At 61.7% G+C, this 115,343-nt stretch carries 104 protein-coding genes and 1 riboswitch (2 of these 105 running past the window's edge); of the genes, 55 read left to right on the top strand and 49 right to left on the bottom strand.

Annotated features, from left to right (window positions below):
• Window positions 1-560, top strand: the 3' end of a protein-coding gene (locus tag BLW55_RS14705; RefSeq protein ID WP_065817164.1) for a TRAP transporter large permease. The gene continues 718 nt to the left of window position 1, outside the view; only the last 560 of its 1,278 coding nucleotides appear in the window; its start codon lies off the left edge, out of view; it ends in the stop codon at window positions 558-560.
• Between the two features lie 11 nt (window positions 561-571).
• Complete coding sequence (locus tag BLW55_RS14700; RefSeq protein ID WP_090329291.1) at window positions 572-1,612, top strand: L-idonate 5-dehydrogenase; 1,041 nt, start codon at window positions 572-574, stop codon at window positions 1,610-1,612.
• 308 nt (window positions 1,613-1,920) lie between these two features.
• Here the strand turns inward: BLW55_RS14700 and BLW55_RS14690 are convergent, their stop codons facing one another.
• Window positions 1,921-5,061: an autotransporter family protein gene (locus tag BLW55_RS14690; protein ID WP_177175088.1), complete on the bottom strand. Its 3,141-nt coding sequence runs from the start codon at window positions 5,059-5,061 to the stop codon at window positions 1,921-1,923.
• Between the two features lie 619 nt (window positions 5,062-5,680).
• Here BLW55_RS14690 and BLW55_RS14685 point away from each other — a divergent pair.
• Together BLW55_RS14685 and BLW55_RS14680 are read left to right on the top strand one after the other, a co-directional pair.
• Entirely contained in the window at window positions 5,681-6,244 is a 564-nt protein-coding gene (locus tag BLW55_RS14685; RefSeq protein ID WP_244509082.1) for an HPP family protein, read from the top strand.
• Window positions 6,244-6,822, top strand: a complete 579-nt coding sequence (locus tag BLW55_RS14680) for a TetR/AcrR family transcriptional regulator (protein ID WP_090329288.1) — start codon at window positions 6,244-6,246, stop codon at window positions 6,820-6,822. The genes BLW55_RS14685 and BLW55_RS14680 overlap by 1 nt, the downstream gene beginning before the upstream one ends.
• Before the next feature lie 75 nt (window positions 6,823-6,897).
• Here the strand turns inward: BLW55_RS14680 and BLW55_RS14675 are convergent, their stop codons facing one another.
• Window positions 6,898-7,920, bottom strand: coding sequence for an alpha/beta hydrolase (locus tag BLW55_RS14675; protein ID WP_090329287.1), 1,023 nt, complete (start codon window positions 7,918-7,920; stop codon window positions 6,898-6,900).
• Window positions 7,910-8,572: a GntR family transcriptional regulator gene (locus BLW55_RS14670; protein WP_090329286.1), complete on the bottom strand. Its 663-nt coding sequence runs from the start codon at window positions 8,570-8,572 to the stop codon at window positions 7,910-7,912. The genes BLW55_RS14675 and BLW55_RS14670 overlap by 11 nt, the downstream gene beginning before the upstream one ends.
• Before the next feature lie 160 nt (window positions 8,573-8,732).
• On the opposite strand from BLW55_RS14670, the gene BLW55_RS14665 reads away from it, so the two are divergent.
• The 17 genes from BLW55_RS14665 (at window position 8,733) to BLW55_RS14585 (ending at window position 27,587) form a co-directional block, all read left to right on the top strand.
• Window positions 8,733-9,602 carry an alpha/beta hydrolase gene (locus BLW55_RS14665; RefSeq protein ID WP_090329285.1) on the top strand — a complete coding sequence of 290 codons (870 nt, stop codon included), beginning with the start codon at window positions 8,733-8,735 and terminating at the stop codon, window positions 9,600-9,602.
• A complete protein-coding gene (locus BLW55_RS14660) occupies window positions 9,602-10,714 on the top strand; it encodes a C45 family autoproteolytic acyltransferase/hydrolase (RefSeq protein WP_025029901.1) in 1,113 nt (370 codons plus the stop codon). Before BLW55_RS14665 ends, BLW55_RS14660 begins: the two co-directional genes overlap by 1 nt.
• A gap of 37 nt (window positions 10,715-10,751) precedes the next feature.
• Window positions 10,752-12,308, top strand: a complete 1,557-nt coding sequence (locus tag BLW55_RS14655; protein WP_090329284.1) for an ABC transporter substrate-binding protein — start codon at window positions 10,752-10,754, stop codon at window positions 12,306-12,308.
• 21 nt (window positions 12,309-12,329) lie between these two features.
• Entirely contained in the window at window positions 12,330-13,277 is a 948-nt protein-coding gene (locus BLW55_RS14650) for an ABC transporter permease (RefSeq protein ID WP_025029903.1), read from the top strand.
• Window positions 13,274-14,116 carry an ABC transporter permease gene (locus BLW55_RS14645; RefSeq protein ID WP_090329283.1) on the top strand — a complete coding sequence of 281 codons (843 nt, stop codon included), beginning with the start codon at window positions 13,274-13,276 and terminating at the stop codon, window positions 14,114-14,116. The genes BLW55_RS14650 and BLW55_RS14645 overlap by 4 nt, the downstream gene beginning before the upstream one ends.
• Window position 14,117: 1 nt before the next feature.
• Window positions 14,118-15,896, top strand: a complete 1,779-nt coding sequence (locus BLW55_RS14640) for a dipeptide ABC transporter ATP-binding protein (RefSeq protein ID WP_090329282.1) — start codon at window positions 14,118-14,120, stop codon at window positions 15,894-15,896.
• The gene (locus BLW55_RS14635; protein ID WP_157776502.1) at window positions 15,893-16,528 is read left to right on the top strand and encodes an FMN-binding negative transcriptional regulator; all 636 of its coding nucleotides are present in this window, start codon (window positions 15,893-15,895) and stop codon (window positions 16,526-16,528) included. The genes BLW55_RS14640 and BLW55_RS14635 overlap by 4 nt, the downstream gene beginning before the upstream one ends.
• A 458-nt stretch (window positions 16,529-16,986) precedes the next feature.
• Entirely contained in the window at window positions 16,987-17,751 is a 765-nt protein-coding gene (locus BLW55_RS14630; RefSeq protein ID WP_177175087.1) for a DeoR/GlpR family DNA-binding transcription regulator, read from the top strand.
• 34 nt (window positions 17,752-17,785) lie between these two features.
• Window positions 17,786-18,595, top strand: a complete 810-nt coding sequence (locus BLW55_RS14625; protein WP_090329280.1) for a BtpA/SgcQ family protein — start codon at window positions 17,786-17,788, stop codon at window positions 18,593-18,595.
• Between the two features lie 25 nt (window positions 18,596-18,620).
• A complete protein-coding gene (locus BLW55_RS14620) occupies window positions 18,621-19,604 on the top strand; it encodes an ABC transporter permease (protein ID WP_090329279.1) in 984 nt (327 codons plus the stop codon).
• On the top strand, window positions 19,601-20,701 hold the full coding sequence (locus BLW55_RS14615; RefSeq protein WP_007007613.1) for a M42 family metallopeptidase: 1,101 nt from the start codon (window positions 19,601-19,603) through the stop codon (window positions 20,699-20,701). The genes BLW55_RS14620 and BLW55_RS14615 overlap by 4 nt, the downstream gene beginning before the upstream one ends.
• Entirely contained in the window at window positions 20,701-22,215 is a 1,515-nt protein-coding gene (locus tag BLW55_RS14610) for an FGGY-family carbohydrate kinase (protein ID WP_090329278.1), read from the top strand. The genes BLW55_RS14615 and BLW55_RS14610 overlap by 1 nt, the downstream gene beginning before the upstream one ends.
• A 63-nt stretch (window positions 22,216-22,278) precedes the next feature.
• On the top strand, window positions 22,279-23,271 hold the full coding sequence (locus BLW55_RS14605; RefSeq protein WP_007007614.1) for an autoinducer 2 ABC transporter substrate-binding protein: 993 nt from the start codon (window positions 22,279-22,281) through the stop codon (window positions 23,269-23,271).
• Between the two features lie 152 nt (window positions 23,272-23,423).
• Window positions 23,424-24,938, top strand: coding sequence for a sugar ABC transporter ATP-binding protein (locus BLW55_RS14600; RefSeq protein ID WP_090329277.1), 1,515 nt, complete (start codon window positions 23,424-23,426; stop codon window positions 24,936-24,938).
• Window positions 24,935-25,951, top strand: coding sequence for an ABC transporter permease (locus BLW55_RS14595; protein ID WP_244509081.1), 1,017 nt, complete (start codon window positions 24,935-24,937; stop codon window positions 25,949-25,951). Before BLW55_RS14600 ends, BLW55_RS14595 begins: the two co-directional genes overlap by 4 nt.
• Window positions 25,952-25,987: 36 nt before the next feature.
• Window positions 25,988-26,983, top strand: a complete 996-nt coding sequence (locus BLW55_RS14590; protein ID WP_090329276.1) for a dihydroxyacetone kinase subunit DhaK — start codon at window positions 25,988-25,990, stop codon at window positions 26,981-26,983.
• Between the two features lie 10 nt (window positions 26,984-26,993).
• On the top strand, window positions 26,994-27,587 hold the full coding sequence (locus BLW55_RS14585; RefSeq protein WP_090329275.1) for a dihydroxyacetone kinase subunit L: 594 nt from the start codon (window positions 26,994-26,996) through the stop codon (window positions 27,585-27,587).
• Window positions 27,588-27,828: 241 nt separating this feature from the next.
• Here BLW55_RS14585 and BLW55_RS14580 read toward each other — a convergent pair whose 3' ends face one another.
• From BLW55_RS14580 to fmdA, 12 genes are all read right to left on the bottom strand, one after another.
• Entirely contained in the window at window positions 27,829-28,905 is a 1,077-nt protein-coding gene (locus tag BLW55_RS14580) for an ABC transporter ATP-binding protein (protein ID WP_025029912.1), read from the bottom strand.
• 12 nt (window positions 28,906-28,917) lie between these two features.
• Entirely contained in the window at window positions 28,918-29,751 is an 834-nt protein-coding gene (locus BLW55_RS14575) for a carbohydrate ABC transporter permease (protein WP_090329274.1), read from the bottom strand.
• Window positions 29,752-29,755: 4 nt separating this feature from the next.
• Window positions 29,756-30,691, bottom strand: a complete 936-nt coding sequence (locus BLW55_RS14570; RefSeq protein ID WP_007007620.1) for a carbohydrate ABC transporter permease — start codon at window positions 30,689-30,691, stop codon at window positions 29,756-29,758.
• Window positions 30,692-30,808: 117 nt separating this feature from the next.
• Window positions 30,809-32,068: an ABC transporter substrate-binding protein gene (locus BLW55_RS14565; RefSeq protein ID WP_090330008.1), complete on the bottom strand. Its 1,260-nt coding sequence runs from the start codon at window positions 32,066-32,068 to the stop codon at window positions 30,809-30,811.
• Window positions 32,069-32,153: 85 nt separating this feature from the next.
• Window positions 32,154-33,326: a PLP-dependent transferase gene (locus BLW55_RS14560; RefSeq protein WP_090329273.1), complete on the bottom strand. Its 1,173-nt coding sequence runs from the start codon at window positions 33,324-33,326 to the stop codon at window positions 32,154-32,156.
• Window positions 33,323-34,042, bottom strand: coding sequence for a FadR/GntR family transcriptional regulator (locus BLW55_RS14555; protein ID WP_090329272.1), 720 nt, complete (start codon window positions 34,040-34,042; stop codon window positions 33,323-33,325). Before BLW55_RS14555 ends, BLW55_RS14560 begins: the two co-directional genes overlap by 4 nt.
• A 350-nt stretch (window positions 34,043-34,392) precedes the next feature.
• Complete coding sequence (locus tag BLW55_RS14550; RefSeq protein ID WP_007007624.1) at window positions 34,393-34,857, bottom strand: carboxymuconolactone decarboxylase family protein; 465 nt, start codon at window positions 34,855-34,857, stop codon at window positions 34,393-34,395.
• Window positions 34,858-34,970: 113 nt separating this feature from the next.
• Window positions 34,971-36,170: a phosphopentomutase gene (locus tag BLW55_RS14545; protein WP_090329271.1), complete on the bottom strand. Its 1,200-nt coding sequence runs from the start codon at window positions 36,168-36,170 to the stop codon at window positions 34,971-34,973.
• A gap of 3 nt (window positions 36,171-36,173) precedes the next feature.
• On the bottom strand, window positions 36,174-36,374 hold the full coding sequence (locus BLW55_RS14540; RefSeq protein ID WP_143038442.1) for a hypothetical protein: 201 nt from the start codon (window positions 36,372-36,374) through the stop codon (window positions 36,174-36,176).
• Between the two features lie 253 nt (window positions 36,375-36,627).
• Entirely contained in the window at window positions 36,628-36,933 is a 306-nt protein-coding gene (locus tag BLW55_RS14535; protein WP_007007627.1) for an FmdB family zinc ribbon protein, read from the bottom strand.
• A gap of 62 nt (window positions 36,934-36,995) precedes the next feature.
• Window positions 36,996-37,508: an AmiS/UreI family transporter gene (locus BLW55_RS14530; RefSeq protein ID WP_007007628.1), complete on the bottom strand. Its 513-nt coding sequence runs from the start codon at window positions 37,506-37,508 to the stop codon at window positions 36,996-36,998.
• An 87-nt stretch (window positions 37,509-37,595) separates the two neighbouring features.
• Window positions 37,596-38,822 carry a formamidase gene (fmdA, locus tag BLW55_RS14525; protein WP_007007629.1) on the bottom strand — a complete coding sequence of 409 codons (1,227 nt, stop codon included), beginning with the start codon at window positions 38,820-38,822 and terminating at the stop codon, window positions 37,596-37,598.
• Between the two features lie 377 nt (window positions 38,823-39,199).
• On the opposite strand from fmdA, the gene BLW55_RS14520 reads away from it, so the two are divergent.
• Window positions 39,200-39,937, top strand: coding sequence for a response regulator (locus BLW55_RS14520; RefSeq protein WP_007007630.1), 738 nt, complete (start codon window positions 39,200-39,202; stop codon window positions 39,935-39,937).
• On the opposite strand, the gene BLW55_RS14515 is transcribed toward BLW55_RS14520, so the two are convergent.
• From BLW55_RS14515 to BLW55_RS14485, 7 genes are all read right to left on the bottom strand, one after another.
• Window positions 39,922-41,121, bottom strand: coding sequence for a sensor histidine kinase (locus BLW55_RS14515; protein ID WP_090329269.1), 1,200 nt, complete (start codon window positions 41,119-41,121; stop codon window positions 39,922-39,924). The genes BLW55_RS14520 and BLW55_RS14515 overlap by 16 nt on opposite strands.
• A complete protein-coding gene (locus tag BLW55_RS14510; protein WP_090329268.1) occupies window positions 41,118-43,748 on the bottom strand; it encodes an ATP-binding protein in 2,631 nt (876 codons plus the stop codon). The genes BLW55_RS14515 and BLW55_RS14510 overlap by 4 nt, the downstream gene beginning before the upstream one ends.
• Window positions 43,749-43,906: 158 nt before the next feature.
• Complete coding sequence (locus BLW55_RS14505; protein WP_425286781.1) at window positions 43,907-44,833, bottom strand: Csu type fimbrial protein; 927 nt, start codon at window positions 44,831-44,833, stop codon at window positions 43,907-43,909.
• Window positions 44,834-44,850: 17 nt separating this feature from the next.
• The gene (locus BLW55_RS14500; protein ID WP_177175086.1) at window positions 44,851-47,136 is read right to left on the bottom strand and encodes a fimbria/pilus outer membrane usher protein; all 2,286 of its coding nucleotides are present in this window, start codon (window positions 47,134-47,136) and stop codon (window positions 44,851-44,853) included.
• A gap of 100 nt (window positions 47,137-47,236) precedes the next feature.
• Window positions 47,237-47,953, bottom strand: a complete 717-nt coding sequence (locus tag BLW55_RS14495) for a fimbrial biogenesis chaperone (RefSeq protein ID WP_090329266.1) — start codon at window positions 47,951-47,953, stop codon at window positions 47,237-47,239.
• 24 nt (window positions 47,954-47,977) lie between these two features.
• Window positions 47,978-48,475: a Csu type fimbrial protein gene (locus BLW55_RS14490; protein WP_090329265.1), complete on the bottom strand. Its 498-nt coding sequence runs from the start codon at window positions 48,473-48,475 to the stop codon at window positions 47,978-47,980.
• Window positions 48,476-48,672: 197 nt separating this feature from the next.
• Complete coding sequence (locus BLW55_RS14485; RefSeq protein ID WP_244509080.1) at window positions 48,673-49,845, bottom strand: helix-turn-helix transcriptional regulator; 1,173 nt, start codon at window positions 49,843-49,845, stop codon at window positions 48,673-48,675.
• Between the two features lie 263 nt (window positions 49,846-50,108).
• On the opposite strand from BLW55_RS14485, the gene BLW55_RS14480 reads away from it, so the two are divergent.
• Window positions 50,109-53,018 (top strand): autotransporter outer membrane beta-barrel domain-containing protein, encoded by a 2,910-nt coding sequence (locus BLW55_RS14480; RefSeq protein WP_244509079.1) that lies wholly within the window; start codon window positions 50,109-50,111, stop codon window positions 53,016-53,018.
• Window positions 53,019-53,113: 95 nt separating this feature from the next.
• Here the strand turns inward: BLW55_RS14480 and BLW55_RS14475 are convergent, their stop codons facing one another.
• Complete coding sequence (locus tag BLW55_RS14475; RefSeq protein ID WP_244509175.1) at window positions 53,114-53,881, bottom strand: helix-turn-helix transcriptional regulator; 768 nt, start codon at window positions 53,879-53,881, stop codon at window positions 53,114-53,116.
• A 479-nt stretch (window positions 53,882-54,360) separates the two neighbouring features.
• Here BLW55_RS14475 and BLW55_RS14465 point away from each other — a divergent pair, with 479 nt between their 5' ends.
• The 3 genes from BLW55_RS14465 to BLW55_RS14455 all read left to right on the top strand — a co-directional run bounded on the left by BLW55_RS14465 (window position 54,361) and on the right by BLW55_RS14455 (window position 59,451).
• Window positions 54,361-56,340: a TonB-dependent receptor domain-containing protein gene (locus tag BLW55_RS14465; RefSeq protein ID WP_090329261.1), complete on the top strand. Its 1,980-nt coding sequence runs from the start codon at window positions 54,361-54,363 to the stop codon at window positions 56,338-56,340.
• Between the two features lie 193 nt (window positions 56,341-56,533).
• A complete protein-coding gene (locus BLW55_RS14460; RefSeq protein WP_090329260.1) occupies window positions 56,534-58,444 on the top strand; it encodes a PhoX family protein in 1,911 nt (636 codons plus the stop codon).
• 209 nt (window positions 58,445-58,653) lie between these two features.
• On the top strand, window positions 58,654-59,451 hold the full coding sequence (locus BLW55_RS14455) for an ion transporter (protein ID WP_090329259.1): 798 nt from the start codon (window positions 58,654-58,656) through the stop codon (window positions 59,449-59,451).
• Between the two features lie 9 nt (window positions 59,452-59,460).
• Here the strand turns inward: BLW55_RS14455 and BLW55_RS14450 are convergent, their stop codons facing one another.
• The gene (locus tag BLW55_RS14450) at window positions 59,461-60,552 is read right to left on the bottom strand and encodes a 2'-deoxycytidine 5'-triphosphate deaminase (RefSeq protein ID WP_090329258.1); all 1,092 of its coding nucleotides are present in this window, start codon (window positions 60,550-60,552) and stop codon (window positions 59,461-59,463) included.
• Window positions 60,553-60,635: 83 nt separating this feature from the next.
• Window positions 60,636-60,713: riboswitch (SAM riboswitch) on the top strand.
• 50 nt (window positions 60,714-60,763) lie between these two features.
• On the opposite strand from BLW55_RS14450, the gene BLW55_RS14445 reads away from it, so the two are divergent.
• A complete protein-coding gene (locus BLW55_RS14445; RefSeq protein ID WP_090329257.1) occupies window positions 60,764-61,954 on the top strand; it encodes an O-succinylhomoserine sulfhydrylase in 1,191 nt (396 codons plus the stop codon).
• A gap of 7 nt (window positions 61,955-61,961) precedes the next feature.
• On the opposite strand, the gene BLW55_RS14440 is transcribed toward BLW55_RS14445, so the two are convergent.
• Entirely contained in the window at window positions 61,962-62,567 is a 606-nt protein-coding gene (locus BLW55_RS14440) for a CDP-alcohol phosphatidyltransferase family protein (protein WP_025029928.1), read from the bottom strand.
• Between the two features lie 191 nt (window positions 62,568-62,758).
• On the opposite strand from BLW55_RS14440, the gene apaG reads away from it, so the two are divergent.
• Window positions 62,759-63,151, top strand: coding sequence for a Co2+/Mg2+ efflux protein ApaG (gene apaG, locus BLW55_RS14435; protein ID WP_007007647.1), 393 nt, complete (start codon window positions 62,759-62,761; stop codon window positions 63,149-63,151).
• Here the strand turns inward: apaG and BLW55_RS14430 are convergent.
• Genes BLW55_RS14430 through BLW55_RS14420 form a run of 3 tightly spaced genes read right to left on the bottom strand, consistent with a single transcriptional unit; the run spans window position 63,144 to window position 66,257 of the window.
• Window positions 63,144-64,145, bottom strand: a complete 1,002-nt coding sequence (locus BLW55_RS14430; RefSeq protein WP_025029929.1) for an Hsp33 family molecular chaperone — start codon at window positions 64,143-64,145, stop codon at window positions 63,144-63,146. The genes apaG and BLW55_RS14430 overlap by 8 nt on opposite strands.
• The gene (gene argF, locus BLW55_RS14425; RefSeq protein ID WP_025029930.1) at window positions 64,127-65,044 is read right to left on the bottom strand and encodes an ornithine carbamoyltransferase; all 918 of its coding nucleotides are present in this window, start codon (window positions 65,042-65,044) and stop codon (window positions 64,127-64,129) included. The genes BLW55_RS14430 and argF overlap by 19 nt, the downstream gene beginning before the upstream one ends.
• Before the next feature lie 19 nt (window positions 65,045-65,063).
• Window positions 65,064-66,257 carry an aspartate aminotransferase family protein gene (locus BLW55_RS14420; RefSeq protein ID WP_090329256.1) on the bottom strand — a complete coding sequence of 398 codons (1,194 nt, stop codon included), beginning with the start codon at window positions 66,255-66,257 and terminating at the stop codon, window positions 65,064-65,066.
• 374 nt (window positions 66,258-66,631) lie between these two features.
• Between BLW55_RS14420 and BLW55_RS14415 the strand changes: the two genes are divergently transcribed.
• Window positions 66,632-67,147, top strand: coding sequence for a GcrA family cell cycle regulator (locus BLW55_RS14415; protein WP_065817202.1), 516 nt, complete (start codon window positions 66,632-66,634; stop codon window positions 67,145-67,147).
• Between the two features lie 73 nt (window positions 67,148-67,220).
• Here the strand turns inward: BLW55_RS14415 and BLW55_RS14410 are convergent, their stop codons facing one another.
• Entirely contained in the window at window positions 67,221-68,084 is an 864-nt protein-coding gene (locus BLW55_RS14410; RefSeq protein ID WP_244509174.1) for a LysR family transcriptional regulator, read from the bottom strand.
• A gap of 121 nt (window positions 68,085-68,205) precedes the next feature.
• Here BLW55_RS14410 and BLW55_RS14405 point away from each other — a divergent pair, with 121 nt between their 5' ends.
• Complete coding sequence (locus BLW55_RS14405) at window positions 68,206-68,592, top strand: RidA family protein (protein WP_090329254.1); 387 nt, start codon at window positions 68,206-68,208, stop codon at window positions 68,590-68,592.
• A 67-nt stretch (window positions 68,593-68,659) separates the two neighbouring features.
• Here the strand turns inward: BLW55_RS14405 and phoU are convergent, their stop codons facing one another.
• Together phoU and BLW55_RS14395 are read right to left on the bottom strand one after the other, a co-directional pair.
• Complete coding sequence (gene phoU, locus BLW55_RS14400) at window positions 68,660-69,376, bottom strand: phosphate signaling complex protein PhoU (protein ID WP_007007654.1); 717 nt, start codon at window positions 69,374-69,376, stop codon at window positions 68,660-68,662.
• A 105-nt stretch (window positions 69,377-69,481) separates the two neighbouring features.
• Entirely contained in the window at window positions 69,482-70,648 is a 1,167-nt protein-coding gene (locus BLW55_RS14395) for a sensor histidine kinase (protein ID WP_244509078.1), read from the bottom strand.
• 183 nt (window positions 70,649-70,831) lie between these two features.
• Here BLW55_RS14395 and ppk2 point away from each other — a divergent pair, with 183 nt between their 5' ends.
• The gene (gene ppk2 / locus BLW55_RS14390; protein ID WP_090329252.1) at window positions 70,832-71,731 is read left to right on the top strand and encodes a polyphosphate kinase 2; all 900 of its coding nucleotides are present in this window, start codon (window positions 70,832-70,834) and stop codon (window positions 71,729-71,731) included.
• On the opposite strand, the gene BLW55_RS14385 is transcribed toward ppk2, so the two are convergent.
• Together BLW55_RS14385 and BLW55_RS14380 are read right to left on the bottom strand one after the other, a co-directional pair.
• Entirely contained in the window at window positions 71,708-73,645 is a 1,938-nt protein-coding gene (locus BLW55_RS14385) for a glycosyltransferase (protein WP_143038441.1), read from the bottom strand. The genes ppk2 and BLW55_RS14385 overlap by 24 nt on opposite strands.
• 248 nt (window positions 73,646-73,893) lie before the next feature.
• Window positions 73,894-74,784, bottom strand: a complete 891-nt coding sequence (locus BLW55_RS14380; RefSeq protein ID WP_090329251.1) for a helix-turn-helix transcriptional regulator — start codon at window positions 74,782-74,784, stop codon at window positions 73,894-73,896.
• Window positions 74,785-74,949: 165 nt separating this feature from the next.
• Here BLW55_RS14380 and BLW55_RS14375 point away from each other — a divergent pair, with 165 nt between their 5' ends.
• Entirely contained in the window at window positions 74,950-75,792 is an 843-nt protein-coding gene (locus BLW55_RS14375) for a transporter substrate-binding domain-containing protein (RefSeq protein WP_090330006.1), read from the top strand.
• Here BLW55_RS14375 and BLW55_RS14370 read toward each other — a convergent pair.
• Window positions 75,786-76,610 carry a sterol desaturase family protein gene (locus tag BLW55_RS14370; protein WP_090329250.1) on the bottom strand — a complete coding sequence of 275 codons (825 nt, stop codon included), beginning with the start codon at window positions 76,608-76,610 and terminating at the stop codon, window positions 75,786-75,788. The two genes, BLW55_RS14375 and BLW55_RS14370, sit on opposite strands and share 7 nt — an antisense overlap.
• A 61-nt stretch (window positions 76,611-76,671) precedes the next feature.
• Window positions 76,672-77,085: a tellurite resistance TerB family protein gene (locus BLW55_RS14365; RefSeq protein ID WP_007007660.1), complete on the bottom strand. Its 414-nt coding sequence runs from the start codon at window positions 77,083-77,085 to the stop codon at window positions 76,672-76,674.
• A 146-nt stretch (window positions 77,086-77,231) separates the two neighbouring features.
• Between BLW55_RS14365 and BLW55_RS14360 the strand changes: the two genes are divergently transcribed.
• Window positions 77,232-78,884 (top strand): lysine--tRNA ligase, encoded by a 1,653-nt coding sequence (locus BLW55_RS14360; RefSeq protein WP_090329249.1) that lies wholly within the window; start codon window positions 77,232-77,234, stop codon window positions 78,882-78,884.
• A gap of 226 nt (window positions 78,885-79,110) precedes the next feature.
• Here the strand turns inward: BLW55_RS14360 and BLW55_RS14355 are convergent, their stop codons facing one another.
• From BLW55_RS14355 to phnF, 9 genes are all read right to left on the bottom strand, one after another.
• The gene (locus tag BLW55_RS14355) at window positions 79,111-79,734 is read right to left on the bottom strand and encodes a thermonuclease family protein (RefSeq protein WP_244509077.1); all 624 of its coding nucleotides are present in this window, start codon (window positions 79,732-79,734) and stop codon (window positions 79,111-79,113) included.
• Window positions 79,734-80,381: a S24 family peptidase gene (locus BLW55_RS14350; protein WP_007010528.1), complete on the bottom strand. Its 648-nt coding sequence runs from the start codon at window positions 80,379-80,381 to the stop codon at window positions 79,734-79,736. Before BLW55_RS14350 ends, BLW55_RS14355 begins: the two co-directional genes overlap by 1 nt.
• A gap of 154 nt (window positions 80,382-80,535) precedes the next feature.
• A complete protein-coding gene (locus BLW55_RS14345; protein WP_007010527.1) occupies window positions 80,536-81,102 on the bottom strand; it encodes an ActR/PrrA/RegA family redox response regulator transcription factor in 567 nt (188 codons plus the stop codon).
• A gap of 53 nt (window positions 81,103-81,155) precedes the next feature.
• On the bottom strand, window positions 81,156-82,490 hold the full coding sequence (locus BLW55_RS14340) for an ActS/PrrB/RegB family redox-sensitive histidine kinase (protein ID WP_090329247.1): 1,335 nt from the start codon (window positions 82,488-82,490) through the stop codon (window positions 81,156-81,158).
• Window positions 82,491-82,528: 38 nt separating this feature from the next.
• Complete coding sequence (gene hrpB / locus BLW55_RS14335) at window positions 82,529-84,991, bottom strand: ATP-dependent helicase HrpB (protein ID WP_177175084.1); 2,463 nt, start codon at window positions 84,989-84,991, stop codon at window positions 82,529-82,531.
• On the bottom strand, window positions 84,988-85,626 hold the full coding sequence (locus BLW55_RS14330; RefSeq protein WP_244509076.1) for an ATP-binding cassette domain-containing protein: 639 nt from the start codon (window positions 85,624-85,626) through the stop codon (window positions 84,988-84,990). Before BLW55_RS14330 ends, hrpB begins: the two co-directional genes overlap by 4 nt.
• Window positions 85,627-85,642: 16 nt before the next feature.
• Window positions 85,643-87,319, bottom strand: coding sequence for an ABC transporter permease (locus BLW55_RS14325; RefSeq protein ID WP_090329244.1), 1,677 nt, complete (start codon window positions 87,317-87,319; stop codon window positions 85,643-85,645).
• A 21-nt stretch (window positions 87,320-87,340) separates the two neighbouring features.
• On the bottom strand, window positions 87,341-88,579 hold the full coding sequence (locus BLW55_RS14320; RefSeq protein ID WP_090329243.1) for an ABC transporter substrate-binding protein: 1,239 nt from the start codon (window positions 88,577-88,579) through the stop codon (window positions 87,341-87,343).
• A gap of 107 nt (window positions 88,580-88,686) precedes the next feature.
• Entirely contained in the window at window positions 88,687-89,439 is a 753-nt protein-coding gene (phnF, locus tag BLW55_RS14315; RefSeq protein ID WP_090329242.1) for a phosphonate metabolism transcriptional regulator PhnF, read from the bottom strand.
• Window positions 89,440-89,562: 123 nt separating this feature from the next.
• Between phnF and phnG the strand changes: the two genes are divergently transcribed.
• The 9 genes from phnG (at window position 89,563) to bfr (ending at window position 95,834) form a co-directional block, all read left to right on the top strand.
• Window positions 89,563-90,030, top strand: a complete 468-nt coding sequence (gene phnG / locus BLW55_RS14310) for a phosphonate C-P lyase system protein PhnG (RefSeq protein WP_052017451.1) — start codon at window positions 89,563-89,565, stop codon at window positions 90,028-90,030.
• Entirely contained in the window at window positions 90,030-90,641 is a 612-nt protein-coding gene (gene phnH / locus BLW55_RS14305; RefSeq protein WP_090329241.1) for a phosphonate C-P lyase system protein PhnH, read from the top strand. Before phnG ends, phnH begins: the two co-directional genes overlap by 1 nt.
• Before the next feature lie 3 nt (window positions 90,642-90,644).
• Window positions 90,645-91,754: a carbon-phosphorus lyase complex subunit gene (locus tag BLW55_RS14300; protein WP_090329240.1), complete on the top strand. Its 1,110-nt coding sequence runs from the start codon at window positions 90,645-90,647 to the stop codon at window positions 91,752-91,754.
• The gene (locus tag BLW55_RS14295; RefSeq protein ID WP_007010517.1) at window positions 91,751-92,641 is read left to right on the top strand and encodes an alpha-D-ribose 1-methylphosphonate 5-phosphate C-P-lyase PhnJ; all 891 of its coding nucleotides are present in this window, start codon (window positions 91,751-91,753) and stop codon (window positions 92,639-92,641) included. The genes BLW55_RS14300 and BLW55_RS14295 overlap by 4 nt, the downstream gene beginning before the upstream one ends.
• Before the next feature lie 34 nt (window positions 92,642-92,675).
• A complete protein-coding gene (gene phnK, locus BLW55_RS14290) occupies window positions 92,676-93,452 on the top strand; it encodes a phosphonate C-P lyase system protein PhnK (protein ID WP_025029986.1) in 777 nt (258 codons plus the stop codon).
• Window positions 93,453-93,454: 2 nt separating this feature from the next.
• On the top strand, window positions 93,455-94,162 hold the full coding sequence (gene phnL, locus BLW55_RS14285; protein ID WP_007010515.1) for a phosphonate C-P lyase system protein PhnL: 708 nt from the start codon (window positions 93,455-93,457) through the stop codon (window positions 94,160-94,162).
• Window positions 94,159-94,773, top strand: a complete 615-nt coding sequence (locus tag BLW55_RS14280) for a DapH/DapD/GlmU-related protein (protein WP_007010514.1) — start codon at window positions 94,159-94,161, stop codon at window positions 94,771-94,773. Before phnL ends, BLW55_RS14280 begins: the two co-directional genes overlap by 4 nt.
• A 295-nt stretch (window positions 94,774-95,068) precedes the next feature.
• The gene (locus BLW55_RS14275) at window positions 95,069-95,383 is read left to right on the top strand and encodes a (2Fe-2S)-binding protein (RefSeq protein ID WP_081487800.1); all 315 of its coding nucleotides are present in this window, start codon (window positions 95,069-95,071) and stop codon (window positions 95,381-95,383) included.
• Complete coding sequence (bfr, locus tag BLW55_RS14270) at window positions 95,349-95,834, top strand: bacterioferritin (protein WP_007010512.1); 486 nt, start codon at window positions 95,349-95,351, stop codon at window positions 95,832-95,834. Before BLW55_RS14275 ends, bfr begins: the two co-directional genes overlap by 35 nt.
• 188 nt (window positions 95,835-96,022) lie before the next feature.
• Here the strand turns inward: bfr and BLW55_RS14265 are convergent, their stop codons facing one another.
• A complete protein-coding gene (locus BLW55_RS14265) occupies window positions 96,023-96,997 on the bottom strand; it encodes a class I SAM-dependent methyltransferase (RefSeq protein ID WP_090329239.1) in 975 nt (324 codons plus the stop codon).
• A gap of 116 nt (window positions 96,998-97,113) precedes the next feature.
• Between BLW55_RS14265 and BLW55_RS14260 the strand changes: the two genes are divergently transcribed.
• Window positions 97,114-98,124 (top strand): ligase-associated DNA damage response exonuclease, encoded by a 1,011-nt coding sequence (locus tag BLW55_RS14260; RefSeq protein WP_090329238.1) that lies wholly within the window; start codon window positions 97,114-97,116, stop codon window positions 98,122-98,124.
• Window positions 98,124-99,722 (top strand): cisplatin damage response ATP-dependent DNA ligase, encoded by a 1,599-nt coding sequence (locus tag BLW55_RS14255; protein ID WP_090329237.1) that lies wholly within the window; start codon window positions 98,124-98,126, stop codon window positions 99,720-99,722. Before BLW55_RS14260 ends, BLW55_RS14255 begins: the two co-directional genes overlap by 1 nt.
• An 8-nt stretch (window positions 99,723-99,730) precedes the next feature.
• On the opposite strand, the gene BLW55_RS14250 is transcribed toward BLW55_RS14255, so the two are convergent.
• A complete protein-coding gene (locus BLW55_RS14250; protein ID WP_007010508.1) occupies window positions 99,731-100,825 on the bottom strand; it encodes a hypothetical protein in 1,095 nt (364 codons plus the stop codon).
• Window positions 100,826-100,981: 156 nt separating this feature from the next.
• Between BLW55_RS14250 and BLW55_RS14245 the strand changes: the two genes are divergently transcribed.
• Both BLW55_RS14245 and BLW55_RS14240 read left to right on the top strand, forming a co-directional pair.
• The gene (locus BLW55_RS14245) at window positions 100,982-102,124 is read left to right on the top strand and encodes an aminotransferase class I/II-fold pyridoxal phosphate-dependent enzyme (RefSeq protein WP_090329236.1); all 1,143 of its coding nucleotides are present in this window, start codon (window positions 100,982-100,984) and stop codon (window positions 102,122-102,124) included.
• Between the two features lie 101 nt (window positions 102,125-102,225).
• Window positions 102,226-103,182: an NAD(P)H-dependent flavin oxidoreductase gene (locus tag BLW55_RS14240; protein WP_025029980.1), complete on the top strand. Its 957-nt coding sequence runs from the start codon at window positions 102,226-102,228 to the stop codon at window positions 103,180-103,182.
• A 12-nt stretch (window positions 103,183-103,194) separates the two neighbouring features.
• On the opposite strand, the gene BLW55_RS14235 is transcribed toward BLW55_RS14240, so the two are convergent.
• Window positions 103,195-103,602 carry a GFA family protein gene (locus BLW55_RS14235; protein ID WP_025029979.1) on the bottom strand — a complete coding sequence of 136 codons (408 nt, stop codon included), beginning with the start codon at window positions 103,600-103,602 and terminating at the stop codon, window positions 103,195-103,197.
• Between the two features lie 226 nt (window positions 103,603-103,828).
• Here BLW55_RS14235 and phnC point away from each other — a divergent pair, with 226 nt between their 5' ends.
• The 9 genes from phnC (at window position 103,829) to pdeM (ending at window position 114,164) form a co-directional block, all read left to right on the top strand.
• Entirely contained in the window at window positions 103,829-104,671 is an 843-nt protein-coding gene (gene phnC, locus BLW55_RS14230; protein ID WP_025029978.1) for a phosphonate ABC transporter ATP-binding protein, read from the top strand.
• A gap of 87 nt (window positions 104,672-104,758) precedes the next feature.
• Complete coding sequence (gene phnD, locus BLW55_RS14225) at window positions 104,759-105,667, top strand: phosphonate ABC transporter substrate-binding protein (protein WP_090329235.1); 909 nt, start codon at window positions 104,759-104,761, stop codon at window positions 105,665-105,667.
• 67 nt (window positions 105,668-105,734) lie between these two features.
• A complete protein-coding gene (phnE, locus tag BLW55_RS14220) occupies window positions 105,735-106,703 on the top strand; it encodes a phosphonate ABC transporter, permease protein PhnE (protein ID WP_025029977.1) in 969 nt (322 codons plus the stop codon).
• 2 nt (window positions 106,704-106,705) lie between these two features.
• The gene (phnE, locus tag BLW55_RS14215; protein ID WP_090329234.1) at window positions 106,706-108,253 is read left to right on the top strand and encodes a phosphonate ABC transporter, permease protein PhnE; all 1,548 of its coding nucleotides are present in this window, start codon (window positions 106,706-106,708) and stop codon (window positions 108,251-108,253) included.
• A gap of 112 nt (window positions 108,254-108,365) precedes the next feature.
• Window positions 108,366-109,073 (top strand): DUF1045 domain-containing protein, encoded by a 708-nt coding sequence (locus BLW55_RS14210; protein WP_090329233.1) that lies wholly within the window; start codon window positions 108,366-108,368, stop codon window positions 109,071-109,073.
• 2 nt (window positions 109,074-109,075) lie between these two features.
• A complete protein-coding gene (locus BLW55_RS14205) occupies window positions 109,076-110,215 on the top strand; it encodes an alpha-D-ribose 1-methylphosphonate 5-triphosphate diphosphatase (protein ID WP_090329232.1) in 1,140 nt (379 codons plus the stop codon).
• Window positions 110,212-110,844 (top strand): phosphonate metabolism protein/1,5-bisphosphokinase (PRPP-forming) PhnN, encoded by a 633-nt coding sequence (phnN, locus tag BLW55_RS14200; RefSeq protein ID WP_007010497.1) that lies wholly within the window; start codon window positions 110,212-110,214, stop codon window positions 110,842-110,844. The genes BLW55_RS14205 and phnN overlap by 4 nt, the downstream gene beginning before the upstream one ends.
• An 84-nt stretch (window positions 110,845-110,928) precedes the next feature.
• Window positions 110,929-113,460 carry a ligase-associated DNA damage response DEXH box helicase gene (locus BLW55_RS14195; RefSeq protein ID WP_090329231.1) on the top strand — a complete coding sequence of 844 codons (2,532 nt, stop codon included), beginning with the start codon at window positions 110,929-110,931 and terminating at the stop codon, window positions 113,458-113,460.
• Window positions 113,457-114,164, top strand: a complete 708-nt coding sequence (pdeM, locus tag BLW55_RS14190; RefSeq protein WP_090329230.1) for a ligase-associated DNA damage response endonuclease PdeM — start codon at window positions 113,457-113,459, stop codon at window positions 114,162-114,164. Before BLW55_RS14195 ends, pdeM begins: the two co-directional genes overlap by 4 nt.
• A gap of 104 nt (window positions 114,165-114,268) precedes the next feature.
• Here the strand turns inward: pdeM and BLW55_RS14185 are convergent, their stop codons facing one another.
• Complete coding sequence (locus BLW55_RS14185) at window positions 114,269-115,048, bottom strand: TIGR02186 family protein (protein WP_090329229.1); 780 nt, start codon at window positions 115,046-115,048, stop codon at window positions 114,269-114,271.
• A 3-nt stretch (window positions 115,049-115,051) separates the two neighbouring features.
• Window positions 115,052-115,343 carry the end of a sulfite exporter TauE/SafE family protein gene (locus tag BLW55_RS14180; protein WP_007008155.1) on the bottom strand. It continues 629 nt past the right edge of the window, so 292 of the gene's 921 nt are visible here — the last part of the coding sequence; its start codon lies beyond the right edge, outside the window — the gene reads right to left on this strand; the stop codon is at window positions 115,052-115,054.

Raw genomic sequence — 115,343 nt, 5'->3', positions numbered from 1 at the left:
CCATCGTCGCCAGCCTCTATGCCTTCGCGGTCGGAGCGTTCATTTACCGCGATCTACCAATCCGTGCGGTGCCTCGAATTGTCATCGACAGCGCGGTCTCATCGGCGGCCATCCTCGTCCTGATTGGATTTGCCAATGTCTTTGGCTGGATTCTCGTTTCCGAGCGCATCCCGCAGGCAATTGCGACGGCGGTTCTGTCGATCACCGACAACAAGTATCTCGTCATTCTGCTGATCAACATTCTGCTTCTGTTCGTCGGCATGTTCATGGAGACGATCGCCGCGCTCATCATCCTGTTTGTGCCGCTACTGACGCTGTCGCAAAGCGTCGGGGTGGACCCGCTTCACTTCGCAACCTTCGCCGTTCTGAACCTGATGATCGGCCTGACGACCCCACCTGTGGGTGTCTGTCTTTTTGTCTGCGCCAATATCGCCAGACTGCCGCTCACACCCGTGGTGCGCGCGATTGCGCCGTTCCTGCTCACCAACATGATCGTGCTGCTTCTCGTCTCGTACGTCCCTGCCTTCGCCACGTGGCTGCCTTCCCTGCTTCTCGATTGAAGGAAACGTTCATGGAAACCCGTGTCTGCCGGCTCCACGACAAGCATGACCTGCGTGTGGAAACAGAGACCATTGCCGAGCCGGCTCACGATCAAGTGCTCGTTGCCATTGGAGCCGGCGGCATCTGCGGTTCCGATCTCCACTATTTTCACGATGGTGGCTTTGGCCCCGTCCGCATCCGGGAGCCCATTATCCTGGGGCACGAGGTTGCCGGCACGGTGCTCGCCGTCGGACCGGATGTCACCGGACTTGACGCAGGGGACCGTGTTGCGATCAACCCCAGCCGACCTTGCAACACCTGCAAATACTGTCTGGAAGGCCTGTTCAATCATTGCCTGAACATGCGCTTTTACGGGTCTGCCATACGATTCCCGCACGAACAGGGAGCGTTTCGCGATCGCATCATTTCCGAAGCGTTCCGATGTGAGAAGATCCGCCCCTCGACGAGTCTGGCTGAAGCAGCCTGCGCGGAACCCCTTGCGGTCTGCCTTCATGCACGCAGCCAGGCCGGTGCGCTAAAGGGAAAACGCGTTCTCATCACCGGGGCTGGACCGATCGGCGCACTGTGTGCGGCCGTTGCGAAGGAGGACGGAGCAGCCGAGATCGTCATCACCGGCCTGCAGGAGAAGCCGCTTGCAGTGGCCCGTGAAATGGGCGCAACCTCCACGATCAACGTCGCACACGACAATACTCTGATCAGCGCCTACACGGCGGACAAGGGATATTTCGATGTTGCGTTCGAGTGCTCTGCCGCCGGGCCTGCCATCCGCATGGCCATCGAATGCGTTCGCCCGTGTGGCATTATCGTACAGGTCGGGGTGACGGGTGATATCGCATTGCCGATCAATGCAATTGCCGCAAAGGAGATCACCCTCAGGGGAACCCATCGGTTCTATGCGGAGTATTCCAGGGCCGTGCGTCTGATCGACAGCGGTAAAATCGACGTCAGGCCGATCATAACCGACACTTTTCCACTGGAAATGGCGCAGGCGGCCTTCGAGACCGCAGGAGACCGAACGCGCTCGGTAAAAGTTCAACTGACATTCGAGTAGTGGAATGCTCCATGGGCCTGCGGATTCTCAATGCCGTGCAGATCAGGCTCAAGGCTGGCTTTTTGAAGCCCGCGATGGTCGGCCCTATGTGGATGGCATGTAGGCACTGGCACAACCTGCCTAAACGCTACGGCAAGTGGAAGACCGTTCACAAGCGCTTCACGCGTTGCTCCAAGGCTGGTGTCCCGAATGGCTTTTCGCTTACCCCATCGACGACCCCGATAACGATTACATCAGGCTCTGCGGGTTTTTCCTTGCATCTCTTGGTCTATCGAACGCCATTGTGATCATATTGACAGGTCCTGACCCTAGAATTCCACCTGCAGGCCGAGTTGCCCGCCCAGAGCATTCCTGCTCTGATCTCCCAGACCGATATCATATTTCAGGTTTGCGAAGACCGATGTGGTTTCATCAAGCCTGGCGGTGACACCGGCATTGAGCTCCAGGTAGCTCGCTTCCTGGTCCCCCGACAATTGCCACTGGTTGAAACGCGCCTCGTTCCTGTGGCTCCAAGTGTGCCAGAAATTGATGCCGGCATGCAGTGTGTACTCACTTTTCTCTCTGACGACCCGGCGTTCGACGCGGGCGCCCAGACGCCCCGTCAGTTCTGAAATGGAGCCGTAGTGGATGCGTGAGTACCCATCATTCGCGTCATCCAGCCGAACACGGCGCCAGATCAACTGAGCCTGCGGTTCAATCGACCAATTCTCTGCAAAATCGAAACGCTGCCCCGCTTCGATCGAGGCAGCAAGCCCGACGCCCCTGACATCGGAGGTAACGCCACGGTCCGAAGAGACATCGCCTCGGATCAAATCAACGAGACCGATCGCATCAATATAGCCGCCGGAGGGCGTTGTACGGGTCCAGTATCCTCCCATATGAAACGAACGCAGGTCCATGGTCCCGGTCCTCACCTGGTTCTCCAGAAGCACGTTCCCGTGAACCTTGCCCATCCCCTGACCAATACCTGCAAAAATGCCCAGCTGGTCCAGAGCGCCGTTTTCATGAAGCACGCCGGCGAGGTCGGTGCCGACCTGAAATCCGGCAATGCGACCCTCAAAGCGCGGCTGCATATTGAAGGAACTGTCAGCGAGAATACCGCCTTGCTGAAAGCCCGTGCCCTGAGCAAAAAAGCGCGTCCAGAGCAACGTGTATTCCTCTTTCGCTGCATCGAGCAGGCGCTGGTCACCCCGCCGCTCATGAAAGGTGCCTATCTCGGCAAGGCCCATGCGATAGGCGAGTTCAGGCGCCATTATATGACCAGGCACTTCTGACCTTAGCACCGGATCAATGACACGGGAGCGCAGATACCAGTTCTCCCCTGCGCCTCCTGCATCCCCCCTGAAAAGCAGGTACTCGAACGGACCTGCCGCGATGGGGCCCGAAGCATAGAATGCATTGGCCGCGGTCGTACCGCCGTTTACCGCTTCGACAACCAGAATTCCGTCGCCGGATGTGAGATCTCCCGAGCCGCCGGCATTGCTGACCGCGATGCCACTGCCACCAATGGCGGAAACGCCATCGACAATGAGCCTGTCCGAGGGGGCGCTGTCACTTTCAAGAACGGTATCAAGTGCAAGCACCCCTCCCGCGCCGATATAGTTTCCCGTGCCACCGGGTGTGACGGTAAGTGTGCTATCCGGGCTTCCCTGAACCAGCGAAACCGTGCCGGCATTCCACAAATCCCCCATGACGGTGAAAGACGGCTCAACGAACCTGAGAACGCTGCCGCCGTTTACCAGAAGACCGTTCTGCGGAGCTCCGCCATTGCCCACCAGAAGACTGGAACCAGAAAGACCAAGGTCTACCCCGCCGAGCAGAGAGATACGCTCCCAGTTGATCAGGAGACCTGCGTCCACGGTTCGGGTGCCCCCGACGAAATTCAGGTTATCGACGTAGCCGTCGCCCTGGCCGATATCGTCACCGCCATCGAAGAGGGTCACGCCGGAAACATCAGCCGTCCCTTCCACCGTCAACGTGTCGGAGCCATCCCCCAACACCAGGCGCCCGGTTGTCTCGCTTGCCGGTGCGAGCGTCACGCGGTCACTCCCGTCATTGGTGAGAATGTCGCCCTGTATCAGGCCGCGGCTGACCACCGTGATGTCACCCGCCTCATCAAGAAGGGCGACACCGGAAAGCGCTCCGACCTGCCCGGTCTCAGACACATCCAGCGTACCCGAAGCGCCAATCGTGTGAATGCCCGCCGCATTTCCGGAACCACCCTGAACCAGACCTCCAATATCAAGATCGAAGGTTCCGCCCAGAACAGTGGCATGGACACCGTCGGCATCCGCTCCGCCTGTCATAACCCGCCCACCGGGGCCCTGCTGGATCACTACGTCCCCGGAGATCGACACACCATAAAGGCCATGCGCTTCATCCCCCGTCGTTTCGACAAGGCCACCGGACTGTATGATCCTCGTGGTGCCCGACCCAGCCGAGAGCGCGAGGATACCGGCGCTGTTCTGATACAGTCCACCGGCCGTGCCACCGGTCGTGCGGATGGTTCCGCCGGTCTGAAAGACGCTTGCGTCTGCGCCCGAGAACACACCCGTCTGCGACACAATGCCGGATGAGCCATCCCCATTGGCATTCACAACGCCACCCGTCATCGTGACGGTTGAATCTCCGGCGAAGAAGAAGACATCCGTGTAGGCAACGATACCATCGGCGTTTTCTCCGTTGGTGGTTACACTCCCCCCGCTCATCAGCACCGAGGCCTGGCCAGAGCCCCCATTGACCAGCGCATAGAGGCCCTCGGCATCATCAGCGCTGCCGTCTGCACCGGTAACGACAACGCCGCCAAGAAGCTCTACCCTGGCATTGCCAGACGAGGATTTCGCCTCAATGGCGTTGGAACCATCTCCGTTCGTCCGCACCGTCGCACCGGGGTTGTTCAATATGATAAGGGCATTTCCATCCGCCGCCCCGGAGCCAGCCGCGGGCTGAACGAAGACCTTTCCGCCATCTTCCGCCACAATCCCGCGCGCCATGTCTGCTGTCGTCAGAATGGAAACAGACTGGCCGTTGAGGTTGATGACTGCGTTCGGTCCCTCCGCGGAGAGCCCGTCATCTCCGGCCACGGAAGCATAGGCCCCCTTCACGGACGCGGAGCCTCCGTTCCTCACGACCATTCCCATGGCCGACGCAGACAAGGCAGATAGCGATGCGTCACCGTTCACGACAAAGACCGCACCACTGCCGTCGACGAGAATGCCGATGAGATTGGAGCCTGCAGATGTGAGCTGGCCGGAAAGCCCACCCTGGAAAAGAATGGAACTGTTCGGGTCCGTTGCACGTATCAGCCGGCCTACCGAACCACTTCCCAATGCGGTGACCATGGGCGCGGTTAGGGTAAGCTGACCGCCCGTGCCGGCAACGACGGGCGAGATCGATGCGTGACTGAGATTGCTTGCGGAACTCGAGCAGACAGAACCATTGGTTGCCACCGCTCGCGGCCCTCCGGATGGGACATTGCAGGCTGCAAAGGCATCTGATCCCAAAACACTGAAGAGCGCAGTAGAGCCAATCAGGATAGCGCAATGCCGTAAAACGCAACGCCTGCCCGCTGATCCAGATGAGAACCCTTCCAGCGCATTTGAAACTTCGACTGCCATCATCCCGCCCCTCAAAAAAGAAGACCAATGAACGTTCTCAGAATCGTGCGAACAGCTTCCTTCAAGCATAGCCGCCATGCAAGAAGCGTCCACCATTCAAATCGGGTAGGGTCCCCTTCCCCATTGCCATCGGTGACCTCAGTCATCTGAGCCATGAGTGGTCATCGGAACAGCAACGGAAGCGACCTGTTAGTTTCAGGATGTTCCTGTCCCTCGGCGCATCGGATTAGGCTGGAGGCTCACCCGACGCCAGCCAGTCCCGGACCGCCACGGGCGACCAAACCGCCCGGTGGAGCTTGCAGGCTTTCGCCAACCACCGACCCTGCCTCCCAGCTCATCGAATTGAAAACAGCGGCCGCAAGCCAGTCATCAAGTCGTCCGCGCGGTGTGAGGTCGCGGGCAGATCAGACAGGCCTGGCCGCCGCCTGGGGGAGCAGAGGATCCCGGCGATATGGGCTATTGGCAAATCGAACAGCCCATTGTAATGATCGGTACACACAATACCTATCGTTACAGTGAAGTGACAATGCACACATTCTTTACGCGTCATCAACCCGCTCAACCTGCCAAAGCCGTCGTCATGGCAGGGATCGGCGGGCTTCTTGCCATTGGCGCGGTTGGCGCGCTCAGTGTCTATGCCAACGCGCCGCTCCTCATGGCTCCTTTTGGCGCGAGCTGTGTTCTTCTGTTCTCGGTGCCGTCCAGCCCCCTGTCGCAACCGATCAACGTCATCGGAGGACACGCACTGTCAACCCTGGTGGGGCTGGCTCTAAGGATGGCGCTGCCGAACGAATGGTGGGCTGCAGCGATTGCTGTGGGGGTTGCAATTGCGGTCATGGCTGCATTGCGGGTTACACATCCGCCGGCAGGCGCCGATCCGCTGGTGGTTTTTGCGAGCGACCCGGAATGGGATTTCCTTTTCATGCCCGCCATTGCCGGGGCTGCCATGCTTGTGGGCGCTGCCACGATGTTTCACCGGGTGAACCGAACGCCTTACCCCATGGAGAAGGTCTGATGGCTAGACTGGTTGCGGAGCGGAGTGACGTCATTCCGCTTTTGGCAGAAGTGTTCCGGCGCTATGGCTATGACGGTGCGAGCGTTGCCCGCATCACGGAGCACACGAACCTTGGCAAGGGGAGCCTCTATCACTTCTTCCCCGGGGGAAAAGAAGAGATGGCCGCAGCGGTGCTCGCAGATGTTCGCTGCTGGTTCGAAAACAACATCTTCGTTCCGCTGGAAGAAAAAGACCCCGAGACCGCGCTGGCCAGCATGTTCGCCGCAGTGGAGGATTATTTCGATTCAGGCCAGCGAATATGTCTGGTGGGTGCGTTCGCACTGGAAGAAACACGCGACCGTTTTGCGAGCGAAGTCAAAATCTACTTTGCCAGATGGATGGAGGCTCTTCGCAAGGCGCTTGAAGGCATCGGCTTCGATAGAGACCATGCAATTCGCAGCGCGAACGGCATAGTTGCCGGCATTCAGGGTGCGATCATTCTCGCTAGAGCACTCGGTGACACTGAGAGCTTTTCAGTTTCTCTCAGCCAATTGAAGGGTATGGCAATGCCGAGCAATGCCCTTCGCCTCGCAACCTAAGCAATGCCAGGCGCAGCCGCCCCGATATTATCAATCATCCCCTGGACCTAGCACGCAATGCGCTCCGCATTCAGCTCACCCGGGGACCGGCGCCGAGCGGGCTTGTGAGCGTGTGGCGCAGAACCTGCCGTGGTGGGTGCCGGATCGCGCGAGCGCCGCTGAAATATCCTCCACAATGCAAAAGAAATGCCTCAACGCACGGGAAGATATTCCACCGTGGCACATGAAGCTGTGCAGCATGCCCGGAAAGCATTCCGCCTGAGCCTCCACGCCGGCTTCAATGAGGCGTGTCGCGAAAGCGAGGCCCATATCGCGCAGGGGATCGCATTCAGCGTTGTAAATTCGCGTGGGCGGCAGCAGATGCAGGTCCGGCTGGAAAAAAAGCGTGTTTTCCGGCAACACGCCTTCGTCAGGCGCTTTCAGGTAGGTCTCACAGAACCAACGCATCTCGTCCGCATCCAGGTTCATGCCTTTCGCATAGGTCTCGACGGAGGGGTAGATCGGATCCACGCCTGTAAAAGGACGCATGTCGGTGACGGGATAGATCAGTGTGAGGCTGCGAAGGGAAAGGCAATTGGTGCGATGCGCATGGAGAGCCGCGTTGACCGCAAGATTGCCGCCGGCGCTTTCTCCCATCAAAACGAACCTGTCCGGATCGAAACCGAGGGTTTCAGCGCGCTCCGCCAGCCACTCCATCGCATCTGCCGCGTCTTCCACGGCGGCCGGGAACGGATGTTCCGGCGCCAGGCGGTAGCCGACGAAGACCACCACGGCCTGTGTGAGATGCGCCAGAGCGCGCGAATGCATATCGTAGGTTTCCGCATCGCCGAGCACGAAGCCGCCGCCGTGAAAATAGACGATGGCCGGTTGCGGCCCTTCTGTTCCTTCGGGTCGGTAGAGGTGGATATCGAACGTGCCCCGGCAGTCTGATGCTGCGATATGAACCGCTTCGACCTCGTGGCGGGTCGGATAGCCATTGTTGCGGAACATGGTGCGCATGGCCGAGCGCGCATCTTCCACCGCCATGTCCTGGAGCGGAGGTCCGCCCGCCGCCTGGGAGCGGTCGAGCATACGGCGGAGTGCCGGATCAAGCGTCATCGGTTTTCTCTTCCTGCCGCCGCTCACCGGCGATATGGGCCATGATGCGGCGGCGCAGCAAATTCAGATCCCTCTGCTCGATCGCATCGACTATGTCGAAATGGTCCTGTGTCGCGCGCTGCAACTGGGCAAGCGTCTGCCATTGCCCCACGGGAGCGGCAGGCCCCTGCTGACGCATGTCCAGCATCAGTTCGCGCAAAACGGCGTTGCGGCAGAAACCATAGAGAACCGCGTGAAACGCATAGTTAGCCTCGATCTGCGAAAACGAGGTGCCATTGAATGCGGCCTCGCGAAAGGCCTCGGCGAGCTCGCGCAGACGGGCGACATCGCCATCGGTCGCCTGATCGATCACATCGGCGGCCGCATGGGCTTCAAGAAGTGCGCGAACCTCGCCGATCTCACTTTCGCGGACGGCGTCCGGCTCGGGTACACGATAGCCTCGGTTGGGAATGTGCTCCACCAGCCGCTTGGAATGCAGATAGGCCAGCGCATCGCGGACCCTGATCCGCGTGCAGTCGTAGCGGCGCTCGAGATCAATCTGCTTCAGCCACTCCCCCCTGCGCAGGACGCCGGCATTGATGTCCGCCATAATGCACTGGGAAATTTCGTCAGGCCGGGTCTTCTCGCCATTTGGATCTTGTTTTCGCGCCATCGCCCAGCCGGCCCCCACGTTTCTTTCGTGGCGAACATAATCGGGAAAAATCGGCGAAGCAATATCATCTTCAAAATTGGCGCCAATTTGTAAAATTATTTTGACACCAAAAAATCCCGCGGTTAACGTCCCCTACGAATGAGTTCAGGAGGCTTTCCACATGCTGCCACGCGTGCAGGACAGTCCGCAGGAGCGGGCCCGCGCATTGTATTTGACCGGTGAGACGACGATCATCGCCTGCCGGCAGGATCCGCGGTTTTCGTTCATGCTCTACGTTCCTGAAAGTGCCTGGAGCGAGCCGGAGCGCACGCTTGACCTGCTGGTCTCCGTGCATGGGACCATGCGGCTGCAGTCGCTCTATCGCGGTGCGTTCTCCGGCTTCGGCCGTTTCAACAACTGCGTGGTTCTTGCGCCGCTGTTTCCCGTTGGCGTGCGGGGCGACATGGAAGCCGGCGGCTACAAATACATGATCGAGGGCGACATTCGCTATGATGAGGTTCTGCTGGCCATGGTCGAGCAAGCGGGCGAACTCATCAATCGCAGGTTCGAGAAATTCATGCTCTTCGGCTTTTCCGGCGGAGGGCACTTCACGCATCGCTTCCTTTATCTGCATCCCGAGCGGCTCAAGGCCGTCTCGATTGGCGCCCCTGGATCGGTGACGCTGCTCGATGAAACGATGGACTGGTGGCCGGGTATTCGCAATTTCGGGGAGGTGTTCGGGCGCGGCATCGACTTCACGGCCCTGAAAGATGTCAGGGTGCACATGTCGGTCGGGGCGCTGGATACCGAGGAATGGGAAATCACCTTTCCCGAGAATTCACCCAAATTCATTCCCGGTGCGAACAGCGCAGGCCGCAACCGCAACCACCGCCTGCACGCCCTGCGCGAAAGCCTGGAGGCGCGCGGCGTGGATGTCTGGCATGACACCGTGCCCGGTGTCACACACGATATGATGGGCGTTTTTCCCTATGTCGAGAGCTTTTTCACCGGCGTGTTGCGGGATCGACTGCCCGCTCCGGGAGCGCGCTGATGGTGGCCGCTCCCAAGCTCGTCGAGATCGAAGGGCCGGCCTTCGAACGTGGCCTTTCCTACGGGCGGCAGGCCGATGTGCAACTGCGTCACGGGCTCGCCGTCTATCAGGATTTGTTCCGGCAGCACGAACTCGGCTGGGACAGTGTGCTCGGCTATTCCGCACGCTTGCGCGAGGCGCTGGCAGTTCAGGTTCCAGACGCGGTTGAGGAACTGCGCGGCATTGCCGAGGGCGCGGGGGTAAAGCTTGAGGAAGTTCTGGTCATCAATGGCCGGAGCGAAATCATCAACCTTCATGCGCAGGCCCCCAAGGACACCGCTTCGCTCGATGACGGATGCACGGCTGCCGTCGTGCTCCCCGGTCTCTCCGAAAACGGCCGCCTTCTGCACGTTCAGAACTGGGACTGGCTGCCGGAATGCGCCGAAAGCACGGTTGTTTTGAAGATCCGCTCAGACCGGCACCCGGACATTCTGACCTATGTCGAAGCCGGAGGCCTCGCGCGCGCCGGGTTCAACGATCAGGGCGTGGCCATAACAGGAAACAATCTGGTCAGTGCGCAGGATGGAACCCGCCCTTATGGGATTCCCCTCTCCGTCATCCGGCGGCGTGTTCTGGAGGCAGGCGGCTATTCCCAGGCCCTGACCGAGCTTTATCGCCTGCCGCGCACGGTTTCCAACAACATGACGATCAGTTGCGCTCGCAGCGGCGACTGTCTGAACTTCGAAACCACTCCGGACGAAATTTACTGGCAGGCGCCGGACGGAGCGTGTCTGACTCACTCCAATCATTTCGTCACGCCTCAGGCGCGGATACGGGAGCGCGACAGGGGCATTGCCCGTGGTGCCGACACGCTTTTCCGGGACAGGCGCCTGCGCCAGCTCATCGAGAAAGATGGGCACAGGCACGACCTCGACAGCCTGAGCCGCGCGCTTGACGACCGCTTCGGTTCGCCGCGCGGCATCATCCGCACGCCGGAGGGCAATGAAGGCGAGACCAACGCCTATCTCTCCGCCACCGTGGCGATGATCCTGATGGACGCCGGCGCCGGGGAAATGCGTGTGCGCCAGTTGCCCTACACGTCCGACGAAACGGTGCGCTATCAGCTCCACTGACAATAAAAATCATAATGAAAACAAGAGGGAACAGCATATGAGACAGCGAACGACAAACTTCCGTTCAATTGCGCTTGCCGCAGCAGTCGGCCTCGGCGGCGTCGCGCCGGCCATGGCCGACAGCATGGTGAGGACATCGCTCAATGCCGACATTCGCGGCACCAATCCGGGTGTGACGCGCGACGGCAACACCGATGAAGTGCACGGTCACATGATCGAAGGGCTCGTAACCTATGCGAGCGATTTCAGCATCATCCCCATGCTGGCCGAGAGCTATGAGATTTCCGAGGACGGACGCACCTACACATTCAAGCTCCGCAAGGGCGTGAAGTTTCACAATGGCGAAGAAATGACCGCCAGCGATGTGGAATGGTCCTGGAACCGGCTCGCAGGAGAGGCTTCCGAATCCCACTGCAAGAACTTCTTCAATGGCGAGAACAACATCAAGGTGACGTCCGCCAAGGCACAGGGCGACGACACTTTCGTCATCACGCTTGCCGAACCCTATGCGGTGTTTCTGGCGACAATGGCACGTTTCGACTGCGGTTCGATGGCGGTGCTACATCCCGATTCCGTCAACGCCGACGGCAGCTGGAACAAACCGATCGGCACCGGCCCCTACATGATGGGAGACCACGCTCCGGGGCGCTATGTCGAGCTGAATCGCTTCGAGGACTATTCCAGCCGCGACGGGGCGCCCGATGGCTATGGCGGCGGCAAGAACCCTACGGTCGACGTGCTGCGCTGGGAGATTGTGGGCGAAGGCGCGGTGTCGAAGACGGCGCTGCTCGCCGGGGATCTCGATCTGGTCGATATTGACGCCATGACTGCGGCCGAGCTCAAGGACCAGCCGAACTTCAGCGTTGACGCTGCGGAGTCGGCCGTCTGGGACACCTATCTCCTCAACTCCGACGACCCGGTCCTTTCGGATGTCCGCATCCGCCGCGCCATGGCGCATGCGATCGACCCGCAGCGCATCATGGCGGCCATCACCGAGGGTTTCGGCAAGGCGTCGCCATCGCCGGTGCCGCCGATGTCGGCCAACTACACCGACGTGCAGGCGAAGTATCTGACCTATGACGTGGAGAAAGCCAAGGCACTGCTCGAAGAAGCCGGTTACAACGGAGAAGAGATCACCATCCTCGCAACCCGCCGCAACGGCGCCTATTACGAACGGGCCCTGATGGCGCAGGCGATGATGATGGATGCGGGCATCAATGCCAGGCTCGAAGTGGTCGAATGGGGCAGTCAGCTCGAAGCCTATCGCAACGGCTCCGGCTACCAGATGCAGAGCTTCACCTTCTCGCCGCGCCTGCACGCCGGGCTAAGCTTCGAGATGTTCACCGGAGACGCCGACCGCAAGGCATGGAAGAACCCGGATGCAGTGGCGATGATGAACGAATCCCTGCGGACGGGCGATCCAGAAGAACTGCAGGCGATCATCGACAGACTGCACGAAGCCTTCATTGAGGAAGTTCCGGCGATCGGCCTTGGGCACCGCACCCTTTTCACCGGCATGTCGAGCAAGATCGACGGGTTTGAAAACTGGGGCGCTGGGCTGCTGCGCGGCTGGATGCTCAAGGTGAAAGACTGACGGCAGGCCAGGGAGGCGACCATGCCCATCTTCGTGCTCAAGCGCGTGCTGATGTCCATCCCCACTTTCGTGATCGTGGCGGTGATCATCTTCGCGCTGGTGCGGGCGCTGCCCGGAGACCCGGCATTGATGATGCTGGGCGGCAATATCGACGACGAGGCGACGCTGGAGCAGATGCGCAGCCAGTTGGGGCTCGACCAGCCAATGCCGGTGCAGTTCATTGTCTGGCTGCGCGAGGTTTTCTCCGGCAATCTGGGAACCTCCATCATGACCGGGCAGGAGGTGGGCAGCCTCCTGTGGCAGCGCTTCGGTGTGACGGCGACGGTCGTGCTCCTGGCTATGGGATCGGCACTTCTGGTGTCGATCCCCGCCGGGCTTCTGGCTGCGCACCGCCATAACAGCCGCACGGACTACGCCATCGTCTTCCTGACCATCCTCAAACTCTCGATGCCGAGCTTCTGGGTCGGGCTGATGCTTCTTGTCCTCTTCGGGGCGATACTGGGCTGGCTACCGACCGTCGGCTTCGTTTCGATCAGCGACGATCTGGGCCGGGGCATGCTCTATCTCATTCTGCCGGTCACATCGCTGGCCCTTTCGGAGATAGCGGTTCTTACCCGCATGATGCGGGCTGGAAGCCTCGAGATCATGGGTCGGGATTACATCACGCATGCCCGCGCCAAGGGCTTGCCGGAGCGCAAGGTCCTGTGGCGCCATGTCTTTCCGAACGCTTTCGCGCCAACCCTCACAATGGTGGGCGTGATGCTTGCGGGACTGCTGGCCGGCGCAGCGGTGACTGAGACGGTGTTCACGCTGCCCGGCCTCGGCAAGCTTCTGGTCGATTCCATCTATGCCCGTGACTATCCGGTGCTGCAGGGCGCACTTCTGTTCATCGCCGCGGTCTATGTGCTGACCAATCTCCTTGTCGACATAGCCTATTCCTTCTTCGACCCAAGGGTGCGTCTTTCATGAGTTTCGCGAACCGTATTCTGGGCAAGGCCAACGGACTGGCCGGCGTCATTCTCGTCAGCCTCGTTCTGGGTGTGGCAGTGCTGGGCAGCGTCTATACGCCCCATGACCCGCTCAAATCCGACCTGTTGAACCGCTTCGCCGGAAGCTCCCTGTCGCATCCGCTGGGCACCGACATGTTCGGCCGGGATATTCTGTCGCGCCTCATGCGTGGCGCGTGGGTTTCCGTTTCGATCGGTCTTTCCACCCTACTGATCCCGGTGGTTCTGGGAACACTGCTCGGTGCGGCGGCGGGCTATTTTCGCGGTTGGTTCGACCGGGTGCTGATCGTCGTTCTGGATGCGCTGATGGCCTTTCCGGGGTTGCTTATCGCGCTTGGGCTGATGGCGATCATCGGCCCGAACCGCTACGGCGTCATCCTCGCGCTTTCCGTGGCCTACCTGCCCGCCGTTACGCGCGTGGTGCGCGGCTCCGTGCTCTCCGTGAGCCAGTCGGAATTCGTCGAGGCCTCGACGACCATGGGAAACTCGCGCTTCTATACGCTTCTGGTGCATGTGCTCCCCAACTGCATTGCACCGCTCATCGTGCTGACCACGATGATGTTTGGCTGGGTGCTTCTGGCAGAAAGCGCCCTGAGCTTCCTTGGCCTTGGCGTGCCGCCACCGGAGCCCAGCTGGGGCAATATTCTCGCGGAAGCAAAGGCGCATCTGATGCGCTACCCGATGCTGGGGCTTTTGCCGGGGCTCTGCATCTCGGTTGCGCTCCTTGGCGTGAATTTCCTCGGCGACGCCCTGCGCGATGAGCTGGATCCGAAGTCCACCACCTCGAAGGAGGTTATCTGACATGGCAGAAAGCACAGAACACACGCCCGTTCTTTCAGTCGATGATCTGGAAATCTCCTTCGGCGCGCGGCCGGTGGTGAAGGGCGTAAGCTTTCAACTCGCCCCCGGAGAGATCATGGCGCTGGTCGGCGAGAGCGGCAGTGGCAAGAGCATGCTCGGGCGGGCGATCATGGGGCTTTTGCCGGGCGGGGGAGCGGTCACCCGAGGGCGCATTCTGTTCCAGCAGCATGAAGTGACAGCTCCGAAATCTCTGGAAGAGCTGCGGTTGATGCGTGGCAGGCAGGTCGGGCTGATTTTTCAGGAGCCCCTCTCCTCGCTCAATCCGAGCATGCGGATCGGTGAGCAGATGTATGAGGCGATGCGAGAGCATACGGACCTGACCGAGGCGCATATCCGCGAACGCGCACTGGAGATGCTGCGGCAGGTGAAGCTGCGAAACCCGGAAGCGCTTCTGAAGCGCTATCCGCACGAGTTCTCCGGCGGAATGCGGCAGCGGATCATGATCGCCTCGGTGATGATGCTGAAACCGGCGCTGCTGATCGCCGATGAGCCGACCACGGCGCTTGATGCCGTGGTGCAGAAGGAGGTTCTCGACATCATGGCCGAGGTCGCCCGCGCCAATGGCACGGCGGTCATACTGATCTCGCACGATCTGGCGGTCGTGGCGGCCTATGCGGCACGGATTGCGGTCATGGAAAAGGGCATCCTTGTCGAGGCGGGCACCACGCAATCCGTGCTCGCGCGCCCTGAGCACGACTATACCCGCAGACTTCTTGCCGCCACGCAGCTTGGGAAGCCCAGTCCGGTCAAAGGTGAGGAAGGTCCTCCCCTGCTTGCCGTCGAGGGGTTGCGGGTGGAGTTCCGGGAAAAGCGCTTCTTCGGTCTTATGGCAGACACCACGACCCATGCGGTTCGCGATGTGTCCCTGACGGTGCAACCCGGCGAGTTCGTAGGGCTCGTGGGCGAGAGCGGCAGCGGGAAAAGCACCATAGGCCGCGCAGTCGGCAAGCTGGTCTCCAAGGCCGGGGGCCGGGTTGTCTTTGATGGTCAGGATATGGATGACTGCCCGCCGGCGCTTGAACGCCGGCTTCGCCGCCGCATCCGCTTCGTGTTTCAGGATCCCTACTCCTCACTCAATCCGCGCATGCGGATCGGGCGCATCGTGCGCGAGGGCCTGCGACAGGACAAGACCATGTCCGAAGCGGCCAAACGCGCAAAAGCCGAAGAGATGCTGGAGGCGGTGGGGCTGCCGCGTGAAATGGCGCAGCGCTTTCCACACGCCCTCTCCGGTGGCCAACGCCAGCGTGTCGCCATCGCCCGGGCCCTTATCAGCAAGCCTGACCTCGTCATCGCGGACGAACCCGTCTCGGCGCTCGACGTCACGATCCAGGCTCAGATACTGGCGCTCTTCAAACAGCTGCAGAGCGAGTTCGGCTTCGCCTGCCTTTTCATCAGCCACGACCTCCATATCGTCGAGCAGCTTTGCGCGCGCCTCTATGTGCTCAACAAGGGGCGCATCATGGAACAGGCCGAAACCGGTGCGCTCTTCGATCTGCCGCGCCACCCCTATACACGGCAGCTGCTGTCGGCTTCACCACGGCTGGAACGGGCGCAGGACGGGGTGCGGCTGGCATCAAGCGACGACATTTGCGGTGCCGCGATGGACAAGCTCCCCTATTACGACGCGGCTGGCGCCGAGGCCCCGTATCATCTCACCGAGGCAGCCCCCGGACACTACGTTGCACTGCGTGGTGCGGTGGCCCAGAAGGAATGGCAATGACAGGGAAAATCCAGCGGCCCTACGTACCGCCTCTCTATCGAGCGAGTGACGCGGAGACACGGAACCTTGTGCGCGCGTATCCGCTCGCAACGATCATGACCTCCCGCCGCGGCACGATGGAAGCGACACAGACACCGCTTTTCTTCGAAAGCGACGCAGACGATTGCAGCACCGTTATCGGCCATATCGCGCGGATCAACCCACAGGCCGAAGACGTCATGGAACCTGGGCCGATGCTGGCGGTGTTCAACGGCCCGTCAGCCTATGTATCACCAGAGTGGTATGTGGAAGACGAGGACGTGCCCACCTGGATCTATCAGGCGGTGCATCTGCGCGGGGAAATAGAGCCGGTGAGCGGTGCGGATATGCGCTCCCTGATGGAAGACATCGTTCGCCTGTCCGAGCGCCGCATCGGCGGCACTTGGCGGCTCGACAGGATTTCTGAAGCGGACATCGCCCGCATGATGCCGAGAATCGTGGGCTTCCGCGTTCACATTGAAGCGCTGACCGGAATTTCCAAAATGGAGCAGACACGGTCGTTGAAGAATCGCGACGGTGTGGCCGGAGCACTGGAGCACGGCCGAGAGATCGGGCGCGACGTCCTGGCTGGATTGCTGTCAAAGTCCGTCTGAAGACCTTTTCGACCTCCCAGAACTGACAAAGCGGTTGACCATAAGTCCAACCTGGGGAGTGCTGTACACCCCAGGTAGATGGGCCAGTCGCGCACGGGCTTTGGCTGGCGGCACGAATCAGTCCTGCACCGGCCGCGCTCATCGCCTCCTATCTGACGACCGCGCGGTCCTTAAGACGCAAGGCGAAGCCAATAATTGCGTCTCGGCTGGCAACGGGCGACGGTGAAAGAGCGAACGCAATTGCATCAATAGCTGCCCAAGCTCCCTGTTGAAGCGGTTGGTCAAGGCCTGAGCGGAAACCGCAGTAAGGAAAACCCAAGCAATGCCGGAAACCCGGCGCTGGCGACAACAGGCGTCAGGCTTTCATGCAGGTCGCAGCCACGATCGGCTTCAGTGAATGTTCTTTAGCTATTGACTCTTTCAATACGATCATTAACGATCAAAGAAAGAGAGGCAGTATGCACCACCGGTTTCCGCAAAAGCGACAGCAGCAGATGATTGACGTCATCATCGAGCGCAAGCGCGTGAGCAATGCGGACCTATCCGCCATTCTGGACATCTCCCTCCCCACCGTGCGCCGCGATCTTGCCGTGCTCGAACAGGCGGGCGTGGTGACGCGAACCCATGGCGGCGTTGTCGCGCGCGGTGTTGGTGAGGATGCTACCGAGCCGCTTTTTTTGGAGAAGGTCCGACAGAACCAGAATCTCAAGCAACGCATCGGTCAGGCCGCTGCCGCAAAGGTTCTTGACGGCCAGGTGGTGCTTCTCGATTCCGGCACCACCGCGCTCGCAACCGCACACGCGCTTGCAGGAAGGCGTGTCACGATCGTTGCGATCGATCTCAAGGTGGCGGAGGCAGCCTCGGTGGGGGCAACAGAGGTGCACATTGTCGGCGGTCGGGTGAGAAATGGCTATTTCAGCCTTGTCGGCAATTGGGCCAAGGAGGCGCTTTCCAGCATCAGGGCAGACATCTGTTTCCTTGCCGCAGACGCAGTCGACCATGACGGCATCACCACCGCCACATTCGAAGAAGCCGAAACCAAGCAGATGGCCATTCAACGCGCGAAGCGCATTGTCGTGATCACGGATCACGGCAAGTTCGGCAAACGCGCCTTTGCGCAAGTTTGCGGGCTCGATGCCATCGACGAATTGATTACCGACAGAGGCGGCGCGGATCTCGTCGCATCCTATCGACCACTGATACCGGCCATCACCCTCGTCTGAGGGGATGGCCCAAACAAAGAAAGAAAGGCACGGAATGTCAAAGTTCAAGCAGCTCTTCGGCGACAAGAAACCCATCATCTCGATGGTGCATCTTCTGCCGATGCCCGGCTCGCCGCTCTATGATGCGGATGCGGGCATTGACGGCATTGTCGCCGCAGCGCGCAAGGATCTCACCGCCCTGCAGGAAGCCGATGTCGACGCGGTGATGTTCGGCAATGAGAACGACCGCCCCTATGAGCTGAAGGTCGATATCGCCTCCACCGCCGCCATGGCCTATGTGATCGGCCAGCTGCGCAACGAGATCAAGAAGCCTTTCGGCGTGAACGTTCTGTGGGATCCGATGAGCACCGTCGCGCTTGCAACGGCAACCGGCGCTTCCTTCGTCCGCGAAATTTTCACTGGCACCTATGCCTCCGACATGGGCCCGTGGACGCCGAATGCCGGCGAGGCGCTGCGCTACCGCAACCGCCTTGGCCGCGACGATCTGGTGATGCTCTACAACGTCTCTGCCGAATTCGCCGATTCCATGGACAAGCGCCCGCTGGCCGATCGCGCCCGCTCTGCCGTCTTCTCCTCCATTCCCGATGCCGTGCTCGTTTCTGGCGCCATCACCGGCGAGGCCGCCGAGATGACCGATCTCAAATCAGTCAAGGAAAAGGTCACCGACACACCGGTTCTGGCCAATACGGGCGTTCGCCACAACACCGTGGCCGACATTCTCAAGATCGCCGATGGCTGCATCGTGGGCTCGTCGCTCAAGGTCGACGGCAACACCTGGAACCCGGTCGATCCAGAGCGGGCCAAGGAGTTCATGCAGATCGTAAAAGCCGCCCGCGGCGGCTAACCATCGGGACCTGGGGAGGAAGACCATGGACGCAAGACAGGACACCACAGGCTCACACTTACGAAGCCTTGGTATTTTGACGGCGCTGATTTTCGTTGCGCTCGCAATCGCCAGCCCGACATTCCTGTCATCGTCAAATCTGCAGTCCATGGGCTTCCAGTTCCCCGAGTTCGGGCTTCTGTCGCTGGCAGTCCTGCCGACGATGATTTCCGGCGGCATCGACCTTTCGGTGGTCGCCATCGCCAATCTGGCCTCCATCGTGGCCGCAGTGACCATGAAAGCCGGACCGGAAGTGGCATGGCTCGCCATCCCTGCCGGTCTCGCTGTGGGGCTCGTCTGCGGCGCGTTCAACGGCTTTCTCATCGCCTATCTGCGGCTGCCACCCATCCTCGCGACGCTCGGCAGCATGCAGCTCTTCGCCGGCATCGGCATCATAATCACGCGCGGCCCGGCCATCACCGGTCTTCCCGACTGGTACACGGCGTTCGGCAACTGGACGATCGGCGGCGTGCTCCCGCTTCCGCTCGTGCTGTTTGCGCTCGTTGCATCGGGCCTCGCCTTTCTTCTGCGCCGCACGCCGGTGGGCATGCGCCTGCGCCTGTTCGGCGCAAACCCGGTCGCCGCCGATTTCGCCGGTGTGCCCGGCAGGAAGCTGATCATCCAGATCTACGCAATCGCCGGCTTTATCGCCGCACTTGCCGGTCTGGTGGTTCTGGCACGCGTCAACTCGGCCAATGCGGACTATGGCAGCTCCTATCTGCTGCTCGTCATCCTCATCAACATTCTTGCCGGCGTCAGCCCGGCCGGCGGCTTCGGCACCGTCACCGGCGTGGCCCTGGCCGTGATCTGCCTGCAGTTCATCTCCAGCGGGCTAAACATCCTCTCCTTCAGCGCCTTCTCCCGCGACCTCTTCTTCGGCGGCCTGCTCATTGCGGTCATGTCCTATCGCGCGGCTTTCGGTTCCTTCGATGTGAAGGCGTTCTTCAAACGAAAGGCTCACCAATCATGAAAGAGCGTCTCCGCTCCCTGCTCAAAACCCTGATGCTGACACCGGGCCTGTCCGGACATGAAGACCGTGTGCGCCGCCGCATCGAGAAAGAGCTTGCCGATCTGCCGCTTGTCCTTCGCACGGATCGCCTGGGCAACCTGATCGCCACGCTGGAAGGTGACGAAGGTGCGCCCTCCGTCATGCTCTTCGCCCACACCGACCAGCTTGGCTTCATGGTGCGCAAGATCGAGGACAATGGTCTGGTGCGCATTGAGCGGCTGGGCGGCATCCCGGAGAAGGCCCTGCCCGCGCAGGCCGTTCTGTTCTGCGTCGGCGAGGGCCGCGATGTGCAGGGCGTCATTGCCAACAAGAGCCATCACGCCACGCCGCCGGAAGAGAAATACAAGGTCACGCCCTATCAGGAAGTGTTCATCGATGTGGGCGCGGAAGACGCGGCGGGCGTCAAGGCGCTGGGCATCGAGATCGGCACGCCGGTGGTCTATGACCCGCGTGTCATTGAACTCAATGAAAACCGCCTGATCGGCACCTCGGTCGATGACCGCGCCGGCTGTGCGGTCATCGTCGAGGTCGCCCGCGCACTCGCCGCAGAAGGCCCGCGCCCCACGGTGCATTTCGTCTTCGCCGTGCTTGAGGAGTTCAACCTTCAGGGGGCGATGGTCGCGGCCCGCGCGATCAACCCCGACATTGCCATCCAGCTCGATCTGGCGCTCAACGCCGATACGCCCGACATGACCCAGCGCGGCGAAGTCGCGCTCGGCAATGGCCCTGCAATGAGCCTCTATTCGTTCCACGGGCGCGGCACGCTGAACGGCACCATTCCGCACCCGGCCCTGCCGAAGCTCTTCTCCGACACGGCTTCAGCCGAGGGGATCAATCTGCAGCGCACGGCACACACCGGTGCACTGACGGATTCCTCTTATGTGCAGCTCGTCAATGAGGGCGTCGCCTGTATCGATATGTGCTTCCCCTGCCGCTACACGCACACTTCGCTTGAAATGTGCGACCTGCGCGACCTGGAAGCCCTCACGAAACTGCTGATCGCCGCGATCCGCCGGGTCGACGCCGATTTCAGCCTGAACCGGGATGACTACACCTGATGGATTGCTATCTCGGCATCGACATCGGAACCTTTGAGACAAAGGGCGTTCTGGCCGATGGTCAGGGACGCATTCTGGCCACGGCGAAGCGCCGACACGACATGATCGTGCCGCAGCCCGGCTGGGCCGAACATGACGCCGAGAAAGACTGGTGGGGCGAATTCTGCGCCATCAGCAGGGAACTGATCGCCTCCACCGGCATCGCCCCCGGCGATATCAAGGCGGTGGCGGCAAGCGGCATCGGCCCCTGCATGCTGCCTGTCGATGAAGACGGCAATCCGCTGATGAACGCCGTGCTCTACGGCGTCGACACCCGCGCTGCCGAGGAGATTGAGGAACTGACCGCCGAGATCGGCGAGGAGACGCTGCTTGCCGAATGCGGCAACGCCCTCACCTCCCAGTCGGTCGGCCCCAAGATCCTGTGGCTGAAGAAGAACCGGCCCGAGCTTTATGCCCGCACCCACAAGGTGATGAACTCCTCATCCTTCCTGGTGCACCGGCTGACGGGGCGCTTCGTCATCGATCACTACTCCGCGTCTTCCTCAAGCCCGCTCTACGACATCCACACCAACCGGTGGACCGATCGCTACGCCGACCGCATCATCGCGCCGGAGCGTCTGCCGGAGCTTCTCTGGAGCACCGAGATTGCCGGTCATGTTACGGAACAGGCGGCGAAGGAAACCGGACTTGCGCCGGGCACGCCTGTAACGGCCGGCACCATCGATGCGGCTTCGGAGGCCGTCAGCGTCGGGGTTCTGGGAACCGGCGAAATGATGATGATGTATGGCTCGACCATGTTCATCATTCTGGTGACCGATCACCGCGTAGAAGATGGGCGGCTGTGGTATGCGCCATGGCTTTTCGAGGGACAGCACGCCTGCATGTCCGGCACCTCCACCAGCGGCACGCTCACCCGCTGGTTTCAGGAACAGTTCGCCCGCGAGCTGGATGCCGAGTCGGCGCTGCGACTGCTCGCCGAAGAGGCGCAGGGCGCGCCGGTTGGCGCAAACGGCATCGTGGTCCTGCCCTATTTCTCCGGCGAACGCACGCCGATCCACGATCCGCACGCGCGCGGCATCATTTTCGGCCTCGACCTCACCCACACACGGGCAGACATCTATCGCGGTTTCCTCGAGGGCATCGCCTATGGCGTGACTTCGGTGATCGAAACCTATGAGGGCGCCGGCGCATCGATCAAGCGCATCGCCGCGGTCGGTGGCGGCACCAAGAACGCCGTCTGGTCGCAGGCCATCTCGGATGCGAGCGGCAAGACACAGGACGTGGCCGCCAACACGGTCGGCGCAGCCTTCGGCAACGCGTTTCTCGCAGCCGTCGCTGTAGGAGCGGCCGGTCGCGAAGACATCCGGCGCTGGAACCCTGTGGAGCGGAGCATCGCGCCGCAGGAGGAGAACCGCGCCGTCTATGACGCGCGCTATCGCACATTCAAGGAATTGTACGCCCGCAACAGCGATCTGATGAAGGGAGCTCAACAGCGGACGTCCGATGAAGCCTGACTGGCGGCCATCCTGGCCGGCGGGGCGCATGAGAAGTGTATCAAGAGGAGGAAAAACATGGCTATGAATTTGAGGAAACTGACCGCCGGCGTGGCGCTTGGCGCCGCGCTGATCGTCGGGGCCGGCGCCGTTACGCACGCGCAGGATGCCAAGCACTCCATCGTGACGGTGGTGAAGCTCTCGGGCATTGCCTGGTTCAACCGCATGGAAGAGGGCGTGAATGAATACGCCGCGGAAACCGGCCACGATGCAACGCAGGTTGGACCGGCTTCCGCCGACGCGGCGCTGCAGGTGCAGATGATCGAAGACCTGATCGCCAAGAAGGTCGACGCCATCACCGTCGTGCCGAACTCGCCCGAGGCTCTGGAGCCCGTTCTCGGCAAGGCGCTCGACGCCGGCATCAAGGTCATCGGCCACGAGGCGTCCAGCCTCCAGAACATCACCTATGACGTGGAAGCCTTCGACAATGCGGCCTATGGCCGTCATCTGATGGAAGCGCTCGCACAGGCCATGGGCGGCGAAGGCGAATATGCCGTGTTCGTCGGCCATCTGACCGCCAAGACCCACAATGAGTGGGTCGACGCCGCCATCGAGTACCAGAAAGAAAAATACCCGAACATGACGCTTGTCACCGACAAGCTGGAGAGCAACGAGCAGCAGCAGACCGCCTACCAGAAGACCAAGGAGCTTCTGCGCACCTATCCGAACCTGAAGGGCATTCAGGGCTCGGCTGGTGAAGATGTCGTGGGTGCGGCTCTGGCCGTTGAAGAAGCCGGTCTCGACGGCAAGGTCAAGATCGTCGGCACCAGCCTCGTTTCGGTTGCCGGCCCCTATCTGGAGACCGGCGCCATCGAGATGATCTCCTTCTGGGATCCCGCCAAGGCCGGCATCGCCATGAACAAGGTCGCCTCCATGGCCATCGCAGGTGAAGAGGTTACCGACGGCATGGACCTCGGCGTCGAGGGCTACAACGCCATCAAGCTCGACGGCAAGGTGCTCTACGGCCAGGCCTGGGTCGATGTCACCACGGACAACATGAGCGAATACGACTTCTGATCGTAGCGTGTTGACATGACCGGAAACGAGAGACGCATGGAGCCCGCCTGCGGTCCTGCCATCAGGACCGGCAGTCGTCTGCGCGCCTCTCGATCCAACCGCCGCCGGGCCCTATCCGCCCGGCGGCTTTGCCTGAACAACAGAGATTTCCCATGAACGACGAAGCGAGAGGAAGCACGCCCATCCTGCAGATGCGGGACATCCGCAAGGCCTACGGGCCGGTGCGCGTGCTGGAGGACGTCAATCTCGAACTGAGCACCGGCGAGGTGCGCTGTCTGGCCGGCGAGAACGGCTCAGGCAAATCGACACTGATCAAGATCCTGTCAGGCGTGGTGAGCGCAGACGCAGGCCAGGTTTCGCTGAACGGCCGCCAGTTGGACAACGACCCGATGGGCGCCATCACCGCCGGCCTGTCGGTCATCTATCAGGACTTTTCGCTGTTCCCCAATCTGAGCGTCTGGGAAAATATCGGCTTTCTCACATCGGTCACTTCCGCGGACGTGCTGCACAAACGCAGCGCGCGCCGCAGACTGGCCATCGACACGCTGAAGCGCATGCAGGTGGAGATCGACCCCGACGCTCCGGTTGAACTTCTCCCCGTCGCATCCAAACAGCTCGTCGCCATTGCCCGGGCGCTCGCCAACAGGGCGCGCATCATCGTCATGGATGAGCCGACCACCGCGCTGACGCGCAGCGAGGTCGCCCATCTTCTCGAGATCGTCAGCGCACTGAAGAAGGAAGGCGTTTCATTCCTGTTCGTCAGCCACAAGATCGAAGAGGTCTTCGCCGTCTGCGACACAGTCACCGTGCTGCGCGATGGCTCCGTGGTGGTAGAAGGCCCCATCGGCGAGTTCGATACCGAGCGCCTCGTCGAGGCCATGACCGGCCGTTCCGTGGACAGCCAGCGACTGCCGCGTGAGGAAAGCCAGGTCCAGCGCCCGTTCCTCGCCGCCAGCGGCCTCGGTCGACGCGGCAATTTTGTCGATGTGGATCTGGAGCTGCGCCCGGGCGAGATCGTCTCCGTGGTCGGCCTTCTCGGCTCCGGCCGAACCGAACTCGCCCAGACCCTGTTCGGCTACATGAAGCCGGATGCCGGGCGCATCGAGATCGATGGCGAGACCGTCACCTTCAAAAGCCAGCACGACGCCATCGAGCGGGGCATCGCCTATGTGCCGGAAGACCGGCTGACGGAAGGTCTCTTCCTCAACCAGCCGATCCGCGACAACATCACCGTCTCCAGCCTTGAGAAGTCGACCCATTTCGGCATCGTCAGCGCCGCAAGCCTGTTGCAGCGGGCACGCGACGCGGTGAAGAACCTACGGATCAAGACGCCTGACGTCACGCCCGCAGTGGCAACACTTTCGGGCGGCAACCAGCAGCGCGTCGTGCTGGCGCGCTGGATGGAGATCGATCCCCGGCTTCTCATCCTCAACGGCCCGACGGTCGGCGTCGATGTGGGGTCCAAACGCGAGATCCACGAACTGCTCGTTTCACTGAGCCGCAACGGCACGGCGGTCATGGTCGTTACTGACGACATTCCCGAGGCGCTCGCGCTCTCCGACCGCATTCTGGTGATGGTGCGCGGGCGCATCACCGCAGGTTTTGACGCTGCAACGGTGGACGAAGACACACTCTACAACGAAGTCATCAGGGAGGACCGGACATGAACGCGCTTGCCCGCATCTTTGCAACCCCGCAGGGCATCGTGTTCCTCGTCGCGGTGCTTTTCGCAGTCGTTCTAGGCCTCATCAACCCGGCCTTTTTCACAACCGCCACGCTGATCGATCTTGCTCGCAACGGTCTGGTGACCGGCATTTTTGCGCTTGGTGTGATGATGGTTCTCGCCTCCGGCGGTATCGATGTCTCGCACACCGCCATCGGCGCCTTTGCCATGTATGCGACCATGAAGATCGTGCTGGGCATCGATCTCGACCTGCCGATCATCGCCTATTTCGTCATCGCCGCCGCCATTGGCGCGGGGCTGGGGCTCATCAACGGCCTGCTCATCGGCGGGCTGGGCCTCAACACGCTGATCGTTACGCTCGGCACGCTCTCCTTCTTCCGCGGTGCGCTGCTCACCTTCCTTGGCACCACCTACATCACCTCGGTGCCGCGCGAAGTGATCAACTTCTCCCGCACCATCCTCATCCGCATCGAGAACGCGGTTGGTCAGATGGTGTCGCTTCCCGCCTCCTTCCTCGTGCTCGTGGCGGTCACCATCGCGCTCGCCATCATCATGAACTTCACTCTGTTCGGGCGGAAGGTCTACGCAATCGGCGGCTCGGAAGAAGCAGCCCAGCGCATTGGCATCCGCATCAAGCGGGTCAAAGTGCTGATCTATGTGATCGCCGGCGCGATTGCCGGTCTTGCCGGCATGACCCATGTGACGCTCTCGCGCATGGCCAATCCGTTCGATCTCGTCGGCATGGAGCTTAACGTCATTGCCGCCGTGGTTCTGGGCGGGGCGCGCATCACCGGCGGGCACGGAACCGTGCTCGGCACGCTTCTCGGCGTGTTCGTGATCACCATGATCAACACCACGCTGCTGATGGCCGGCGTTCCGTCCTACTGGCAGAAATTCGTCATCGGCTGTCTGATCATCGTGGGCACCGGCCTGCCGATCGTCTTCGACCGTCTCGCAAAACACCGCCAGCGCATGGCGCGCCCGCTGGAAGCCTGAACGCCGGCTTGAACGCAACCCCTGGGAGGACAAGGTATGAAAAAGATCCTGAACAACCCCGCGGACTATGTCGATGAAATGCTCGAAGGCATGGTCGCAGCCCATCCCGAAACCTATGCGCAGCCGGTGCGCCGCGTGATTGCGCGGGCAGCGGGCACAAAAAAGGGCAAGGTCGGCATCGTGACGGGCGGCGGCTCCGGCCATCTCCCGATCTTCACCGGCTATGTGGGCACCGGCCTGCTCGATGCCTGCGCCATTGGCGACGTGTTCGCCAGCCCCTCCGCCGAGCAGATGGCGGAAGCCATCCGGCTGGCCGATGGCGGCGCGGGCGTGTTGCGCCTCTATGGCAATTACGGCGGCGATGTCATGAATTTCGACATGGCCGGCGAAATGGCCGAGATGGAACACGACATCCGCACCACCACCGTGCTTCTGACCGATGATGTGGTTTCGGCCCCGAAGGAAGAGGCCGAGAAGCGGCGCGGCGTGGCCGGCATGGTCTATGCCTTCAAGATCGCGGGCGCTGCCGCCGAGCGTGGCGACGATCTGGATGAAGTCACCCGCATCGCCCAGAAAACCGCCGATGCCTGCCGTTCCATCGGCATGGCGCTGACGCCCTGCACCATCCCGCAGGCAGGCAAGCCGACCTTCGAGATCGGCGAGACGGAAATGGAAATGGGCATGGGCATCCATGGTGAGCCCGGCATCTGGCGCGACGCGATCAAGCCAGCCGACGAGATTGCAGAAGAAATGCTGGAGCGCCTCATGGCCGACCAGCCTCTGGCAAAGGGCGACCGCATTTCCATTCTCGTGAACTCGCTTGGCGCAACACCCGCCGAAGAGCTCTACATTCTCTATCGCCATGCAAGAAAGAAGCTTGATGCGCTCGGTGTCGAGATTGTGATGCCGCTGGTTGGCCGCTACGCGACCTCCATGGAGATGACGGGCGCGACCATCACGGTCATCAAGCTGGACGAAGAGCTTGAAAGCCTGCTCAAGGCCCCGGCAGAATGCGCCTTCTGGCGCGTATAGGGAGAGGACGATGATTTCGAGCAAAACACTGTCCGCAGCCCTCGCGCGCATCGCGTCTCACACCGAAGCAGCGAGTGAAGAGCTTTGCAGCGCCGATGGTGCGCTTGGAGATGGAGATCTTGGGATCACTGTCTCCAAGGGATTTGCGGAAGCCGCCGCCACCGACCTGCCCGAGGATATCGGTATGGCTCTGCTTGCGATCGCCAAGGCATTCCAGCGTGCATCTTCTTCCTCCTACGGGACACTGCTCGCGACCGGCTTCATGGCGGCGGCAAAAATGGAGAAGGGCAAGACAAAAATCGATCCTGCAGGCATTCCCGGCCTCGTCGCTGCCGCCCGCGATGCCATGATGGCGCGGGGCAAGGGACATCTCGGCGACAAAACGGTGCTCGACAGTCTTGACGCTGTAGCCAATGCCCTGGATCACGCTCCCCTTGAAGAGATGATCAATGTGGCGATTGCCGCTGCGGCGGAAACAGCGGAGCAATATAGAGGCAAACCCAACAAGCTCGGGCGGGCTCGAATGTTCGGTGAGCGAAGCATCGGCCTGCTCGATCCCGGTCAACTGGCGTTTCTGCGCATCGTCGAGGCTTTGCGCGCATAACTCTAAAAACGCAAATTCCCTTCCAGCAGTTGGTGTGCGGGTGCCCCTTCACGCCACGGGCTCTGATCAGGGGGCTCCGATCAGGCGGATTGAGAAACCTGCCCGTCGCGCGGCCGCCTTCACGCATACTGTAGTGGAGATCGAGAGGCCGCCGCTCCAGTATACCCTATGCGCTGTTGCGATCGTTGGCATGATCCCCCGCCGGGCTTCAATGGCGGAAACGGTCCGGCCCAACCACGGTCTATGAAGTAACCCTGTCGCCTTCACCATCAAAGAGATGAAGATGCCCGGGCGGAAATGAGACCTTTACCGCCGGCCCCGCGTTCAAATGCGTGCGGTCGACAGTGAACACCTTGAACGGCAATCCATGATGCGTGAGATGCAGGATCGTGCCGAAACCGGTCGGCTCGATCAGTTCCACGCCGGCATCCACACCTGTTCCGTCTGCATCGGAAAGTTCCACGTGCTCGGGACGAATTCCCACCGTAACCGGCTCATCGGCCGCAAGCGTATATTTCTGCGGGAGTGCGATCAGCGTGCCATCCCCCAGGCGCACCGACGCCCCGTTCTCGCCCGGAACATAATGCGCAGAAAGAAAATTCATCCCCGGCGAACCGATGAACCCGGCCACGAAGAGGTTTGCAGGCCGGTCATAAAGGTCGAGCGGGCTGCCCACCTGCTGCACCACCCCGCCATGCATGGCGACGATGCGGTCGGCCAGTGTCATGGCCTCGATCTGGTCGTGGGTGACATAGATGGACGTTGCGCCAAGGTCGCCATGCAGTTTCTTGATCTCCGCGCGCATCTGTTCGCGCAGTCGCGCATCGAGATTGGACAGGGGCTCGTCGAACAGAAACGCCTTGGGCTGGCGAACGATCGCCCGCCCCATGGCGACACGCTGACGCTGACCGCCCGAAAGTGCTTTGGGGCGCCGCTCCAGCAGCGGGTCGAGCCCCAGTTTCGACGCCGCTGCCGACACGGCAGACTGGATGCGCTCGCGCGGCGTTTTGCGTAGCCGGAGGCTATAGCTCATGTTTTCCGCCACGCTCATATGCGGATAGAGCGCATAGGACTGGAACACCATAGCAATGTCGCGATCCTTGGGCGCCAGGTCGTTGACCCGCTTGCCCGCGATCGCGATATCGCCGCCGGTTACCTCCTCCAGCCCGGCAATCATGCGCAGCAGCGTGGATTTTCCGCATCCCGAAGGTCCGACAAGAACGATGAATTCACCATCCCTGATGTTCAGGTCGACGCCATGCAGAACCTGCACGGCGCCATAGGATTTGCGGATATCCTGAATGTCGATGGAAGCCATGACGTTTCCTTTTCAACCTTTGACCGCGCCGGCGGTGAGCCCCTGCACCAGATACCGCTGAATGAGGAAGAAGAAGACGCAGGCCGGTATGAGCGCCAGCACGCCCGCGGCCATCATCTGCCCGAAATCGACCGAGAACTTCGATACGAACGAAAGAAGCCCGACAGGGAACGTCGCCGCATCATTGCCGGAGATCAGCATCAGCGCGAACAGAAGCTCGCTCCAGGCGGCGGTGAAGACGAAGCCGATGGTCGCGGCGATGCCCGGCAGTGTCAGCGGCAGGATGATCTGCCGGAATGCCGTAAACTGTGTTGCCCCGTCGATCTTGGCAGCCTCCTCCAGATCTTTCGGGATCCCGTCGAAGAAGGACTGCATGAGAAAGGTGGCAAAGGGCACGTTGAAGGCCGAATAGACGATCACCAGTCCGGTCAGACTGTTGGTCAGACCCAGCGGCGAGAGCATCTTGAAGATCGGCGCCACGAGCATCACCAGCGGAAACATCTGTGTGAGCAGCATCAGGGCGACGATCCAGTATTTTGCCCTGAAGGCGAAGCGCGAGAGCGCATAGCCGGAAAGCGAGGCGAGGACCGTCACCACGATCGCGGTGGAGCCGGCCACGATCAGGCTGTTGCGGAAAAAGATCGGGAAATCGCTGTGCGCGACGACGAAGCGAAAATGATCGAAGCTGACCCTGGAGGGCCACATGCGCACGCCCTCCGAATAGAGAAGGTCGTTGGGCGTCAGCGACACCTTCAGGAGCCAGAACAGCGGAAAGAGCGCAAAGACGATATAGGCCAGAATGGCGAGCCGGTGCGCGACGGTGAGAACCATGGATTTTGCCGTCATGCCGTCAGTCCCTGTTCAACATGGTCTGCCGCAGCAGCACGATCAGCATCGAATAGACGAGCAGCAACACCAGAAGCACCATCGAGATCGCCGATGCATAGCCGAAGTCGAGCCGCTTGAAGGCCTGTGTGAAAATGTAGCTCGCCACGATCTGCGTGCGGTCGGCCGGTCCGCCATTGGTCATGACAATGATCAGATCGGCGAAATTGGATATCCAGACCGTCCTCAGAAGCACGGTGATGGCAATCGTCGGCGCGAGGAAAGGCAGCGTGATCGAGCGGAAACGCTGGAAAGGCCCCGCCCCGTCAATGGCCGCGGCTTCATAAAGGTCGCGCGGAATTGCCTGAAGCGCCGCAAGCAGCGTAATCGCAAAAAACGGAATGCCCCACCACACATTGGCGACAATGGGGCCCCACATGGCCAGTTGCGGATCGGAAAGAATGTTGCCTGGCTCATCCAGAAGCCCGAGCGCAAAGAGCCAGTGCGGCAGCGGCCCGATCACGGGATTGAAGAGCCAGGCCCAGTTGAGACCGGTCAGGAAGGTGGGCACCGCCCAGGGCAGAAACACCAGCGCCTGCGCGATGCCCCGGCCGCGAAACGGCTTGTCCAGAAGCAGCGCCAGGATCAGGCCGAAAAAGAACTGCAGAAAGACCGACGCGCCGGTCCACCACAGCGTGTTGCGCAGGGCACGGTAGAACGCCTGATCCTGCGAAAGCGCGCGAAAATGGTCGAGGCCGATGAAGCCGCCTGAAAACGGGTTGAGAATCTGTACGTCGCGAAACGCATAGGATAGGCCCAGCGCCAGCGGCACCAGCATCACAGTGGCAATCAGAACAAGCGACGGGGCGCTGTAGAGATAGGGCTCGCAGGCACCCGCCAGCCGCTGCAGGAGTGGGCGCTTTGGCTGAACTCTCATATCCGTCGAACTGGTGTGGGTCATCGGCAGGTTCCGGCTGAACGGGTCGCTGTCACACCCTCGCGCCGGGGCGCGAGGGTGCCGGTGAAGACGACCGGGCATGGGGAGAATTCATCCCCGGCCGCAGGTCCACCGCGGGAGCTACTGCTTGGCGAGAAACTTCTGCTGCGCCTTGGTCAGATAGTCCGCCCACTGGTCGGCGAGCTCTTCCGGCGTGATATCGCCGAGCAACGCTTCCTGAGTGGTCTTGATCGCCAGCGAATCCTTGAAGAAGGCGAACTCTTCAAGATAGGTCGGCATGGAGATCGGAATCGCATCCGGGTCTTCCAGCTGTTCAAACCAGCCCTTGAACTGCGCACTCGCATAGAAGGGATCCTTCTCCGCCGAAGTATGCACGGGAAGCGCGCCGGTGCGCTTGTTCCACTCATTGTTGCCTTCCGGCCCTTCCAGCGCGGAGATGAGCTTCCAGGCGAGATCCTTGTTCTCACTCGCCGCCATCATCGACCAGCCGGCATAACCGATGGTCGGGAAGGTCTTGCCAGACGGTCCCTTCGGCATGGTCGTCACACCGAAATCGTCCGCACTCATGCGCTCCGAGATCGCGATGAGCGCATCCGGATCCTGGTCCAGAAAAGCGCAGGTGCCGGAATAGAAGCCGGCGACGATCTCGTTAAAGCCCCAGTTGACGCTGTCCTTGGGCGCAAGGCCGTCCTTGTAGATGTCGATCAGCCAGGTGAACCCGTCGACCCAGCCTTCGCTGTTGGCGGTGGATGTGCCGTCCTCGTTGAAGAAGACATCCGAGCCGGACATGATCGCCCCGAACATCATCCAGCCGTTCAGACCACCTGAACCGCCGCGCAGGCAATACCCATATTTACCCGGCAGTTCGGAGATCTTTTCCGAAGCGGTGCGGAACTCGGCCATGGTTTTCGGCGGTTCGGCAACACCCGCTTCTTCGAGCAGCTTCTTGTTGTAGAACATGGCCCGCAGATAAAAGCCGTAGGGCAGCATATAGGCCGTGTCGTCGATATCGCGGCCGAGTTCGAGCGCCCGCGAAGACAGGCTCTCCGTGTGCTCCCAGTTTTCCAGATAGGGCTCGAGGCTCTCCAGCATGCCGTTGTTGGCGTAAAGCGAGAGCCAGGTGTCGGGCATCTCCATCACGTCGGGGATTTCCCCGGCGGACACCATGGTGGCGAACTTCTGGAACGCCTCGCCCCATGGCAGCGATATGATCTCGACCTTCGTGCCCGGATTGGCCTCTTCGAACTTGCCGACAATGGATTTCAGCGTCTCGGTGCGCGCCGGGCTGGTAATGACCTCCACCAGCTTCAGCGTCGTGTCGGCCAGGGCTGTTCCCGTCATCAATGTGGCGAAACTTGCCGCCAGCAGTAACTTTTTCATCGGATTCCCCTTTTCTTGTTTCATTGCTCTCTCCCATTGGGCACGCCGCCGATGCCTCCACATTCGACCGATGCCCCACTCTGCTTCATGATCCGGAAGCCGCGTTGATCGCTCCTTCCAGATCGCGCCAAAGAGCCTCGGTTCCCTCAAGGCCCACATGCAGCCGCACCGATCGCGGATCGATGCCGAACGCTCTTGCCGAATTGGGCTGTGCCTTCTGCTGAAGGACGATCTCCGCCGGCACCACGAGGCTCTCATGCCCACCCCAACTCACGCCGAGCTTGAAGAGCCGAAGCCCGTCGGCGAAAGCACGGATGTCGATCCCTTCGTGGAAGATGAAGGAAAACAGCCCCGATGTTCCCTTCAGACCCGGCGGCAGCGCATTGGCCAGCCCCGGGTGGCACACGGTCTTCACGACCGGGTTTGCCGCAAGCCGCCGCGCGATCTCCAGCCCTGCTTCCTCGTGCGCCCGCATGCGCGTCGGGAGCGTGCGCATGCCGCGGATGAGCAGCCACGCATCGAATGGCGAAAGCTTTCCACCCAGATAGGCATAGGTTTCACCGCGAATGCGCTCGATCATCGCTCTGGAGCCGGCAACCACACCCGCCACCACATCGCTGTGACCGCCCAGATATTTGGAGGCGGAGTGGACCACGAGGTCCACGCCCAGAGTAAGCGGCCGCTGGAAAACGGGGCTCGACCAGCTGTTGTCGATCACGCTCACCACGCCCTGCGCCCTGGCGAGCGCCGCGAGCGCTTTTACATCATGCGTTTCCATGATCCAGCTCGTCGGGCTTTCCATATAGAAAAGGCGCGCGCCCGGCAGGGCCTTCGCCACCGCCGCCTCGTCACGACCGTCCACATAAGTCACCTCGACGCGCATGCGTTCAAGCAGCGTGCCGAACAGCCGAAACGTATCGGGATAGAGATGGCGCACGGCAACGATACGATCGCCTGGCTTCACGAAGCTCAAAACCGTGGAGGATATGGCCGCCATGCCGCTTGCAAACCCGATGGCGTCCTCGCCACCCTCGAGCTTCGCCAGCATCTCCTCGAACATGCGAACGGTCGGATTGAGCCCACGGGTATAAACAGGCCGCACCTTCTCGCCGCGATAGGTCTGGAGCATCTCGTCATAGCTGGAGAAGGTGAAGAGCGAGGTTTGCACGATGGGAGGCACGACGGCATCGAAGGCATTCGCCTCGTCATGCGCGACGATCAGCGAAGCCATGTCATCGGGGTGCAAACTGGCGCTCATCTGGACATTTCCCTGATATCTTCCTCGACCACTTCGAGGATGCGTAGTGTTTTCTCGCGCGCCATGGCGGTGTCCTGGTCGACAATCGCGTCGAACAGCTCGCGGTGGAATGGAAACGAGCGCCGGGCGAAATCCTCGCGGTCGAACGGGTGATCCCAGAAACGCTCGAAGGCCTCGCGCATCTGTTCGAGAAGCTGGCGGAAGAGCGGATTATGGGTCGCATCGTAGATGGCAAGGTGAAACGCCAGATCCTCTGGCCCGGACGTGCCCTTTGCCAGATGCACGCGCTCCATCTCGTCGAGTTTTTCCTCGATATTGGCGAGATCGGCTGCGGTGCGCCGGCGTGCGGCCACCACGCTGGCCTCGGCCTCAATGCCGCGCCGCACTTCAAGCGTCTGCAACAGGGCGTCGCGCTGGCGCGCGGTGTTCAGAGAAAGCGACATGTGAACGGTGCCGGCCGCCACCGGCTTCAGGAGATAGCTCCCGCTTCCCCGCCGGGTCTCGATCACACCCAGCGCCTCGAAGCGTCTTATGACCTCGCGGATCGTCGACCGCCCGACCCCCAGCGCAGACATGAGCTCCCGCTCTGCCGGCAGACGGTCGCCGACTTTCAGCTCGGCCTGCTCGATATAGGCGGCAACAGCATCTGTGACCTGGCGAACCCGGTCCTGCGCCGGTAATGCGGTTATGATCGAGGTGTCTCTGATGCCTGCCATATCACCATCCAAATTGGTCTGACATCATAGCAATAAGATCACGATTGTAAATCTGTTCTCGTCCACTCCCTTCACGGGTTCGTCGGAGCCACGCACAAACCGCGCACACGATGACGGAGGCGCCGGACAAGATCACAGCGGGAGTCCGGCCGCTGACAAATTCGTAGCCAATTGAAAGATCGGGGACATTTCAAACGGCAATGGCTAAAGAGCCCGCGACGAGCAACCACTCAGGTTGCACTAGCCCCGCCCCCTGCCCCCGGCAAGCGGGTCTTCAACAGCGTGTGTCGGATGTCGTGCGTCTCTTTGCCTGCGTAGCCTACTCTGCGCGCCTGCCTGTTCAGCAGGCATCAGCCATCCAGAACCGGCACCTGCCCCTGTGCAAGCTTCAATCGAGTCCACAAATTCATGTTGATCACGATTGCGGCAATCTCGGCGATCTGCTTCTCATCGAAATGAGCTGTCAGCGCTTCGTGCAGCGGTGCGAAGCCCGGCAGATCGTAGGCGGTCAACCCTTCGCAGTAGGCGAGCGCTGCCTTTTCAGGCTCATCGAACATTGTGCTTTCTCGCCAACTCGGCAAGTGAGCGACCTTTGCCGCCGGTACACCCTGATCATGCGCAGCCTGCGTGTGCAGGATGAGGCAGTATGAGCACTCATTCATCTGCGCCACCCGCAGCCGCAAGAGCTGGGCGAGCTTTTTCTCGATGTTCAAATCCGCCGTGTATCCCACAGACCGGGCCATCTGCTGAGCGATGCCATGAAACTCTATCAAATCGGGATCGAACCGGGTGTTCTCGAAACGAATACCTTCCATTTGCTTCTCCTCCGGATTGCAGCTTCAACCTGTGTCGGATGCGCCTCTCCAAAAAATGTCGCCACGGACAAAGATCGCGTTGCCGAAGTGCTCCCTCACTTCGGCCCCAAACATCAGGCCTCAGTCTTCAACAGCCGGTCTGCCACGAGTTGCGCCACCTGCCTGAACGGCAGAACGCCTGCACTCCCGCTCCACGGCATTCTGTCTCCGGCGAGAAGCAGCGGAACGCGTTCGCGCGTGTGGTCCGTGCCTGTCCAGGTCGGATCGTTGCCGTGATCGGCGGTCAGCATGAGCAGATCGCCGGGGCGCAGTTTGGGCAGGAACGCGGCAAGGCGGCGATCAAACCACTCCAGCGCCCGCGCATATCCCGCCACATCACGGCGATGACCGTAATGGCTGTCGAATTCGACGAAATTGGCAAAGACGAGATCGCCATCGGCGGCACTTTCGACGGTCTCCAGAAGCCGGTCGAACAGCGCATCGTCGCTCGGTCCCTTCAGCACACGGGAAATGCCCTTGCCGGCGAAGATGTCGCCGATCTTGCCCACGGCATGGACGGTGCGGCCGGCGGCGACAAGCCGGTCGCAGATTGTTTCTCCGGGCGGTGCGATGGCGAAATCGCGCCGGTTGGCGGTGCGGGTAAAGCCGCTTTCCGCATCCCCCACGAAAGGCCGGGCGATGATGCGCCCGACATTCATGGGATGGAAGATTTCGGCCGCTGCCTCACAGAGTTGCAGAAGCCGTTCGAGACCAAATGTCTCCTCATGCGCGGCAATCTGCACCACGCTGTCCGCAGAAGTGTAGACGATCGGCGCGCCGGTCTCCATGTGCTCCGCGCCAAAGCGCTCAAGCACGTCCGAACCCGAGCCATGCGCATTGAAGAGCGTGCGTTCCAGCCCGCTGGCCTCACGAAGGCGCGCCATCGCTTCCTCAGGAAACGCCGGAACCTCATGGGGGAAATAATGCCAGTCTCTCGAGAGCGGGAGGCCGGCCAGCTCCCAGTGTCCGGTCTGGGTGTCCTTGCCCGCACTTTCTTCCTGAAGGGCGGCCCAGGAAGCGCCGGCCTCGGGCGCGGCAAGCCCCGGAGCGGACTGGCCGCAGGCCAGTTCGAGCGCGGCCCCAAGACCGAGCGCAGAAAGACTGGGCAGATGAAGCGGACCGGAGCGTCCCTCTTCCGCTCTGCCGGTGGCGCAGGCTTCGGCGATGTGCAGAACCGTGTTGGAACCGGCATCGCCGAACCGCTCAGCATCCGGCGCGCCGCCTATGCCCACCGAATCCAGAACGCACAGGAAGACACGACCGTTCGCAGACATCCGTCACCCTTCCATGCAGCGCACCGCCATGCGGCGCCGCAGCGCTTCGAATATTTCGTTAGAGCTCCAGAGGAGCGGCACCATGGCGAGCACTGTGGCCGTGTCGGCGCTCTCCTGTCCAGTGGAAAGGAGACAACTCGCGCTCTCAATGGCGCTCGTCAGCGCGTTCAACACGGCAGCCGTCATGGCACGTGTGTCGGTCACCGCCGCGCTGGCAGGAGTTGCGCGCCCTGCCCGGCACCGTCGCCTTCATTGCTGATCGATAGCAGGTCGCATGGGTTTGCGCGGCTCAACCGGGCACCTCAGGACATCATGGCTTTCGTGCGCGCGTTTGAAGGACGGCACATCGCCGGAATGGAGCAATGCGCAGTGCCCTTTGGACAGTGGCTCTCAGACTGGCGGAGGCAGGATTATGACCCTATGGCGTCCGCCAGCCTCGAAAGACCGTGTGGCCAGATCAGCAGTGGCCGATCATCCACTTCTTGCGCGGAGAAGGCGGGCCCTTCTTGCCGATATTGCACAGCGAGCAGCCGCAGCCGGCCAGATGTTCCTTCTTGACCACGCGCGGCTCGCTGCCACTTTTTTCCGAGCGGGCAAGCGCGCGCCGGAGCGTGCCATTCATGAGGCTGAGGCTTGGCGCGGCCACATCGCGGCTGCTCGGCGTCTGGCAGCTCGGGCAGGCGCACGCATTGCCTGCATCAGCCATGGACGTCCACTCGTCGAAAGGTCCGCAATCTTCGCAAACATAATTGTAAAGCGGCATATTGGTCTCCGAAAATTCTGTCTCGCATGGTGCGGCGGCCTGACGCCGCCGCACGAAAAAGCTCAGAGCATTCCCTGAAGCAGCAGGAACCCCGGCAGCCAGCCGGTGATGATGCCCGTGAGGAGCGTGACGACCGCAGTGGCCTGCAGGATCGGACGCTTGAGGGCAAGCAGCAGGAAGTACATGAACCAGAGCACCGCCCAGATGGCCCAGTTGAGGCCGAGCCAGGTGTCGGTGAAGGTCTGTGCACCGGCCAGCCCTTCAATCGCGATGGGCACGACGGTGATCGCCACGAACAGGCTGAACCAGCCGAGCCCGCGGCCATCGACCGCGACCACGCGGTTGTAGGCGACCCAGAGATAGGTGGTGGTGAACAGCAGTGTCAGCGCCGCAGACTTGATCGACGCCGCATCGGCCCCGGCACCGAACGCCGACGCCAGCGCGACACAAAGCGTGACGAAGCCGGACACCACATTGATGACGACAATCTCCTTGTCGTCGATCTTTCCCATCAGCCACAGCCCGTTGAGAAACAGGACCGCGCCGACGTAAAGCAAGGCAAATCCGAGCAGCATGGCAGCTCTCCCTCCCGAAAGGCGGGTTCAGCCGGGCCCCAACCCGGCTGTCCCACTCGTTTCTCTTGCAAACGGCCTTTGCGGCCTTCAGCTCGTTCGCGCGACATCCACGCCGGAGACCTGTTTGGTCGGTCCGGTCGAGTTTGGATTGATGTCGAAATCGAAGATCGCCGTCGGAATGGCCAGCGTGGCGCACACATTCGGTATGTCCACAATGCCGGCTATTCGGCCCTCCACCGGCGCTGTGCCGAGGATACTGTAGGCCTGCTCGCCCGTGTAACCGAACTTCTTCAGATACTCGATCGCGTTGAGACAGGCCCGGCGATAGGCCACATGCGCGTCCAGATAATACTGTTCGCCCGTGTGCTCATCCACCGAGATGCCCTCGAAGATCAGGTAATCGTCGAAATGCGGATCGATCGGGCTCGGCTTGAAGATCGGGTTGACGACACCGTATTTCGCCATGCCGCCCTTGATCACATCGACGCTGATGTCGATCCAGCCGGCCATTTCGATGGCGCCGCAGAAGGTGATTTCGCCATCGCCCTGCGAGAAGTGGATGTCGCCCATGGAGAGACCGCCACCCTTCACATAAACAGGGAAATAGACCTTCGAGCCGCGCGACAGGTTCTTGATGTCGCAATTGCCGCCATGTTCGCGCGGCGGCACGGTGCGCCATGCTTCTTCCGCCGCCTTGCGCGCTGCATCACCCGACATCTGGCCCATGAGCGCCGTGTCGGAATAAGGCAGTGCTGCCAGCGGCGGCACCCGGTTCGGATCGGTCGAAACCAGCTCTTCCTCACGGCGGTTTGCTTCGGCCAGAAGCGCATGATCGGGCAGACAGCCGATCAGGCCCGGATGGATGATACCCGGATAGCGCACGCCCGGAATGTGGCGCGAGGTCGTGTAGATGCCCTGGAAATCCCAGCACGACTTGGTTGCGTTCGGATAGTGCTCCGTCAGGAAGCCGCCGCCATTTTCCTTGGCGAACAGGCCGTTAAAGCCCCATTCGGATTCAGGCATTGCGCCGATATCGAGAATGTCGACGACCAGCAGATCTCCTGGCTCTGCGCCCTCGAAACCGAACGGACCGCTCAGATAGTGAACGCGGGTCAGGTCGACATCGCGCACGTCGTTGGCGCTGTCATTGTTGCCGATCTGACCACCGGTCCAGTCGTAGCACTCGACGCGGAACACTTCACCGCGCTTGAAGGTCTCAACCATCGGAATGTCGGGATGCCAGCGATTGTGCGTCTTGATCGCCTGATCCTCGGGTGCCTTGTTGAGATCGACTGAAAACACTGTTTTAGGCATAGGTCTCCTCCTCTTGAACGGCCAGTCGGAGGTTTTGCATTTTGAGCCCCCCGTCATTTTTGCGCCCGGCAACAAGATGCGGCCGGACGAAACCGTGCCGGAGAAGATTAGGTCTGGACTGTAAGCCGATTGGCTCTGGAGAACGCCGGGTTTGTAATTTTTTGTAACCGGCCGGGGACATTCCAGAGAATTCGTTTGCGCTTGAACATCCGGAAATAAGCACGGAATTTCAGTTGCTTGCCATCGGCGCATCCAGAGCCGCCAGCGCCGTGCCCGCCCCGGTTACCTTTGGCCGGATACAAAAGGCGCATTTTCCAAAAGGCCGGAGCAAACTCCCTTCTCGACCGATGCAACCGTTTGCGACTATCGTATGAGCCATGGGGATCACGGACGAAAAACATCGCGTACTTGTTGTCGATGATGATCAGCGTCTTCGGCGCTTTCTTCAGCGTTTCCTCACGAGCGAAGGCTATGCCGTGACGGGTGCCGAGGATGGCCGCTCCATGCGCCGCGCAATGGCGGATGAGGACTTCGATCTCGTCATTCTCGATCTGACCTTCCCGGTCGGCGAGGACGGTGTCTCGCTGGCGCGTGGTCTGCGCGCCCAGCACGACCTGCCGCTGATCATGCTTTCAGGCAAGAGCAACACAATCGACAAGGTGGTCTGCCTGGAGCTTGGGGCAGACGATTACGTGACCAAGCCGTTCGAGCCGCGCGAACTTCTGGCCCGCATCCGCACCGTCATGCGCCGCTTTGCCAAGCGCATCAGCATGCCGGAACCGCAGGAGAAAAGCCGCTCGCCGGTCATGTGTTTTGCCGGCTGGCAACTTGATCCTGCGCGGCATCAGCTTTCCTCGCCCCGTGGAGAATCCGTGCGTCTGACAAGCCAGGAATTCCAGCTTCTGGCGGCGCTGGTGGAGCGGCGCGGGCGCGTTCTCTCGCGCGAGCAGATCCTCGACATCGTCGCCAACCGCAACTGGAACCCCTATGACCGCAGCATCGATGTGATGATCGGCAAGATCCGCCGCAAGCTGCGGGACAATGCCCGCGACACGCAGTTTATAAAGACCATTCGCGGTGTCGGTTACATGTTCGCGCCTCAGTCCGAGGAATAGTGCGCCGGCAAATAGAGATTGACGCTGGTGCCCTTGCCCGGCGTGCTGAGAATGCCGAGGCGGCCACCGGCCTGCCGCACGAAACCATCCACCATAGACAGGCCAAGACCGCTGCCCTGCCCCGGCGGCTTGGTGGTGAACATGGGCTGGAGCGCGCGGCGGCGCACCGCCACCGGCATGCCATGACCTGTATCGCGCACCGACAGAAGCACATAGCGCCCCGGTAACAGCCCCGAAGCGACGCGCGCATCCTCCGGGCGGACGATCACATTCGACGCATCAAAATGCAGGCTGCCGCCGCCCGGCATCGCATCGCGCGCATTGAGCGCCAGATTGACGAGGCTCGGCTCCAGCTGGCCGGCGGGAATGAGCACGCCGTTCAACCCGTCTGCGACATTGAGCGTGACGGATACCGTGTCCCCCAGCGTGCGCCCCAGAACACGCATCAGGGGCGGAAGCGCCTCGCCAAGCTGCACCACGGCAATGTCTTTTGCGCGCTGGCGGCCAAAGCGCAGCAGGCGGTCGGTGAGTTCGGAACCGGACCTGGTGGCCTCGAGCGCATCGGTGACCAGCTCGGCCAGTTCCGGCTGATCGGCCAGCCGCTCTTCAAGCCAGCGCAGATTGCTCAGGAGGACGGCGAGGATGTTGTTGAAGTCATGCGCAATGCCGCTGGTGAGCTGGCCCATCGCCTCCATGCGCTGCTTCTGCCCGAGCCGCTCGGCGGCCAGCCGCTTTTCTTCCAGAAGCCGGATGCGCTCGAAGCAGCGGGCCAGCGTGGCAAGCAGATCTTCGCTGTGGAACGGCTTGCAGAGATAGTCATAGGCGCCGGCCTGCAGCGCCTCCACCGCCGTGTCGATGGAAGCGTAGGCGGTGACCATCACGCACACCACATCCGGTTCGCGCTGGCGGATCTGGCGCACCAGATCGACGCCATTGCCGGTGCCGAGCCGCACATCGACCAGGGCGACCGCAATCCGCGCTTCTTCGAGGAAGGCGAGCGCCGTCTGCGGATCATGGGCGACCACGATCCTGTAGCCTTCGAGTTTCAGGAGGCCCGACAGGCTTGCGGCGAAATCCTCGTCATCATCGACGATCAGGACGCAATGGTCTTCCGCCGGCGTGGTCTCGCGCAACGGATGTTCGCCGATGACTTCTGCGGGGAGGTCGAGTTCACGATCGGTCATGCTTTACGCACTCCCGCACATGGCAGAACGAGCGACACGGTGGTACCGACACCCTTCTGGCTTTCGATGAGCACATCGCCGCCATGCTGCTCCATGATGCGCTTGACGAGCGGCATGCCGAGCCCGACGCCGAACGCCTTGGTGCTGAAGAGCGGCTCGAACACGCGCTCCGCCACATCTTGAGACATGCCGCCGCCATTGTCGGACACCGACAGGTAGACCCGGTCGCGCAGGCGCTGCGTGGAGATGATGATCTGACCGCTTTGCTTCCCGCGCTCCTCGCAGGCCTGCGCCGCGTTCTGCAGAACATTGGAGAAGGCCTGCCGCAGACGCTCGGCATCGGCAAGGACATCACACCCGGCATCAAGCTTGAGCGTGATGAGATGCGCGATCTCCTGATCCTCTTCGCTCAATTGCTGCTTGACCCAGCGGTCGATGGCGACGGGCGACATGACGGGCGCGTGCTTGCGCGAGAAGTCCAGAAGATCCTCGATGATGCGCACGCAGCGCCAGGCATTGCGTTGCAGGCGCTGCAATTCGCCGGTGACGGGCTCGTCCGCGTTCTTGAGCGAGCGGCGCAGAATGTCGGCCGAGGTGACCATCGTGCCCAGCGGATTGCGCAGCTCATGGCTGACCGTGGCGGTGATCTGACCGATTGCCGCCAGACGTTCATTGGAGGCGAGTTCCTGCTGCGCCTGACGAAGCTTTTCAAGCGAGGTGACGAGATCGCGTTCCGCCAGTTCCCGGCTTTCATGCGAGAGAACGATCCACCACGCGCCGATGGCGAGCAGCGGCAAAAGCGCCAGAAATACCCGCAGGAGAAGCGCGCCGCTTTCCACATGCGGCTGGAGCGCGGTGGGCTCTATCAACCGGTAGGTGAGCAGGAACACGGCCGCCGTCATGACCGCCAGCGAGAAGAGAACGCCGCTCACCTTGAGCAGGCGCTGCGTCATGCGTGGCGCGATCTTGCTGCGCAGGGCGCGGCCCAGATAATGCGGCGCTTCCAGATTTGCGCCGGGAGCCTTGCAGGCATCGTGGCAGTGGGAATCGAGACTGCAGCAGAGCGAGCAGATCGGCCGCCGGTAGAAGGTGCAATGCACCATGTCCGGCCTTTCATATTCCAGCTCGCAGATTTCGCAGCGCACCACCGGCTTGTCGGGCTCGGCAAGCGGCACACGCGGGCGGGCAAGATAATAGCGACCGCGTGTCGCCACGCCGATCAGCACTGCGCTTGAAAGCGCGGTGAAGAAGGCGATGGGGGCGGCATAGGCTTCCGCCAGATCGCCGAAACTGCCCATGAAGCAGATGATGGCGAACAGCGAGGCAAACGCCATCGACCCGCAGCCGACCGGATTGAAATCGTAGAGATAGGCGCGCTTGAACTCGGTGAAGGGCGGGCTGACGCCCATCGGCTTCAAGATTGCGAGATCGGCAAAGATGGAGCCGATCCAGGCGGCGGCGATGACCGAATAGACCGCCAGCACCAGCTCCAGCGTCTGGAAAATGCCGAGCAGCATCAAAAGCAGCGAGATCAGGATGTTGAAGATTAGCCAGACCACGCGGCCGGGGTGATAATGCGTGACACGCGAGAAGAAGTTGGACCAGGCGAGCGAGCCGGCATAGGCGTTCGTCACATTGATCTTGACCTGCGAAATGAGAACGAAGATCGCCGCCAGCGCCAGCACGGTGCGCGGGTCGTCGCTCACATATTCATAGGCCTTGATGTACATGTGGATCGGCTCAAGCGCCGTCGACGGCGAGAGGCCAGCCGAGACCGCAAGCACGGCCAGAAGGCTGCCGCACAGGATCTTGAAACCGCCGACCACGATCCAGCCCGGGCCGGCGGAGATGACCGCCGCCCACCAGCGCCAGCGGTTTTCGCGGGTCTTGTCGGGCAGAAAGCGCAGGTAATCCACCTGCTCGCCGATCTGTATCGAAAGCGCGCACAGAACGCCGATGGCCGAGCCGAAGGCGAGCACATCGAAACCGCCATCCGCCGTTTCGCTGCCGGCAAAGGCCATCCACTGATCGAGCGTTTCGGGATGGCCGACCGCGATGTAGATGAAGGGCGCGAGCAGCATGGCAATCCAGATGGGCTGGGTGACCATCTGCAACTTGCTGATCATCGTCACGCCCATGAAGGTGATGGGAATGATAACGAGCGATGAGATGATGTAGCCCAGCACAAGAGGCACATCCGCAAACAGTTTTAGCGCCTGCGCCATGATCGCGCCTTCGAGCGCGAAGAAGATGAATGTGAAGGTCGCATAGATCAGCGACGTGATGGTGGAGCCGATATAGCCGAACCCCGCCCCGCGCGTGAGCAGATCCATGTCAATGTTGTAGCGGCTCGAATAATAGGCGATGGGCAGGTTCGTCACGAAGACGAACAGGCAGGTGATGAGAACGGCGGGAAACGCATTGGCGAACCCGTAGCTGAGCGTGATCGCCCCGCCGATCGCCTCCAGAGCCAGAAACGAGATGCCGCCAAGCGCGGTGTTGGCGATGACGAACGGAGACCAGCGCCGGAACGACCGCGCCGCATAGCGCAACGAATAGTCCTCCAGCGTCTCATTGGCGATCCATGAATGATAGGACCGTAAGGCAGGCGATTGCGGTGTTTCCACTAACCCGCACTCCGCCCTGTACACCGCCGGTCAGGCGAAGCCTGTGCTTTACGCATCTTGTTGAGGTTCTCCCGTTCTCCCCTTCTGGATGATCACACAAAGCCGGCTTCGAGACCAGTCCACGGACCTGCCGACGATCCAGTGGCTGCACATTCCCGTCAATAGGTGACCGTCACGACCACCGTATCCACATAGGTTCCCGGCGATGGGGTGTGTTGCGGGGGCACACGTCCGTAGACTGTAAAACTCTGGCCGCTTCCACTGCCGCTGCCGGACACCGTCGTGCCTACCGTGCTCCCCCAGGGCTGGCTGCGGGCGGCATCCCTGTAGAGGCCGTAGATCACGGTTTCCGCTCCCTTCGACATTTCCCGCTGTGTTGGCGGAGCAGCGGCATTGCCGCCATCCAGAGAGATCGTGTAGGCACTGCCAGGCGTGCATGTAACGTCGACTCCGCCCGTCGCATCGATGTTTGTGGCCAGCACGCCCTGTGCACCGAAGTCGACATCCTGCGTGTTAACCTGGCAATTTGCCGGCACCGTCGCTGACACGGTAAAGCCTGGCCGCTCGACATTGCCAAGGGACGTGCTGCAGTCGCTGGAAGCGGTGTATCGGTAACGAACCTCGACGTCGCTTCCGGAGAAGGACGACAGGTAGGATCCGGGCGGCGCGCTTGCCTGGCCGCCAAACAATCGTCCGTAGATCATGACGGTTCCGCTGCCCTGCCCCAGAACACCGAGTGTCAGCGGATAGGCCGGCGGACCTGGCGCAAATGGCCATGAATTTGATCCCCAGACCACACTGCGTCCGGAATCGACGTAGAGCTGGTAGTCGAGCTGGTTTCCGCCAGAAGCCAGTTGCCGTGCTGAAGCCGTTGCACCGCCACTGCCGCTGCCAATTCCCGGGCATATGAGTATGCGCGCCAACGGCAGGCCGCTACAGTTGATGCTCATTGAGGTGGAACTGTCGGCTGGTGCGCCGGACAGCGTATCGATCTGACCGAAACTCATGCCGGATATGCCAAAGCTGCAGCTTTGTGCTTTTACCTGGCCACTGGCCAGGCAGGCGAGCATTGCCGCAGCGAGCATCGGTTTGCTGAGGAAATCTATCTGCATGTGACACCCTGGATTGTCACCTGACTGCCCGGGTCGGGCTCGTAGGGAAATTCTGCGGAACATGACGTACCGTCCTGTCGTAGAACCGTGAGGGCATTCCGGGCTCGAAGCCCGGTCAGATAGGCCTGACCGTCATACCCCACGACGAATTCGTCCCCACCGCGAAGCCTGCCGGACAGGCCCACCGGGAGGGGAATGCCATCCGCATCGACCAGCTCCACAAGGGCTGCGTTCGGGCTGTCCGAGACACCAAAATCCAGCACAACACCACTGCCATATGCCGGCACCACAATTTCTCTGGTGGCTGGCACACTGGCGTCCACCGGGAGATTTTCCGGGTCGATCGACACGGTGTTGCGCTCATAGGAATTCAGGCGGGGAACAAGGATTCTGCCCTGGCGATTGGTCCTGCCCACCGGCCTGTTCTGGTGCTTCACGACGACATCACTAGCTCCGACATCAACAACCGCAAACGCATCGTCAATACGGTTCGTGGCGAACACGCCTCCGCCGGCCACCACGATGGCTCCATCGACCTGCGCTGTCGCCCTGACCTTGTCGTCGTGCTGCTGGATCGCCGCCTCGAACCGTGCAAAGGACGCGCGATAGCTGGCGGATGCCCTGCGGTCCGGCGTTTCTCCTTCAGAGGTGCGGAGCCGCCAGCCGAAACTGCCATTCTCCAGCTTTTCGGATTTGGCGAGTTCGACAAATCCGTTCACGCCAGCGGGCCTGCTTTCGACGCCGGTGGTCACATTTACATCGCCGCCGAGAGGGAAGGACACACCGGCGAAGATACCGAAACTGTCGTCGTCTTCCAGATCCGTGAAGGCACTGGCATAGAGGTTGCCCCTCTCGAATATTCGCTGGCTGTATGACAGGCCGAGGATCTGGCTTCTGTCCCCGTCGGCATCCTTCAGATGCGTATAGGAAAGATTGAGACTGGACAGGTCCAGTGGCATAGGCACACCGATGGCGACCTGATCGACAGCCCGGGGCACGCCCGCGCTGAACACCGGAAGCCCACTTCCGGCCGAGGTCCGGTCTGCGGTGATCGATGCCACATCCTGATAGGACTCGAACGCGCGCTGGATGCGCCCGTAAAAGCTCCAGTCGTTGTGGCGCAGTTCGAGCGTTGCGTTGACCAGCCCGCCTGTCTGGCCGCCGATGCGGCTTCCCGCGAGCGCAACGGAGGCAGCGCCGTAGGTTCCAAGTGGGAATGCCACTCCTGCGCCTGCATTCACGAGGTCTTCTCCAAGCTCGACATGCCCCTCAAGCGTCAACCAGTTGGTGAGCCCGTAGCGAACGCTGGCGATGCCATAGACGCGTTCGTCATAGTCGCTGGATCTGAGGCCGAAGTTGCGCCGCGGGAACCCCGCTTCAACCGAGAAGTCGAGCAGGCCTTCACGCAGGAGCATACTGGAGGTGTAGAAGGGAAGGGTCGTCACCGTCTCCCGGCCAAACCGGTCGCGGAGAACGACGCGCGCTTCGCCGGAACCCGTGAAGACCGGCAGGTTGACCACCCTGAATGGCCCGGACGACACGTCTCCAGAATAGGTTCTGGCGTTCTGCGTATAGACTTCGAGCGTCGAAGGCACGGCGGCAGTCCCGGAGAATGACGGCAGGGGCAGACTGACCAGATCGGGCCGCAGTGAAAAATTGCGTCGCATCTGGAGACCACCGAGATAGACCGGCCGGGTCCAGGACAGTCCTCCGGAAATGAAATCCCCTGCCTTGAAGGTGAGCAAGCGCTCCGGGTCGGAATACGCCCAGGTGGTGTTCAATCGGGTGAAGCCGTTGAAAGCACCGTCGGAATACTCAGCAATGAATGACTGGTTCAGCGTTCCGAACCGGCTGAACAAGCGGCCATCGAAGCTGCCTGAAACGCCCCGAAACAACGCGCCATCGCCTTCGAACAGCGCGTTCGAACCTGCAAACAGCGCGTAGTTCAGCACCGCGCCAGTGTCGGACCGGGGCTTGAGCCTTTCCTGATCTGTCGTAACCGAAAGATCGATCACCCTGGGAGCCCGCCCCGCATCGCCGGTCGACACGTAAAGTCGCTGTGCAGCTTCGTCGAGGCGATAGGTGAGGCCCGGCAGCCTGTCGAGGCTGATGAGGCCGGTGCGATCCCGCGCCGTGGTGCGTGGCCTGATGCCCAGCTCAGCCAGCTCTTCCTGCGACGAAGCCAGTTCTCCATCGGATCGATGCACAAAGGCACCGATCAAATCGGTCGGCTCCTCATTGATGAAGACCTCAAGATAGAGTTCCCGGTCGGCCATTCTGGTTGCCCCCGTTTCCAGAGCCGGCGCATCGGTTGCCTGAGTTTCCGCGATTGCGGGTGATGCGACCAGAGCAAGGAGAGCGAGAACAGTCAGTCGGCTAGCGAACCGGGACCGTTGCCTCGACAGGTCCAAGATGGCTCTGTGCCCTCAGCGCCGCCGGCCCGCCCCCAACGCTACCGGCACTTCCAATCGGCCATTGCATCGTTGCCCCGCCCAGGACATAGCCGACTAACCCGTCGCGTCTTCCTATGCGCCTCGCGCCCTGGCTGATCCTGACGTCCGAAAGCCGGAGCCTGCCAGCTCCATTGTTCCGGGCGACAAGCATCAGTGTCGCTCCACTCCGGCTGACACTCCAGGCAACCTGAGGCGCGCCCGCATCCTCACTTCTGAAGAAGACCGGGATCGAATGTCGGACCACCAGGCTCACCGTTCCGGCCCTCTGGCGGGCCCGGTCCGGCAGTTCATCGACCACCACGCGATAGCTCTCCTCTCCCTGCACGGGACGCCTGGCCACCCGCACAATGCGGAGAACATAGTCGGCTCCAGCAGGCAATTGGGTCGCGGGAGGGCTTGCAACGACGTCCCTGGTCGGCTGGAGTCGGTCGATACCGCCTTCCTGGGTCCATCTGTAGACGCGCACCTGAACGTTGATGGGTCGATTTGCTTCGTTTCGAAGATTGAGAACTGCGGCGCTGTCGGGTGCGATCATGTCAACGGTCGTCGGCGCAACCCGTAGCGAGGCCGCACTCGAAGGCGATAGACCACACAGCGCGAAAAGTGCGATCGCACCGAGGCCTGTAAGCAGGGTTCGCATGGCGTTTTCCCTCCTGACCCTAGATCAGTACGTAACAGTAACGGTGACGCTATCAGTATATGTGCCGACGCCCGGCGTTGCCTGCGCGGGCACCCTGCCATACACCGTAATTGCCTGAACATTGCCGTTTCCGGTGCCGGCAACCGTATCGGTACCGACCGTTTCCCCCCAGTTCTGCGTTCGTCCGGAATCCCGGTAAAGCGCATAGCTGATCGTGGCGGAGGCCGGTCCGGTCATCAGTCGGTTGGTGACGGTCGCGCCACTGCCGGCTCCCGCCCCGAGCCCTACATTGTAAGGGGTGCCGTCAGTGCATTGAACCGAGATCGTGCTGGTCTGGTCAATATTGGAAGCAATAATGCCTTCAGTGCCAAAGTCGAGATCCGTAGCCGACGTCACGAGACACTCGGCAATGATCTGTATCTGGACATTCATCGAGCCAGTGGCAGTGGCTGCGAAAGCAGGCTTCAGCGTTACTAAGAATACACCCAGGGCGGTCATAGCGAATAGGAAATGAGTCCGCATGCTGTCCCCTCATGGTTCAGCTAATTCCCGAATCAGGAATTCATTCAGCCACCCACCCGCATAGAAAGGCTGCACAACAATTGTAATGATTCGATTAAATCGGCAAACTATTTTATTCTTATAGTACGAATGGATCGGTCGTATTTTTGATTCTTTAGTATTTTTATCTGAGCATATGTTCAAATTTATATAAATATTTATTGCAGCAAAGGATTCCGCATTGCTGCAACGATCCGCACGATCTCGGACTGGCGGCGGACTTCCATTTTACTCATGGCATTATGAATCTGGTTTCGCACCGTGTGGACACTGGTACCGCGAATTTCGCTGATTTCTTTTGCCAGCAAACCAGAGGAAATATGCAGAACCACCTGTGCCTCATGCGGGGTCAGACCAAACCGGTTTCGCAGCCTTTCACCAATATCGGGAACGTCATGTTCCTGCGAAATCGTCAGCAGGAAGCAGGGTTCCTCTCTGCCGAAAAGCATACCGGAAGACCGTGTGCCGAGATCATCGCTTCCCAGAGGCGCGATCCGGCATATGAACGGCGTGGGTAGATCGTTGAGCAAGCGCAACGTCTGCGGTGTCGTCAGAATCCGGCTCGCCAGTATTTGACCGAGACGCTGGTCCCAGGTCGGGTCCGCAAACAGCAGCCTTTGTCTGAAATCGCTTCGGACAAGCTCCCCGGAATCCAGCATGTTTTCCGCCTGCCGATTGGCGAACACGATCCTGCGATCCCTCGACACCACCAGACAGCCTGTTCTGGCAGGGTTTTGAACGTTCACCATCGCCTTCTTTTCGAGTTCTGCACCAGCCAGCGCTCTTGCCACCTCGAAGGCCTGGCGCAAATGCGGCGTCAGATAGGTGACAATCCGCTGCCAGGGTCTTTCAAGTTGATCGGAATCCCGAGAGCGAATGCTTCCACTGAAGGCGAAAAGGCGCTTCTCCTGCTTGAACAGAAGCACCGAGCAGCCGCCGATGATGTCCTCCTGTGGCCGCACCCAATCGTCATAGAATTCCGTATTGCGCAGACCGAAGTCGTTCCAGACTTCTCCATAAGGCACAACCCGGCCCGGGCCTTCTTCCATCAGCCGGGCTGCCAGAAAGTCCTTCTGGGAATAGTAGGCCGCATATGAGAGCTGATACGCGGGATCATATCCAAACTGCCTGGCGCCCAGTTCAATGCGGGCATCAGCATCATAACCAAAAAGGCAGGTCCTCACGCCGCCACCGACCAAATCGGAACACGCCTGCAGAAAGGCGTCCCATTTTTCGTCGTCAAGCGCTGCCCCATAGGCCAGCGTGGTCAGTATAGCGAGCCGATCTTCCAAGTTCCCCCTCCGCTCAGGCAAGCCGATATGCGCGGTCACCCCCAGTGTATCCGAAACGCCAAGCGCGCTCGTAGTGAATGTGCATCATGAGGCATGTTTTCCTCACATGTAAACAGTGCGGAAAAGCGTCGGGGGGACGCTTGCCGGGGTTGGTCGTGCCTGAAACAGGCAGCCCGCTTCGGCTTTCGCGTCCCCGCTAATCGAGAGGACACGATTTCATGACCATGTTTTCCGCCCCGGCGAAAAACGCTTGCAGATCCGTTTCAACCGGATCGACCCTCGGCAGAACCATGCATGCGGCGATGCTGTCCGCCAGCGCCATAGCAATCGGCTCGGTCTGCGCTCTGCCAGATGCGGCGTTGGCGCAAACCAACACGTCCTGGGTGGGCGGGGTGTCCTCGGACTGGTTTTTGGCTGACAACTGGGGTGGCAGCGTGCCGGTTGCCGGAGACACCGCCCATATCTCCACGCCGCCCGGCAGCAACGTGCCGATCCTTCAGGGGGCGACGCCCGGCTATGCGCACGAGGTGTATGTCGGGTCCAACGGCGTCCAGCCTTCCAGCGGATATCTGCGCATCGAGAATGGCGGCGTCCTCAACAGCACGCACGGCCTGCTCGGTCACAAGGCAGGCAGCACCACCGGCAAAGGCACAGTGCAGGTCTCAGGACCAGGGTCTGAGTGGAACAACGCCGGAAACATGATCGTGGGAGACACCTACGACGGCACGTTGCGCCTGCGAAATGGCGCCAAGGTTACAAGCCAGCAGGGCTTCATCGGCAATGCAGCGCTCGTCAACGGATTTGCGGACCTACGTGGCAACAACACCAAATGGATCAACACAAACGATCTGTCGGTTGGCGAAAAGGGCATTGGCGTTCTCTTCATCGTCGACGGCGCGACCGTTGAGAACAGCGATGGCTATGTGGGCTCGGCCGCCGGCGCGCAGGGGCGCGTCTCCGTCGGCGGCACCAATGCGAAATGGATCAATGCCCAGACGCTGACAATCGCCTATGAAGGTGTTGGAAGCCTCGCCATCAACAGCGGCGGCGCGGTGAGCAACACGGATGGCTATGTCGGTTCGGAAACGGGATCGGATGGTTCTGTCTATATATCCGATACCGGATCGACATGGACCAGTTCGCAGAATCTGTATCTGGGCGACGAGGGCAAAGGCCGCCTTACCGTCGAGAGTGAGGGTGTCGTCTCTGCCGCCTCGATCTATCTTGGCGACATGCCGGGGTCGGAAGGGCAGGCCACCATCAGTGGCGCCGGTTCCCAATTGAACGCAACCTATGAGCTGGATGTCGGCAGCGGCGGCAAAGGCACGCTGACACTCACCGACAATGGGACGGCGTCCGCAGGCACGGAAGTCTATGTCCAACGCAGCGACGGCTCCAGCGGAACGCTGAACATCGGCGCGGCTTCCGGCGACGCGGCTGCGACAGCCGGCAATCTCTCAACGCCAAAACTCTATCTGAACGAGCCCGGCGCGAGGCTGGTCTTCAACCACACCAATACCGGTTATCTGTTCAACCCCGATATGTTCGGGACGGGCCAGTTCCTTCAGGAATCCGGAGAGACCATCTATACGGGCGATGGCGCGGCCTTCACGGGGAGCGGTACGGTTTCCGGCGGGCGGTTTCTGGTCAATGGAACGCTCGGCGGCGTAATCACCGTCGATGGTGGCGTTCTGGGCGGGTCGGGAACCCTCGAAACCGCGACGATCAATGCCGGCGGCACGCTGGCGCCCGGCAATTCGATTGGCACGTTGAACGCGGCGAGCGCCAATTTCCACGCCGGCTCCGTGTTCGAAGTGGAATTGAACGATGGCGGCAACACCGCCGGAACGAACAATGATCACCTGAACGTTTCCGGCGCCGTCGCAATCGACGCGGGCACGATCCATGTCAAACCGGAGAACGGAACCGATGACGGATCGACCTATACACCCGGTCTGACCTACACGATTATCTCGGCAGGCAGTGTGGCCGGCCAGTTTACTGCCGTCACCGACGATTATCCCCTGCTGGACTTCACCGACAGCTACAGCGGAACCAATGTCTTCCTCACCTCTTCACAGAGCACCGGCTGCCCGGCCGGCATGACATTCAACCAGACGTCAACATGTGGCGGCGTACTCTCGATCGGATCAGGCGGCCTGCATGCCGCAGTGCTCAATCTGGGGAGCGCGGAACTGCCGGGCGCGCTGGATCAGCTCTCAGGCGAGATTTACGCTTCCACCACATCCGCGCTCCTTGAAGACAGCCGCTTTCCGCGAGAGGCCGCAAATGATCGGCTGCGTAGGGACTATGCAGCCGCCGGCACCCTGTCCACCCCGATCCTTGCCTATGGCGAGGATGCCCGCGAGATGAACGAAGTCGACCAATGGCCCAGCCTGTGGGCACATGCCTTTGGCGCCGACGCAAAATGGAAAAGTGACGGAAACGCTGCAAAGACAGATCGCACCATTGGTGGCCTGCTCGTGGGCGCGGATGCCTTCATCACCGAAGGCGTGCAGCTCGGTCTGCTTGCAGGCTATAGCCGTTCGGCCATTGATGTGAACGATCGTGTGTCGTCAGGTGATGCTGACAGCTGGCATCTCGGCGTTTACGGCGGCAAGCAGTGGGGCGATTTCAGCCTGCGCGGCGGTGCGGCATTCGCCTGGCACGCGCTCGACACGAGCCGCGCGGTCGCATTTACCGGGTTCAATGATGCGCTCGCCGGGGAATACAATGCTTCGACCATGCAGTTCTTCGGCGAGGCGGGCTATCGGCTTGAGGCCAATACGATGCGGTTTGAACCCTATGCCGGCGTTGCGCATGTGAGGCTCAAAACCGGAGACTTCTCCGAGACCGGTGGTGGAGCGGCCCTGACGGTTGCTGGAACGACAATAGGCACGACATTCACCAACCTCGGTCTTCGCGCCGGGACCGAGCTCGCCCTTGGCGGAAAAGCCTCCGTTGAACTGACGGGCGGCATCGGCTGGCAGCACGCCTTCGGAGACACGGATCCGGCAACACAGATGCAGTTTGCCGGTGGCGATGTGTTCACAATAGCCGGGGTGCCCGTGGCCCGGGACATGCTGGCGCTCGACCTTGAGGCACGGGTCGCGCTCACGCCGGCGGCAAGGCTCGGACTTTCCTATTCTGGAAGGATCGCATCCGATGCCGGCGACCATGGGCTGAAGGCAACACTCGGCGTCACGTTTTAAATGTCTTGCCAGCACGGGCGCCATGCCTGCCTCGCGCCGGGTTTTTTGCCCGGTGCGTCGACAGAAAGCCGTTTTCCGTCTTTCCTGGAACTGCGCTAAACACGCACCTGTTTCGGCGTAACGCCATATGCCCTTCGAAAGGCCGTCGTGAAGCTCGAAATGTTGTTGTAGCCAGCCAGATGCGCTGCGTGCGAGATCGGAATGCCATCGTCGGCGAGTGCCGTGCGTGCGGCCTCGAGACGCTTCTGCCTTATGAAGTCGAAGACCGTCATCCCGAAATGCGTCTTGAAATGCCGCTGCAGGGTGGACGCGCTGCAGCCAACCTCGCGGGCTATCAGGCCTATCGTCAGTTCCCGGTCCAGATTGCCAATGACAAAATCACGTGCGCGATCGCAATAGCGCAGGCTCATGAGTGTCGGCGCGGGAAGATGTTCCTTCCTGTCAGCCAGCATGGTGAGCAATGACTGCCACATCAAGTCGAGCCCCTGCGCTCTCAGATAAAGGGAACTCAACTCTCCCTCCAGTGCGGGCGGCGGATGCATGATCTTCTGCGCCGATTGCACGATGTGTTGACCGGGCTCAAACGAAAAGTGGGCGAGGTGCTGCGAAAAAAAGCTCTGCAACACCGATTTCTGCGCCTCACCCTGCGTGTCGAAGAGACGCTGCAACCAGGGTAATGGCGCCGAAATCATGACCTTGCGCAGCGGGGTCCGGCTGTCGTTGAAGAAACGTAATCGACTATCCTTGGCCACGTTCAGCATGAACACAACCGGAGAGCTCGCCTCTTCCGTGCCTGCGTCGATCTCGAAATGCCTTTCATCGACCACGAAGTGCTGAGCGCCCTGCAAGAGCACCATCAGCATGAATTTCGGCCAGATGTGCAGCTCACGCGTATCGGACGTGCAGTTCGGCACTCCCTCAATGGCACCGACAAAAAGTTCCTGTGATGTGTACTGCATTCAATGACCCTGACACCGATCCGGCGCAGCTGCACCAGGACCGGCACAATGCCGTTTGAGCCTAAGAAATTGCGGTTCCCGACAAACTCTTTCGGCTCGACTCCTTCTCGCAGCCAAACATATACATGACCGATCTTCTCAAGATTAAGCCGTGCTGGTGCGAGAAGCAAGCCCGCCGCCATAAACAGGCAACGGGCACCCGGCACGGGGCTTGGGAAGTCCGCATGCAAGGGGGCGACTACGATGGGGCATGGACGCAGCACGGTTGCATCAGCCTGCACGGTCTCAGCGCCTCATCCGGTTCCAGCCCTGTGCATCATCAGACTTATGGCCGCCAAGCCGGGGCCAAGCGCTTGCCGGCCGGGGATTAACAGGGAAAGAAAATGACGTTCACGCGGATACTGCCGCTCACCGGCGTTTCGTTGCTTGCGCTTTCATCGGCATTGCAGGCGCAGGAAAACAGCCCGACCACAACCGTCCTCGATACAATCACCGTCATCAGCGACGGCAAGGAGAACATTGAGGCGACGGGCGGAACCGTCGTCACGCAGGAAGACCTGGAGATCCTGCAACCGAGCAACGTTTCCGAGCTTTTCACGCGTGAATCCTCCATCAGCGTCTCGGGCGGTGGCGGCCCTTCCAAGCGCATTCACGTCCTCGGGATGGAACAATCGCACCTGGCTGTCAGTGTCGACGGCGTGCCGCAGACCGCGACAAGCTGGCATCACACGGGCTCCAACGTCGTCGATCCCGTGTTCCTCAAGCGCGTCGAGGTAGAAGCCGGCGCCGCCGCCGCCGATTCCGGCTTTGGCGCGGCAGCGGGTGCGATCCGCTACGAGACCGTCGGCGCACTCGATCTGCTTGAAGACGGAAAGAACCTGGGTGCGCGGCTCGGCCTCTCTTATGGCACGAACGGCCGCGGCTTATCGGGCAGTGCCGCCGGTTATGGCCGGCATGAAGGGTTCGACTGGTTCCTCATGACCCATGGTGCAACCGGCAAGAACTATGAGAATGGCGACGGGCTGGAAATCCTCGGCACCGAGCCCGCGGCCCGCAACATTCTCGCCAAGCTCGGCTATGAAGCAGAAGGTCATCGCATCGAGCTTGGTTATGAGCGCAGCCGCGACAAGGCCGACCGCCTGATCAAGATGAACATGGGGCTCGCCGGCGATACGGTGCATCCGCTCGAGGTCGCGCGGGATGCCGTGAACCTGAAATACACCACCACCGCCCCCACCGACATGTGGGACCCGGAGGTGACGCTCTATTACAGCGAGAACGATTACTGGCGTCCGAACTACCAGAACCGCACCAACGGCAACATGGCCCTGGACGAAGATCTGTTCGGCGGCAAGGTGCAGAACCGTTTCACCTTCGACTACGGCAACATCACGACCGGTGTCGACTTCGGGCGGCATGGTTATTTCACCGACAATTACGGCAACAACAATCGCCGCTACCGCGACTTCTCGACCTTTCAGCTCGGCGCTTTCGCGCAGGGGCGCTTCGAGTTCGACAACGGCCTCAACCTGTCGACCGGCGTGCGCTATGACGGGCATCGCTTCACCGACTGGAACGACAACAAGTTCTCCGACAGCGGCGCCAGCGTGAACGCAACGGTCTCCTATAAGTTCAACGATCATTTCGAGGTGTTTGCAGGCGCCTCGCGCACCTGGCTTGGCTATGTGATCGGCGACTATGGCTATGTGCATGCCCGAGACGACAGTTTCACCACGGACCCCGGTTTCAGCGCCGGCACGGCGCAGAACCTGAAAGTGGGTGCGAATTTCGGCGGCGAGAACTGGAACGCCGGCGTGACCTTCTTCGATACGCGCATTGACGGCCTTCCCGTTTATGAATGGGGAACGGGCAGCACGCTGCACAATTCTCCAGACGAGGCCCGCTCACGCGGTGTGACGCTGAATGCGGGTTACCGTTGGGAGAATACGAAGATCGGTGCCACGTTCACCAAGGCCAAGGTGACAGTGGGCGGTGTGTCGGCACTGCCCAACAGCGGAACGTTCATGCCGATTGGCGACATGGCCACGCTCTACATCGATCATGAAATCCCCGACTACAATCTGAAGCTCGGCGCATCGCTGGCGTGGGCGGGCAAGATTTCCGATGCGTATGCCACGACAGAAGGTTTTTACGACCAGCCAGCCTACACGGTGGTCAACACATATGCCGAGTGGACACCTCCGTCCTATGAAAACATGACCATCCGCGTCGGCGTCGAGAACCTGTTCGATGAAACCTACTTTGAGCGCACCGGCTTTGCCGCAAGCTCGAACCGCGGTGGCATTGATCCAGTTTACGCGCCAGGCCGCACCTTCACCTTCCACACCGCGGTGAAGTTCTAGTCTCTCCGAAACCGGTAATGCGACGATCATCTGAAAGGCCGACCGTACGCCACGGTCGGCCTTTTCAATTTAACGTCAGTCTCGCCGTCTGGACACAGTGATGTAACAATCCTGTCGCAAGCATTCGCTACGACTACCGGCAGATGCCGCCACAGGCGGCTCGATCCAGCCAAACAGCCAGAGGACTGCCGTCATGAACAAGCAGGATATCGTTCGCCTGTCGTGGGACGAATTCGACGAAATGCGCGACCCGCGCCCTGACAACAACGCCTTTGACGCCGTTGTGGAGCGCGCCATTTCGCGTCGCGGGTTCCTGGGCGGTGTGCTGGCCTTCGGCTCTGCTGCAGCCGTTATGGGAACGGGCGTTCTTTCTTCCACGTCGTCTGCAAAGGCGCAGGGCGCGACGTTCAATTTCGAGCCAATCGGGATTGCCACCGACCATGAAATTCACGTCCCTGCGGGTTATGGCTGGAAGCCACTGGTGCGCTGGGGCGACCCGCTCTTCAAGGATGCGGAAGGCGCCTACTCACCCGAAACGGGCGTGCCGGTCGAAATGTCGGACAGGGTGTTCGGTGAGAACACGGACGGCATGGAGACCTTTGTCGACGGCGACAGGACGATCCTTGCCATCAATTCCGAATATGTGAACCCGAAGATCAACCTGCCGGCAGAAGCAGAAGGCATGCCCCGCAATGCCGACGAGGTGAAACTGCTCAAGAACATGCAGGGCGTGACGGTGCTGGAAATCGCCGACAGCGGCGATGGCTATGCCGTGGTGCTCGACAGCCCCTATAACCGCCGTATCACGCATGAGACGCCGATGACCATGGACGGCCCTGCCGCGGGCTCCGATCTGGTCAAGACCAACGCCGATCCGGAAGGCCTCGCACCTAAAGGCACCATGAACAATTGCGGCTCCGGCAAGACGCTCTGGGGCACCTATCTGACCTGTGAGGAGAACTTCAACGGCTATTTCGGCACGACCGCCAGACGTGAAACCACGGAAGGCCAGGTTCCCGATCACGAAGCCACGGAAGGCGAAGTGCGCTACGGCATCGGCGGCGAAGGCCGCTACGCCTATGAGAAGTTCGACGAGCGTTTCGACCTGTCCAGGGAACCCAACGAGCCGAACCGTCACGGCTGGGTGACGGAGATCAACCCGCTTGATCCGGAATCGACACCCGTCAAGCACACCGCGCTCGGGCGTTTCAAGCACGAAAACGCCGAGATGGTGCAGGCTGCCGACGGGCGCGTCGTGGTCTATATGGGCGACGATGAGCGCGGCGAGTTCATCTATCGTTACGTATCCAATGGCACCTGGGCCGAAGGCCAGCCTACGGATGGGCTGCTTTCGGACGGCACGCTCTATGCTGCCAGGTTCAATGACGACATGACCGGCGAATGGCTGGCCCTGACGCCGGAGACCACCGGCATGCCGATCGAGGAAATCCTCGTCTTCTCACGCATGGCAGGATCGAAAGTCGGCGCGACCACAATGGACCGTCCGGAATGGGTGGCCGCCAACCCCCTGCGGGTCGAGGCCTATTGCGCCCTGACCAACAACAAGAACCGCGGCGTCAAGGCCAATGCCGGTGGCGATGAACAGCCCGTCGGGGGCCCCAACCCGCGCGAGACCAACAATTTCGGCCAGATCGTTCGCTGGCGGCCGGAAGGCGAGGACCATGGCGCCGACACGTTCACCTGGGACCTTTACGTCATGGCCGGCAATCCGAAGGCGTACAACAATGTCTATGCCGGGTCGGACAATGTGAACGAAGGCAATATGTTCAACTCGCCCGACGGCATGGCTTTCTCTTCCGACGGTATGCTGTGGATCCAGACCGATGGCGACGACAGCAATGAAGGCGAGTTCGAGGGGCAGGGCAACAACCAGATGCTGGTGGGCAATCCCGAGACCGGCGAAATCGCCCGCTTCCTCACTGCACCGAACGGCGCCGAAGTGACCGGCCTGACCTGGTCGGCGGACAGGAAGGTCGCGTTCGTCGGCATCCAGCATCCGGGCGGCAACTGGCCGGACGGCAACGGAAAGCCCCGCTCGGCGGTGATCTCCGTCTGGCGCGAAGATGGTGAAGCCATCGGCTGAGAACCGCCAACACAAATGAATGATGAACGAGGCAGGGAGCACTGCTCCCTGCCTCTTTTTTTGACGTGACAAAGCGTGGTGCGTTTGCATGTCTGCACGCATGAAGCATACGCTTGTGGCCAGACTGTTATGGACGGCTTGACGTCGCCCCATTTCCATCCCACCTGTTTGCCGCTCAATTCTACAAATCACCAATCGGACTGCCAAACGTGCAATCGCTCAAGAGCCTGATCGAATCCCGCCGCTTCGAAGCGGTCATTACCGTTCTCATTATCGTCAATGCGGTTACGCTCGGTCTCGAGACCTCCGAGCGGGCCATGATCGCTTTCGGCCCACTGCTCCAGACGCTGGATCAGGCAATTCTTGGCGTGTTCGTCGCCGAGCTTCTGGCCCGTTTGGCGGTTTATCGGCAGAACTTCTTCCGCGATCCCTGGCGCGTTTTCGATCTCGTGGTGGTGGGCATTGCCCTCGTGCCCGCAACGGCTGGGCTCTCGGTGCTGCGGGCCCTGCGCATCCTGCGCGTTCTGCGACTGGTCAGCATGGTGCCGTCACTGCGCCGGGTGGTCGGAGGCCTCATTGCGGCCCTGCCGGGCATGGGCTCCATCATGCTGCTTCTGGGTCTCGTCTATTACGTGTTCGCCGTCATGGCCACCAAACTGTTCGGCGCTTCTTTTCCGGACTGGTTCGGCACGATTGGCCTCTCCGCCTACTCGCTGTTCCAGATCATGACCCTGGAGAGCTGGTCGATGGGCATTGTCCGTCCGGTGATGGAGGTCTATCCCCTCGCCTGGATGTTCTTCATCCCCTTCATTGTCTCGACCACTTTCACGGTGCTCAACCTGTTCATCGGTATTATCGTCTCGGCCATGCAGGCGGAGCATGATGAAGAGGCTTCGGCAGAACGCACGGCCCTGCAGGCCGAGCAGGAAATCATCCTCAATGAAATCCGCGCCCTGCGCAAAGAGGTGCAGGCACTGACTGTCGAGAAGGCGCGCGAAAAGCGCTGACCCCTGCGGTCAGCGCATGCGAAAGTGCTTGGAGAGCTTCAGCGACTGGCCCTGATAGTTGGACTTCAGGTCCGCGCCGTAGAGCGCACGGGGGCGTGAGAGCATCCGCTCGTAGACGAGACGGCCGACGATCTGGCCGTGTTCGAGAATGAACGGAACCTCGTGGCTGCGCACTTCCAGAACCGCACGGCTGCCGGTTCCGCCAGCGGACGAATGCCCGAAGCCGGGATCGAAAAAGCCCGCATAGTGCACGCGGAACTCGCCCACCAGCGGATCGAATGGCGTCATCTCGGCAGCGTGGTGCGGCGGCACATGCACCGCTTCCTGCGACACGAGAATATAGAACTCGTCAGGATCGAGGATCAGACCGCCCGCACCGTCGCCGGTCAGCGGCTCCCAGAAGTCCGCGATATCGTGCTGATCGCGCTGGTCCACGTCGATGAGCGCCGTGTGATGTTTTGCGCGATACCCGATCAACCCGTTTTCGCCGCCGCTCAGATCGACCGAAAGCGCGATACCGCCGCCGGTGATGTTGGGGTCGTCCGAAGCGACAAGCGTCTCGCGCGCATGCAGGTCCGCCAGCGCGCTTTCATCGAGCAGCGCCTTGCCGGTGCGGAACCTTATCTGCGAAAGGCGTGATCCGGTGCGCACGACGATCGGGAAGGTGCGCGGGCTCACCTCCATGTAGAGCGGACCGGAATAGCCGGCTGGGATCTTGTCGAACTCCTGCCCGTGGTCGGTCATCACGCGGGTAAAGATATCGAGCCGGCCGGTCGAACTCTTGGGGTTGGCAGAGGCGGAGATGCCATCTGGCAGATCGAGCCCTTCCAGCAGCGGCACGATGTAAACGCACCCGGTCTCCAGCACGGCGCCCTCGCCGAGCTGGATTTCGTGCAGCTTGAGTCTCTCGAGCTTTTCGGAAACGCGGTGGTTCGGCCCCGGCAGGAAGCTGGCGCGCACGCGATAGGCAATGGTGCCAAGCCTCAGATCGAGACTGGCCGGCTGAATCTGGTCGCCATCCAGCGGGTGGGCCGAGGCGAGCGCCCCATTGTCGAACAGTGCCGCAATGTCCTTGTCCGGCAGAATTCCCGCTTTTGCCAACGCCCCTCTCCTTGCACAGGGTTTGATTGAACGAGGTTTAGCGCCGCTTGTCGTTGACGCAAGGCGCCTGAAGGTCTAATGGACCTTTATCCCGTGGTGATTTGGCCGGTCGGCTTGCAGCCACGTTAAAGAAGTCGCTAAAAGGCCGCGCTCGATCACCGGACCGGCATGCGGCTTTTCGCGGCCGGTTTTTTTGTTGGGTGTAGAAGCGATGACAGAGAATTCCGAGAACGACTGGAAAGCACAGACGGCGCTTGTTCATGGCGGGGTCACCCGCTCGCATTTTGGCGAAACCTCCGAAGCGATCTATCTGACGCAGGGTTTTGTCTATGACAGTGCGGAAGCGGCGGAAGCCCGCTTCAAGGGCGAAGAACCGGGCTTCGTCTATTCCCGCTATGCCAATCCGACCGTCGACATGTTCGAGCGCCGCATGTGCGCGCTGGAGGGCGCCGAAGAGGCGCGCGCCATGTCTTCCGGAATGGCCGCTGTCACCGCCGCGCTGCTTTGCTCGCTCAGGGCGGGCGATCATGTGGTGGCGGGCCGCGCGCTTTTCGGATCGTGCCGCTGGGTGGTTGAAACGCTGATGCCCCGCTACGGGATCGAGACAACGCTTGTCGACGGCGCGAAGCTTGAAAACTGGAAGGCCGCCGTGCGGCCGAACACGAAGCTCTTCTTCCTTGAAAGCCCCACCAACCCGACTCTGGAAGTGGCCGACATCGCCGGCGTAGCGGCCCTTGCCAACGAAGTTGGCGGGCGTCTCGTGGTCGACAACGTCTTCGCCACCCCCCTTCTGCAAAAACCGCTTGAGCTCGGCGCGCATGTGGTCGTCTATTCCGCGACCAAGCACATTGACGGTCAGGGCCGATGTCTGGGCGGTGTCGTCCTTTCGGACAGGGAGTGGATCGACGAGCAACTGCAGGACTTTTTCCGCCATACGGGGCCAAGCCTCTCGCCCTTCAATGCGTGGACTCTGCTCAAGGGGCTGGAAACGCTGCCGCTGCGCGTGCGCCAGCAGACCGAGAGCGCCGGCCGTATCGCCGATCTGCTCGCCGACCACCCCAAAGTCGCCCGCGTCATCTACCCGGGACGCGAGGATCACCCCCAGGCAGATATCATCGCCCGGCAGATGAAGGGCGGTTCGACCCTGATCTGCGCTGAACTGAAGGGTGGCAAGAAAGGCGCGTTCGCTTTTGAGAATGCTTTGAAAATCTTCCAGATTTCAAACAATCTGGGTGACGCCAAGAGCCTGATTACCCATCCTGCCACGACGACGCACAAGAACCTGTCTGACGAGGCGCGCGCCGAACTGGGCATCGGCGACGGCACGCTGCGCCTTTCGTTGGGTCTCGAGGACGGCGACGATCTTCTTGCCGACATAGAACGGGCGCTGGACGTGATCTGAAGCGGGTTCAGCCGAATCGTCTGCCCGCCAGAACAATGCGTGACACGGTGGTGTAGGCGGTCAGTACGGCAAACCCGTAGGCAAGAACCGGGAACCATGACGGTAAGAGACACATGGCCACGAATACGGCCAGTGTCTCGCTCGCTTCGGCCAGCCCGGTGGTGAAAAACAGCGATTTCTCACCGCGCGCATCGCTCTTGAGCCTGTGCTTTTCCGCCATGATCGCATAGGCGAGGAAGCTTGCCCCGTTCACGTAGAACGCCAGCAACAGGACCGCGCCGGCGATTGCGTTGGCGCCGGGATCGGCAATGATGAAGCCGAGCGGCACGGCACCGTAAAAGGCGAAATCCAGAACGATATCGAGATACCCCCCGAAATCGGTCTTGCCGTGAATTCGGGCGATGGCTCCGTCCAGCCCATCGCATAAGCGGCTGGCCAGGATGAGGGCGAACCCGGCCCAGTAAGCCTGAAATGCAATGGCGGCAGCGGCGGCAAACCCCAGGACAAGCCCCGCATAGGTGACAGCGTTGGCGCGGACCCCCGCTGCCGCAAGCTGCGCGGCCATGGCCGATAATCCGGGATCGATCTTTCGGTGTGCCCAACCGTCAAGCATGTTTCACCAGCACGTTGTCCTCAATGCCCCATGCTTATCGCCATTCGACCTCTCATGCCGCTCACAATGGTGTCATGGGAGATCATTGAACCTCATACATGAACCGCCATCTCATCTCTGCTATGCTCTTGATCTTTCACGGGAAGGGCCCATCCTTCCTGCGTTGAGTGCGCGCAAGGCGAGTTTGAACCATGTACAGAGCCGTTACCCAGTCGATCGAAGTGAGCGCCGAACCCAGCTACCTGTCCGCGCAGTCGGACCCCGAAAACGGGCATTTCGTCTGGGCCTACCGGATCACGATCACGAACCATTCGCCCGAGACCGTGCAGCTCGTCGCGCGCTACTGGCATATCACCGACGAAACGGGACGGGTGCAGGAAGTGCGCGGAGAGGGTGTCGTGGGAGAACAGCCGGTGCTGCAGCCGGGCGACAGTTACACCTACACATCCGGCTGCCCGCTAACCGCCCCCTCGGGCATCATGGTCGGGCGCTATACGATGCGCGGGCCGCGCGGTGCGTTTTTTGACGTGGACATCCCGGCATTCTCGCTCGATCTGCCGGGTGCCGCCACGCGGATCAACTGAAATCGCCGGGATCGAACACGTATTCGGTCGAACAGAATTCGCAGGTGACGCGAATGACGCCATCCTCGATGCTGTCGGCCACCTCTTCCGGCGTGAACCCGTCCAGAACGGACCTGATCTTGTCGCGCGAGCACGAACAGTCGTCGCGCACGTCCGATCCCTCATAAACGCGCACGCCATGCTCATGAAAGAGACGGTAAAGCAGGCGCTCGGCGCCGACCGTGGGGTCAACCAGCTCGGTCATCTCCGCGGTGGCGAGCAGCATACGCGCTTCCTGCCAGGCGTCGTCTTCTGGATGGGTCGAGCCGTCGTGGTCCTCGTCGCCGTCGCCACCGGGAAGGTCGACGCCGCGCATGCGCTCTGGAGACCCCGGCAGAAACTGCAGAAGTAACCCGCCTGCACGCCAGTGTTCCTGCCCGCTCTCGCCCCCCGGAAGCACCATCTTGGCAACGCCGAGACGCACCTCGGTCGGGATCTGCTCGGATTGACGGAAATAGGTGCGTGCCACTTCTTCGAGTGTGGTGCCGTCGAGCTGCACGATGCCCTGATAGCGCTGCATGTCGGAGCCCTGATCAACCGTCAAAGCCAGAACGCCGGCGCCAAGCAGATCCTCGGGAGCGTCCCTGCCGGCGGCGATCGCTTCTTCAAGGCGCGCCTCGTCAAAGCGCGCATAGGCCCGCATGGAACTCGGCGTGGAGAAATCCGCCACCAGCATGTCGACCGGCCCGTCGGAGCGGGTCTGGACGATGAACTTGCCCTCGAATTTGAGCGAGCTTCCCAGAAGCACCGTCAGAACGATGACTTCGGCAAGCAGCCGCGCCACCGGTTCGGGATATGTGTGACGGGCAAGGATCTGGTCGAGCATGGGTCCAAGCTGGACCGCGCGACCGCGCACATCCAGCGGATCCACGTCGAACGGAACGACGTGATCGTCGCCGGCAAAGCCGAATTCGCCCAACTGCCTCGTTTCACTCGTCACCGGTTGAGACACCATGCAAGTACCGCTTTCTGCGCATGCAGACGGTTTTCCGCCTCGTCGAACACCACCGAGTGCGGCCCGTCGATAACCTCGTCCGTCACTTCCTCGCCGCGATGCGCGGGCAGGCAATGCATGAACAGCGCATCGGATTTCGCGTGCTTCATCAGCGCCTCATTCACCTGGAAGGGCTTGAACACGTTGTCGCCACGCGCGCGATGCTCCTGTCCCATCGACACCCAGGTGTCGGTCACGACGCAGTCGGCATCGGCCACCGCTTCCTCGGCGGTTTTCGTGAAAGTCACCCGGCCGCCATTGGCGCGCGCCCAGTCGACATATTTCTCCATCGGCTCGCTGCCTGGAGGGACGGCAATGTTAAGCCGAAACTCCATGCGGGCCGAGGCTTCGATCAGCGAGTGCAGCACATTGTTGCCGTCACCCGTCCAGGCAAACAGCCTGTCCCTGACGGGACCGCGATGCTCCTCGAAAGTCAGGATATCGGCCATGATCTGGCAGGGGTGCGTGTCGTCGGTCAGGCCGTTGATCACCGGAACGGTGGCGTTTTCCGCCAGCTCGACAAGACGCTCATGGGCTGTCGTGCGGATCATGATCGCGTCTACATAGCGCGACAGCACCTTTGCCGTATCGGCAATGGTCTCGGAACGGCCGAGCTGCATTTCCGCGCCCGTGAGCATGATCGTCTCGCCGCCAAGCTGGCGCATGCCGACATCAAAGGAAACGCGGGTACGGGTCGACGGCTTGTCGAAGATCATAGCCAGCGCCTTGCCCTCGAACGGCTTTTCACGCTCACCGGCTTTCAGGCGTTCCTTGCGCGCCCGCGCATCGTCGAGCATGAAGCGCAGGTCCTGCGGATCAACGGTCGAAAGATCAATGAAATGGCGCAGACCGCTGGCCATGCCCGTCTCCCTGGTTTTCTCAAGCATCGGCTTTTTCGGTCGCCCTGACCGCAGCGGCGGCGTCGTGAATGCGCTTCACTGCCTCGCGGATCTCATCCTCGGTGATGATCAGGGGCGGAAGAAGGCGCAGCACATTGTCGCCGGCCGGCACCACAAGCATCTTCTGGTCGCGCAGCGCTTCCAGCAGGCGCAGGTTCTGCACCCTGCACTTGATGCCCAGCATAAGGCCCTCGCCGCGGACACCTTCAACAATATCCGGGAACTCGTCCGCAACGGCAGCCAGGCTCTGTTTGAACAGCAGACCCTTCTTGCTGATGCTTTCCATGAAGCCGTCTTCCAGCACGACATCCAGCACGGCATTGCCCACGGCCATCGCAAGCGGGTTGCCGCCAAAGGTCGTACCATGGGTGCCCGGGGTCATGCCCTTGGCCGCTTCCGCCGTTGCCAGACAGGCGCCCAGCGGAAAGCCGCCGCCAATGCCCTTCGCCACAGCCATCAGATCCGGTGTGATCTCGGCCCATTCATGCGCAAACAGCTTGCCCGTGCGCCCGACGCCGCTCTGAACTTCATCGAGAATGAGCAGCAGACCATGCCTGTCGCACAATTCCCGCAGTCGCCGCAGCGATGCGTTGGGGATCGGGCGAACGCCGCCCTCGCCCTGGATCGGCTCAACCAGGATGGCCGCGGTCTCCGGGCCTATGGTCTTCAGAAGCGCTTCCGTATCATCGAACGGCACCTGGTCGAAACCCTCGACCTTCGGGCCAAAGCCCTCAAGATACTTGGCCTGTCCGCCGGCGGCGATCGTTGCCAGCGTACGACCGTGGAACGCACCCTCAAACGTGATGACGCGGTAACGTTCCGGGTGCCCGTTGACGTGGTGATAGCGCCGTGCGGTCTTGATGGCACACTCCAGCGCCTCGGCGCCGGAATTGGTGAAGAACACTTTGTCGGCAAAGCTGTTTTCGGCCAGCCGCTCGCCGAGCCGGGCCTGGCCGGGAATCTCATAGACGTTGGAGACATGCCACAGTTTGCCGGCCTGCTCCGTCAGCGCGGCAACAAGATGCGGATGGGCATGGCCCAGCGAATTGACCGCGATGCCGGCGGCGAAATCCAGATAGCGATCGCCGTCGGCAGTCTCTATCCAGCACCCTTCGCCCCGCTCAAACGCGAGAGGTTGACGAGCATAAGTTCCATAAAGCGCAGATTCACGCATCCACACGGTCTCCGCTGAGCCTGAGATTGGTTTTCGCCCCGCACAGCGACGGGTACGAAAGAATGAAATCAAAATGCCGCCCAAGGGGCGGCACTCGTGAGATTTATCGGTTGTTTCCGCTTGCCTGTCAACGCACGCAGGCACGACAGCTCAGTGACAGCAAAAAACAGCAAATTGGGGAAAACCCCAAAAACCGAATCAGCTTACGGTAAGGACTCTTGTCACGGAGTCTGCCGATAAGGTAGTTTCAGCCCAAGCAAAAAGACTACATTTTGTGCGGCGGACCACACCTACCATGATTATATGGTGCTCCCTCGGCTTTGGCTGAGCGGGAATGGATTCGGATTCCGCACGCTGGACAGGAGCGTGTCCCGATGAACTGGACTGACGAAAGAGTCGAAACCTTAAAGAAACTGTGGGCGGAAGGCCTGAGCGCGAGCCAGATCGCGGCTCAGCTTGGCGGCGTCAGCCGCAACGCCGTTATAGGCAAGGTCCACCGCCTCAAGCTGTCCAGCCGTGGCCGCGCGACGAGCCCGCGCACCCGCCAGAAAAAGGCGGCGCCATCGACCCAGGGCACGACCACGACGCGCCGCCCGCGCAACACCCGGCCGACCACGGTCAGTGTCGGCGCGACGGCCCTTCAGGCACAGTTCGATGAAGAACCGGTGGCGCGGACCTATCTTCGCCCGACCGCGGACGTGGTGGTTCCCATCTCGCGCAAGCTTGAACTTGTGCAGCTCACGGAAACCACCTGCAAGTGGCCGAATGGCGATCCTCTCTCGGAAGATTTCAGCTTCTGCGGTAATGAAGCCGGTGAAAACGGCCCTTACTGCACCTATCACTCCCGCCTTGCCTACCAGCCGGCATCGGAGCGGCGCAGGAGCCGCTGATACAGCTAAAACTCTCCTCTGGACTACCCGGCTGACGCATCGTCGCAGCCGGGTTTTTCTTTGCCCGAAGCGATCAGGCTCTTCCCGAAAGGGTGGAGCACCACCATTGCCACACGGCCTCCTGCACCGAACTTTTCCTCCCGCGCGGGCGCACAAGGCGGAATTGTCCGTAAGAGATGACCGGGCCATCCAGCCGCTGCAGAACGCCTGTGGCGAGCTCCCGCCCGAGCAGGCTGAGGTTTGCAAGGAGGGCGCCCTGGCCGCCCATCGCCGCCTGCACGGCGTGCGCCTCGTCCGAAAACCACACGATGCGACCAGAGTTTAGGCGCCCGAGACCAGCCGACCGCCACCAGCGCTCCCAATCGGGTGCTTCAGGGTGCGGTGAAGCCCATTCAAACGCCAGAAGAGGCGTTTCCTGCAGCGACTGCGGATCAAGCGACGGAGCCGCTACAGGCGCAAACCGACCGGGTGCAAGATCGAAGCTTTCGAGGTTCGGATCACTATCTCGCTGGAACCGAACGGCAAGATCGGCATCTCCGCCCGACAGGTCGACCACATCATCGGAGGCGAGGATACGACAGCCCAGCTCCGGAAACGCCGCGCGAAACGCACGCACCTGCGGTCCAATCCAGAAGGTCGAGACGGCCATGGTGGCCGCGACAACAAGAGAGCTCTGCGAGGCATCGCGCCGCACCGTTTCCAGCGCCTCGCCAATGCGCCCGAAGGCCTCATCCAGCACCGGATAAAGACGCGCGCCCTCCCGGGTCAGTGATATGCGCCGGACATGGCGTTCGAAGAGGGCAATACCCAGTTGCTCTTCCAGCTTTCTGATCTGATGGCTGACCGCCGTTGGCGTCACATTGAGTGAATCGGCTGCTTTCTTGAAACTCGCAAGCCGTGCCACTTCCACAAAAGTGCGCAGCGCCGGCAACGGCATCCAGGTCAAGACATGCCTCCTCTATAGATGAATAGAACTCATTTATATGATGAGATATCGCCTTTTGTCACAAGTCAATGGGAGGTTCATATCTGCTGCATAACCTGAATGGAGAACAGCTATGCAACTCAAGCAAATTGTCACCGAACCCGATCCCTATGCCCCTTACCTGCTCTCTCAGGGGATTCAGGCGGGCAATCTCGTCTTTGTCTCGGGACAGGCCGGTTACGGCGATGACGGCAAGATCGTCGAAGGCGACTTTCTCGCGCAGGGCCGGCGCGCTTTCAAGAACCTGGAACGAGCGCTCAAGAGCGGTGGGCTGAGGCTCAGCGACATCGCCAAAGTGACCATCTTCGTGACCGACATGCAGAAATTCGACGATGTCGTCACCCTGCGCCGGGAGTTCTTCTCTGCACCCTATCCCGCAGACAGCATTGTCGAGATCAAGGCGCTCTACACGCCCCAGGCGATGATCGAGATTGAGGCGATCGCTGTCGCCAATGCATGACGCAACGCTCCAGCCTGCGCGCGGAGCGTGGGCCGGAGCGCAGCAGCACCGGGTTTTAAAGAAGCGCCTACGCGTCCGGCTCCGCAACCACGCTGTGGCTCTGGTCTTCCTTCGGACGCTCCAGCGGCAACTGACGTCCGGTTACGATGTGATGCACCGTCTCGGCAATGTTGGTCGCGTGATCGCCGATGCGCTCGATGTTCTTGGCGCAGAACAGTAGATGCGTACAGGCCGTGATGTTGCGCGGATCTTCCATCATATAAGTCAGGAGTTCCCGGAACAGTGACGTGTACATCGCGTCGATTTCCTCGTCCCGGTCGCGCACGAATCCGATCCGCTCCACCGAACGGGATGCATAGACGTCCAGCACTTCCTTGAGCTGGGTGAGAGCCAGGCCAGCCAGCGCTTCCAGTCCGCGAAAGAGACGGACGGGCTGCTTGCCTTCGGTGACGGCAACGACACGCTTGGCAATGTTCTTGCCGAGGTCGCCGATGCGCTCCAGGTCCGAGGAGATGCGGATCGCGCCGACGATTTCCCGAAGGTCATCAGCCACCGGCTGGCGCTTGCCGATGATGATGACGGCCCGTTCGCCGATCTCGCGCTCCTTGGCGTCAAGAAAGGCATCGTCTTCCACCACCTTGCGGGCAAGCCCGGAATCGGATTGCACAAGTGCTGCAACGGCCTCCGCGACCATGCGCTCAGCATATCCCCCCATCGCCGCGATCTGGTCAGAAAGGTAATTCAACTCATCGTCGAAGGACCGCATGGTGTGCTGGTTCTGCATGGTTTCATTCCTCCTCGGCCGATCCGGCGTCGCTACGTCCCGCACTTTCTAAGTTATTGTGATGGCGGGAAAATGAAAGTCTGAGTGTTGGGGCTGGGCCTGGTTTCAGGCGCTTTCGGCGCCGGTACCAGATGGTGGGACAGGCGGGAAGTGAACCACAAACGTCGCCCCCTCGCCCGGTGCCGATTTGACCGACAATCGCGCATCGTGCCGTGTCAGTATGTGCTTGACGATGGACAATCCGAGACCCGTGCCCTTCTGCGTGCGACTGGTCTCGACGTCGACCCTGTAAAAGCGCTCAGTGATACGGGGAATATGTTCTTCGGGAATGCCGGGACCGAAATCCTGCACCCTGACCCGCACCTCGTCCATGGGGCTTGCCTGATCCGCCGAGACCAGTATCCGTTCGCCCGAACTGCCATATTTGCAGGCATTTTCGAGCAGGTTTTCGAACACCTGAACCAGTTCATCGGAATGCCCGGCCACAAGCAGCGGCGCATCGCCAAGTTCCGAAACGATCTCGACCCCGTTTTCCCGGGCGATATGACGCATCGGTTCAATCACCCCCTTGACCAGCGCCACCACATCAAGCTGGGCGTTCGGCTTCTGATAGGGCTTCATCTCCAGCCGCGAAAGCGAAAGCAGATCATCGATCAGGCGCGCCATGCGCTGCGTCTGATTCTGCATGATCTGCAGAAAATTTTCCCGCGCCTTTGCATCGTCACGCGCGGGGCCGCGCAGCGTCTCGATGAAGCCCGCGACGGAGGCAAGCGGCGTGCGCAGCTCATGGCTCGCATTGGCGATGAAGTCCGCCCGCATCCGATCGATCCGGCGCGCCTCGCTCTGGTCCTTGAACATCAGCACGTAGAGACCGGTGTCGTTTCCGATGCGGCTCGCCACCACACGGTAGGCACGCTCCACCGGGACACGCTCCGAATAGTTGATCGCCGTCGATTCCTCCACGCCGGAAATGACGCGGCTGACCAGCTCGTGCATTTCGGGAGCGCGAAACTTCAGACGTAGCGAAACGCTCTTGGTCATCGGCCCAAAAGCAAGGTCGGCAGCCTCATTGGAATAAAGAACACTGCCAGCGCCATCGAAAATATAAAGCGGATCAAGCACGGCCGCCGCCAGATAAACTGCCGGCAGCGAGTCGATGTCGCCCCGTACGACACGGGGGCCCTCGCTCTGCTCGGTGGCGCTTTTTCGGTGCGCCAAAGCCTGAAGCGCCTGCGTCAGCGGCGCAGTGCCCTTTGCTATGTGCCGCAGCATCCCTCTCCGCGGCGTTTTCCGCTCTTCATCACTCATACCACCAACCAACTTCATCCCCGTGGTCGCCAGAGAACTCCTGATCGAGCTCATTTCATGAAGACCAGTTGCCGCTTCTTCTTCGCTGCTGGACCTTGTATCAAGCTGCAAATAGCATGGACACTCCCACGGTTCAGGATCGATTTTATGAATAAGCCTCTGGATAACCCCGCACTTGAAAAGATCGAGCCCTTCAAGCTGACACTATCAGGCAAGAAGCGGGTGTTCGATATTGATGACCCGGATCTGCCCGACTGGATCAAGGACAAGGAGCTGACGGCCGGCGGCTATCCCTACGAGGAAAAACTCGACAGGGACGATTACGAGGAGCAGCTGGAGGCGCTGCAGGTTGAGCTCGTCAAGCTCCAGTCCTGGATGCAGACGAGCGGTGCGCGCGTCATGGCGCTCTTCGAGGGCCGCGATGCCGCCGGCAAGGGCGGCACAATCTCGCGCATCCGTGCCTATCTCAATCCACGCAATGCGCGAAATGTCGCCCTGCCCAAACCAAGCGAGACCGAGCGCGGCCAATGGTATTTTCAACGCTATGTCGCGCATTTTCCAACCAGCGGGGAATTGGTCACCTTCGACCGCTCCTGGTACAATCGGGGCGGCGTGGAACCCGTGATGGGCTTCTGCACACCCGCCCAGCACGAGCAATTCCTGGATGAAACACCCGATTTCGAACGCGCGATCGTCAATGACGGGATTCATTTCTTCAAGTTCTGGCTAAACATCGGTCAGGAAACGCAGCTCGGACGGTTTCATGACCGCCGGCACAGCCGCCTGAAATACTGGAAGTTCTCACCAATGGATGTGGCCGGCATCAAGAAGTGGGACGATTATACTCATGCCCGCGACCTCATGCTCGAGCGGACACACAGCGCCCATGCACCGTGGACAGTGGTGCGCGCCAACGACAAGCGGCGCGCAAGGCTCGCCGTTATTCGGCGCGTGCTCCTGTCGATTCCCTATGATGGCCGCGATCTCGGGGCCATCGGCCAGGACGATCAGCTGGTGATCGGCTCAGGTCCCGGTTTTTTGAAGTGAGACGCGCACCCGGTTGCGGCGTCTGTGCGGCGTCTTCTCCCAGTGATGGGGGTTCCAGTAAAGCTGCCAGACGCAGCGCCAGGCGGCAATGGACATGAGGCACCAGTAAGCCGGCATCCAGAGGATGCATTTCCAGAAGCCGGGCTTCTCGGTCTTGTGGAGTGCGGACCAGCCCAACAGCAGAAAGGCGACGTGCCCGAGCACGACATTCAAAACATCAACCAGAAGCAGAATGCTCTCGGTCGGTCGAAACTCACCGCCTAGATACCAATGGATGCCGATTCCCAGCGCGGTCGCCCAGAAGACACTGTAGGCGAGCGCTGAAAAGACCATGCCCGCAAACAGGACCTGCATGACGATGAAGGACAGAAGCCCGATTTCACGGGCGGTCGCGGCCGGATCCCGCATGTGAACCAGCCAGGTCTGCACCCATCCCTTGAACCAGCGCGTGCGCTGCGGCACCCAGGTGCGAATGTCGGTTGGGGCATCTTCCTGTGTTGGATTAAAGATCACGTCCGCCCGGTACCCATAGCGATGCAGTCGCGCGCCCAGATCAGCATCTTCGGTCACATTGTAGGGATCCCAGCCTCCCACCATCTCGAGCGCAGACCGGCGAAAATGATTGGACGTGCCGCCCAGAGGCAACAGCAGACCGCGTCGCGCAAGCCAGGGCAGAACCGCACGAAAGAGCGCGGCATATTCCAGCGCAAACATCGCCGAAATCCAGCTTTCCCGCCGATTGGAGATGGTCAGGGGAGCCTGCACACAGGCCAGGCGCTCATCCGCCCCGCGAAATGCATGCCAGGCCTCGACCAGTTGAAACGGGTGCGGCCTGTCTTCAGCATCGTAGAGCGCGACGAACGCGCCCGACGTCATTGGAAGTGCATAGGACAGTGCCTTCGGCTTTGTGCGCGGCACACCCGGCGGCACCTCAATCACCTCGATGTACGGGCGTAACTCCTGAGCTCTGAGGGCGGCGAGCGTTTCCTCGTCATCCTGCTCGCAGACGAGTTTGATCTCCAGTTTGGCGCGGGGCCAGACGATCCTGCCAAGCGCGACGAGGAGATCCGGCACAATCTCCGCCTCCTTGTAGAGTGCGATCAACACCGAGTAGACAGGCATCTCTGCAGGCCGGACCGTCGTCATCCGCGGCTCCGCCGAGACCCGCCCGCCCAACCGGACCATGACTCTGAGCAAAACGCAGGCGAGGAATGCCAGCGAAAACAGCACATGCAGTGCGAGCAGGGTCGCCGAAGGCGCAAATAGCGCGGCAAAGGCAAGCGACACGGTTACCGCGCCCAGCACCGCCCCCTGCCAGGCATTGGCGACAATGCGCGCCGACATCTCGGGTGCGATTGTGAACAGCTTCTCCGTGGCAATGCGCATGAGCGCCTTCTGCGAGCGGACGGAGATCGCGTCACGCAGAACTGTCGGCTGCACCACGCGTATGCGTGTCGAGGCCCGCGGGTATCGCGCTACGAACGCGCGCAAAGCGGGGATGTTCAGTCTGTCTGGCGCGATCAGGACGATCGACTGGCCACGCTCATCGACGATCAGGCTTACCCGCGCACCGCCGCGCCGTGCCAGCGCTGCCAGCCCCTGCCGCTCACGCATGACCAGGGCGTCTGGATCCGGGCGGGCAGCAAAGGCGAGTCCCATATGCTTTGCAAGAGCAAGAAACAGTGCCCGTTCCGACACCAGGCCGGAAGACAGAAGCTCCGTCTGGAAACAGACCCCTGCGAGCCTTGCCCGCGCATCCACGCGGCGGGCCTCCTCTTCGTCAATCGACAGGGATCTCAGGATCGGCAGCCAGTCTCCCATCGGCGAAGGACAAAGGGCAACCGGCAATCCGTCGGATTCATTTAGCTTGTCGGGATTGCTTCCCGATTCCCACTTCCCAACGAGATGATCCATGGTCGATCATCCCAGTTAATTTAACAACCAAAACCCCAATCCTGCTTTATTGACAAAAGAAAACTCTCTGGAAGAAATTTTTGAAAAATTCCAGAACCCATAAAACCACAGCGTGCGCCTAAACTGGAATTTACATTTCATGATTCCCCATCCCCCCGCAATATTTCAACTATAGCATCACACTATCCCACCTTTCGCAACTTCCATGCGAATCAAGACTGAAACTACCCTCTTCTTGAGGCACCACTTCACTCAAAGACACCGCATCGAATGGCTTCAGCAACGGCGTGAACGCGATTTGACGCTCCCAGCTTTGTCTTTGCATTGAGGAGATGTTTCTCTGCCGTATGCTCGGATATGCCGAGAATCTGCGAAACCTCCCATTCTGATTTTCCCAATGCCGCCCATTGCAGGCATTCCTTCTCCCGCGGTGTAAGGCGCGGTTCCCCACCCTGCCGATAAAGTGTGTGACCAGGGCCGAGTTTCCGCTTCGCCTGTTCCAGATGGACGCTCACCTCCTTTTCCGACAAGGCAAGTGTCTCGGCGATTTCCGGTACAGAGCGCCCGCGCGCGGAGAGTTGCAAACACTCTTTTTCAAGAGCTTCAAGTTGATCAAACCTGTCATCCCCGCGCAGGCTCAGCGCATGGCCAATTGCGTATGAAGAGACAAACGACACAACATCAAGATCGCTTGGGGAGAGTTCGACCTGCTCGCCGGCGAACGACATGACGATCTGGAGCCCCTCAAGCGTTGTGAACGACATGGCTATTCCGTCCACGAGCCTGAATTCCCGTGCTTCGCTCAGCAATTTTGAGGTTTTGCAGGAGCCCTTTTGCGCTTTCAGAATATCGCGCCACAGAATGGCACTTCCGCTCTGGCGGGCATGGTTTACGATGGGGTCATGAAAGATGTAGTTGCACGAAACATATCGGTCGATCCACTCCGCCGGCCAACTACTGAGAACCAGATGCCCGACCTGATCGCCCGGTGTACTGCCCTTTGCGGGAAGTGTGCCTGCGCAGACGGCATGAAGACCGTAATTCCCGGTGAACGAGACCAGTGTATTACAGATCGCCAAAGGGCTTCGGGCCTTTTGAATCTGCTGAATAATGGCCCGCGTCTTTCCAAAATCGAACATATGTATTCATCCCCGCCGACATTCTATGCCGCCACGCAAAATCTACGCGCTTATCCGCCACTATACATCCATCGGACAAAAGATGATAACAATGATATTAAATAACCTACAAAACCCTGTTCAAAAGAAAATTAATATTTATTTGCCGGCTATATGGAAATAGCCATGAATTTCCGCTCTTTTCACATAGTGGCCGCTCTTTTCTTCTTACTACCTGCGCATCTCGCCATCGCGCAGCAACCGGCTCCTCCCGGCTTTTCCGAGCCCAAGCAGCGGCAAGCGAAACCGGACCTTTCCGCACTGCCGAGGCTACGCTTCCTGACCACCGTCGATTTCTTTCCATTCAGCTATCTGGACGCCGACAACCGGCTGAGTGGCGTTCATATCGACCTGGCCCGGCAGATCTGCGACGAACTCGACATGATGGAGCGGTGCCAGGTGCAGGCGCTACCCTGGGACGAACTCGACACAGCCATCGAAAGCAAGCAGGGCGAGGCAATCATCGCGGGCCTGGCGATCACCGCCGAGAACCGGGAGCGTTATCTGTTTTCACGCCCCTATATGCGTTTTCCCGCACGCCTCGTAACGCGCAGGCAGGCGACACTATCGGAACCGCTTCACGATTCCACTGCCGGCAAACGCATCGGCGTCATTGGTGCGTCCGCGCATGAGGTGCTGTTGCGCGACCTCTTTCCGAATGCCCAGAGCGTCGTCTACGGTAGGCGTGACTGGCTCTATGAAGATTTGAAATCCGGCAGGCTCGACGGCATCTTCGGCGACGGCGTGAAGCTGAGCTTCTGGCTCGCCGGCCAGGCCTCCGACGATTGCTGCGCCTTTTCCGGCGGCCCCTATCTCGCGCCGGAGTATCTGGGGCAGGGACTGGCAATCGCAGTGCCCAATGACATGCCGCAGCTCGCCGAGGCCATCGATTTCGCTCTTCAGAGCATCGACGTCAGTGGCCGCTTCACCGACATTTATCTGCGCTATTTTCCGGTCGATTTCTACTGATCCCGCCGCAATGTGCGAAACGGCAGGGCAAGCATCCATAAAAGCCGCGCCGTGAATGACCCGCGGTAGGCGGACAGCCCGATATTCATATCTTCATGCCCGAGTTTCGGTTGGGCAATATAGGTGCCGAACAGACGGTCCCAGAATGAAAAATTGAAACCGTAGTTGGAATCCGTCTCCCGCCTGATGGTGGAGTGATGGACGCGATGCATGTCCGGGGTGACCACAAAAAACCGAAGCACGCGATCAAGGCCAAGCGGAATTTTCACATTCGAATGGTTGAACATGGACGTTCCGTTGAGGACGATCTCGAACAGGAGCACGGACAGAACAGGTGCGCCCAGAGCGACGACGACTGCCGCCTTCCAGACCATCGAAAGGAGGATTTCGAACGGATGGAACCGCAGCCCCGTCGTCACGTCGAAGCCGTTGTCGGCGTGGTGCATGCGGTGGATGCGCCAGAGAAGCGGGATTTTGTGGCTTGCCACATGTTCGAGCCAGACCGCGAAATCGAGCACGACAAACGAGATCAGCCCCGCAAGAAGCGGATCGATGCGCAGCGCATTGAAAAAGCCCCAATCCGATGCTTCCGCCCAAAGGGCGGCCCCCACGGCAGCGGCCGGAAAGACCACCCTGAGCATCACCGATGAAATGAGAACCATGGAAAGGTTGGCGAACCACCGGCGCGATTTCAGTGCGCCGGTCATTTCCGGTCGTTCCAGGCGCGGCGACCAGAGCTCGTAGAGCGCCATGCCCGCAAATATGCCGATGAATGCGAAGAGACGGATGGCCGCTTCGGAGAGCAGAAACGAGGTCATGCCGTCATTATTCCGCTACCCCGTTCAAACGCCAGTCACATGCGCTTGACCGAACAACCGGTCAGGCAAGAGTACGCTTACGGGCCTGAACCGTCCGCTCGATTGCGGCAGCCACGAGCGGTTCCAGATGCAGCCGGCTGCGCACGATGTGCAGCATGCGTTTTTCTTCCGGCTCCACATGCATGTCGGCTGCAGCGACCTCGACTGCCAGCGCATAGGCCGTGTCGTGCAATTTCGCCGGCACGGTGTCGCGCACGGCATTCAGGATGCGTTCAAGCCCGCTGTCTTCCTGGAGGATCTGCTGGCACTGACGCGCCACTTCGATGATGCGGTTGTCGTCGAACTCGCGAAACACCGGCCAGGAACGGATCGTGTCGCCTATAATAGCGAGCTCCGCGTCGGTCATATCCCGGTCGGCGGCCGACATGACGACCATCAGGTAGATCAGGGCTTCGTGGGCGGTCGGCTCAGCCATTACGTTCTCCGCTGGTAAAATACTGGAGCCCGAAAGTAGGTAGCCGGGCGTCATGCCGCAATGAAAAATCGTCGCTTCGATTGACGCACCGGCTGAGCCGCCTTACAGGCTTGGCCCTTGATCGAAACATAATTCTGGAAAGCGACATGACGACGGCAAGCCGAGACGCGCTTGAATTGACGCCCGATGTGATGGAGGCCGCAGCCGAGAGCAAGGCCTGGCCCTTCGAAGAGGCGCGCAAGATCGTCAAACGCTACGAAGGCGGTTTCCCCGACACCGTGCTCTTCGAGACGGGCTACGGCCCCTCGGGCCTGCCGCATATCGGCACGTTCGGCGAGGTGGCCCGCACCTCCATGGTAAGGCACGCTTTTCGCGTGCTCACCGAGGACAGGATCAAGACGAAGATCCTGTGCTTCTCCGACGATATGGACGGCCTGCGCAAGGTGCCGGACAATGTGCCCAACAAGGAGATGCTGCGCACGCATCTGGGCAAGCCGCTGACGAAAGTGCCGGACCCGTTCTCCAACGAGTACCCGTCCTTCGGGGCGGCCAACAATGCACGGCTTCGGGCGTTCCTCGACCGGTTCGGCTTCGACTACGAGTTCGCTTCCTCGACCGAATACTATGCCGCCGGCCGCTTCGACGAGATGCTGCTGACCATGCTCGAGCGCTATGACGCGGTGATGGACATCATGCTGCCGTCGCTGCGCGAAGAGCGCGCGCAGACCTATTCGCCCTTCCTGCCCATCCACCCGAAAACGGGCGTGGTGATGCAGGTTCCGCTGGAAGAGCGCAAGGTGGATGCCGGCAGCATTGTCTGGCGCGATCCCGAGAGCGGCGAATTGTTCGAGACGCCCGTGACCGGCGGACACTGCAAGCTGCAGTGGAAGCCCGACTGGGCCATGCGCTGGGCGGCCCTTGGCGTCGACTATGAAATGTCCGGCAAGGACCTGATCGACAGCGTCAAGCTGGCGGCGCAGATCTGCGCAGCACTCGGCAAGGAGCCGCCGGAAGGGTTCAACTACGAACTGTTCCTGGATGAGAACGGCCAGAAGATCTCCAAGTCCAAGGGCAACGGCCTGACCATCGACGAGTGGCTGGCCTATGCGCCGACCGAGAGCCTTTCGCTCTATATGTTCCAGAAGCCGAAGGCGGCCAAGAAGCTCTATTTCGACGTGATCCCGCGTGCGGTGGACGAGTATTACACCTTCCTGTCGGCCTATGATCGTCAGGACTGGAAGAACCGTCTCGGCAATCCCGTCTGGCACATCCATGACGGCACGCCGCCAGCTATCGAATTGCCGGTGCCGTTTGCGCTTCTGCTCAATCTGGTCAGCGCCTCCAACGCACAGAACACGGATGTTCTGTGGGGCTTCATTTCGCGTTATGCGCCCGGCGTCACGCCGCAGACGCATCCCGAACTCGACCGCCTCACCGGCTATGCGCTGCGTTACTTCGAGGATTTCGTGAAGCCGTCCAAGGCCTTCCGCGCACCCGACGAGATCGAGCGCGAAGCACTTGCCGGCATCAACAAGGCTCTTGGCGCGCTGCCGGCGGATGCCGATGGCGAAGCGATCCAGAACGCCATTCTGGATGTGGCACGCGGCATCGAGCGCTATCAGGACCACAAGCGCAAGAGCCCCAATGGCGGACCGGGCGTTTCGGTTGCCTTCTTCCAGATGCTCTACCAGGTGCTTCTGGGCCAGGAACGCGGCCCCCGCTTCGGCTCGTTCGCCGCCCTTTACGGCATCGCCGAAACACGCGGCTTAATCACCGCCGCGCTGAACGGCGAACTCTGAGGCAAAAGAACTCAGGCTTTCGTTAGAGCGGAGCACCGTTGCACGGAAACGATGCTCCACTCTAACTGTCTGTCTTTCCGCATTTGTGCTGACGTCAGGTGATTCCACCTGACTGCAAAATGCTCTGGAGCGGTTCACCGTTTCACGGAAACGCTGCTCCGTTCTATCTGTCTGACTTCCTGAATTTGTGCTGACGTCAGGTGATTCCACCTGACTGCAAAATGCTCTACGAACCGGACGGCCCGCCACTGAATATGCCTTTGCCGGCATTGCGGGCCGCCCGGGACTTTTCGGCGTAGGGACCTCCAGTCTCGGCAAGCGCCCAGCCATTCTCCACCAGCCACGTGCCGACGTCATAGCCCGCAAGCGAACAGCGCATCGGCCTGTCGCTTTCTTCCTCCGCAGCGGCGTCCTCACCCGCTCCTTCAACGTGACACTCCACGGCGCGCCCGCGCAGCCAGTAGCGAAACGCGGTGCGCGCGCGCTTGCCGCAGGGCCACACGCCACCGTCACTGGCATCGCAGACCTGATCCGGCGCAATGATGCGGATACCGTCAACGGTTATGGTGCGGCCTTCGGATTCGAACATACCGGCGGCAATTGCCATCGGCCGGTAGTAGAGCGTGTCCAGGGGCCTGGGCTCAGGAGCTGGTGCCCCAAGCTCGCTGAGCGGCGTGCGCGGATCGGCACGTTTCAATCCCGTGGCGTCAATGGGTGGCGGCGCGACGAGTTCCGGTGCGATGACGCGGGGTTGCCGCCTCTCCTGTGCCTCCATGGGGCTGAAGCCGGACGATGCGAGGATCGCTGCACAGGCCAGAAACAGGGACCGACAACGATATCGCCCCGCCATCACTGGCTCGCCCAGATGATGCGCGCCATCCACTCCATCTGCGTTTTTTCCAGCAAACGATTGGGATGTTCGGGATTGAGGGAAAGCAGCTCCACCTGCCGGCTCGTCTGCCGCAGAAGAACCTTTGCCATGACTTCGCCACCCGCCGTCTTGACCACCACACGGTCTCCGCGCCGCAGGCGCGCGGTAGGGTCCACGATCAGCGTGTCGCCGTCACGGTAGAGCGGCATCATGGATTCGCCCTGAACCTGCAGCGCATAGGCCCCTTCATGTGCCGGTCCAGGCAGGTCGACGTGCTCCCATCCTTCTCCGAGCGGAAAACCCGCATCGTCAAAGAACCCGCCGGCGCCTGCCTGGGCAAAACCGATCAGCGGAACGCTGGATGAAGGCTGCTCATAGGGTTCAGCCGGCTTGCCGTCATTCTGCAGGAGCGCCACAAACTCCCAGAGCGTGGTGCCGGTTGCATCCATGATCTTTGAAAGGGATTCTGTCGAGGGCCAGCGCGGGCGGCCATCCGCCGAAAGCCGTTTGGATTTGTTGAAGGCAGTCGAATCCAGGCCTGCCTTCCGGGCCAGACCGGAGGCGGAAAGCGAGTGACGCACAGCCAGTGCGTCTATGGCTGCCCAAACCTTGTCGTGCGAGAGCACGCGACTCATCCTTCCGGAATCTCGAAACAGGAAAAAATACCTGTCTTCCTGTTTTACCGCTGGTTATGGAGCTTGTCCATAAACCGATACTTGCCGCCGGTCGCTTCAATCCGCCGATTGAGCCCGATGCGCACCGTGAGCCTCGCTGTGGTGATCAGCGGGGCGCGCGCTTGGCAAGGATGCGCTGCAGGGTGCGCCGATGCATGTTCAGCCGGCGCGCCGTTTCCGAAACGTTGCGGTCGCACATCTCGTAGACCCGCTGGATATGCTCCCAGCGCACGCGGTCGGCGGACATGGGATTTTCCGGGGGTGCAACCTTCTCCCCGGACTGCCGGGTGAGTGCCGCGTAGATGTCGTCGGCATCGGCGGGCTTTGCCAGGTAATCGACCGCGCCGAGCTTCACCGCGGTCACCGCGGTGGCGATGTTGCCGTAGCCGGTCAGAATAATCGTACGGGAATCCTTGCGCTTTTCGCGGATCGTGGCCACCACGTCGAGGCCGTTGCCGTCGGCAAGGCGCATATCAACCACGGCAAAAGCCGGCGGGGTCGCCCTGGCCCGCGCCACGGCTTCTTCCACGCTCTCGGCCGTTTCCACCGTGAAGCCACGGCTTTCCATCGCCCGCGCCAGACGCGTCAGAAACGGCTTGTCATCGTCAACGATGAGAAGGGAGCGGTCTTCACCCAGGACTGCTGCCGGGTCTTCCTCGGTGTTGCTTGTCATATCCAGCACGTTCAGCACGTTACTCTTCCTAGAATCTTTCTAACCTAAATCTGTCAGCTTTCCAATTTAGGACTCTTTTCGCCTGATTCCAGATTGTCGTCAGGCACCACGAAAATCGAGCGCTGCCAGATAACCTCTGCATAGGCGCCCTTGCCCTTCTCGGCGAGATTGCCGAAGCGGATCTGAGCGCCGGAACGCTCAAGCAGCGTCTTGGCAATAAAAAGCCCCAGCCCAAGCCCGCCGCCACTGCTGCCACCGGAAGAGCGCTTCGACATATAGGGCTCCCCGATCCGATCAAGGATCTCGGCCGGAAAGCCGTTTCCGTCATCGACAACCAGGAGCCCGACCGTATCCGCATCCCAGTGCCAGCGGATCGTCACGCTCTCTTTGGCGAAGTCGACCGCGTTCTCGACCAGATTTCCGAGCCCGTAGATCACGCCCGGGTTGCGTCTCCCCACCGGCTCCGGACCCTCTGTCGTGCCCGGCTCCAGGCGGATATCGATGCCGAAATCACGGTGTGGTGCTGCCGTTTCCTCGATCAGCGACGTGAAGGGCTGACGCGCCATATGCGCCTCGCCCTCCGATGACAAGCTGGTCAGCTGGCGCAGGATTTCCCGGCAGCGCTCGCTCTGCGTTCGCAGCAGCGTCACATCCTCGCTGAAGCGCTCGTCCTTGCCGAGCGCGCGCTCCATCTCACGCGCCACCAGTGCGATGGTGGCGAGCGGCGTTCCAAGCTCGTGCGCGGCGGCGGCCGCGAGACCGTCAAGCGCCGAGATGTGCTGCTCGCGCTGCAGCACCAGTTCGGTGGCGGCGAGAGCGTTGGCCAGAAGCCGCGCCTCCTTCGCCACCCGGTAGGCGTAGACCCCGGTAAACGCGATGCTCGACACCACGGCGATCCACACGCCGATGATGTAGATCAGCGGCATCACCAGTTCCGTGCCCGGGAACCAGGGAAGCGGGCGGTGGAACACGGCGAGCGCCGTTGTCAGCGCCACCACCAGAAAGCCCAGAAGCGCAGTCCAGCGCAGCGGCAGCGATGTGGCCGAAATCACCACGGGCACCGTCATCAAAAGCGAGAACGGGTTGGTGAGGCCGCCCGTCATGTAGAGCAGGCCGGCAAGCTGAAACGCATCGAATGTGAGAATGCCGAGAGAGGCAAGCGGCGCGAGGCGGTGCGCCGCCGAATAGCGGATGGCCAGATGCACATTGAGCCATGCGGAGGCGGCGATCAGCGCGAAACACAGGCCCACAGGCAGTGGGAAATCGAGTCCGAAAGCGACGACGATCACCGCTGCGCTCTGGCCGATGATCGCCAGCCAGCGCAACTTGATCAGCGTGTTGAGCCGCAGGCCGTGGTTCGGATCGTGTGCCCTGATATCCTCAAGCATTGCGGGGTTATGAGGGAAGTCCGCCCGCACTCCAAGAACTATTTTTTGCGCGGTTTGGCGCGATGTGTCGCGGCTGCGTTCGCCGGATCTTCCGGCCAGACATGCTTGGGGTAGCGCCCACGCATGTCTGCGCGCACATCCGCCCATGATCCGGCCCAAAAGCCCGGCAGGTCCCGCGTGGTCTGGATTGGCCGGTGCGCCGGCGACAGAAGCTCCAGCTTGAGCGGAATGCCATCGGCGACCGTCGGGTGTTCGGTCAGGCCGAAAAGCTCCTGCACGCGGATCGCCAGAACCGGCCCCTCCGCCTCATAGCGAATGGGCACATGGCTGCCCGAAGGCGCATCGTAGTGACTGGGCGCCATCTTACCGATGCGCCTTTGAAATTCGTGCGGCACCAGCGCGGTCAACCCCTCGCGCAGGATGTGCGGCGCCAGTCTGGAAAGCGACGCCTCGCCGGTGAGAAAGGGCAGAAGCCAGTCATCGAGCCCTTCGAGAAGCGCCTCGTCAGACATGTCCGGCCATGGATCGCCCTTCGCCGCGTGGAGCCAGGCAAGCTTGCCCCGGAGCGCCTTCGCCTCCCTGTCCCATGGCAGAAGCGACAGCCCGTGCGCCCGCACGGCGTCGATCACCCCGCGGTCGGCGGCGGCACCCGATGGCGGCGGCAGAACTTGCTCGGCCAGCACCAGAGCGCCCAGCCGGCGCACCCGCCGCTGCCTGAGCGTGCCCGCGCCCCGGTCAAAGCGCGTCTCCGTGACCTCCTCGATCAGATGCCCGAGCGCGGCCACGATCTCTTCCTCGTCAATCGCCGCCGCCGAGGCGATGCGCGCGTTCTGCGCGCGCCCCTGAAGATCGGCGACCACCAGAAAGGCGCTGCCGGCAAGCCGCTCCTCCGGGGCCAGCACGCCGCCACGACCATTCACCATGACGAAATGCCCATGCGCGCCCCGCGCCTTCGCAACGCGGTCGGGCCAGGCATGGATGAGCAGAGCGCCCGCATGCGGCGCATCGCCAGCGCGTTCACCACCGGCAGATTTGGCAAGCCGCGCGGCCAGCCGGCGCGCCTGTTCCGCCCGCGCGCCCCGCTCCCTGCGGAAGCGCTGCAACCGGTCGTCCAGATCGGCGGACCGGCCACCCAGCCCACGCTCCGAAAGGAGAACGGCAAGTTCGGCTGCGGCGAGCGCGTGACCGTCTTCCGCCGCACGCGCCACCATATGCGCCAGCCGCACTGGCAGGGCGAGCCTGCGCATCGCCTCGCCCGCCGCCGTCAGCCGGCCCGCCTCGTCCAGCGCCTCAAGCCGCTGCAAGAGGCTGCGCGCCTCGGCAACCGCCGGAGCCGGCGGCGCGTCGAGAAAGGAAAGAGAAGCCGGGTCGCTCACGCCGAAGGCAGCGCAGTCGAGCAACAGGCCCGACAGATCCGCCTCCAGAATTTCCGGCGGCGTGAAGGCGGCCAGCGCCGCCGTCTGTTCCGCCCGCCAGAGCCGCAGCGCGATGCCCGGCGCGGTGCGCCCCGCGCGGCCCGCCCGCTGATCGGCGGAAGCGCGCGAAACGCGAACCGTTTCAAGCCGCGTCAAACCCGTCGAGGGCTCGAATTTCGGCAGCCGCGACAGGCCGCTGTCGATCACCACGCGCACACCGTCAATGGTGACCGAGGTTTCCGCAATGGCCGTCGCCAGAACCACCTTGCGCCGCCCCGCATCCGCCGGGCGGATGGCCGCATCCTGCGCCCGTCCGTCGAGACCGCCATAAAGCGGCGTGATGTCCACATCGGCGGGCAGCCGTTCGGCAAGACGCTCCGCCGTTCGCTCGATCTCGCGCTGACCGGGCAGGAAGGCGAGCACGCTGCCCTCCTCCTCCGCCAGAACCGTGCGCACCGCACGCGCCATCGTGTCCTCGATGGCCTCGCCGGCGGGCCGTTCCCCATGGCGCAGCTCGACGGGAAAGCTGCGCCCCTCGCTCTCGATCACCGGCGTATCGCCAAGAAGCGCCGCCACACGCGCGCCATCGAGCGTAGCCGACATCACCAGAAGCCGCAGGTCCAGCCGCAATGCGGCCTGCGCATCGAGCGCCAGCGCCAGCGCGAAATCGCCATCGAGCGAGCGTTCGTGAAACTCGTCAAACAGCACCGCCGCGATGCCGGAAAGCTCCGGATCATCGACGATCATGCGCGCGAGAACACCTTCTGTCACCACGAGAATGCGGGTTCTGTCGGAGACCTTCCGCTCCATGCGCATGGCGTAGCCGACCGTCTCGCCCGGCTCCTCGCCAAGGATCGCCGCCATGCGCCGGGCCGCGGCGCGCGCGGCCAGCCGGCGCGGCTCCAGAAGAACGATGCGCCCCTGCGAGGCCCACTCGGCCTCCAAAAGCGCCAGCGGCGCGAGCGTTGTCTTGCCCGCTCCCGGCGGCGCGACCAGCACGGCCTTTCCCTGCGTCTCCAGCGCCGCGCTCAGCGCCGGCAGCACTTCCGTTACCGGCAGGTCGGGAAGTTTTGGCATTCCCGTCATTCGCCAATCCGCACGATGTCGCCGCTGGCGGCTTCGGCGTCGGCCGCGTCATGCGTCACGAGAAGCACCGGCAATCCGTTTTCGCGCGCCTTGGAGAAAACCAGTTCGCGGGTCTGCGCGCGCAGTTCCGCATCGAGCTTGGAAAAGGGCTCGTCCAGAAGCAGGGCGCGTGGTGAGGAGGCCAGCACGCGCGCCAGCGCCACCCGCGCCTTCTGCCCGCCGGAAAGCGTTGCCGGATCGCGCGCCTCAAGCCCCGCAAGGCCCACGCCCTCAAGCGCCTGTGCGACACGCTCCGCCCGCGCCGCGCGGCCACGCACCGCCTCCGGCAGCGCGAACATCAGATTGCCGCCCACGCTCATATGCGGAAACAGAAGCGGATCCTGAAAAAGCACGCCCACATGCCGGTCTTCGGGCTTCAGCGCCGTCACCTCGGTTCCATCGACGAAAACCCTGCCGCGCGCCGAAAACACCGGATCGAGAAACCCGCCAATATAGGCGAGCAGCGTGGATTTTCCCGCGCCCGACGGCCCCATGACCGTCAGCACCCCGCCGGGTGCAACCCGTTTTGTCAGCGAAACGATCTCGCGCTCTTCCAGCGCAATCGTCACCCCGTCGATGAAAAGCCCGGCGTCCATCAAGTCCCGTTTCCATTCAAACATGCATGTCGCGATAACGGCGGAATATCAGCGCCGGTACGATGGTGGCAACGGCAAAGCCCGCCGCCGGCAAGACCATTTGGATGAAGGCATAGATGCCGATCACGCGGCGATTGCCACCGGAAGCGAGCGCCACCGCCTCCGTGGTGATTGTCGTCAGCCGCCCCGCACCAATCAGCAGCGTGGGCAGATAGAGCCCCACCGACACCGAGAAGCCGATGGCCGCAACGGCGAGAAGCGGCCGCGCCAGCATGGGCAGGCGGATATGGAAGAAGCGCTGCACCGGTCCCTTGCCGAGCCCCGCCGCGATCTGATCGTACCGCCGGTCGAAGGCGCGCCAGGGATCTTTGAGGCTGAGCCAGGCATAGGGCAACACGAAGACGAGATGGGTGAACACCAGCGCCGCCAGCGTGGCCTCCACATCCGTCAAGATGAACAGGAGCTGGAGCCCGAACAGGAACGCCACCTGCGGCACCAGCAACGGCAGATAGAGAAGTGCAAGCGTGCCCCGCGCCGGGCTCCCGGTCTCATCCTCCCGCACGAAACACAATATGGCGATTGCCACCGCAATCAGCGTGGAAACGAACGCCACGAAGAGCGTGGTCGTCAACGGCTCCACCAGATTGGGCATAACCCGCATCCAGTTGCGCAGATCGAAGCGCGCGGGCAGAAGGTCGGGATATTGCCAGAGGCCCGCCACCGACCAAAGACCGAGCGCCATCAGGCCAGTAAAGATAGCACCGGCAGAAGCCAGCATGACGGCAAGCGCCCCCCAGCGCAGGACATGGTCGCGCCGAAGACGTTTTCCCGCGCAAGCCATCCGGTCGCGCAGGCGTGCGCCCAGTTTTTCGAAGCCGATCCAGATCAGGATCGCAGCCGCCGTGACGCCCAGTTGCAACATTGCGCCGGCCGATGCCAGAAAGCGCCTGGAAAGGTCGGGATCGTTCATCCAGTTGACCAGCCGCACGGCCAGCGGCGCCGGCGTGGTCGGGCCAAGAATGGCGGCCACATCGACCACCGATGTGGCAAAGGCGATGACCGCGAAAACCGGCAGTCGGATCTGCGGGTAGATCGACGGCCAGAGGCCGAACACGAAACCGGAGATGCGTCCATAGCCCATCGATGCGATGAGCGCCCGCGTGCGCGCCGGCTTCACCTGCGGCAGTGCGGCCAGCGTGACGAGAAGCAGGAACGGAATTTCCTTCACGATCAGCCCCGCCATCATCGACAGGCCGAGCGGATCGTGCACGATCAGCAGATCGGGCGGGCGCTCCCAACCGGTCAGCTCCGGCGAGATCAACCGCGCGATCATGCCTGAGGGCGCTATAAGGAAAGCGAGTGCGAAGGCGCTGGCCGCGTGCGGCAGGGAAAGCAACGGCGAAATCAGATGCTGGATGCGCGCGAAAAGCCGTGTGCCGCCCCATGCGGCGGTGAACAGCATCACCGCTGTCAGGGAAATGGCGGCGGTGACGAGCCCGGTCACAAGGCTCATCAGCGCCGACATGAGGATCGCCGGTTCGGCAAACAGCATGGCGAAGGGCGCAAGCCCGAACTCCATACCGCCCAGCGCCGGCAGATAGCCGAAGGCCGGCAACACCGTGCCGGCCAGCCCGAACGCGACCGGGGCGGTCAGAAGCCCGATGGCGAGCATGGGACCGAGGCGCGTCAGCATCAGGCTGGTCCCATGCCTTGGCTAATTGCCAACCCCATAGCGCCGCTTCCACTCGGTTTCGATGCGCTCCATCCAGCTTGGGTGCGGCTCGTCCAGCGCGGGGCCGAGTTCGTCGGGCCGCAGCGTTGCGACGCCGAGATCGATGGCATCGAAGCGGGCGCGATCTTCCTCGTTCAGCTTGTCGAGCGCCAGAACGGTGGGATCGCCCCAGATGGCGGGATCCTGCTTGCGGGCCTGCGCCTCCGGCGACATCAGGAAATTGGCAGCCACCAGCGCGCCCGCCTTTGCCGAGGCGTTGTAGGGAATGGTGAGGAAGTGGGTGTTGGCCAGCGTTCCGCCGGGAAAAGTGAAGGACCGCACCGTGCCCGGCAATTCGCCATTGGCGATGGCGCTTGAGGCCTCAGCCGGATTGAACGCGAAGATGATGTCGAGCTCGGAATCGGCGAGAAGCTGCTTCATCGCCGGGTAGTTTTGAGGATAGGCACGGCCGGAGCGCCACATGACCGGGTTCAACGCGTCGAGAAAATCGAACAGCGGCTTCGTCACGTCGTCAAAGCGCGCCTCTTCCACGGGTTCGAGCAGCAGGGAGGGATCGGCGATCGTCTCGGCCAGAACCTGTTTCAGGAAGGACGAGCCGATGAAATCCGGTGGCTGCGGATAGGAGAAGCGGCCGGGGTTTTCCTGCGCCCACTTCAAAAGTCCGTCGGCATCCTGCGGCAGATCTTCCACACTGGTGCGCGCGGTGTCGTAGAAGAAGACGAGTTTCGCCATGCCCCATGGGCTCTCAAGCCCTTCCACCGGCACAGTGAAGTCGGTGCGGATCGTCGGCTTGTTCTCGACATCCACAAAGGTCCAGTTCGGCAGTTTTTCGGCCCAGCCCGGCGAGAGGATCAGGGCCTGCTCTTTCATGGCGGCGAAATTCTCGCCATTGATCCAGATGAGATCGACCGTTCCATTTCCGTCGCGGCCAGCGGCCTTCTCCGCCACCACCGTGGCCACGGCGCTTGCCGTATCCTCAAGCTTTACGTGCTTGAGCGTGACGCCGAAGCGTTCTTTCAGTTCATCGCCTGCCCATCCGATGTAGTCGTTGATGTTCTGCGAGCCGCCCCAGGCGTTGAAATAGACCGTTTCGCCACGCGCATCCTCCAGAACCGCATCCCAGTTCGCGGGATCGGGCTTTGCGGTGTCGGCGGCGGCCGCAACCGCGCCAATCGCCAGAAATGCCGTCGAAAAAAGCAGTGCGCGCAAGAGAAACCCCATTGTTGCCCGTGGTTGAAACACGCGGCGATAGAGCACGTTAAGGCGGTGCAAATCAACGCAAACCACCTCGCGCTACGGTCACTTCACGGTGAGCTTCAGGTGAAAGGCTATTGGGCTTCGGAACCAGGAATATGCAGTTCGATCCTGTCGGCGGCAAAGCGGGTCTCGGAGTAGTGCACCGGCTTCCCTCGCGTATCCACATTGATGGCGATGGTCACGAGAACGATTGCGCCGGGCGAAAGCCGCAGGTCTTTCAGGTCGCCCGCTTCCGCGTGTCTGGCCGTTACGACGGTGCTGTGGCGCAGATAGTCGGCAAGGCCGAGTTCCCGAAACGAAGCCGTGATCGAGCGTGTCTGTGCGAAGGCCTCGGCCATGCCCGCAAAGCGCTCAGCATCGAACCAGCTTCGCGCGCGCGACACGGGCCTGCCATCGGCATGCGAAAGCGTCTCAAGCCGGATCACCGGCGCACCGGGGGAAAGGTGCAGTGCCTTTGCCACGTCCGCTGCTGCATTCTCCGTGGCGTGGTCGAGCAGATCGGCGGCCAGCCCGCGCGACTGCCCGGCCAGCCCTTCGGAAAAGCGCGTGCGGCTGCGAATGGGGTAGGCCAGCCGCTTGCGCCCTTCCACGAAGGTGCCGCGCCCCTGCTCGGCCCGCAGCACGCCCTCTTGCACGAGTGCGGCGATCGCCGTGCGCACCGTATGCCGGTTGACGCCGAAACGCTCCGCAAGCGCCGTTTCGGGCGGCATGCGGCCATCGCCGCCAAGTGCCGCTTCGCCAATCTCACGCCGCATGCGGTCGGCAATCTGCCGCCAGAGCGCAACGCCGCTGCGCCGCTCGATCACCGCTTTCTTCACCTGCACCACTTTTCTGCTTCCCCTGCCGGCCTTGTCATCAACGCGTCATGGACACCCGCTAGGCAAAACCCATAATATGTTTGGTTGTCTAGAACAATAGACAAATTAACGAACGAGGAAGGAGACATCATGGTCTCACGACAGGAAAGACAGGCGGTCACCGAACGGCGACGCGAGGCGATGGCGGTGCTCGCCATGGCCAATGGAAGCGACCTGATGCGGCTCTGGAACGAAGCCGGGCTGCCCGACGAGGCTGAAACGCTGCGCGGACCTGAAACCGGCCTCGTGACCGTTCGCGGCCGGATGGGCGGCGGCGGCGCGCCGTTCAACTTCGGCGAAGTCACCGTCACGCGCGCCACGGTCAAGCTGCCCGGCGGCGAGGTTGGCCATGCCTATGCGCTCGGCCGCGAGAAGATGAAGGTGCGGGTTGCCGCCCTCATCGACGCGCTGCGCCAGAAACCCGACCTTGAAGCCCGCATCGAGGAAAAGATCCTCGCGCCGCTGCGCGCCCGCCGCATCGAAGCGGACGCGACCCGTCGCGCCGAAACGGCGGCGACCAAGGTCGATTTCTTCACCATGGTTCGCGGAGAGGACTGATGACGCTAGATTCCATCGCCATCGAGGGCGGTTTCCAGAACCCGGTTTTCGACGCCCAGACGATCTTTCGCGCGGTGATGCAGGCCATGGCCGAACCCGGCACGATCCACAAGGGCGTAGCGCTTGCAAGACCGCCCGCACCGCTGACGCCGGAGGCTGCCGCCGTTGCGCTGGCCCTTTGCGATCAGGACACGCCCATCTGGCTCGATCCGATTCTGGCGGACGACGATGCCGTGTGCGCCTGGCTCGCCTTCCACACCGGCGCGCCCATCGCCAACACGCCAGCCGATGCGCATTTCGTCTTTTCCGCCGATCCGGAACACCTGATCGGGCTGGAGAATTTTGCTCAAGGCTCACAGGAATATCCCGACCGCTCGGCCACGCTCGTTCTTCAGGTGAGCGACCTTTCAGGCGGCGAGGAACTGGTGCTCCAGGGCCCCGGCATCGAGAGCGAAGCGCGCCTTGCGCCGCATCCGCTGCCGCGCCATTTCGCCCGACAGTGGGCGCAAAACCACGCCCGTTTCCCACGCGGGATCGACCTGATCCTGGTCAGCCGCGAGGGCCTCGCGGCCCTGCCCCGTTCCACCCGCATCACCAGTCAGGAGGCCTGAGCCATGTATGTAGCCGTCAAGGGCGGCGAAGCCGCCATCCAGAACGCGCATCGGCTTCTGGCCGACCGTCGCCGCGGCGACCGCAATGTGCCCGCCATCACGCTCGAACAGATCTCCAGCCAGCTTTCGCTCGCCGTCGACCGCGTCATGTCCGAAGGCTCGCTTTACGACACGGGTCTTGCGTCCCTTGCGGTCAAGCAGGCGCGCGGCGACATGATCGAGGCGATCTTCCTCCTGCGCGCCTACCGCACCACCCTGCCCCGCTTCGGCTATACGCGCCCCGTCGACACGGCGGCCATGCTGGTCGAGCGGCGCGTCTCCGCCACCTACAAGGATCTGCCCGGTGGGCAGCTTCTCGGCCCCACCTTCGACTACACGCACCGCCTGCTCGATCCGGAACTGGCCGAGGATGCCGAACCGGCTGCGCCCGAAGCGCGCAGCGAGTCGGAAGAACCCATGCCGCGCGTGTCCGACATTCTGGCCAATCAGGGCCTGATCGAGAAAGACGGTTCGCTGCCGGAAGACCGCGAGCCCGGCGACATCACTCGCGAGCCGCCGGAGTTTCCCATGGAGCGCGATCAGCGCCTTCAGGCGCTCTCGCGCGGCGACGAGGGCTTCCTTCTGGCGCTCGGCTATTCCACCCAGCGCGGTTATGGCCGCAACCACCCCTTTGTCGGCGAGATCCGCATTGGCGAGGTGGAGGTGGAAATCGACGTGCCGGAGCTCGACTTCCCGCTCACGCTCGGCCGCATCCGCGTCACCGAGTGCCAGATGGTCAACCAGTTCAAGGGTTCAAAAAAGGTACCGCCGCAGTTCACGCGCGGCTACGGGCTGGTGTTCGGCCAGTCGGAGCGCAAGGCCATGGCGATGTCGCTGTGCGACCGGGCGCTGCGCGCGGACGAACTGGATGAGGATATCACCGCGCCCGCGCAGGACGAGGAGTTCGTCATTTCCCATTGCGACAACGTGCAGGCGACCGGCTTCGTCGAGCACCTGAAGCTGCCGCACTATGTCGACTTTCAGGCCGAGCTCGGTCTGGTTCGCCAGATGCGCCGCGAATATGAGGAGCGCCGCGAGGGCGCAGACACCGAGCACCGGGAGGCTGCTGAATGAACGCCCACACCGACAACATCGCCCAGTACAATTTCGCCTATCTGGACGAGCAGACGAAGCGCATGATCCGCCGCGCGATCCTCAAGGCCATCGCCATTCCCGGCTATCAGGTGCCCTTCGCCAGCCGCGAAATGCCGATGCCCTATGGCTGGGGCACTGGCGGCGTGCAGGTCACCGCATCAGTGATCGGAACCGACGATGTGCTCAAGGTCATCGACCAGGGTGCGGACGACACGACCAATGCCGTCTCCATCCGCGCCTTCTTCCAGAAGGTCGCCAATGTGGATGTCACCACCCACACCGCCGACGCCACCATCATCCAGACGCGCCACCGCATACCGGAGGAACCGCTGAAGGCCGGTCAGGTGCTCGTCTATCAGGTGCCGATCCCGGAACCGCTGCGCTTTCTCGAACCGCGCGAGACCGAAACCCGCAAGATGCACGCGCTTGAGGAATACGGCCTCATGCATGTGAAGCTCTACGAGGACATCGCCCAGCACGGCCACATCGCCACCACCTTCGCCTATCCGGTCAAGGTCGAGGGGCGCTATGTGATGGACCCGTCGCCGACGCCAAAATTCGACAATCCGAAAATGCACATGTCGAAGGCGCTCCAGCTTTTCGGCGCAGGCCGCGAAAAGCGTATCTACGCCGTGCCGCCCTACACGCGGGTCGAAAGCCTCGATTTCGAGGATCACCCCTTCGAGATCCAGACCTTCGATGAGCCCTGCGCGCTGTGCGGCGGCACGAATGTCTATCTCGACGAAGTGGTTCTCGATGATCGCGGCGGGCGCATGTTCGTCTGCTCCGACACCGACAATTGCGAGGCGCGCCGCGCTAGTGGCCATCGCGGGCATCTGTCCGGCGAAGAGGCTGCGACCATCTGATGCGCAAACTTTTGAAAATTCGCGGAGAAATCCAATGACCGACGAACCGCTGCTTCGCGTTCGCTCCATCTCGAAATTCTACGGCAACCGCATCGGCTGCAACGATATCTCCTTCGACCTGTGGCCGGGCGAGGTTCTGGCTGTGGTGGGCGAGTCCGGCTCGGGCAAGACCACCTTGCTCAACTGCCTCTCGACCCGCCTCCTGCCGACCTCCGGCACCGTGTCCTACCGCATGCGCTACGGGGCCTTCCACGACCTCTACCGCATGAGCGAGGCCGAGCGACGCTTCCTGATGCGCACCGACTGGGGCTTCGTGCACCAGAACCCCTCCGACGGGCTGCGCATGACGGTCTCCGCCGGCGCCAATGTCGGCGAGCGGTTGATGGCCGTGGGCCAGCGCCACTATGGCGACATCCGCGCCAGCGCAACCGACTGGCTTGGCCGCGTGGAAATCTCAGAGGATCGCATCGACGACCAGCCACGCGCCTTTTCCGGCGGCATGCGCCAGCGCCTCCAGATTGCCCGCAACCTCGTCACCGGCCCGCGCCTCGTCTTCATGGATGAGCCGACCGGCGGTCTCGACGTGTCGGTGCAGGCCCGCCTGCTCGATCTGCTACGCGGGCTCGTTCACGAACTGGGCCTCTCCGCCATCGTCGTCACCCACGACCTTGCGGTCGCCCGCCTTCTCTCCCACCGCATGATCGTCATGAAGGACGGTCACGTGGTCGAAAGCGGCCTCACCGACCGGGTGCTCGACGATCCGCAGGCGCCCTACACCCAGCTTCTCGTTTCCTCCATCCTGCAGGTGTAACCATGGCAACGCCACTCGTCGTCTCCGAAGTCTGCAAGAGCTTCACCATGCATCTCCAGGGCGGCATTCGCCTACCCGTGGTGGCCGATGTCTCCTTCTCGCTCTCCGCCGGCGAATGCGCCGTGCTTGGCGGCCCCTCGGGCGCCGGCAAGAGTTCCATCCTCAAGATGATCTATGGCAGCTACGCCATCGACAGCGGTCAGGTGATCGTCACCCATGACGGCAATCTGGTGAACCTCGCCACCGCTGATCCGCGCACCGTCATCGCCATCCGCCGCGACACGATCGGCTATGTCAGCCAGTTCCTGCGCGCCGTGCCGCGCGTTTCCGCACGCGATGTGGTGGCCGAGCCGCTCATCGCTCGCGGTGAGGCTCTGGAAACCGCGCGCGGCAGGGCCGAGAAGCTGCTTGCCCGCCTCAACCTGCCGGAGCGTCTGTGGGACCTGCCGCCCGCCACCTTCTCCGGCGGCGAGCAGCAGCGCGTGAACATCGCCCGCGGCTTCATCACCGATCATCCGGTCCTGCTTCTCGATGAACCGACCGCCTCGCTCGACAAGGCAAACCGCGAGATCGTTGTTTCCATGATCGACGAGAAGAAGACGGCGGGCGTCGCCCTTCTGGGCATCTTCCACGATCAGGATGTGCGCGACGTGGTGGCCGACCGCATCATCGACGTCACCGACTTCGCACCGGGCAGGAAAGCGGCATGAAACAGCTCTCCGAAAAGGCGTCGGTTCACCCTTCCGCCGAAATCGTCGCATCCACACTCGGCCGCTACACGGAAATCGGCGAGCGGTCGCGTGTGCATGAAGCGGTGGTCGGCGACTACTCCTACATGACGCAGGATTGCAGCGTCTGGTGCGCCGAGATCGGCAAGTTTTCCAACATCGCCGCCGCCGTGCGCATCAACGCCACGAACCACCCGACCTGGCGCCCGACCCTGCACCATTTCACCTACCGCTCTGGCGACTATTGGCCGGATGCGGAGCATGACAGCGATTTCTTCGGCTGGCGGCGGGAAAACATGGTGCGGATCGGCCATGACACATGGCTCGGACACGGCTCCACCATCCTGCCCGGCATCACAATCGGCGATGGCGCGGTGATCGGGGCCGGGGCGGTGGTGTCGAAAGACGTCGCGCCCTACACGATTGTCGGCGGCGTTCCCGCCCGGCCGATCCGCGAACGCTTCGACCGCAAAACCTCCGAGCGCTATCAGGCGCTTGCGTGGTGGGACTGGAACCATGACAGGCTGCGCACCGCACTGAACGATTTCCGCTCGCTGAACGCAGAGGAATTCCTGGAAAAGTACGAGGGTTAGGGCCCGCGCCATCGCGTCGCAGCTTTCCCTGAATATAGTTGTCAGGTTTTTATTGACAGAACCGCAGCCGTGCGGTTTCTATAATCCTGCATCCGCGCGATGCGTCCATGATGTCTGGGCCTTTAACCCTTTCGATCGCAGGACGTCTGTCGTCGCCCGCCATCCTGTATGCCGTCGAACCTGCCGGCACACATGGAGATGGTCCGGGCTCTTCCTCCGACAAACTCCCGCCTTGAAGGTTCTGGTTCTGCACCTGGGCCCGACCTTGCAAAGCCACGGAGTTTCCGACGTCGCCATGCTCGTCTGTCAGTGCAACATGATCACCCAGAAAGAGGTCGAGGATACGATCATCTCGATGCTGGATGCTGATCCATGGCAGCTTATCGTGCCAGCCAAGGTCTATCATACGATGTCCAAGCGCGGACGGTGTTGCGGCTGCTTCCCAAATGTGGTGGAAACGATCATCCGAGTCACGGAAGAGTACCACCAGCGTCACGATCAAAGCGAGGGAGCTGAAGTCGTGACATATCTAGACCAGGTTCGCGCCCTGCGCGAACGCTACGGGAGCAGGTTCAATGAAAGGCGACAAAAAGGTTATCGAGCGGCTTAACGAAGCGCTCACCCACGAACTCGGTGCGGTCAACCAGTACTGGCTGCACTATCGCCTTCTTGAGGATTGGGGCTACACCAAGCTTGCCAAGAAGGAACGCGAGGAATCCATCGAGGAGATGCACCACGCCGACAAGCTGGTCGAGCGCATCATCTTCCTCGAAGGCCACCCCAACCTGCAGGTCGTCGGACCGCTTCGCATTGGCCAGAACATCAAGGAAGTCCTCGAGGCAGATCTCGCCGGCGAGCATGACGCCCGCAAGCTCTACAAGGAGTCGCGCGACGACTGCCACGCCGCAGGCGATTACGTCTCCATGAAGCTGTTCGAAGAGCTTCTCGCAGACGAGGAGGGCCACATCGACTATCTCGAAACCCAGCTCGAACTGCTTGAGAATATCGGCGTCGAAAAATACGGCCAGCTCAACGCCGGTTCAGCCGACGAGGCCGAGTAACTTGGTCCTGGGTTGGCCGGTTCAAGCTCTGCTCCGGCCAACCCATTTCGCATTTTGAGCATCGGACCGAAAACACGCTCAGCCGCCTAGAGCATTTTGCAGTCAGGTGGAATCACCTGACGCCAGCACAAATGCAGGAAATCAAACAGATAGAGCGGAGCGGCGTTTCCATGAAACGGTGAAACGCTCTAATGGGCCCGAGGCCGCTCTTTCCGGCGGGAGATGATGGCGGGATCGGCGGGCCGGGTCTCGTTGCCAACCCGTTCTGCGACCACGATCAGACCTTCTATCGGTTCTCCACGGTCCATCCGGATCGTCGCCTTCTCGAGCAGCACGGGGTCGAACCCGGCTTCGGTAAGGACCGCACGCAGGTGTGGTTCGGAATGGGCGTAGCGGCGCGAGGCACGCAGCACCATTGCTTCAGGCCCCGTGTGATGCTCGACCGAGAAGACAAACAGCGTGCCCGGCGCGAGCGATGCACCGGCCACGGCAAACAGCCTTTCAAGTGCCCCCAGATACATGAACACATCCGCCGCCGTCACGAGATCTGCTGCGCGCGGAAAATCGGCGAGTGCTGACAGATCCGCACGTGCCAGCCGGTCGTAGATCTGCTTGCCCTCTGCCCGCCTAAGCATTTCCGCGGAAATGTCGATCCCCTCAAGAAAACTCACACGGGCCCTCAACCGCTCGCCCATCAGACCGGTGCCGCAACCGAGATCAACGGCATGGGCGAAGCTTTCTCGGCCGACACGCAGAAGTGCCTCGTCCAGCAATTGCGGCACGCGATAGCTGAGCCTGTCCACCAGCGTGGTATCAAATGTATCCGCGTACTGATCGAACAGCGTTTCGACGAAGGCGGAAGGCACGGCCCCGAGCCCATCCAGTGCGCCGTGCAGCTCCAGCTTCAGCGCTGCCCCAAGCCGGTCTTTGCCGTCGAGCCTCAGAACCGTGCGCCAGGCTTCCACGGCAGCAGCGATTTCGCCGGCTTCAGCAAGCATCTCCCCATGGCGATAGTGTCCGGCCGCCCACCCGGGCACGAGCTGCAGCGCGTCGCCCAGAAGCGTGGTGGCAGCTTTGTAATCGCCATTTTCGAAAAGCATTTCGGCATAGTCGGCCCGACGGTCGGCCAGGAGGTTGCCCGAGGTAAAGGTGAGCGGGTTCATGCGGTGCGTGTGTTCCGGGAGGGCCCTTGCGCGGGCGGTGAGCGCTTATGCTCCCGGAAATCTCTCCTGACAAGCCTGTCTTTCTCTGCCGGAAAAATATCCTATCTTCTCAGACCATGAAGCCGCAGAACCTCCTCCAGCCCCGTCCGGCGGGGCTTTATTGCCCGCCCGGCGATTTCTACATCGACCCCGTGCGCCCGGTGGAGCGGGCAATGATCACGCATGGCCATGCGGACCACGCCCGCGCCGGACATGGACATGTCCTGGCGACGAGGGAGACGCTCGATATCATGGAACTGCGCTACGGTGCGGGCTTTGCGGAAAGCCGGCAGCCCATTGGCTATGGCGAGCCGCTTCAGCAGGAAGGCGTGACCGTCTCGTTTCACCCGGCGGGCCATGTGCTCGGTTCCGCACAGATCGCGGTCGAGAAGAATGGCCTGCGCATTGTCGCTTCAGGCGATTACAAGCGCCATCCCGATGCAACCTGCGCACCGTTCGAGCCTGTGCGCTGCGACGTCTTCATCACCGAGGCGACCTTCGGCCTGCCGGTTTTCGTCCATCCCGACCCCATGAGCGAAATACGCCGTCTGACCGCCTCGCTGACGCAGTTTCCCGAGCGCGCGCACATCCTCGGCGCCTATTCGCTCGGCAAGGCCCAGCGCGTCATCAGCCTCCTGCGGGCAGCCGGCCATGATGCGCCCATCCTCATTCACGGTGCGCTGGAAAAGCTCTGCTGTTACTATCAGGAACAGGGCATCGATCTTGGCGAACTTGAACCCGCAACGGTCGAGGAGGGCATCGAGGACCGCGCCGCGGGCCGGGTTGTCGTCGCGCCCCCATCTGTGTTCGGTGAACGCTGGACGCGGCGTTTCGCCGACCCGCTCAACGTCTTCGCCTCCGGCTGGATGCGCATCCGCCAGCGCGCGAAGCAGCGCGGTGTCGAGCTGCCTTTGATCCTTTCCGACCATGCCGACTGGAACGAGCTGACCGCCACCATCCGCGAAACGGAAGCGAACGAGGTCTGGGTGACGCATGGACGTGAGGAGGCCATCGTGCGCTGGTGTGAACTGAACGGTATCATGGCCCGCCCGCTCAATCTCGTCGGCTATGAAGACGAGGCCGAGTGATGCAGCGCTTTGCAGATCTGCTCGACCGCCTTGTCCTGACCCCGTCGCGCAACGGGAAGATCCGCCTTCTCACGGATCATTTTCGCGCCGTGCCCGATCCCGACCGTGGCTACGCTCTGGCCGCGCTGACCGGCGGGCTCGACTTTCCCGCCGTCAAGCCCGCCATGCTACGCACCCTGATCGGCGAGCGCATGGACGAAGTGCTTTTCGCTTACTCCTATGACTATGTCGGCGATCTCGCCGAGACCATCTCGCTTGTCTGGCCATCCGCGGCTGAGGGCGAGACCCGGCCGCCCCCGCTCTCGGAGATCGTTGAAACGCTCTCCAGGCTTGGACGAGCCGAGGCACCCTCCGTCATCGCGGGCCTGCTCGACCGGCTCGATCCTTCCGCCCGTTTCGCGCTCATCAAGCTTGCGACCGGCGGTTTGCGAATCGGCGTTTCCGCTCGGCTTGCAAAGCAGGCGCTGGCCATTTTCGGCGACCGCGATGTGGGCGAGATCGAAGAGCTCTGGCACGGGCTCGAACCACCCTATGAAGCGCTCTTCGCCTGGCTTGAAGGCACAAGGGAGAAACCCGTCAGCACGGTCAAGGCGCTCTTCAGTCCCGTCATGCTTGCCCATCCGGTCAGCGACGGCGATCTCGAAAAACTCAATCCGGCTGACTATGCCGCCGAATGGAAATGGGACGGCATCCGCGTTCAGGCGATCTGCGAAGACGGCGTGAAACGGCTTTATTCGCGCACGGGCGACGATGTTTCTGGCGCATTTCCCGATCTTTTGGCGGAATTCGATGCTGAAATCTCCCTGGATGGAGAGCTTCTGGTCGGAAATCCAAGATTCAGGACCGGAACATTCTCGGATCTGCAGCAGCGCCTGAACCGCAAAACGGTTTCAAAAAAGATGCTGGCCGAATACCCGGTCTTCCTGCGCTGCTACGACCTTCTGCGGGTCGAAGGCGAGGATCTGCGTTCCCTTGCCTTCACCGATCGCCGGGCAGCACTGCAGAAGATGCTTCCGGCATTGTCGCAGGACCGTTTCGACCTCTCGCCCATGGTCGCATTTTCAAACTGGCAGGAGCTTGAGGAAAAGCGCCGCGCGCCGCCCCACCCGGTCATCGAAGGCGTTATGCTGAAACGGCGCGATTCCACCTATGTGCCGGGTCGCCCGAAGGGGCCGTGGTTCAAATGGAAGCGCGATCCGTTTACCGTCGATGCCGTGCTGATGTATGCCCAACGCGGCCACGGCAAACGGTCAAGCTATTACTCCGACTATACGTTCGGCGTGTGGAAGGGGCCGGAAGAGGCGCCCGAACTGGTGCCTGTCGGCAAGGCTTACTTCGGTTTCACCGACGAGGAACTGAAGCAGATAGACAAATACGTGCGCGACAACACCATCGAACGGTTCGGCCCCGTCCGCTCGGTGCGCGCTGAACGCGGTCACGGCCTCGTTCTGGAAATCGCTTTTGAAGGGTTGAACCGCTCGACCCGCCACAAATCGGGCGTCGCCATGCGCTTCCCGCGCATCTCCCGCCTGCGCTGGGACAAGCCGGCAGCCGAGGCGGACCGGCTTGAAACGCTGACGGCCATGCTCGTTGATTAAAGCCAGGACTACCGCGTGGCTCTGGCAGCACGGATGGAGAAAACATCAAGCGCATGCCCTTCGCCCGTTGCATCGGGAATGATCGTGATCGTGCCGCCGCCACTGGGCGACTGATTGGGCAGCTCGACTTCGAAGAGGTAGTCAGCGCGGGTTGGCCCCACCACGTAGCGGGTGCGCCCGCAACCGCCGAGTGCTCCGAAATTGCAGGACAGCGAGAGCTGCGTTTCTTCGCCATCCTGCGCCCGGGCCTCAATGCTGAAAATGGCGTTCTGTCCGGCAAGTGTCTCCAGAACGCCCTGCCCGACATCGAAGGAGATGCCGGCGCTGCCGGCGGTGCTTGCGCGCAGGAAAACCTGATCGTCATTGCGCATCACGTCGATATTGCCACCGTCCGGTGCCGAAACACTGGTCGGGTCGGCCGGGTCGAAAACCGTGATCCACTGGCCGGTCGCCCGGCTTCCGCGTGATCCGGACAAGGACGCATCGTCGCCGCCTGAATAGCTGTCCTCCTCAAGAGCCAGTGGAGGGTTGCGCACACTGGTGTCGCGCTCATCGCCGGACATCAGGATCCCACTGGACATGGTCCACCAGAGCCCCATGCCGGCGAAAGCCACCAGGGTCGCCACCAGAAAAAGCATGGCGTAGGGACGGCGCTGTCGAGGCAGGGCTGCTCGGATGCGACGCTTTGCGTCCTCCTGCGAGGGCTCATCGGGGGTGAAGCCGCGGTCACGGGGGTCAATCCGTGGTGCGAAATCGCCATTGTCGTCCTTCGGGCGCGGCGCACGGCGCGGCTCCGGCGATACCTGCGGTGATGGGTTTTTTCGTTGGTCAGGTTCGGGCCGCGAAACCGGAGGAACCTCCGCCTTCTGCGTCGGCGAAGACGAAGAAGCCGCGGCGGGCACAAACTCCGTCTCGATCTCCGTTATGGTATCCTTCAGATTCTCGCGTCTGGCGAGCTTCGCGTCTTCTGAAAGATCGTCACGCGCTTCGAGCGTGCGTTCCAGCGCGGCAAAGGCAGAACGATAAACCTTTTCACGAAAGGGCCGTTTGCTCGCGTCGCCCTTTTCGAACGCCTTTCTTATCGCATTTTCTATCGCGTCCAAGGCTGGCTGCCCTCTTTGCCTGTCACTGCCCCATGGTTAACCTTTGGTGAGTATGCAATCAACGGTCATAACAAGGTGTGAACAATCGGCTCCTCCCGCCCAGGCACGTGGAATCCGGTTCAATGTCCATCCCAATCATGCCCCAAGGAGTTCAGAATGCGGGATTTCGCGCTCGAGGTTCACTTTTCCCGCTGGGAGTTCAACGCCCGGCATCACATGACCGCCTCCGACATGGAGAGCATGACGCTTGGCGAACTGACGCAGATGGCCGGGCCTTCCGCGCGTGAAAATCTCGATGCGCTGTGGCTCGGCTACACGGAAACATGGGGCGCGCCGGACCTGCGCGAGGCCATTGCCGCCACATATGACGGTCTTTCCGCGCGTGACATCCTCTGCTTCGCCGGTGCCGAGGAAGGCATTTATGCGGCCATGCGGGTGATGCTTTCACCCGGGGATCACGCCATCGTTTCCGTTCCAAACTACCAGGCTGCGGAGACCGTGCCGCTGGGGCTGTGCGCGGTGACCGGCGTTCCGCTTCTGGAAAACGACAACTGGCGGCTCGATCTCGATGCGGTGCGTGCCGCGATCCGTCCCAACACGAAGCTCATCTCGGTCAACCTGCCCAACAATCCGACCGGCGCCCTGATGCCGCAGGAGGATTTCGCAGCCCTCGTGGCGCTTTGCCGCGAGCACGATCTCTACCTTTTCAGTGATGAGGTCTACCGCCTGCTCGAACGCGACGAGGCCGGGCGCCTGCCGCAGGCAGCGGAAGCCTATGAGAAGGGCGTTTCCCTCAACGTGATGTCCAAGGCCTATGGCCTGCCGGGCCTGCGTATCGGCTGGATCGCCAGCCGCGACAGCGCGCTGTTGCAGAAGCTGGAGCGCTACAAGCACTATCTCTCCATCTGCAATTCCGCCCCAAGCGAACGGCTGGCGGTGATGGCGCTTTCGGTGAGCGACCGGATCCTCGCGCGCAACCGCGCGCTTATCGCAGAGAATCTGGAGAAGATGGATACTTTCTTCGCAGAGTATCCGGACCTGTTCGACTGGCGGCACCCGGATGGCGGCTGCGTTGCCTATCCACGCTACAACGGGCGGGACGGTGTCGAGCGTTTCTGTCATGATCTCGTGGAGCAGGCGGGCGTTCTGCTGTTGCCCGCCTCGGTCTACCGTTCAGAGCTGATGGAGACCCCCGCGGGACGCTTCCGCGTTGGCTTCGGACGCAGGGGTATTGAAGCCGGGCTTGCGGCGATGAAGGATTTCATCGCGCGTCGGCACAACGACATCGCGCCCGCCTGAGAAAGCATCGGCACAAAATGTGCGACCGGAGGTTTTCAATACGGGGTGAGATGCTGTAGAAGCTTTGACGTTTACGAATACGTCAATTAAGGGGACTGCTCATGGCGCTTCCGGCCGTTTTTGACACATTGCGTTTGCCCGTGGTCGGCGCGCCTCTGTTCATCATCTCGCATCCGCCGCTGGTGGTGGCGCAGTGCAAGGCTGGCGTGGTGGGCTCGTTTCCCGCGCTCAACGCCCGCCCCAAGGAACAGCTCGACGAGTGGCTTTCGCAGATCACCGAAGAGCTGGCCGCGCATGACGCACAGAACCCGGATCGCCCCTCCGCCCCCTTTGCGGTCAACCAGATCGTTCACCGTTCCAACGACCGGCTGGAGCACGATCTGAGGGTCTGCGTGGACCACAAGGTGCCGATTGTGATCACCTCGCTCGGCGCGGTCGAGGAAGTGAACCAGGCCGTCCATTCCTATGGCGGTATCGTGTTGCACGACATCATTCACGACCGCCATGCACGCAAGGCGATCGAAAAGGGCGCTGACGGACTGATTGCCGTGGCAACCGGTGCCGGCGGTCATGCGGGCACGCTCTCGCCCTTCGCGCTGGTGCAGGAAATCCGGCAGTGGTTCGACGGACCGCTGCTTCTCTCGGGCGCCATTGCCAATGGCGGTGCGGTGCTCGCCGCCGAAGCGATGGGCGCGGATCTTGCCTATATCGGCTCGCCGTTCATCGCCACGCACGAAGCGCGTGCGCCGGGCGACTACAAGGAAATGATCGTCTCTTCGCGCGCAGCCGATATCGTCTACTCCAACCTCTTTACCGGCGTGCACGGCAATTATCTGAAGGGCTCCATCGTGAAAGCCGGCATGGACCCTGACAATCTGCCGGAAGCCGATCCCTCCAAGATGAATTTCGCCAGCGCCGACGCAAAGGCCTGGCGCGACATCTGGGGCAGCGGACAGGGTGTCGGTGCGGTGAGCGAGATCACCGGCGCAGGCGCGCTCGTGGACCGGCTTGCAGACGAGTATGCCGCGGCAAAGAATCGGCTCTGCGGCCCTCGCTAACCCTTTCGCGCATCACCCCGGCAGGCCGTCCAGCCGGGTTACCTCATCCAGCCCGTCATCCCAGTTCGCCCGGCTGGAAAGACAGATATGCGCATTGGGGCGCACGTCAACGGGCGTATCGAGGCTGCCAGCAGGAACGACAATCATCGCGCCACCGGCCTCCGCCCTCGGCAGGGCTGAACCACAGGTTCGGCAGAAGCTCCTCCTGTGCCGCGCATCGGGCACGCGATAACTCTCGATACAGTCTTCGCCTGAAAGCCAGGTGATCTCGGCCTCGCTCGAAAACAGATTTGCCGCATGGGCGGAGCCCGACCCTTTCCTGCATCGTGAACAGTGACACAGATAAAAGCGCTCGAATGTGCCTGAGATCTCAAATCTCACCGTGCCACACAGACACTTGCCGGAATGCTTCGTACTCATGGTTTGTTTCCCTCCAGACAGCGCCCCTTAGCGGCAGGACCCCTTAACACATCCGGCAGAGAACCGCATTCGATGCGTACCACCCCGTGTCTGTAGGAGCTGTGTACTGTCAAAAAACCGTCATCCAGGCGACATCCAGGTTTCATCCACACCCATTAGGCGAAAGAGCAACAAGGGCGGAAAGCCCGCGGGAGAGCCGCAACAAGGCGCTTAACGGGATCAGCAAATGCTTGAAATTCGACAGGTCACCCGACGCTTCGGACAGAACACGGCCGTGCGCGACGTGGAACTGGAAATCGAACAGGGCCAGATGGTCGGCATCATTGGCCGCTCCGGTGCCGGCAAATCGACGCTTCTGCGCATGATCAACCGGCTGATCGATCCGTCCGAAGGCTCGATCTCATTTCAGGGCAAAGAGGTATCGGCTCTTAAAGGCGCGGAGCTGCGCCGTTGGCAGCGCGATTGCGCCATGATCTTCCAGCAGTTCAATCTGGTGCCGCGCCTCGACGTGCTGACCAACGTCCTGCTCGGGCGCCTCAACCATCGTTCCACCGTTCTCAACCTGATGAACATGTTCACCCGCGAGGAGCGCATCCGCGCCATCGCCGCACTGGAGCGCCTCGACATCGCCCAGACGGCGCTGCAGCGCGCTGGCACCCTTTCCGGCGGTCAGCAGCAGCGCGTTGCGATTGCCCGTGCTCTCATGCAGGAACCGAAGGTGATCCTCGCCGACGAGCCGATCGCCTCGCTCGATCCGCTCAACGCCAAGGTGGTTATGGACTCGCTGGCCGACATCAACGCCCGCGAAGGCATCACCGTCATCACCAACCTGCACACGCTCGACACGGCGCGCGCCTATTGCAACCGCATTATCGGCATGGCCAAGGGCGCGGTGGTTTTCGACGGCCCGCCTGAGGCGCTGACCAGCGAAGCGGTGCGCACCATTTATGGCGGCGAGGAAGGCGCGGAGCTTTCCGAAGCCATTACCTCCACCAGCATCAATGTTCCGGCTCCGCAGCCGGCAAGGAAATCGATCGGTCAGGCGCAACCGGCGCTCGCCGCCGTCTGACCTACGGGATCGCCTGGCCCGCGTAACGGGCCGCTCTGCCTGAAAACCCGCCGGCGGGAAAAGCCGGCACCCAAATGGAGAGACGTCATGTTCAAGAAAGCTCTTATGGGCGCCGTAGCGCTCACCGCAATGATGGTCGGGGGCGCACAGGCCGAAGACCTGAAGGAATTCCGCATCGGCATTCTCGGCGGCGAAAACGAAGCCGACCGCCTGCGCAACTTCTCCTGCATGGTCGACAAGCTTCCTGAGGTTCTGGGCGTCGAGAAGGTCGCTCTGTTCCCGGCTGCCGACTATGACGGCGTGATCCAGGGCCTGCTCGGCGGCACGCTCGACTATGCCGAGCTCGGCGCTTCGGGCTATGCAAAGGTCTATCTGGAAGACCCGAAGGCCGTTGAGCCGATCCTCACAACGGTGCAGACCGACGGTTCGACCGGCTATCACTCGGTCATGGTGGCCCGCAAGGATTCCGGCATCAAGTCGCTGGAAGACATGAAGGGCAAGAAGCTCGGCTTCGCCGACCCGGATTCCACCTCCGGCTACCTCGTACCCGCCGTCACGCTCCCCAAGGCCATCAACGCTTCTGTTGAAGAGTTCTTTGGCGAGACCGGCTTCGGCGGCGGCCACGAGAATCTGGTTCTCGAAGTGGTGAAGGGCACGTTCGACGCCGGCACGACCTGGGCTTCCGGTGTTGGCGAGTTCTCCGACGGCTACACCTCCGGCAACCTGCACAAGATGGTCGAGAAGGGTATTCTCGACATGGACGATCTGGTTGAGCTCTGGAAGTCCCCGCTGATCCCGAACGGTCCGGTCGTGGTTCGCACCTCCATGGACGCCGACATGAAGAACAAGTTCAAGACCTTCATGATGGAAATGCCGGAAGCCGATCCGGAGTGCTTCGCGGCCATCCAGGGCGGCGACTACAAGGGCTACACCGAAGTGACGCCGGCATTCTACGAGCCGATCATCGACGCCCGTCGCTCCAAGATCGGTTCCTGATCCCTTTCCCGCAATCTGACACGCCGCCGGCCCGTGCCGGCGGCGTTGTCGCACAGGCGTGCCAGACATGACAGCAACGACCCATTCCCCGCTTCTTTCCGAAGCCGGCCAGGCCGTGGAGCGCCACTGGCGCGAACTGGCCGGACGCCGCCGGCTCTACACCATTGGCGGCATCGTGTTCATGGTTCTCGCCATGAGCGGTTCGCTCTGGTTTGCCAATGAATCGAACGCCGGCAAGTTCTTCGACCGACTGCCCTATCTGTTCGATTTCGTGGGTCAGATGCTGCCGCGCGATGGCTGGGAAATCTGGCGCGCCCTTTTCGACCTGCCCTCGCCCTATGACGATGGCAGCCTGAAATACAATTATCCCGATGGACGGATCTATCTCACCGAGACGTTCTATCTGCCCGAGTATTTCTACAAGATGCTGGAAACCATCAACATTGCGCTGGTTTCCACGCTGATCGGGTTCGGCTTTGGCTTCGTCCTTTGCTTTCTGGCAGCATCGAACCTGACGACGCGGCGCTGGCTACGGTTCTTCGTGCGCCGTTTCATGGAGCTGCTGCGCGCCTTCCCCGAAATCGTCATCGCCGGCTTCTTTCTGGCCGTGCTGTCCATCGGGGCCGTGCCCGCGATCATCGCAGTCTCGATCCATACGATCGGCGCGCTTGGCAAAATGTTCTTCGAGGTGGTCGAGAACGCCGACATGAAGGCCGAGGAAGGCCTGCGTGCCGCTGGTGCAAACTGGACGGAGCGTGTCTGGTTCGCCATCGTTCCGCAGGTCATGCCCAACTTCCTGAGCTACGCGCTCCTGCGTTTCGAGATCAATGTGCGCGCCTCCACCATCATCGGCGCGGTCGGTGGTGGCGGTATCGGCGAGGCGCTGCGCCTGTCGATCAGCCGCACGCATGAGGCCAAGACGCTCGCCATCATCCTTCTCCTGTTCTGCACCATCGTCGCGGTAGACCAGCTTTCGGCCTGGCTGCGCGGTCGCCTCGTCGGCAGGCAGGCATTCGAATTCGGCCGGGGAGGCTGACCATGACCGAGACCGAAGCCAGCGCCATCGTCGCGCGTCACACGGATGTTTTTCAGCGCCCGCTGCTTGAGCGCTTTCGCGCCGCGCTCATCATCGCTGCCGTCGCGCTCTACATGGTCTTCGCCTGGTGGCTCTTTGCCGTGGGGCAGGTGATCTCCGGCGGCAATTGGGACATTGCGGGCAGCTATCTGGCAGACTGGGTTTCCTACGAGGTGCGCCCGGACATCGAGTATGACGGCGATGCGCTGGATGTTTCCTTCCCCCGTTTCTCGCCACTGGGCGACGATCCGAAACCGGACTGGGTGGTGACGGAGACGGCGACCGTCGAACGCCGCAGCGCAGCGACCAGCGCAGCCGCGGGCGCCGGCAGCGGCCAAACCAGCGGCGCCGGCTTCCTCGGGTCGCTGGACACGAAGCCTGCTGCGAAAGACGACGGTGGGTTTCTTGGTGCCATGTCGTCTCCTTCGGCGCCATCAGAAAATCCGTCCGTAAACACCGCACCGGCGGAACCGGTGGTGACCCGTGAAGAAGCCATTGTGGGCGCCGATGTTTCCTTCGGTGGCGGCACGCATATCCGCGTTCAGCCCGGCTTCGTGACCGTCACGCACAAGGGCGAGACGCTGGAACTCGACATCAAGGAGCAGATCGCGGTCAATGCGCGCGGGCCCCTGCCCGACTGGGCAAGCCAGCGCGCACCCGGCTCCAAAGTGATCGCGCGCTTCGGCTTTGCCGGCCGTGCGGAGATCGAAGACGATGAGGTCAAGATACGTCGCCGCTTCCTCGGTTGGGAGAACTTCTTCTTCGATACGCGATCTCCCTATTGGGGCATGTCGGCCAGCGAGGTTCTGGGCACGATCTTCTTTGACGATCGCATAGAGGAAGGCCGCTCCAATCTGGCCATTGCCTGGGACAACATCGTCAACAATGCCGACTGGCAACATGGCGATGTGTGGCTGAAGCTGCTGCAGACCATCGTCATGGCGTTTGCCGGCACGGTGTTCGCCTCACTTCTGGCCTTCCCGCTCGCCTTTGCGGCCGCGCGCAACATCATGCCCAACCGTTTCATCAACCATCTCTTGAAGCGCTCGTTCGACTTCCTGCGCTCGGTGGACATGCTGATCTGGGCGCTGTTCTTCACCCGGGCGTTCGGGCCGGGGCCGCTGGCCGGCATTTCGGCGATCTTCTTCACCGACACCGGCACGTTCGGCAAGCTCTATTCCGAAGCGCTCGAAAACATCGACGACAAGCAGCGCGAGGGCGTGCGCTCTGTCGGTGCGGCCCCATCCTCAGTCCAGCGCTACGGCGTCGTGCCGCAGGTTCTGCCGGTGTTTTTGAGCCAGTCGCTGTATTTCTGGGAGTCCAACACGCGCTCGGCCACCATCATCGGTGCAGTGGGTGCAGGCGGCATCGGCCTCAAGCTCTGGGAGGCCATGCGCACCAATCAGGACTGGGAAAACGTGGCTTACATGGTGCTCCTCATCCTGATGGTCGTTTTCGTCTTCGACAATATTTCCAACATGCTGCGCCAGCGCCTCATTGGCAGGCAATGAGGTGGATGATGACGCAGCGGAAATTGGCTGATAGCTTCTGTGGTCCTTTCGAGGGATTCGTTAACCTGTCACACAAATCGCCTATTGCACCGCAATCGGCGAGGAAAAGCTCATGCGCTACGCAATCTACTTCACACCTGAACAAGACGACCCGCTGACGCGGGCAGCCGCCCGCTGGCTGGGTCGCGACGCCTTTACCGGAATGCCGCTGACCCCGGTGGAGGCCGGGCCGTTCTCGGCTGCGGAGATTTCGTTTCACACGGCTGCGGCACGCCGCTACGGGTTTCATGCGACGCTGAAAGCCCCGTTCCGGCTTGCCGAAGGCCAGAGCGAGCAGGCGCTGATCCAGGCGCTGACAAAGTTCTGCGCGCAGATGGAACCGGTGACGATCCCGCGCGCGGTGGTGCGCAGGCTGGACGGCTTTTTTGCGCTCGTGCCAGAAGAACGGTCTGAACGGCTGGATGCGCTGGCGGGCAGCATCGTGGAGAATTTCGAACCCTTCCGCGCGCCGCTGACGGCCAATGAGCTTGAACGGCGCAACCCGGAGAACCTCACGCCCGGACAGCTCAAGAATCTGTACAAATGGGGCTATCCCTATGTGTTCGAGGAATTCCGCTTTCACATGACCCTGACCGGACGCGTGCCACAGGCCGAGGCGCCCCGCATGGAACGCGCCATTGATGCCTTCTTCGGGCCGCTTTTGTCGGAACCACTGGAGATTGGCTCGCTGGCCCTGTTCATCGAGTCGGAGCCGGGCGCGCCGTTCCAGGTGAAATCCTTCCAGACGCTCGGCTGGAACAAGACAAGAAAGACTGCCTGATAATGACGAACGAACTGGTCCTCAAAAATGCCCGCATCGTGCTGCCCGATGAGGTGATCGAAGGCAGCATCTCGATCCGTGACGGGCGCATCGTCGATATTGCCACAGGCAATGCCTCTGTCGGTGAGGATATGGATGGCGATTACGTCCTGCCGGGCCTTGTCGAACTGCACACGGACCATCTGGAGCGCCACTACGCGCCACGCCCGAAAGTGCGCTGGAACCCAATCGCCTCAGTGCTCGCGCATGATGCACAGATTGCGGCATCCGGCATTACCACCGTGTTCGACGCGCTGCGCATCGGCCTCGATGAAGACAGCAACCTCGGCGCGCCGGAAATGCGCGAGCTTGGCCACGCCATCGAAAACAGCGTGGAAGCCGGCCGCCTGCGTGCCGACCACTTCCTGCATCTGCGGTGTGAGGTATCCGCGCCCGATTGTCTGGAGGGTTTCGAACTTTTCAGAAACGACAGCCGCGTGAAGCTCGCTTCACTGATGGACCACTCGCCGGGCCAGCGCCAGTTCACCAGCATCGAGACCTACAAGGTCTACTACATGAACAAGACCGGCATGACGGAAGAGGATTTCCGCCAGTTCTGCGACAAGCGCATCACCCAGTCGCAGACCTATTCGAGCAGGCATCGCAACGCGATTGCCGAAATCTGCCGGGACAACGGCATCATTCTGGCGAGCCATGACGACGCCACGATGGAGCATGTGGACGAAGCCGCGACGCAGGGCGTGCGCGTCGCCGAGTTCCCCACCACGCAGGAGGCCGCCACAGCCTCCCGCGAGGCCGGCATGCAGGTTTTGATGGGCGCGCCCAACGTGGTGCGTGGCGGATCGCATTCCGGCAATGTCTCCGCCCGCAGTCTGGCGGAAGGCAAGACGCTCGACATTTTATCCTCGGACTATATCCCGTTCAGCCTCGTTCAGGCCGCTTTTGCTCTCGGCGAGACGGTGGAACACATCTCGCTGCCGCAGGCTGTCGCCATGGTTTCGAAGAACCCGGCAGAAGCCGTCGGTCTCGATGACCGCGGCATTCTCGAACAGGGCCGTCGCGGCGACATGATCCGCGTGCGGGTGGACGAGCATGTGCCAATCGTGCGCTCGGTCTGGCGCGAGGGAGCGCGGGTGGCATGAGGTCCTCGGCCACGCTGGAACGCGTCATCGACGAGCAGGATTTCCCGATCCGACACGGCGTTTTCATCGCCGTGGCCGGCCCTTCGGGCGCCGGCAAGGATTCGGTGATGGACTATGCGCGTCAGCGGCTCGGGCCCCAGGACAGCGACGTCACCTTCGTGCGCCGTGTCATCACCCGCGAGATGGACGGCGCCGGCGAGGCGCATGACTGCCTCTCCCGCGCCAGTTTTGACGAGGCGGAAAGCAAAGGCGCATTCGCCGTAAGCTGGGAAGCGAACGGGCTAAAATACGGCCTGCCCGCCAGCGTGGACGGCATTGTGCGTGAAGGCCATGTGGCCGTTGCCAACGTTTCCCGCGCCGTCATCCCGCTCCTGCGTGAACGCTATGGCAATGTCATCGCCGTGATCGTGACCGCATCCCGCGAGGTCCTTGCCGAGCGCCTTTCAAGCCGTGGCCGCGAGACCCGCGAGGAAGTGCTGGCGCGTCTCGAACGGGCGCACGCGAAGGAGCTCGCCGTGGAAGACGCAACAATCATCGACAATTCCGGCACGCTGGAAGAGGCGGGTGAAAAGTTTCAGGACATTCTGCGCCGTGCCACCGCCTGGAGCGCGGTGAGCGACAGCGTCTGATCCTCGCCCCTGTTTCAGATATCCTGGCTGATGCCGACAGCCCCTCTTGGCGCTTTCTCTGTTCTGGTTTAGTTCTAACCTATCTTGGAACACCGGACGCACCCCATTGACGGCATTGCCGCGCCTTTCCTTCCAGCGCCCTTCAGCGAATGGTTCGCCACGCGTGGGTGGCAGCCGCGCGCGCATCAGCTTGAGCTTCTCGCCCGCACACAGGCCCGTCGCTCGGCGCTGCTGATCGCACCGACGGGTGCCGGCAAGACGCTCGCCGGTTTTTTGCCAACGCTCACCGATCTGGCGGACCGGCCAAAACCCCGCCCCGGCGAAGCGCGCCGTGGCGTTCACACGCTTTACATTTCTCCGCTCAAGGCGCTCGCCGTCGACATTCAGCGCAATCTGAACATGCCGGTGGCCGAGATGGAGCTGCCGGCGACCATGGAAACGCGCACCGGCGATACGCCCACTCACAAGCGCCAGCGGCAGAAGCACGCTCCGCCCGACATTCTGCTGACGACCCCCGAACAGCTTGCGCTTCTGATCGCCTCGCCCGATGCGGAGCACTTCTTCTCGGACCTCAGATTCGTGGTGTTCGACGAATTGCATTCGCTGGTGATCTCCAAGCGGGGGCACCTGCTTTCGCTCGGCCTTGCGCGGCTGCGCCGCCTGCGACCGGAGTTGCAGACCATCGGGCTTTCGGCGACGGTCGCAGAGCCCGAAGCGCTGCGCCGCTGGCTGGTGCCGCAGGACAGGCCCGGCGCCATGGCCGATATCGTGACCGTGTCGGGTGGCGCGAAACCACACATCACCATTCTGGAAACCGAGGAGCGTGTGCCCTGGGCAGGGCACTCCGCGCTTTATGCCATCCCCAAAGTCTATGAGGCGATCAAGGCGCATCGGACCACGCTGCTCTTCGTCAACACGCGCAGCCAGGCCGAGCTCCTGTTCCGCGAGTTGTGGCGCGCCAATGAAGACAGTCTGCCGATTGCGCTGCACCACGGCTCGCTCGATGTCGGGCAAAGGCGCAAGGTGGAAAAGGCGATGGAGACCAACAGCCTCCGGGCCATCGTCGCCACGTCAACGCTGGATCTCGGCATCGACTGGGGCGATGTGGACCTGGTCGTGCATGTGGGCGCACCAAAGGGGGCAAGCCGGCTGGCGCAGCGCATAGGCCGCTCCAACCACCGCATGGATGAACCGAGCCGCGCCATTCTCGTGCCGGCAAACCGCTTCGAGGTGATGGAGTGCCGTGCAGCGCTTGAAGCGAACTATCTGGGCGCACAGGACACGCCGCCACTGGTGGAAGGCGCGCTCGACGTGCTGGCGCAGCATGTGCTGGGCTCGGCCTGCGCCGCTCCCTTCGATGCCGACGTGCTCTATGGCGAGGTGGCGGGGGCAGCCCCTTATGCCGCGCTCGACCGGGAGACATTCGACCGCATTGTCGAGTTTGTCGCCACCGGAGGCTATGCGCTGAAGAGCTATGAGCGCTATGCCCGCATCCGCAAGACGAAAGACGGGCTCTGGCGCATCGCCAATCCGCGCATCGCCCAGCAGTACCGGCTGAATGTCGGCACCATCGTCGAGTCCCCCATGCTCAACATCCGCATGGTCAGGCGCGGACGCGGCAGCGCCTCGCGCGGCGGACCGGTTCTGGGCAAGGTGGAGGAGTATTTCCTCGAAACCCTCACACAGGGCGACACCTTCCTGTTCTCCGGCCGCGTGCTCCGCTTCGAGGGTATCCGCGAGAATGAGTGCCTCGTTTCGGCGGGCGGCGGCGAGGACGCCAAAGTGCCCTATTATGCCGGGGGCAAGTTTCCGCTCTCCACCTATCTGGCGGCGGAGGTGCGCGCCATGTTGGCCGACCCGAAGCGCTGGAAAACATTGCCGCCACAGGTCGCCGAATGGCTTTCCATCCAGCGTGACAAATCGGTGCTGCCGCAACGCGAAGACCTTCTGATCGAGACGTTTCCGCGCGGCAACCGCTTCTACATGGTGCTCTATCCATTCGAGGGACGGCTCGCACACCAGACGCTCGGCATGCTCCTGACCCGCCGGCTCGAGCGTGACGGCGCACATCCGCTCGGCTTTGTCGCCAATGACTATGCCATCGCCGTCTGGGGCCTCAACGATATGAGCGCCATGCTGAAAAGCGGCAAGCTCAGTCTGCCCGCGCTCATGGACGAGGACATGCTGGGCGATGACCTCGAAGCGTGGATCGCCGATAGCTGGCTTTTAAAGCGCACCTTCCGCAATTGTGCGCTGATTTCCGGCCTTGTCGAAAAGCGCCACCCCGGACAAGAGAAAACCGGCCGGCAGGTGACCGTTTCCGCCGACCTCATTTACGACGTTTTGCGGGCCCATGAGCCCGACCACATTCTCATGCAGGCCACATGGGCGGACGCCGCTCAGGGGCTGCTCGATGTCAGGAGACTGGGCGAAATGCTGTCGCGCATTCGGGGACGAATCGTGCATAAATCTCTCAGCCGCATTTCGCCGCTGGCCGTGCCCATCATGCTGGAGATCGGCAAGGAGGCGGTGGCCGGGGATGCAAACGAGGCGCTGCTTGGCGAAGCCTCACGGCTTTCCGGGGAGGAATTGATGCAGGAGGCACTTGAGGCATGAACAGCCTTGCACCCGCAACCGACGCCAGCACCGCGCTGACCATCCGGATCGCCGGACACGAAGCCGTGTGCGACTGGCGCGGGGTGCTGTTCTTCCCGGCAATGAGCCTCATGGTCGTTTCCGACCTGCATCTGGAAAAAGGCGCAGCCTTCGCCAGGCGTGGACGTATGCTGCCGCCCTACGACACAGCCGCGACGCTGACGCGGCTCGAAAGCGTTGTCGCCGATTACAGCCCCGAGATGATCATCAGCCTCGGCGACAGTTTTCATGACGAAAACGGAGCCGCCGAAATGCCGGCAGCCTTCCGTGATCACCTTGTACGGATCATCGGCAGGCGCGACTGGCACTGGATTGCCGGCAATCATGACCCTGCACCGCCGCCGGACCTTCCCGGCCGCTGCGCGCAGGAAATCGCCGTTGAAGGCCTCACCTTTCGCCACGAGCCTGCGCGCGGCGCCGGTCCCGGCGAGATCGCCGGGCACCTGCACCCGGGGGCACGCATCGTGCGGCGCGGGCGCAGCGTGCGACGAGCCTGTTTCGTCTCCGACGGGGAGCGGCTGATCATGCCCGCCTTCGGCAGCCTGACCGGCACCCTCAATGTGCTTGACCGCGCTTTCACCGGTCTGTTTGCGCGTGAAAGGCTCGCGGCCTACATGCTTGGACGGCAGGGCATCTACGCCATTGCCGGTAGCATGTTGCGTTAGAGCGGTGCACCGTTTCACGGAAACGTCGCTCCGCTCCGTCTTGTTATCATTGCGCAATTTCCAACGGAAAACCGGTACCCACTTTTCCTGGAATTGCGCCAGGATCAGTCCTTGCGGAAAATCAGCCGCCCGAGCCAGCCTGTCACGATGGCGATCAGCACCGCGAGAATGCCGTACAGCATGCTGTTCTGATGGGCAAACTGATAGAGGCGCTGCTCAAGCCCCGCCTTGCGGATGGTGAGCTGCGCCGAAGTCTCGCGCAGAAACATGCCGTTTCGGAACAGAAAGGCGCGGGCCCTGTGCGTGCCAACCGCAACGTTGGGTGCGAGCCGCAGCGACGCCCGGAAAAGGCTTTGCGACAGAAAGCGCACCGCGCCCGCCCGCGTCGAGTAAAGCCCCTCGGCCTCCTTGCGATCCCGCAGCGCACGGGTGAATTCCTCGATCGTTTTCGGATCGCCATCGGCGTCGAGTGGCTGCAGGTGCAGGTTGTCCGCTCCGAGCGCGAGCCGCCGGTAGCCATCCGGCGCGGTGATGTCCTGGGGCGCGCGCGTCAGCGCCATGGAGTAGGACGCCGGCACATCGCGGAAGATGAGGGACTCCGTGTTGATCCACATGCCCGCGACACGGGTTTTCTTGCGCACCGTTACGGCACGCGGTGGCCCTTCCAGAACCACGATCACGTCGTAGCGCCCCTGCCGGGAGACCAGTGGATCGGCGTTGTCGAGCGCGCCGAAAATGGTGAGTACCGCGCCGCTGAAATCCGAGGTGATTGAAACCTCGTCCGTGGACAGACCGATCTGGATGTTCTCCGGGATGTGGTCCTGCGCCCGTGCGGCCAGCACGGGCACCAGAAGGGCAAGCGTGGACAAGATCACAAAACGCATCGCTCAAACCCCTCCCATGGAGAGGGAATAGACGCTCTCGGGCCGAACGAAGAGGTCAAATCCAAGACGAAGCGCCACCGCCAGAACGAGCAGCGCCAGAAGCGCGCGCAACTGCTCGCCGCGAAGCTTCTGCCCCACCCTCGCGCCATATTGCGCACCGGCAACGCCACCGACCATAAGGAGAAAAGCGAGCACCACATCGACGGTCTGGTTGGCTGTCGAATGAATGATCGTCGTGAAAGCCGCCACGAAAATGATCTGGAACAGCGACGTGCCAATCACGACATTGGTCGGC

The sequence above is a fragment of the Nitratireductor aquibiodomus genome (assembly GCF_900105565.1).
GTDB lineage: Bacteria > Pseudomonadota > Alphaproteobacteria > Rhizobiales > Rhizobiaceae > Nitratireductor > Nitratireductor aquibiodomus.
This window is presented reverse-complemented; position numbering and strand designations above follow the sequence as displayed.

Coding starts and splice junctions, on each gene's coding strand:
- BLW55_RS14700 (WP_090329291.1), top strand. CDS start 572: ATGGAAACCCGTGTCTGCCGGCTCCACGACAAGCATGACCTGCGTGTG.
- BLW55_RS14685 (WP_244509082.1), top strand. CDS start 5,681: ATGGGCTATTGGCAAATCGAACAGCCCATTGTAATGATCGGTACACAC.
- BLW55_RS14680 (WP_090329288.1), top strand. CDS start 6,244: ATGGCTAGACTGGTTGCGGAGCGGAGTGACGTCATTCCGCTTTTGGCA.
- BLW55_RS14675 (WP_090329287.1), bottom strand. CDS start 7,920: ATGACGCTTGATCCGGCACTCCGCCGTATGCTCGACCGCTCCCAGGCG.
- BLW55_RS14670 (WP_090329286.1), bottom strand. CDS start 8,572: ATGGCGCGAAAACAAGATCCAAATGGCGAGAAGACCCGGCCTGACGAA.
- BLW55_RS14665 (WP_090329285.1), top strand. CDS start 8,733: ATGCTGCCACGCGTGCAGGACAGTCCGCAGGAGCGGGCCCGCGCATTG.
- BLW55_RS14660 (WP_025029901.1), top strand. CDS start 9,602: ATGGTGGCCGCTCCCAAGCTCGTCGAGATCGAAGGGCCGGCCTTCGAA.
- BLW55_RS14655 (WP_090329284.1), top strand. CDS start 10,752: ATGAGACAGCGAACGACAAACTTCCGTTCAATTGCGCTTGCCGCAGCA.
- BLW55_RS14650 (WP_025029903.1), top strand. CDS start 12,330: ATGCCCATCTTCGTGCTCAAGCGCGTGCTGATGTCCATCCCCACTTTC.
- BLW55_RS14645 (WP_090329283.1), top strand. CDS start 13,274: ATGAGTTTCGCGAACCGTATTCTGGGCAAGGCCAACGGACTGGCCGGC.
- BLW55_RS14640 (WP_090329282.1), top strand. CDS start 14,118: ATGGCAGAAAGCACAGAACACACGCCCGTTCTTTCAGTCGATGATCTG.
- BLW55_RS14635 (WP_157776502.1), top strand. CDS start 15,893: ATGACAGGGAAAATCCAGCGGCCCTACGTACCGCCTCTCTATCGAGCG.
- BLW55_RS14630 (WP_177175087.1), top strand. CDS start 16,987: ATGCACCACCGGTTTCCGCAAAAGCGACAGCAGCAGATGATTGACGTC.
- BLW55_RS14625 (WP_090329280.1), top strand. CDS start 17,786: ATGTCAAAGTTCAAGCAGCTCTTCGGCGACAAGAAACCCATCATCTCG.
- BLW55_RS14620 (WP_090329279.1), top strand. CDS start 18,621: ATGGACGCAAGACAGGACACCACAGGCTCACACTTACGAAGCCTTGGT.
- BLW55_RS14615 (WP_007007613.1), top strand. CDS start 19,601: ATGAAAGAGCGTCTCCGCTCCCTGCTCAAAACCCTGATGCTGACACCG.
- BLW55_RS14610 (WP_090329278.1), top strand. CDS start 20,701: ATGGATTGCTATCTCGGCATCGACATCGGAACCTTTGAGACAAAGGGC.
- BLW55_RS14605 (WP_007007614.1), top strand. CDS start 22,279: ATGAATTTGAGGAAACTGACCGCCGGCGTGGCGCTTGGCGCCGCGCTG.
- BLW55_RS14600 (WP_090329277.1), top strand. CDS start 23,424: ATGAACGACGAAGCGAGAGGAAGCACGCCCATCCTGCAGATGCGGGAC.
- BLW55_RS14595 (WP_244509081.1), top strand. CDS start 24,935: ATGAACGCGCTTGCCCGCATCTTTGCAACCCCGCAGGGCATCGTGTTC.
- BLW55_RS14590 (WP_090329276.1), top strand. CDS start 25,988: ATGAAAAAGATCCTGAACAACCCCGCGGACTATGTCGATGAAATGCTC.
- BLW55_RS14585 (WP_090329275.1), top strand. CDS start 26,994: ATGATTTCGAGCAAAACACTGTCCGCAGCCCTCGCGCGCATCGCGTCT.
- BLW55_RS14580 (WP_025029912.1), bottom strand. CDS start 28,905: ATGGCTTCCATCGACATTCAGGATATCCGCAAATCCTATGGCGCCGTG.
- BLW55_RS14575 (WP_090329274.1), bottom strand. CDS start 29,751: ATGACGGCAAAATCCATGGTTCTCACCGTCGCGCACCGGCTCGCCATT.
- BLW55_RS14570 (WP_007007620.1), bottom strand. CDS start 30,691: ATGACCCACACCAGTTCGACGGATATGAGAGTTCAGCCAAAGCGCCCA.
- BLW55_RS14565 (WP_090330008.1), bottom strand. CDS start 32,068: ATGAAAAAGTTACTGCTGGCGGCAAGTTTCGCCACATTGATGACGGGA.
- BLW55_RS14560 (WP_090329273.1), bottom strand. CDS start 33,326: ATGAGCGCCAGTTTGCACCCCGATGACATGGCTTCGCTGATCGTCGCG.
- BLW55_RS14555 (WP_090329272.1), bottom strand. CDS start 34,042: ATGGCAGGCATCAGAGACACCTCGATCATAACCGCATTACCGGCGCAG.
- BLW55_RS14550 (WP_007007624.1), bottom strand. CDS start 34,857: ATGGAAGGTATTCGTTTCGAGAACACCCGGTTCGATCCCGATTTGATA.
- BLW55_RS14545 (WP_090329271.1), bottom strand. CDS start 36,170: ATGTCTGCGAACGGTCGTGTCTTCCTGTGCGTTCTGGATTCGGTGGGC.
- BLW55_RS14535 (WP_007007627.1), bottom strand. CDS start 36,933: ATGCCGCTTTACAATTATGTTTGCGAAGATTGCGGACCTTTCGACGAG.
- BLW55_RS14530 (WP_007007628.1), bottom strand. CDS start 37,508: ATGCTGCTCGGATTTGCCTTGCTTTACGTCGGCGCGGTCCTGTTTCTC.
- fmdA (WP_007007629.1), bottom strand. CDS start 38,822: ATGCCTAAAACAGTGTTTTCAGTCGATCTCAACAAGGCACCCGAGGAT.
- BLW55_RS14520 (WP_007007630.1), top strand. CDS start 39,200: ATGGGGATCACGGACGAAAAACATCGCGTACTTGTTGTCGATGATGAT.
- BLW55_RS14515 (WP_090329269.1), bottom strand. CDS start 41,121: ATGACCGATCGTGAACTCGACCTCCCCGCAGAAGTCATCGGCGAACAT.
- BLW55_RS14505 (WP_425286781.1), bottom strand. CDS start 44,833: ATGCTCGCTGCGGCAATGCTCGCCTGCCTGGCCAGTGGCCAGGTAAAA.
- BLW55_RS14500 (WP_177175086.1), bottom strand. CDS start 47,136: ATGGCCGACCGGGAACTCTATCTTGAGGTCTTCATCAATGAGGAGCCG.
- BLW55_RS14495 (WP_090329266.1), bottom strand. CDS start 47,953: ATGCGAACCCTGCTTACAGGCCTCGGTGCGATCGCACTTTTCGCGCTG.
- BLW55_RS14490 (WP_090329265.1), bottom strand. CDS start 48,475: ATGCGGACTCATTTCCTATTCGCTATGACCGCCCTGGGTGTATTCTTA.
- BLW55_RS14480 (WP_244509079.1), top strand. CDS start 50,109: ATGCTGTCCGCCAGCGCCATAGCAATCGGCTCGGTCTGCGCTCTGCCA.
- BLW55_RS14475 (WP_244509175.1), bottom strand. CDS start 53,881: ATGCTGATGGTGCTCTTGCAGGGCGCTCAGCACTTCGTGGTCGATGAA.
- BLW55_RS14465 (WP_090329261.1), top strand. CDS start 54,361: ATGACGTTCACGCGGATACTGCCGCTCACCGGCGTTTCGTTGCTTGCG.
- BLW55_RS14460 (WP_090329260.1), top strand. CDS start 56,534: ATGAACAAGCAGGATATCGTTCGCCTGTCGTGGGACGAATTCGACGAA.
- BLW55_RS14445 (WP_090329257.1), top strand. CDS start 60,764: ATGACAGAGAATTCCGAGAACGACTGGAAAGCACAGACGGCGCTTGTT.
- BLW55_RS14440 (WP_025029928.1), bottom strand. CDS start 62,567: ATGCTTGACGGTTGGGCACACCGAAAGATCGATCCCGGATTATCGGCC.
- apaG (WP_007007647.1), top strand. CDS start 62,759: ATGTACAGAGCCGTTACCCAGTCGATCGAAGTGAGCGCCGAACCCAGC.
- BLW55_RS14430 (WP_025029929.1), bottom strand. CDS start 64,145: ATGGTGTCTCAACCGGTGACGAGTGAAACGAGGCAGTTGGGCGAATTC.
- argF (WP_025029930.1), bottom strand. CDS start 65,044: ATGGCCAGCGGTCTGCGCCATTTCATTGATCTTTCGACCGTTGATCCG.
- BLW55_RS14420 (WP_090329256.1), bottom strand. CDS start 66,257: ATGCGTGAATCTGCGCTTTATGGAACTTATGCTCGTCAACCTCTCGCG.
- BLW55_RS14415 (WP_065817202.1), top strand. CDS start 66,632: ATGAACTGGACTGACGAAAGAGTCGAAACCTTAAAGAAACTGTGGGCG.
- BLW55_RS14410 (WP_244509174.1), bottom strand. CDS start 68,084: ATGCCGTTGCCGGCGCTGCGCACTTTTGTGGAAGTGGCACGGCTTGCG.
- BLW55_RS14405 (WP_090329254.1), top strand. CDS start 68,206: ATGCAACTCAAGCAAATTGTCACCGAACCCGATCCCTATGCCCCTTAC.
- phoU (WP_007007654.1), bottom strand. CDS start 69,376: ATGCAGAACCAGCACACCATGCGGTCCTTCGACGATGAGTTGAATTAC.
- BLW55_RS14395 (WP_244509078.1), bottom strand. CDS start 70,648: ATGCTGCGGCACATAGCAAAGGGCACTGCGCCGCTGACGCAGGCGCTT.
- ppk2 (WP_090329252.1), top strand. CDS start 70,832: ATGAATAAGCCTCTGGATAACCCCGCACTTGAAAAGATCGAGCCCTTC.
- BLW55_RS14385 (WP_143038441.1), bottom strand. CDS start 73,645: ATGGATCATCTCGTTGGGAAGTGGGAATCGGGAAGCAATCCCGACAAG.
- BLW55_RS14380 (WP_090329251.1), bottom strand. CDS start 74,784: ATGTTCGATTTTGGAAAGACGCGGGCCATTATTCAGCAGATTCAAAAG.
- BLW55_RS14375 (WP_090330006.1), top strand. CDS start 74,950: ATGAATTTCCGCTCTTTTCACATAGTGGCCGCTCTTTTCTTCTTACTA.
- BLW55_RS14370 (WP_090329250.1), bottom strand. CDS start 76,610: ATGACCTCGTTTCTGCTCTCCGAAGCGGCCATCCGTCTCTTCGCATTC.
- BLW55_RS14365 (WP_007007660.1), bottom strand. CDS start 77,085: ATGGCTGAGCCGACCGCCCACGAAGCCCTGATCTACCTGATGGTCGTC.
- BLW55_RS14360 (WP_090329249.1), top strand. CDS start 77,232: ATGACGACGGCAAGCCGAGACGCGCTTGAATTGACGCCCGATGTGATG.
- BLW55_RS14355 (WP_244509077.1), bottom strand. CDS start 79,734: ATGGCGGGGCGATATCGTTGTCGGTCCCTGTTTCTGGCCTGTGCAGCG.
- BLW55_RS14345 (WP_007010527.1), bottom strand. CDS start 81,102: ATGACAAGCAACACCGAGGAAGACCCGGCAGCAGTCCTGGGTGAAGAC.
- BLW55_RS14340 (WP_090329247.1), bottom strand. CDS start 82,490: ATGCTTGAGGATATCAGGGCACACGATCCGAACCACGGCCTGCGGCTC.
- hrpB (WP_177175084.1), bottom strand. CDS start 84,991: ATGACGGGAATGCCAAAACTTCCCGACCTGCCGGTAACGGAAGTGCTG.
- BLW55_RS14330 (WP_244509076.1), bottom strand. CDS start 85,626: ATGGACGCCGGGCTTTTCATCGACGGGGTGACGATTGCGCTGGAAGAG.
- BLW55_RS14325 (WP_090329244.1), bottom strand. CDS start 87,319: ATGCTGACGCGCCTCGGTCCCATGCTCGCCATCGGGCTTCTGACCGCC.
- BLW55_RS14320 (WP_090329243.1), bottom strand. CDS start 88,579: ATGGGGTTTCTCTTGCGCGCACTGCTTTTTTCGACGGCATTTCTGGCG.
- phnG (WP_052017451.1), top strand. CDS start 89,563: ATGGTCTCACGACAGGAAAGACAGGCGGTCACCGAACGGCGACGCGAG.
- phnH (WP_090329241.1), top strand. CDS start 90,030: ATGACGCTAGATTCCATCGCCATCGAGGGCGGTTTCCAGAACCCGGTT.
- BLW55_RS14300 (WP_090329240.1), top strand. CDS start 90,645: ATGTATGTAGCCGTCAAGGGCGGCGAAGCCGCCATCCAGAACGCGCAT.
- BLW55_RS14295 (WP_007010517.1), top strand. CDS start 91,751: ATGAACGCCCACACCGACAACATCGCCCAGTACAATTTCGCCTATCTG.
- phnK (WP_025029986.1), top strand. CDS start 92,676: ATGACCGACGAACCGCTGCTTCGCGTTCGCTCCATCTCGAAATTCTAC.
- phnL (WP_007010515.1), top strand. CDS start 93,455: ATGGCAACGCCACTCGTCGTCTCCGAAGTCTGCAAGAGCTTCACCATG.
- BLW55_RS14280 (WP_007010514.1), top strand. CDS start 94,159: ATGAAACAGCTCTCCGAAAAGGCGTCGGTTCACCCTTCCGCCGAAATC.
- BLW55_RS14275 (WP_081487800.1), top strand. CDS start 95,069: ATGCTCGTCTGTCAGTGCAACATGATCACCCAGAAAGAGGTCGAGGAT.
- bfr (WP_007010512.1), top strand. CDS start 95,349: ATGAAAGGCGACAAAAAGGTTATCGAGCGGCTTAACGAAGCGCTCACC.
- BLW55_RS14265 (WP_090329239.1), bottom strand. CDS start 96,997: ATGAACCCGCTCACCTTTACCTCGGGCAACCTCCTGGCCGACCGTCGG.
- BLW55_RS14260 (WP_090329238.1), top strand. CDS start 97,114: ATGAAGCCGCAGAACCTCCTCCAGCCCCGTCCGGCGGGGCTTTATTGC.
- BLW55_RS14255 (WP_090329237.1), top strand. CDS start 98,124: ATGCAGCGCTTTGCAGATCTGCTCGACCGCCTTGTCCTGACCCCGTCG.
- BLW55_RS14245 (WP_090329236.1), top strand. CDS start 100,982: ATGCGGGATTTCGCGCTCGAGGTTCACTTTTCCCGCTGGGAGTTCAAC.
- BLW55_RS14240 (WP_025029980.1), top strand. CDS start 102,226: ATGGCGCTTCCGGCCGTTTTTGACACATTGCGTTTGCCCGTGGTCGGC.
- BLW55_RS14235 (WP_025029979.1), bottom strand. CDS start 103,602: ATGAGTACGAAGCATTCCGGCAAGTGTCTGTGTGGCACGGTGAGATTT.
- phnC (WP_025029978.1), top strand. CDS start 103,829: ATGCTTGAAATTCGACAGGTCACCCGACGCTTCGGACAGAACACGGCC.
- phnD (WP_090329235.1), top strand. CDS start 104,759: ATGTTCAAGAAAGCTCTTATGGGCGCCGTAGCGCTCACCGCAATGATG.
- phnE (WP_025029977.1), top strand. CDS start 105,735: ATGACAGCAACGACCCATTCCCCGCTTCTTTCCGAAGCCGGCCAGGCC.
- phnE (WP_090329234.1), top strand. CDS start 106,706: ATGACCGAGACCGAAGCCAGCGCCATCGTCGCGCGTCACACGGATGTT.
- BLW55_RS14210 (WP_090329233.1), top strand. CDS start 108,366: ATGCGCTACGCAATCTACTTCACACCTGAACAAGACGACCCGCTGACG.
- BLW55_RS14205 (WP_090329232.1), top strand. CDS start 109,076: ATGACGAACGAACTGGTCCTCAAAAATGCCCGCATCGTGCTGCCCGAT.
- phnN (WP_007010497.1), top strand. CDS start 110,212: ATGAGGTCCTCGGCCACGCTGGAACGCGTCATCGACGAGCAGGATTTC.
- pdeM (WP_090329230.1), top strand. CDS start 113,457: ATGAACAGCCTTGCACCCGCAACCGACGCCAGCACCGCGCTGACCATC.
- BLW55_RS14185 (WP_090329229.1), bottom strand. CDS start 115,048: ATGCGTTTTGTGATCTTGTCCACGCTTGCCCTTCTGGTGCCCGTGCTG.